Raw genomic sequence first — 115,343 nt, 5'->3', positions numbered from 1 at the left:
GTCAGTGATTTTCGCGAAGGGAAAAACATTTCGGAGCATGGAAGGGAAATTGCCGATAAGTTTTTGAAAGACGAAATTCGATTAAGGCCTGTCGGCATCAAGCAAGGCAAGTACAGCGATATGCTTCATGTCTCGAATGCTGTTTTTTTAACCAGGGGGCAGGGGCCTGACGGACTATTTGTTTTCTTGGGTGGGAACGAAACGGTCATCGAGAGTCCTGTCGAGCTCTTTAAAAAAGACGGAAAGTCAATTGAAGAGTTTCCTCAGTTAAGAAATGAGCTGTCAAAGCGAATCCCTCTAAAAGATCTGTTGGCTCGGGATGATGATGATTTTAAGTACAGCCAAGGGAGATTTGTTTGGGGGTTTAATCCTGTTGGTATGTTTGAAAATTATAAATGGCCTTTTACACCGATCATATTTGGTCGGAAGGACGGTCCCACTAATTATGGGGAGCATCATGATGCCTTTAAAGAATTGTTTGCCGATGTGGTTGATAAGGCTAAGTCTGACATGGACATGATGACGTCAACATGGGCCGAGCGCACTGTCGATAAATTGATGGGTGTTGTGGCGGACTCATTGGCCGGTTTTGCAATCATATTGGCACTACCAGGAGCGGCGGTCGCAGGTATTGCCTTTATGATGGGAGCAAGTGCTTCGGCGGCTCAGTATGTACGCGGGGCATTAAATGACGACCCCTTGGAGGCGAATCGACATAAAGCCAATGCCGTAAAAGGTATGGTTGGCCAAGTCGCGGGTCCGTATATAGGGAAGGTACTGGGGAAAGTGTTTTCCAAGGTGGTGGACTCCCGAATCGCTGGAAAAATTGGCGAACACTTGAAGTATTCCGGTGTTCTTCCTGAAAAAGTAGCTAAGCACTTTCCAAAGTACGGGCACGTCGCGTCACCGCTCGTGGGCAACGCTAATAAAATAGAGAAATGGATTGCTCCGCGAGTCAGGAATGATTGGGTTATTCAGGATAAAGTTAATCGGAAACTTACCAATAATGTAGTCGTGGGTCGATTGAAGTCTTTGGGCAAAGGCCCTCAGGTTGCACAAAGACTCATGGACCGCTCACGCGTGTTGTATTTTGGTGGTCCGAAAGAGGGGTATGTATATCGAGGGTTCGCCATGCGGGGCGACATGCGACCACCCCATGAAGTGTTTGCCAATGGCTTTAAGTCCCCGGTCAAGGGTGGAGTTAATTCCGGCGTGCAAACATCAGGTTATTACGATAGCAACGGTCTGGGCGCTTTTCACAATGGCGGAAAGCAAGGAGGATATACCTATTTGATTGATGGCAGGGGTGTTGGCGCAAAGGACGTGCTGAGGAATAGCAACTGGCAGGCAGGTTCCGGCTTACAGCTCGGTTCTAATCCCTATCAAGTAAACTATGCGAAAGGCATTCCGGGCTCGCAAATAGTGGGTGCCTACGACAGTGCTGGCAAGTTTATTCCCAATCCGAGCGCGCTGAGCAATGCAATTAAAAAGAGCATTCCTCAACCATTTACAGATTCGGTTCCTTTTCCGATAAAAAAAGCTGTTCAAAATGCAAACGCCACACATACACCGGTTGGATTCCCCCAATGAAATGAGGGGGAGACCAAAAGCGTTTGTGATCGAACTGATGGTGGATAGGCTCGGCGCACAAACTCATCCGGCCCGTCCATGCAGTGACTACGCTTGCTGGAGATGACTCGACGAGCGTTCCCATGCAAGCGCTGCTGCAGTATTTCAAGGCGATACTGAATCCCGGCCCCGGAGTGCTGCTGTTCGCCATGAGAACCATTGCGGCCGGCCTGCTGACGCTGTACCTGGCCTTTTTGTTCGATCTGGACCAGCCGAAGTGGTCGATCATGGCGGTGGTCATCGTCAGCCAGCCATTGGGTGGCATGGCCTTGGCCCGAAGCTTTGGCCAGGTCATCGGCACCACCCTGGGCGCCGTCGTGGCGGTGGTGATCATGGCGATCTTCCCCCAGGCGCCGTTGCCTTTCATCGTGACCCTGGCGTTGTGGCTGGCGCTGTGTACCGCTGGCGGCACCTTGTTGCGCTATACCAGTTCCCAGGCGTTTGTGTTGAGTGGCTACACGGCAGTGGTCGTGGCGCTGCTGGCGGTGCCCGATCAGGACGGCACGTTCCTGCTGGCCGTGACCCGTGTAACCGAAACGCTGCTGGCGGTGGCCTGCGTGTGCGTGGTGAGCCTGCTCACCGCGCGGCCGGAAAGCGTGGCCCGGGATTACTTCGCCAAGATCGATCAAGTGATCAAGCTGCTCGCGACCCACGCGGCGGCCGTCATTCGAACCGAAGAAAGCGACACCGATTTTCACCAGCGCCAGATGCAGTTGCTCGGTGCGATCAGCGCCCTGGAGGGCGTGCGTCGGCATTTGTATTTTGATGCGCCGCGCTTGCGCAGCGCCAATGGACTGGTGCAATTGTTGGGTAATCAGTTGGTGTTGCTGACCTCGCGGCTGACGGCTTTGCGCCACCAGCGGGAGCTGCTTGCCGAGCGTTGGGAAGGCGCGTTGCCGGAAGAAATACAGCGTTTACGTGCCGAAGAACTGGTGTTTCTCGACGATTTGGCTCTGCAGGGACGCTCGCTATCTGCCGAGGCTCGGCACCGTTTCGGGGCGCTGCAACAGCGGTTCGACGATCAAGCTTATAAGGCCGAACAACTCACCGAGACGATGCCTGCCACGTTGCGTTCACTGGCCTGGGCTCTGCGCTGGGAGCAGGCGCGGATGTTGGAGCAACTGGGGCAGGTTCTGGAGTTGAGCGACGCGATCCAGAACGGGCGCGCAGCGAGTAGCATGTTCCGCGGCCAGGACAATCCGCTGCATCTGGACTTCACCTTGGCGGCGATGAACGCGATCCGGGCATTTACGGCGTTGGTGGTGGCCGGGATGATCTGGGTCGAGACCGGTTGGGACGGGGCTCGCGGCGGGATGATTGTGTTGGGCATTCTCTGTTCGCTGATGGCAACGTTTCCACGGCCGTTGCTGGCCAGCCAAAGTTTTGCGCGGGGGTTGGGCCTGGCACTGGTGGTGTCAGCGCTGTACTTATTCCTGCTGATACCGATGATCAGCGACTTCGAGTTACTCGCCTTGTTGCTCGCCCCCTTGCTGTATGCCGTCGCGGTGGGGCTGTCCAGTCCGCCAACCACTGGCACCGGCATTGGTCTTGGACTGACCACGATGCTGTTGCTGGGCCCGCAAAACGTCGGCGTCGGCCAGAACTCTGCCATTCAATGGTTCGAGTTTGCCGCTGCGTATATCTGCGCGGCTGCACTGGCGCTCAGTGTCTATGCCTTGATCTTTCCGTTCCGGCCCGTGCTGCGAATACGCCGACTGTTCAGGGAGAACTGTGAGCAGGTTTACGCGTTGCTGAAGACGCCGCCTACCGATGAACAGCAGTTTGCCTTTGAAAGCCGCCTGGTCGATCGCTTGACCATGATGTTGGGATTACTCCCGGCCACCAGTGACAAACAATCGCGCGAGCTGTTTGAAGTCAGCCTCGGTTGCATGGCACTGGGTGTGGCGTTGAATCAACTCAGGCAGCAGGGGCAAGGCAACACATTGCTCAGTACAGCGCAACAAAACCGTTTGCGGGTGGCGGTTCGTGAGACCGGTCGATTGATCGCCGGGCGAGCCGGGATCGAGCTTGAACAGTTGCTCGGCAATTTGCGGGTGCTGGGTGATGAAATGGACGACTTGCAGCTGGACGTGCATGAACACCTGTGGTCGGTGTTCAGGATGCGCGTGGCGCTGCTGATCGTGGTGTCATTTCTGCAGCGCTACCGCCAATACTTTCAACCCTCGGACGTGGAAGGAGTACCGGCCCTTGCCCATTGATCTGGAAGTGGGTGGCGTCTATCTGCCACCGATCGCCCAGGCGCTGTTACTGGCCTTTCCGATTTTCCTGGTGCTGGACTGGACCTTGCGGCGCATTGGCGTGCTGCATTTTGTCTGGCACGAGGCATTGTTTGAAGGCGCCTTGTACGCCTGCGTATGCGCAACGCTGATCCTGCTGATGGGAGCCTGATGCCTTGAAAAAGATTCTTCCTCTGCTCACAACCCTGGCGGTGGTAGGGCTGGCGTTTGTCCTCGGCTGGTTCGCCTGGGAGCATTACACCCGCGCGCCGTGGACCCGGGATGCGCGGGTGCGGGCCGATGTGGTGACGCTGTCCGCCGATGTGTCAGGTCGCATTGTCAGCCTGGGTGTCCAGGACAATCAGCATGTCGACAAGGGGCAATTGCTACTGGAGATTGATCCGGCACGCTATAGGCTGGCGGTGGAACATTCCAGGCGTTCCGTGGAAGTGGCTAAAGCTACGCTGGGTCAGTCCCAGGCCTCGATTGTTGCCAGTCAAGCACTGCTCAAGCAGCGCCAGAGTGAGGAAGTCCGGCGGCGGACCCTCAAGCAGCGGGCTGCGATTTCGGGTGAAGAGTGGGAAAAATCCAGCACCGAAGTGGCAGTGGCCCAGGCTGAGTTGTTGCGCAACCAGGCCAACCTCGGTCTTGCCCAGGCCAATGTGCAATTGGCAATCGCAGCACTGACCCAAGCCGAACTGGATTTGCAGCGGACACGGGTCGAATCGCCTGTCAGCGGTTACGTGACCAATCTGCTGACCCGTCAGGGCGACTATGCAACGGCCGGTGGTGCGCTGTTGGCGTTGGTCGACAGTGACTCGTTTTACGTCAGCGGCTATTTCGAAGAAACCAAGCTGCCGCGAATCGAGGAGGGCGACCGCGTCCGGATTGAATTGATGAGCGGCGAGACCTTTGGCGGCACCGTGCAAAGTATCGCCTTCGCCATCGCCGACCGGGAAAACCTGCCCGGTGGACGCCTGCTGGCCAATATCAACCCCAGTTACACCTGGGTCAAGCTGGCGCAGCGAGTGCCGGTGCGGATCGAGATCGACGCCGATTACCTGGCCAAAAACCGTTTGCGCGCCGGGACCACCGCCACCGTAACCGTCCAGGAAATCCGCAACCCTGAAGATCACCGCTAACCCCTCCTGTAGGAGCGAGCTCGCTCGCGATGGTGTGTCATTCAACACCCATGTAGCTGACACACCATCGCGAGCAAGCTCGCTCCTACAAGGGCCGGCGGGCATTCTTACCAAAAAAAAGCCCCGCGACCGAATGAGGCGCAGGGCTAAAAAAGTTGGTCGGTTGCGGCCAACCAACGGAGCTCGATGAAACGTTACTTGCTGGCGACGGTTTCTGGTTGCCAGCCACCGCCAAGGGCTTTGTAGATCGCGACAATGCCGCGATACAGATCGGTTTCGGCCAGGGCCTGGGTATCTTCGGCCGCCAGACGCTCACGCTGGGCATCCAGCAGGACGAGGAAGTCCACGGTGCCTTCGCGGTAGCGAATCTCCGCCAGGTCCGCAGCGGAGCGGCTGGCTTCGCTCTGGCGAATCAACGAAATCAACCGCTGCTGGCGTTTGCCGTAATCGCTGAAAGCGTTTTCCGATTCTTCCAGCGCCAGCAACACTTGTTGCTCGTAAGTCGCGAGGGCGCCTTCGGCATCGGCATCGGCACCGCGAATACGGGCGCGCACACTGCCAAGGTCGAACGCGGCCCAGGTGATACTTGGGCCGAGTGCCCAGGCGTTGGCCGCCGAGGAACCGATCTGCGAACCGCGCCCGGCGGTAAAGCCGAGGAAGCCGCTGAGGCTGACCTGAGGGAACAAATCAGCCGTGGCCACGCCGATACGGGCGGTAGCGGAGGCCAGTTTGCGCTCGGCGCTGAGTATGTCCGGACGCCGTTGCAACAGTTCGCCCGGATCGCCGATCGGCAATGCCTTGGCGATGGCAGGCAAGTCTTTGGGGCTCAAGTCGACGGTCAGCTTGTCCGGACGCTCACCCAGCAGGGTTGCGATGCGGTTTTTCTGCCGAACCTGTTCGGCCTGCAACTGAGGCACGCTGGCTTCGACCGAGGCGAGGCGTGCGTCGGCACGCTCCACGTCCAGTTGATCGCCGACGCCGGCATCACGCAGGCTTTCGGTGATCTTGCGTGATGCCTGCTGGTTCTGCAGGTTGGCCACGGCGATCTTTTCGCGCAGTTGCGCACCGCGCAGTTGGCCGTACGAGTCCACCAGCTCCGCAATCATGGTGACTTGCAATTGGTACAGATCAGCCTCGATCGCCTGTTGCTCAGCGTTGGCCGATTCCAGGTTGCGCTGGATGCGGCCGAACAGATCGATTTCCCACGCCATGTCCAGGCCCAGGTCGTAGCGTTCGCTATTGACCCGCTTGGTGGTCTGGCCAGGAATTTGACCCTTGCCCAGATCACTGCTGGCGCGGCTGGTGATGGTCGGCATTGCGTCGTTGCTGACGTCGTCGCGAATCGCCCGGGCCGCTTTCCAGCGGGCAAAGGCCACGCGCAGATCACGGTTGCCTTGCAGCGATTGAGTCACCAACTGGTTGAGGGTCGGGTCTTCGAACTGCTGCCACCAGATGCCTTCGAAACGCGAGCGGTCGAAGTTCTTCTGACCGGCAGCGCCGTCGGTGGCGGTCGTGATGTGGGCCGGTTCAGTGGCCGGGGTCTTGTAGTCCGGGCCGACGGCACAGGCGCTGAGGGCCAGTACCAGCAGGCTCGGCAGAAAGGCTTTCAGGCTCATTGTTGCGACTCCAGTTTCAGGGCCTTGGCCGCTTTGCGCTTTTCGCCGCGCTCCACGAAATTACGGATCAACACGTAGAACACCGGCGTCAGCAGCAGGCCGAAGAAAGTCACCCCGAGCATCCCGGAGAACACCGCCACACCCATGGCGTGACGCATTTCGGCACCGGCACCGCTGGAGAACACCAGGGGCACGACACCCATGATGAACGCGAAGGACGTCATCAGGATCGGCCGCAGACGCAGGCGGCACGCTTCGAGCACCGCAGCCAGCGGGCTCATGCCTTCGTCCTGCTGTTTGTCCTTGGCGAATTCGACGATCAGAATCGCGTTCTTACACGCAAGTCCCACCAGTACGATCAAGCCGATCTGGGTGAAGATGTTGTTGTCGCCTCCCGAAGCAATCACACCGGTGATGGCCGACAGCAGGGTCATCGGTACGATCAGGATCACCGCCAGTGGCAGGCTCCAGCTTTCGTATTGAGCCGCGAGCACCAGGAACGCCAGCAGTACACAGAGCGGGAACACGAACAGCGCGGTGTTGCCGGACAGAATCTGCTGGTAGGTCAGGTCGGTCCATTCGTAGGTCATGCCGTTCGGAAGTTCTTCCTTGAGCAGTTTCTCGATGGCTTTTTCGGCCTGGCCAGAGCTGTAGCCCGGCGCCGCCGCACCGTTGATTTCAGCGGTGATGAAGCCGTTGTAGTGCATCACGCGGTCCGGACCCGAGGTGTCGCTGACCTTGATGAAGGTCGCCAGCGGGATCATCTCGCCTTTGTTGTTACGCACTTTCAGCTGGCCGATCTGGTCCGGCTCGAGACGGAACTGTTGCTCGGCCTGAACGTTGACCTGATAGGTGCGACCGAAGCGGTTGAAGTCGTTGGCATACAGCGAACCCAGGTAAATCTGCAGGGTGTCGAAGATGTCGCTGACGGCCACGCCGTGGGTCTTGGCTTTTTCGCGGTCGATGGCGGCATCGACCTGCGGCACGTTCACGGTGTAGCTGGTGAACAGGGCGGCCAGTTCCGGCACGTTGTGGCTTTTGTTGATGATGTTCATGGTTTCTTTGTACAGCTCTTCGTAGCCCAGGTTGCCCCGGTCTTCGATCTGCAGGCGGAAACCACCGATGGTGCCCAAGCCTTGTACCGGCGGCGGCGGGAAGATCGCCATGTAGGCTTCCTGAATGCCGGCAAACTGGCCGTTCAAGGCACCGGCAATCGCACCGGCGGACATGCTCGGGTCTTTACGCTCGTCAAACGGTTTCAGGGTCACGAAGACGATGCCGGCGTTAGGACTGTTGGTGAAACCGTTGATCGACAGGCCGGGGAAGGCCACCGCACTTTCCACGCCCGGCTGTTTCAGGGCGAGGTCGGACATGCGTTTGATCACGTCTTCGGTACGGTCCAGGCTCGAGGCATCCGGCAGTTGCGCGAAGGCCACCAGGTATTGCTTATCCTGGCCCGGAACGAAACCGGTCGGGGTGCTGGAGAAACCGAAGAAGGTCAAAACCATCAAGCCTGCGTACAGCATCAGCGCGATTCCACTGCTGCGGATAACCCGGCCCACGGTGCCGACATAACCATGGCTGGCCTTGTCGAAGAAGCGGTTGAACGGACGGAACAACCAGCCACCGAAGATTTTGTCGAGGACCTTGGAGAAACGGTCCTTCGGCGCATCGTGGCTTTTGAGCAGCACGGCAGCCAATGCAGGCGACAGGGTCAGCGAGTTGAAGGCCGAGATCACGGTCGAAATCGCAATGGTCAGGGCGAACTGCTTGTAGAACTGGCCAGTCAGCCCGGAGATGAACGCCGCCGGGATAAACACCGCACACAGCACCAGCGCCGTTGCGATGATCGGCCCCGTCACTTCACGCATGGCGCGCTTGGTGGCTTCGACCGGGGTCAGTCCCAGTCCGATGTTTCGCTCGACGTTCTCCACCACCACAATGGCGTCATCCACCACGATACCAATCGCCAGTACCAACCCGAACAATGACAGGGCGTTCAGCGAGAAGCCGAACAAGTGCATCACGGCAAACGTACCGATCAGCGAAACCGGCACCGCCACCAACGGAATGATCGAAGCACGCCAGGTTTGCAGGAACAGGATCACCACCAGGACAACGAGGATCAGTGCTTCGAAGAGGGTGTGAACCACTGCTTCGATGGAGCCGCGCACGAAGATCGTCGGGTCATAGACAATGCTGAAGTCCATGCCTTCCGGGAAGTTCTTCTTCAGCTCGGCCATCTTGCCGCGCACTTCGTTGGAGATTTCGATTGCGTTGGAGCCAGGGCGCTGGAAGATCGGGATCGCCACCGCCGGCTGGTTGTTCAACAGGGAACGCAGGGCGTATTGGCTGGAACCCAGTTCGACGCGAGCGATGTCTTTCAGGCGAGTGATTTCACCGTTGTCGCCGGAGCGAATGATGATGTTCTCGAATTCTTCCTCGGACACCAGGCGACCCTGGGTGTTGACCGACAGCTGAAACGCGGTGGCATTCGGCGCGGGCGGCGCGCCCAGTGCACCGGCGGCTACCTGACGGTTTTGTTCACGAATCGCGGTCACGACATCGGTTGCAGTAAGGTTGCGCGAAGCGGTCTTGTTCGGATCGAGCCAGACACGCAGCGAGTAATCGCCCATGCCGAATAACTGCACGTCACCGACCCCGCCCAGGCGCGCCAGCTCATCCTTGATGTTGAGCAGGGCATAGTTGGACAGGTAAAGCATGTCGTAGCGCTTGTCCGGCGAGGTCAAGTGCACAACCATCGTCAGGTCGGGCGACGCCTTGTCCACAGTAATACCGATGCGCGTCACTTCTTCTGGAAGCTTCGGCTCGGTCCGGGTCACGCGGTTCTGCACCTGCACCTGCGCGTTGTCCAGGTCAGTGCCCAGGGCGAAGGTGATGGTCAGGGTGATCTTGCCGTCTGCGGTGGACTGCGAGGACATGTACAGCATGTTCTCGACGCCGGTGATGGCTTGCTCCAGTGGAGCGGCCACGGTTTCACCGATGACTTTTGGGTTGGCACCCGGGAAGTTGGCCCGGACTACAACGGTCGGCGGCACAACTTCCGGGTATTCGCTGATCGGCAACTGGAACAGCGAGATGGCGCCGGCGATCAGGATCAGCAGCGACAGTACCGCTGCAAAGATCGGCCGTGAAATGAAGAATTGGGAAAAATTCATTGTTGAGATCCCTTAACCGCGTGGGGTCGCAGCAGCCAGTTTCACAACCGAACCCGGCGCGACCTTGGCAGGCGCGACTTGGGGCAGGTTGCTGGCTTCCAGCGCTTGTCGTTGTTGTGCAAGGGCCGCGAGGGTTTGCTCGCTGGCCATCGGGATCACTTCAGGCGTGACTGGCGAGCCAGGACGCACCCGCTGCAGGCCCTTGACGATGACGGTGTCGTCCTTGTTCAGGCCGCTGCGCACGATGCGCAAGCCTTCGATCTTCGGCCCCAACTCGACTGCCCGGTAGGCGGTTTTGTTGTCGGCGTCCATCACCAGCACGAACTTTTTGCCGAGGTCGGTACCGACCGCTTCGTCGTTGATCAGCACGGCGGAATAGGTGCCGCTGCCGACCAGTTTCAGGCGGGCATACAGGCCAGGCGTGTAGGTACCGTCGCTGTTGTCGAACACGGCGCGACCACGGATGGTGCCGGTTTTCGGGTTGACCTGGTTATCGACGAAGTTCATCACGCCCTGGTGCGGGTTGCCGTCTTCATTGGACAGACCGAGGTAAACCGGCGTGGTGGCGCCACGTTTGCCCTGGCGAGCGAGTTGGGTGTACTTGAGGAACACACGCTCGTCAGCGTCGAAGTACGCGTAGACCTTGTCGGTGGACACTACGCTGGTCAGCGCGGTGGTATCGGCGGTCACCAGGTTGCCGGCGGTGATTTCCGCGCGGCTGACGCGACCACTGATTGGCGCGGTGACGCGGGTGAAGCTGAGATTCAGTTTCGCCAGGTCCAGTTGCGCTTGAAGGGCGCCGACAGCAGCGCGGGCTTCTTGGGAGGCGCTGGTGCGCGAATCGGCCAGTTCCGCCGAGATGGCGTTGCTGGTACGCAGGCGTTCGCCGCGTTGGGCTTCGTTTTCACTGCGGGTGGCGTTGGCGCGGGATTGGGCAACCAGGGCTTCGAGGCGGCGAACCTCAGCCTGGAATGGACGCGGGTCGATCTGGAACAGCAAGTCGCCTTTCTTGACCAATGCGCCTTCAGTAAAGGCCACCTCATCGATCTGACCGGAGACCCGTGGACGAATTTCTACTGTTTCCGGCGCTTCGAGACGCCCGGTGAATTCGTCCCACTCGTTGACGGGTTGTTCCAGCACCTTGGCCACGCTGACCTTGGCTGCGGGCATCGTGGCGGCAGTCTCCGGAGCCTTGCCGCAAGCGCTCATCACCAGTACGGCCAACAAGGCCAACGGGAAGCGCAAATGTTTGAGTGACTGTTCCATGGATGCATCCGCCAATGTATTGAGAATGGACGGATGATGCGCGGCAGGGGGGTATCGGACGAATCGAACGGGGCGAAGGTAACTATCATTCGGAATGATATAAGGCCCAAGCGAGCCCTCTAGCATGCACCTCAGTTCAGAAAACGATCAACAGGGTTGATGGCAATTCTGTGTTGCGCCGAAAGCAATAGTCAGTTTTGAAACCGAGTTGCAACTATCGCGAGCAGGCTCGCTCCCACAGGGTAACTCGGTCCACTGTGGGAGCGAGCCTGCTCGCGAAGAGGCCATAAGCCTCAACAAAAAAATCAGGATCAAGCCAAACTATCCGGATCCCCAAAGAACATCTGAATCCGCGACCGCAACCAACGCTCACCCGGATCATTGTCCTGCGACCCGCGCCACGCCATGTGCAATTCAAAACTGCGCACCGGCAGCGGCGGATCTTCAGCCCGCACACCGCCGGCCGCCGTCAGCGCCTCGGCGGTGTAGTCCGGCACGGTGGCGACGATGTCGGTGCCGCTGATGAGCGTGCTCAAGCCGTTGAACTGGGGTACCGCCAGTACCACATGACGTTTACGCCCAAGCTTTTCCAGCTCTTCATCGATAAAGCCACTCAGGTCGCCCGCGAACGACACCAGCGCGTGAGGCCTTGCGCAGAAGTCATCGAGGCTCAACGGCCCAGGCACTGTGTCCGCGCGCAACAGCTTCGGTGAGCTACGACGCAGCACCTTGCGCTTGGCATTGGCCGGCAGATCGGCTGTGTAGCTGACGCCGATGGAAATCTCGCCCGAGGCCAGCAGGCTCGGCATCAATATGTAGTTGGCCCGACGCACCACCAGCACAATCCCTGGCGATTCAGCTCGCAGGCGCTTGAGCAGCATCGGTAGCAGCGCGAACTCGACGTCATCGGACAGGCCGATGCGGAACACCGCGGTGCTGGTAGCAGGGTCGAATTCCGCCGCACGGCTGACGGCGGTGGAAATCGAGTCCAGTGCGGGGGAGAGCAGGGCGAAGATTTCCACTGCCCGGGCGGACGGCTCCATGCTGCGGCCCGTGCGCACGAACAGCGGGTCATCGAACAGCCCACGCAGGCGCGACAGTGCCGCACTGATGGCCGGCTGGCCGAGGAACAGTTTCTCCGCCGCGCGGGTCACACTGCGTTCATGCATTAATGTTTCGAATACGATCAACAGGTTCAGGTCGACACGACGCAGGTCATTACGATTCATCTGGAGTCCTGGCAGAGTCATCAAGCTTGACGAGAGCGGCCATATGAGAACAATGGCCGGCATGAATCTTACGGGGAAAGGCTGCTACTCTGCACCGCATAATTCAGTTTTTCCCGAAAAGCTGCTTCGGTTTTTACGACATTTGACAATGTTGCCGTCGCTGCGGAATCAATGACAGGCATGTCGACTATTAATAGCCACTGATAGTCTTGGGTAGAAAGCCCAGATAGAGTTCAGGGCATTAGAGGTTACTTTGACGAGGTTTGCGATGTCCCGCACGATCCGTTTTCACAAGTTTGGTCCAGCCGAGGTGCTCAAATGCGAAGAGCATACGGCAGCTCTGCCTGCGCCGGGCGAAGTGCAGGTGCGTGTCGAGGCTATCGGCATCAGCTGGTACGACATCCTCTGGCGCCAGAACCTGGCCTCGTCTCATGCTCGCCTGCCTTCAGGCCTTGGTCATGAAATGGCCGGCATCGTCACCGCCGTCGGTGATGGCGTCGACGACCTGGCGGTCGGTGACAAGGTCGCCAGCTTTCCGGCTGAAAGCCCCAACGACTATCCGGTCTACGGCGAGCAGATCGTTTTGCCTCGCTCGGCACTGACCCGATACCCGGACGTGCTCAGCCCGATCGAAGCCAGCGTGCATTACACGCCGCTATTGATCGCTTATTTCGCTTACGTTGATCTGGCACGGGTCAAACCTGGGCAATTCGCCCTGGTGACTGACGCCAGCCATTGCGCCGGACCTTCGTTCGTACAGTTGGGCAAGGCCCTCGGTGTGCGGGTGATTGCCGCCACCAAGACGGCGGAGGAGCGGGAATACCTGCTGTCGCTGGGTGCCGAGAAAGTCATCGTTACTGAAGAAGAAGATCTGCTCATGCGGATCAACAAAATTACCGACAATCGCGGTGTCGATGTAGTGTTCGATGGCCTGGGTGGCCCGCAGATGTCGTTGCTCGGCGATGTGCTTGCACCTCGCGGCAGCCTGGTGCTCTACGGCCTGCAAGGTGGCAACCAGACGCCATTCCCGGCCTGCGCAGCGTTCCAGAAGAACATCCAGTTCTTCGTGCACTGTATCGGCAACTTCACCGGCAAGCCGGAACTGGGCATCATTCAGGACCAGGTCGCGCTGCAACGTGCCTTGCGCGATATCAACCAGATGACGGCTGACCGTGTGCTGCTGCCGCTCAAGACTCGGGTCTTCCCGTTTGCCGAGTTCGTCGAAGCACACCGCTACATGGACGAATGCCCATGCCGCGAACGGGTTGCCCTTCAGGTCGAACCTGTTTAAAACCGTCCCAAAGAGTCCGTGTCCGCACGGACTCTTTTTTTGCGGCGCTCCCACCCATGAGACCGCCCATTGACCTGTCGATGGGGCCGTTCAGCAACTGAACTGGTTTTTGCTCTCAATCTGTATCTTCTAATCAGCTTCTAAGCCCCGATAATTGGATGATTACTTTCATCTCAAGGAATGAGTCATGGCTGGGTATCTGGCTGATACTTTTCAATGCATGCCGTTGATATATGTCCGACAAAAACTTGGTTGTTGCGCGGTTGCCAAAAAACCAAGGGCAAGTTCTTTCTCTATTTCTTGTGCTCTATGTCTGTGGGACGTTGTCGGACATTTCCTAGGACGTCCCGCGCGGGCGCAAGGCTCCGGCGTTGCGCGGCTTTGCGGTGCCCAGCCTCCGGTTGTGATGCAGGGCAACAGCCGAACATTTCAAATAACTACCAAAAACTTAAGTGTTAGCATTTGACAATAAAGTCCAATGCTTCGAACACGTCAGACCGCCCACGAGGTGTTGCTGTCGTTGTTTGTGCGATATCGAACTTACGCGTACCAGGTAAATAAAAAAATGACCAATATCCATGACCAAGCGATGACCTATGTCTATCAGCAAGTATTACAACGACTGCTGAGCTTTTTTTCCAGAGCGGAACGCACGGCGTTGCAGTTGATGATTCAGCGACTGGTGGTGGCCGCCGGTGGCATGGAGCGAATTGGCGAATACAAAGTGCTGGCGATCCAGTCCGGGACCCGTGACAGCTGCTACACATTGGCGCTGCTGCGTGCCGCGCAACTGAGTATCGCCGGCCGGGCCCCCGCCACCTTCCAGTTGCGCGTAGCGTCCCTGTGCCTGAATGGCACCAGCGCGAAGACGCGGGAAAATATACATCGCAGCTGCAGTGCGTTGTTCCTTTACGATGATCCCCGGGTCGAAGTGTTGATGGTCGATAACCGCGAGGTGCTGCCGTTCGATCATCTCGCCCCGATCTCCACTGCCGGCCGCGATTCCAATCGCTTGAACCTGCTGATGGTGGGGCATCGTCGAGTCTGGGATGGTCCGCTTGATCTGTGGGACGACGGTTACCTGGCCACCGGCGAGTTCTATGGGCAAATCGCGCGCTGGGACGGCGGTGTCGATGCCATGATCAGTGGCGACACACCTCGCCAGCAGAAGCAGTTTCTCGACGGTTTGAAACGTGCTGCCGCCAAGGCCGGGCTCAATCCATCGAATCGCAACGAAACGGGGTACGAGGAGCTGTTCGCGCTGCTCGATGAGTTGGGTAGCGACTGCTACCGCGCACTTTATCCCGGGCTCGAGCGCGCGGCATGGCATCCGGCCGAGCAATTCGAAGCCTGTCGCCGGACGACCTTCATCGACGTTCACGACATGCTCGTCAGCAATCTGGAGGAGCGTTGGCCGCTGCTCACCGAATTTCTTGGTTTTCAACCTGACGAACTGGCGGCACAGCTTCGGGACAACGAATTCGTCAGCCTCTCGATTTGTGCACACGTTCGAGGTTTGCAAGCGTGCTTCGCGCTAGGCCGGAGCTACGAGGCGGGTGTCGCCGAATTCCTGCAGCGGGCATTGGTGATGATGCGCCGCAAACGGCTTCCTGAGCGATTGTGCGAACAAGCGGTGGAGATGTTCGGCAACCCGGCGACACAATCCGATCAACGTGCATTGGCATCGGCTGAAGCTCAGAAATATTTGGGTTTGAGTGAGGCACAACTGGTGTGTCTGCTCTTTTCACCTTTTGTCGACAAGGGCGCGACGCTGGAGCGTTTTCTGCGCCATTGCCACCCCGGCATGCTGGTGGCGATGCCGGACTTGCACCGGGCAATGCAGGGAAACCCGGTGCCGGATCAGGTCCTGCAATGGATTGTCGATGTCAGCGGGTTGCCTGTCAGCCTGATCGGCACGCTGTATCAGAAGGGACTTGTGGCTGCGGATGAGGGCAGGGCACCCGATACGCCAGCGGCAGACGCCAAAGCATCCGCTGATAACGAAACCTGCGTCGTGGCGGGTGAATGGTCAGCAGGGCATTAAGGGTGTCTGGTTCGACCAACGCAGCCTTTGGCCAACTGTCATGAAAGGGTCGCGAGAAACCGATTTTGCGTATCAGGCGGTGTATCGGTACCTGACTCACCTGATCAGCGAGCCCGCCAGCGAAGAGCGAGTCCGCCTGCCATCGCTGCGGCAGTTGGCGGAACGCCTGGGCGTGTCGATCTCGACCATTCAGTACGCCTATTCGTTGTTGGAGAAAGAAGGGCGGGTTTACTCGGTAGCCAAGTCGGGCTACTACGCGTTTCCCGTGTCCTGTATCCACACGCTCAGCAGCGGCAATGACCTGCTCGAAACCGTATACGTCAATGCCAGGCGCCCGGGAATGCTGGTCCTGAGCGCTGATGAACCGGCCTTGTTGCAGCCCCTCGACAGTCCATTATTACTGCTTGAAAGAGAACTGCTGCGTCAGTATCCGCGCCAGCCGCAACCGGCTTCACAACCCTGTGGCGAACTGGAGCTGCGCACCGCACTGGCAGCACGCTACACCACGTCGGCTGTGCGCTGCTGGCACGCGGACGACGTCTACATCGGTGCCGACCTTCGTGGCGTGCTGGAAATCCTGATCGCTGTGTTGTGCCTCAAGGACGCCACCATGGTGGTGGAATCGCCGTGCGACTGGGCGATTCTGCGTTTGCTCCAGGCTGCGGGTGTCCGGGTGCTCGAGTTGCCGGTGCAAGCCAACGATGACCTGGACCTTGAGCAGTTGAAGGAGCTGTTGGAGACGGAACCGGTACGGCTGGTGATGCTTTCTTCCGGGTTGAATATGCCGCGGGGTAGCCTGGCGTCCGATGAAAACCGCCAAGCCGTCGCGCAGTTGCTTGAACAGCACGATAGTTGGGTATTGGAGAATGATTGTTACGGCGAGCTCGGATTCGAGCCGGACGGCCTGCGTTTTCGTGACCTGTTGAACCCTGATCGGCTGCTGGTGTTTTCGACGTTCGAGAAAATCATCGGGCCGGAGGCACCCTTTGGCTATTTGCTTTCGCGACCCCTGCGTGCTGAATGGCAGCGACACTTCTTGCTGCGATCGTTCCGCTTGTCGCCGATTCGTCAGAAAGCCATTGCCCGCCTATACAGCAGCGGGCGTATCGACCAGCACCTGCAGGTGTTGCGACGGTTGCTCAGGGAGCGCAAGGTGCAGATGACTCAATTGCTGCAGGAGCGTTTGGGCGATGCCTTGCATTTCGTCGAGCCTCAGGGCGGTGCAACGATCTGGGTCCGTTCACTGCGTCAGGTCGATGTGCGCCGGGTGTTCCAGCGTCTGCTCAAGCATCAGGTGGTGATCGCGCCGGGAGAGCTGTTCAGCCTTCAGGGGTTGCACACCCAGCATTTGCGCCTGAGCCATACCTTCGCCGGCGACCATGACCTGGGTGCCGCACTGGGTCTCTTGGGGACAGCCTTGCGCCTGGAATTGATCGATTGAGTCGGCTGCGCAAACATCCTCTACACTCGAGGATCGATCCCATCGCGTTGCGGTCGAACTGCCAGTAAACTGTTTTTCAATTCCTGAACCACTCTATATCCAGAGGTTTTGCATGACACTCAGTCCTTTTGCGGGCAAACCGGCACCGGCAGAGTTGTTGGTCGACATCCCGCGACTGGTAACGGCTTATTACACCGGCCAGCCTGATGCCGCCATCTCTACCCAGCGCGTCGCCTTCGGCACGTCCGGGCACCGAGGCAGCTCGTTCGACTTGAGTTTCAACGAATGGCACGTTCTGGCAATCAGTCAGGCGATCTGCCTGTACCGCGAGGCTCAAGGCATCAATGGCCCGCTGTTTGTCGGTATCGACACTCATGCATTGTCGACGCCAGCGGGTGCAAGCGCGCTCGAAGTGCTGGCCGCCAACGGTGTGACGGTGATGATCGCCGAAGGCGACGAATACACGCCGACCCCGGCCATTTCCCACGCGATTCTCTGTTACAACCGCGGGCGCACGTCAGGCCTGGCGGATGGCATCGTGATCACGCCGTCGCACAACCCGCCGCAAAGCGGCGGCTACAAGTACAACCCAACCAATGGCGGTCCGGCCGATACCCATATCACCAAGTGGATCGAAGCCAAGGCCAATGAACTGCTGGCTGCCAAACTCGCGGGCGTCAAGCGCATTAGTTACCAACAAGCGTTGAAGGCCAGCACGACTCATCGCCACGATTATTTGAACACCTATGTCGCCGACTTGATCAACGTGATCGACTTCGACGCCATCCGCAATGCGAAGCTGCACCTGGGCGTCGATCCGCTGGGCGGGGCGGGCGTGCGTTACTGGTCGGCGATTGCCGAGCATTACAAGCTGGATCTGGAAGTGGTCAACACACAAGTGGATTCGACCTTCCGTTTCATGACTGTCGATTGGGATGGGCAGATCCGCATGGACCCATCGTCCACTCACGCCATGCAAGGCCTGATTGGCCTGAAAGATCGTTTTGACGTGGCATTCGGCTGTGACCCCGACCACGACCGCCACGGCATCGTCACTCCGTCCGGAGGCCTGCTGGCGCCGAACAACTACCTCGCCGTATCGATCGACTACCTGTTCCAGAATCGTCCGCATTGGCGCGCCGATGCCGCCGTGGGTAAAACCGTGGTCAGTAGTGGCTTGATCGATCGCGTTGCAAAACGCTTGGGACGTCGACTGTACGAAGTGCCGGTTGGCTTCAAATGGTTTGCCGATGGCCTGTTCGATGGCTCGCTGGGCTTTGGTGGCGAAGAAAGCGCCGGCGCGTCGTTCCTGCGCAAGGATGGCGGCGTCTGGTGCACGGATAAGGACGGCCTGATCCCGGCACTGCTGGCGGCAGAAATGACCGCCCGCACCGGTCGTGATCCGAGCCAGGCCTATCGCGCATTGACCGATGAACTGGGTGAGCCGTTCTCGGTGCGGGTGGATGCCAAGGCCAATCCTGAGCAGAAAGCACTGTTGAGCAAGTTGTCGCCGGACCAGGTCACCTCGACCCAACTGGCTGGCGAAGAGATCCAAAGCATCCTGAGCCATGCGCCGGGCAACGACCAGGCCATTGGCGGGCTGAAAGTCATGACCGAAAACGGCTGGTTCGCAGCACGTCCGTCGGGTACTGAGGACATCTACAAGATCTACGCCGAAAGCTTTGTCAGCGATGAGCACCTGAAACAATTGGTGGCTGAGGCCCAGACACTCGTGGATGGCGCTATTTCGGCGAAGTGATTGAGGGCCCCTTCGCGGGCAAGCCTCGCTCCTACAGGGCTTCACGCATTCCTGTAGGAGCGAGGCTTGCCCGCGAAGGCGTCAGCACAAGCACCATCAATCAAAAAGAAAGGGCGACCGCAATGGTCGCCCCTTTTTTGTCCGGCGTTTACTGAATCAAGCCAAATCCACCAGAACGATCTCGCTGTCCTCGATGGCAGTCACCCGCAACACCTGCTCATCGGAAACCGCAACACCGTCTCGAGCTTGTGCACGCAAGCCATTGACTTCAATCACTCCGGTCGCCGGCACCAGATAGGCACGACGCCCACCGTCCAGTCGATATTCGGCCGACTCACCGGCCTTCAGGTTCGCCGCCACGAGTCGGGCATCGGCACGAATCCGCAGGCTTTGATCATCACCGGCCTTGCCGCTGGCCAGGGTCACGAAACCTTCGCGCTGACCTTTCGGGAACGGCTTGGCGCCCCAGGACGGTGCCAGTCCGCTTTCGTTCGGGATGATCCAGATCTGAAAGATTCGGGTTTCGGTTGCTTCCAGGTTGTACTCGCTGTGGGCGATCCCGGTGCCAGCGCTCATGACCTGCACGTCGCCCGCTTCGGTACGTCCCTTGTTGCCGAGGTTGTCCTCGTGGGTAATTGCACCTTCACGGACGTAAGTGATGATTTCCATGTCACGGTGCGGGTGTTTCGGGAAGCCCGTGCCGGAAGCAATCACGTCGTCGTTCCATACTCGCAGGTTGCCCCAGTTCATCCGTTTCGGATCATGGTACTCGGCGAACGAAAAGTGGTGATGTGCGTCCAACCAGCCATGGTTGGCGCCGCCCAGGGAGTTGAAAGGTCTGAGTTCGAGCATGATCGTCTCCTGAAGAAGGTTGGAATGCGGAGCATCATCTATCAAGCACCAATCGATAAAAAGCGTAAAAAGTGCTGCATCATGATCGAATTAATAGATGTTAATTCAACCTCGAAACATTCTCATCCGACCTTCACTTCATCGCCTAAGCCAATGACTTGAAAGCATTTCACTAGAACTCGACAGCAAATGCAGACACCATAGCCTTCAACAGCCTCACACCCTGGAGACAGTCCGCGTGCCGCAACACACCCCCGATCTTCCCCCTGAACTGCGTCCCTTGGCCGAGATGCCGCTGCTCAAGCGCCTGGCCGCTCGGTTCTTTGGTCACGGCCTGACTCGCCTGCGCGCGCAACACCGTGCGTCCTGGTTGCACGGCCAGGCTGACGGCTTTCGCAGTGGCCACAGCGCCGGCGTGGATTACGGCTATAAGGAAGGCAAACTCGAGGGGCTGGAGGAAGGTCGACAGGTCTTGCTGATCCGCGACTCGCGCTCCACTGAGCACCGACCGCCAAACGTCGATGAAAATCTGTTCGACGATTGGCGTCTGCCCTTGAGTGCCGAGTTGAAGAAGCGCATGAAGGCCGATATCGCCCGGCTGCTTGCGCCTCACGCTCAGCCAAGTGCTGCGCAGTGGAAGATGATCTTCAGCGACACGCCCTCGACATCAGTGATCGCCGGTGCGGGCGCGGGCAAGTCGACCACATTGGTGTTGCGTATTCTGCTGCTGACCCATTACCTGGGGTTCGAGCTGAGCTCGATGACGGTAGTGACCTTTACCCGTGAGTCGCGCAAGGACTTCATCAGCAAGCTGGTCGAGCTGTTTGCGCTTTGGGGGCGGACGGTCAGCTTGAAAGAGGCGCGGGAGCTGGTGCGCACCTTCCATTCGCGCATCCTGCCGATGGTGCGCAGCCTGCCGGGCTTCGAACGGCTGCAAGCGTTTGAAAACCTGAGCGACCGGGCGCAACACGGCGATGAGGAGGTCGACAGCAATCCGTTCGATCTGCGCATCAACGACGCTCAGCGCCGTCAGCTCAACGCTTGTTATCAGAGTCTGCACACTCGCGATGAGCGTTTCCGCGAAGTGATCAAGCCGTTGTCGCGGCATGCGCTGCAGCTCAAGGAATTGGAGCGCGATCATCCGGATGTGCAGAAGCGCATGGCCGTCACCGAACTGGCTGCCAAGCGCGACGAAGAACTGTGCGACGCGATTGAAGGTCTGTGGGGGCGTGCGGGTGCCTGGCCGATCAAGGGCATTAAGCCCAGTCGCCAGAAGTTTGATGTCAACGGCTCAACGTTTCATTGCCATGGCTACATCCCGAGCCTCGACGCCTGGGTGGTGCTGGGTTTCGATCCTCGAGAGAATCCGCAGCTCAGTCGTCCGAACGCCAAATTAAGCCTACGCGCAGAGTGGGCGGTCAAGCGCACCCTGTTTCAAGCTTTCTGCCGTAAGCCTTTGATATGGCTTGATAGTTATGAATCTTCGAAGCGCGTATTGGCATCGATTGCTGGCGATGCCAGTGCCGGGCCGGGTTTTGATTACAAGGTCAAAGGCGAGCTAGGTTCCGCGCCATTGCTCGACTGTTTTGTTGCGGCAGCCGGGTTTATCGAAAACCTGGGGCTGGATGTGCCGAGTGCCGTCGGTCAAATGAGTTTTGCCAAGGACGATCCTGATCGGTTTTTCTTCGAGGCCTTGAGCCTGTTCTGGCGAGCGCTGGAAGATCATCTGCTGGATCAGAAACCCCCGGTCATGACGTATAACCGAATGTTTGCCTTGTTCAGTGAGCATTCCCCGGAAAACCTCAAGCTGCTGAGCGATGATCTGCTCAGGCCGTTGTCGCATTTGATGATCGATGAATTTCAGGATGTATCGCCGCAGATCGTCTCCTGGATACGTGCCAGTCTCGGGGAGATCCGCAGCCGCGGCCCGGCCATGCACGTGGGTCGCGGTGCCCAGCATTCATCGTTACTGTGCGTGGGCGATGACTGGCAATCGATCTATGGCTGGCGCGGCAGTTCGCCGACTTACTTCATAGAGTTCAATAAGCAATTCCCGTCGCCGAGCACCACCAAAGTCATGCTCAGTGATAACTATCGCAGCCACCAGCACATCATTGATGCTGCCGAGCACATCGTGCGTGCCGCGCCCGCCATTGCCGGCAAGAAGGCCAAGGCAGGTGGCGAGGCGAAGGCATTGCTACCGGTCAACGTACTGGACAGAGACGATCCGGGCATGGCCAAGCGCCTGATCGAACACTACAGACAGGGTGATTCAATCTTGATGCTGTATCGAAAAAGTAGCGATAAGTTATTGATTGAAGAGCATATTCAATCTGTAGTTCATGTTGATTCTAGCTTGCCATATGAGGCTCGGCGGCTAAAACAACTGACTTATCACAGCGCCAAGGGGCTGCAAGCGGATGCAGTCTTTTTGCTGGGCGATTGTCAGCATTTGACCAGCTCACCCTACAAAAACCAGGTTTACCGCATGGCGGGCCTGGGCAAGGCAGGTGACAACGAGGCGTATGACAACGCGCAAAAAGACGAAATCCTGCGCTTGGCCTACGTCGGCATCACCCGTGCCGTGAGTCATTGCTACTGGTATGTCGATGGCCAGGATAGTCAGGCGGCGAACGTGCCCAAGGCTTCGGACCGGATTGGCAAGGGCAAGCCGTTTTTTGCCGATCATCGGCAGGGCAAATAAAAAAAGATCGCAGCCTTCGGCAGCTCTTACAAGGGATCCCATGTAGGAGCTGCCGAAGGCTGCGATCTTTTGATTTTGTTTAGGCGTAACTTTTAAGCGCAAATGGCGGAATGAACGCTTCAAGCTCATCCTCCACCGCTTCGATTATTCGTTCGACGTCCGCGGCATTCATAACGGTCGCACAAGGTATACCGGCAATGGCGATCATGGTCTCGCCGCTGGCACGGTCAAAAAGACGGGCAATCATGCTGCCCGGCGCGTCCATGCTCGCCTCGAATCCCATGGGATGAAAATGCCAGCGCATCAGCTGGCAGGCGTTTGGAAAAGTGACCTTACTGAACCCTTTATTCATATGTTGCCCGCCTTCTTCATCGAGCGCTTCCGTTAGCTCTTGTTAGGGGGGGAAGAGCCTTCTTGGCTCAACCGGTGACTGCCTTTAAAAGTAGCATCCAGATGTGAAATTAATGTGGATTTCTTCAGTCCGTTTGGCGATTGCTTGTGTTTTTTTTGATCCAGGTCACTGATCGTCAAGCTTTACGGCGAAGGGCCAGTATCGATTGACCGTTGAGGCCTGCTTCGGCAAGCTCGGCTTTTTCTCGTCGAGTCCTCTATGCACGCCGACAATGATGGGCCGTTGCAAACCCAGGCCACGGGCGAGACCGTCATGCGTTACCACCTGTGCTGGAAACACCGGGATCTGGATGGCGTCATGGCGCTGTATCACCCGGATATTCAATACCACGACTTTTTCCAGAACCGAGTGATGGGGCTGGAGGCGTTGCGCGAGTATGTACGCGACAGCATGCCGCGCAACCCGGATGAAGCACTTGAACATTCGGATCGCATTCGCCTCGACGGCAATACAGCGTTCATCCAGTACCAGATGACGCTTCGCGGCGGCGAAGGGCTGGTGTCGTTTCGCTCCAGTGAAGCGATCACGGTGCGCGACGGGTTGATCTGGCGCGTCAACGAATACGCCTCTCTGGTGCGTGAGCAAGCGCCGAGCAATGCCACCGCCAAGTTGCGCCCGGCGGCCAGTCGGCTCGGGCTTTCACCTCGTCAGCTGAGCTTCATGGCCGAAGACCTGCAGCAGTATTTTCAGCGTCAGCAACCGTATCTGGACCCCGACCTCGATTTGCAGAGGGTGGCGAAAGAGTGCGGCTACAGCCGTAATCAGATTTCCTATTTGCTCAATCAGGTGCTCGGCCAGAGCTTCTACCGCTACGTCAACCAGGCGCGGTTGCAGCATTTGCTCGCGGCGCTGGATAACGCAACGCCGCCGCTGCGAATCGACGAGCTGGCCTTTGCCGCCGGTTTCAATTCGTTGTCGGCGTTCTATAGCTGCTTCCGCCAGCACACCGGGCTTTCGCCCAAGGCCTACGTCAAACAAATTTCTTTGCGTGCACGCGCGCAAGACAGCCTCTGAGGCTACGCACTAGGATCGACGCCATCGAAGTTTTAGTGGGCGGAGTCTTGTATGTCGGCGTGGCGCAGTATCAGTTTGTGGATGGACCAACTTGATGAGCCATTGCTGGCGCGCCCGGCGCTGGAGCAGGATCTGGACGTTGACGTCGCCATCATTGGCGCGGGATACACCGGCCTTTGGACCGCGTATTACCTCAAGCACCTGGCGCCAGGCCTGAATGTAGCCATCATTGAAGCGCAAATCGCCGGTTTCGGCGCTTCCGGGCGTAACGGCGGCTGGTTGATGGGCAACATGCTGGGCGAAGATCGCCTGCTTGCCGATCTTCCGCCCGATCAGCGCCGGGCTTCTTACGATCTGCTGCACCAAATTCCCGATGAAGTCGAAATTACCATCGAACGCGAAGGCATCGACTGCGATTATCGTAAAGGCGGGGTGCTTTATTGCGCTGCGCGCTATCCCGAGCAGGAAACCGGTCTGCGCCACTATCTGGACAGTCTCTACCGTCAGGGCCTGACCGAAAGCGATTACCGCTGGCTCAGTCCCGAGCAGTTGGCGCAACAAATCAGAATCGCCAAGCCTTATGGCGGTATCTATGCACCGCACGTTGCAACCATCCATCCGGCAAAGTTGGTGCGAGGTTTGGCACGCGCGGTGGAGCGCATGGGTGTCAGGATTTACGAGAACAGCCCGGTCACTCATTGGCAACCGGGCGGATTGCACACGGCCAGGGCCAAGGTTCGAAGCCTCTGGATCGTGCCCGCGGTAGAAGGTTATGCCGGCGCTTTGCCGCCGCTGGGGCGTTATCAGTTGCCGGTTCAAAGCTTGATCGTTGCCACCGAGCCGCTGTCGGCCGCGACGTGGGATGAAATCGGCTTGAGTCACGGCCAAGCCTTTGGTGAGAGCAGTCGCCAGGTGACTTACGGCCAGCGCACGGCGGACAACCGCCTGGTGTTTGGTGCTCGAGGTGGCTACCAGTTTGCCGGCAAGCTACGCCATGACTTCAACCTGACCACCAACGAAGTGGAACTGCGGCGCTACCTGTTCGGCGAGCTGTTCCCGCAACTGAAAAACGTTCGGATCACCCATGCCTGGGGCGGCAACCTGGGCATGTCCCGACGCTTCAAACCTCACATGCTCTGCGATCAAGCCAGCGGCATTGCCTTGTCCGGCGGTTACGGCGGGGAGGGCGTCGGTGCCAGCAACCTGGGCGGACGTACGCTGGCGGACCTGATTCTGCAGCGCGATACCGAATTGGTGCGCCAGCCCTGGGTCATCCCGCAGGGCGGTCTCGACGCGCTGCGGGCCTGGGAACCGGAGCCCTGCCGCTGGCTTGGCTACAACGCGATCATCCGCAGCTTCGTCCACGAGGACCAGACCCTGGCCAACCCGAGCACCGCGCCATGGCGCCGCAAACTCGCCAGCGGCGTCGCGGACTTCATGGAAGGTTTCATGCACTAACGCCGTTTTTCATCGACAGGTACTCCCATGAGCATCACGCAATTCAAGAACACCGCAACCTTGAAGCTGGACGAATCAAACCCGGTCGCCGTGCCATTGGGCACGCCCGTGGCAGTAGCCTCGACCACCAGCGTCGAACGCGACGATGGCGTCGAAACGGGCGTCTGGGAATGCACGCCGGGTCGTTGGCGGCGGCAGATCGTCGCGCAGGAATTCTGCCATTTCATCCAGGGCCGCTGCACCTTCACCCCGGACGACGGTGAAACGCTGCACATAGAGGCCGGTGACGCGCTGATGTTGCCAGCCAACAGCCTCGGGATCTGGGATATCCAGGAAACCGTGCGCAAGACTTACGTTTTGATTTTTTGATCCGCTGATTGCCTGCCAACAAAAAAAACCACCCAGGAATCGACTCATGATCCGAAAGACACTGAATTTGGCTCCACTTGCACTCATCGCGACCCTCAGCCACGCCGATGAGACCGTCAAGCTGGACAAGGGTCAGTTGTCGAACTGGAAGAACCTCAATCCGATATTGCTCAAAAAGTCAGCTACTACCACACATCCAAATACACCAGCGACCTGGCCAACGGTGACATCTGCGTAGCGGTCGGCTTCTCCGGCGACATCCTCCAGGCCGAGAACCGTGCCAAAGAAGCCAAGAATGGTATCGACATTGGCTATTCGATTCCCAGGGAAGGCGCGGCTATCTGTTTCGACATGGTCGCCATGCCCGCCGATGCCCCGGACGAAAAAGCCGGCTACGCCTTCATGAACTACCTGCTGCGCCCGGACGTGATGGCAAGTTCTTCGCGCTCGCTGGAAGCGATGCCGCTGAATATTGACCGGATTCGTACACGTGTGTGGAACAAGATCCGGACGGGGAGTTGAGGGTTCATCTTTTGTAGCCATTGGCGCCAGTCGGTCGGGCTGGCGCGCTGTAAAGTCCAAAGCTCCTTTATTGATGAGGAGGCAATGGAATGCCTTGTTACTTGAATGCAGGAAACCTGCGCATTGGTCGCTTTTCTGAACCTGGACGGATCTATTTGCTAACGGCTGTCGTTAACCAACGGCAGCCGTTTTTTGCCGATTGGCGGGTGGGAAGATTGGTTGTTTCGCAATTGCGCCAAGCACAAGAAGAGGATTGGGCTGATTTTTTGGCGTGGGTGGTGATGCCGGATCATCTGCATTGCCTGGTGCAACTGCGCGACAAAACGTTGGCTGAGTTGATGTGCCGAATAAAATCCAGAAGTAGCCTGGACGTCAATCGCGCGTTAGGGCGGCAGGGGCGTCTGTGGCAGAAGGGATATCATGATCGCGCAGTGCGTCGAGAAGAGGACGTGAAAGATCTTGCTAGATATGTAGTCGCAAATCCTGTTCGGGCAGGACTTGTTACGCGAGTTCATGATTATCCCTTGTGGGATGCATGTTGGTTGTGAGGCGTCTGCTACGCCGCCGGACGCAGCCTTCGGCAGCTGCTACAGGGGCCGCGTGCGCCGCGCTTTTGTAGCAGCCTGCGTCCGGGCGCGCAGCGGCCGTGAAATATTGGATATACCGCAGAAACGACTGCTGCGCAGTCGGACGCAGCCTTCGGCAGCTGCTACAGGGATTGAGTGCGCCGCGTGCTTTTGTAGCAGCTGGCGCAGCCTGCGTTCGGGCGCGCAGCGGCCGTGAAATATTGGATATACCGCAGAAACGATGCTGCGCAGCCGGACGCAGCCTTCGGCAGCTGCTACAGGGATTGAGTGCGCCGCGTGCTTTTGTAGCAGCTGGCGCAGCCTGCGTTCGGGCGCGCAGCGGCCGTGAAATATTGGATATACCGCAGAAACGACTGCTGCGCAGCCGGACGCAGCCTTCGGCAGCTGCTACCGGGATTGTGTACGCCGCATGCTTTTGTATCAGCTGGCGCAGCCTGCGTTCGGGCGCGCAGCGGCCGTGAAATATTGGATATACCGCAGAAACGACTGCTGCGCAGCCGGACGCAGCCTTCGGCAGCTGCTACCGGGATTGTGTACGCCGCATGCTTTTGTAGCAGCTGGCGCAGCCTGCGTTCGGGCGCGCAGCGGCCGTGAAATATTGGATATACCGCAGAAACGACTGCTGCGCAGCCGGACGCAGCATTCGGCAGCTGCTACCGGGATCGCGTGCGCCGCGTGCTTTTGTAGCAGCTGGCGCAGCCTGCGTCCGGGCGCGCAGCGGCCGTGAAATATTGGATATACCGCAGAAACGACTGCTGCGCAGCCGGACGCAGCCTTCGGCAGCTGCTACAGGGGCCGCGTGCGCCGCGCTTTTGTAGCAGCCTGCGTTCGGGCGCGTAGCGGCCGTTATTGCTCAGTCCTCCTTGCGAATGGTGGACACGTCGTTGGCATTGACCTTGACCTTCGCCCCGGAAATATCTTCGAACTCGAAGAATCCGTCCTTGGTCTTGGTTTTCGGCATGTCCTTGGTCAGATACTGGGTGCCGTTCTGCAGGGTCACCACCGTTGGCGTCGAGCAGCCGGTCAGGGCCAGAAAGGCCGCTACTGCCAGGGGCAGGCCCAGAGTCTTGATATTCATATCCACCTCTCAAATTACAAAAAAAAGCGCGAAGGCTTTAAACCCGTTTAATTGTCACTGTAGCTCTACCGCGGTTGGTGCGATGGATCGGCAGAAAGTTCGACCGATCCCCGAAAAATAACGGAATAGCGCCGCCGCTTATCCTTTTCCGTTTGCACCGGGCAGGGCGTAGCTGGTATCTGTACGCATAACCAGTACTCGATTTCCATGGCCCTTTTTTCTGTGACCGAAAATCCGCTCGACGATCCGTTCTACTACTTGAACAACTTCATGCAAGTGATTGATTGGCTTGAACATCGCTATGCCGATGTATTAAGCGCCGAGGAACAACACTTCATCCGCGACTTCAATCGGTTGCCCCGCGAGTCCAAAGCGTTACTGGTGCGGATGGTGATGCGCAAGGGTGTCCACTTCCGGGCGAGCAAGCTGCGTTACGTCGAGATAGGTGACACCGCGCTGGCGGCGGTTCCCTTGCTCGAACACGGCTGGATCGATGATCAATCTCCGCTGCCGATCGAAGCGTTGTTCGACGTACTGCTCAAGGCTGAAATCCTCCAGTGTTTTGGCGCCGCCATCGATCAGCCCAAGGGCAAAAAGACTGATTGGCTGCCGACACTGAGCGAGCAGTTCCCGCAGGTTCAGGCGTTCACTGAGTGGTGCGCTTCACTGGACGACCGATTGTTCAGCCTGACCATCATGGGCCTGTGTGATCGTCTGCGCCTGATGTTTTTCGGCAATCTTTATCAGGACTGGTCCGAGTTCGTGCTGGCCGACCTGGGCATCTTCACCTATGAAAAAGTCGAGTTCTGCGCCGACTCCCGAGGCTTGCGCAGCCGCGACGACGTCGACGCCTGCCTGTTTCTGCATGACTGCCAGCAGCATTTCGAAGCCGGGGAAGCGCTGGCCGAGGTTGTCGAGCGCATCAACGGGCTCGTGCTGACCAACCCTTGGCTACGAAGGCGTCGTGGCAAGCTGCTGTTTCAGATCGGCCAGCACTGCGAGCGCGTCGCCGACTTTTCCTCCGCCCTGACTATTTACCGTGATTGCGACTATCCCGGCGCGCGACTGCGGCTGATTCGAGTGCTCGAGCGCTGTACCGAGTATCAACTGGCGATGGACCTCGCCACGCAGGCCGAGCACGCACCGGAAAGCGCCGCCGAACAGCAGCAGTTGTTGCGGGTACTGCCCCGATTGCGCCGCAAACTCGGCGGTCCGGCGATGAAGCGGTCGTCCCCTCGGGAAATGCTGCGCCTGGACCTGCAACTGCCCAGAGTCGACCCGGCATTGTCAGTGGAATACTACGTTCAGGCGCACCTGGCGGAAGAGTCGGCGCCGGTGCATTACGTGGAGAACAGCCTGATCAATTCGTTGTTCGGGTTGTTGTGCTGGCCGGCCATTTTCGCACCGTTGCCGGGGGCCTTTTTCCACCCGTTCCAGCGCGGGCCGGTCGACCTTCTGAGCGAAGACTTCCATGCTCGCCGGGCGGACCTGTTTCAAGCGTGCCTGGGCGAGCTCGATGACGGTCGTTATGTGCAGACGATCCGCGAACGTTACATCGCCAAATGGGGTGTGCAATCGCCGTTTGTGTTCTGGGGAGTGTTGAGCGAGACGTTGCTCGATCAGGCCCTCGATTGCCTGCCGGCCGACCACCTCAAGCACTGGTTCAATCGCCTGCTGCTGGACATCAAGGCCAATCGCGCCGGCATGCCGGACCTGATCCAGTTTTGGCCACAGGACAAGACTTACCGCATGATCGAAGTCAAAGGCCCCGGCGACCGCCTGCAAGACAATCAATTGCGCTGGCTTGAGTTTTGCCATGAACACCAGATGCCGATTGCGGTTTGCTACGTGCAATGGGCGGAGCAGAGCGCTTGAGCTACAACATTGCAGTGCGGGCGTTATGCGAGTTCACCGCCAAGGTCGGTGACCTGGATTTGCGTTTCACACCGTCGCCCACCGCCCTCGAAGGGATCGTCGGGCACCGCACGGTGGCCTCCCGGCGCAACGACGCTTACCAGAGTGAAGTGGCGCTGGAGGGCGTGTACCAAACGCTGAAGGTCAAGGGTAGGGCGGACGGCTACGATCCCGCGCAAAACTGCCTGGAAGAAGTCAAAACCTATCGCGGCGACCTGAGCAAGCAACCGGCCAACCACCGTCAACTGCACTGGGCGCAGGCGAAAATCTACGGCTGGTTGATGTGCCAGAAACTGCAGCTGGCGCAGATCAATCTCGCGTTGGTGTACTTCGACATCGTCAGCGAAAAGGAAACCTGCCTGGTCGAGGCGTTCAGCGCCGAAGAGCTGGGGCAATTCTTCGAGCACCATTGCGCGCTGTTCCTGCATTGGGCCGAGCAGGAAATGGCTCATCGCGAAGCACGCAACAGCGCCGCGCAGCAGTTGGCGTTTCCCCATGCCGATTTTCGACCGGGGCAGCGGCATCTGGCCGAGTCGGTGTTCAAGGCCGTCAGCACCGGTCGCTGCCTGATGGCCCAGGCCCCCACGGGGATCGGTAAAACCGTGGGCACGCTGTTTCCGATGCTCAAGGCCCTGGCGCCGCAGCAGCTGGACAAAGTGTTCTTCCTTACCGCGAAAACGCCGGGGCGCAAATTGGCGCTGGATGCCGCACAGGTCATTCTGCAGAGTGCCACCGCGCCGCCGCTGCGGGTGCTCGAAATGATTGCCCGGGACAAAGCCTGCGAGCATCCGGACAAAGCGTGTCACGGTGACTCCTGTTCACTGGCCCGGGGTTTCTATGATCGCCTGCCGGCCGCTCGCCAAGCCGCCAGCGAGTTGACGCTGCTGAATCAGGGCGCATTGCGCGAGGTGGCGCTGCAGCATGATGTCTGTCCTTATTACCTGAGCCAGGAAATGGCCCGGTGGGCGGACGTCGTGGTCGCCGACTACAACTACTATTTCGATTTCAGCGCATTGCTCTTCGGATTGTCCCAGGCCAATAACTGGAAGGTCGCGGTGTTGGTGGACGAGGCCCACAACCTCGTCGAGCGCGGTCGGCAGATGTACAGCGCCAGTCTCGACCAATCAACCCTCTATGACGTTCGAAAATCGGCACCGGAGGCGTTGAAAAAATCCTTGCAACGCGTCAATCGTGAATGGAACGCCTTGCATAACCTGCAAGCCGGCGCCTACCAGGCCTACGACAAGGCGCCGGAGAAATTGTTGCAGGCGTTGTCGTCTTGCGTCGCGAGCATCGGCGACTACCTCAACGATCATCCGCAAGGCGTGGATAGCGCATTGCAAAACTTCTACTTCGACATGCTGCAGTTTGGCCGGGTGGCAGAGCTCTTCGATGAGCAGTTCCTGTTCGACATCAGCAAGCGTGATCTCGACCGCAAGCGCAACCTCTCGCAACTGTGCCTGCGCAACGTGGTGCCCGCCGGTTTCATCCGCCCGCGCCTGACTGCCGCCCGCAGTACCGTGCTGTTTTCCGCGACATTGAGCCCGCGACACTATTACGCCGATTTGCTGGGGACACCGCCCAGTACGGTGTGGATCGATGTCGAATCACCGTTTCACGCGAACCAGTTGACCGTTCATATCGTCAGCCAGATTTCTACGCGTTTCGTCCATCGTCAGTCGTCCCTGGAGCCAATAGTCGAGCTGATTGCCCGGCAGTTCACCGAACGCCCCGGCAATTACCTGGCGTTTTTCAGCAGCTTTGATTATCTGCAACAAGTGGCGCAGCTGCTGGGCGAGACACATCCGCAGATCAATCTGTGGTCGCAATCCAGGGGCATGAGAGAAGGGCAGCGCCAGGCGTTTCTCGATCAATTCACCGCTGACAGCCAGGGTGTCGGTTTTGCGGTGCTGGGCGGGGCCTTTGGCGAAGGTATCGACTTGCCCGGTGCGCGGCTCATCGGTGCATTTATCGCGACCCTTGGGTTGGCACAGCTCAACCCGGTCAACGAACAGCTGAAACATCGCATGGCGGCGATATTCGGTGCCGGTTATGACTACACCTACCTGTACCCCGGCGTGCAGAAAGTCGTTCAGGCGGCGGGCAGGGTGATCCGCACTCAACAGGATCAAGGCGTCGTGATGTTGATTGATGACCGTTTTGGTGACAGTAAGGTGAAGCAGTTATTGCCACGTTGGTGGACGGTGAGTCCGGCGATTTGTCACTCTTTTAAGTAGCATTTTTTACTTTAAAATCATCACCGATCAGCATGTCAATCCAATCGGCGGCGAAGCGATGGCAGTCTCCCGGCCAGCGAGCGGTCAGCAACTGGCCATCGCGAACGGTGAAGCCGCGTTGAGGCCGGGCCGCAGAATCGCGTGCCGCCCGCAATGGCCCGCGCAAGAAATCCGTCGGGCTGGACAGTGCGGCCGAGACTTCTTCTTCAACGGTTTGCGGGTACGTGCGGTAATAGCGGCCCAGCCAGGGCGCCGTTATGACCCAGGCCGGTATTTCCATGGTCGCTGCCAGTAACGCGGTGACCTTGCGCCCATGCAGCACCGAACGCCCGCTGTCGGGATCGAGCGTGCGGGCCAACACCAGCACACCATGACAGACCGCTGCCACCGGTTTGTCTGCCTTGAAAAAGTGCAGGGCAATGGCCTGGGCCCGGTCCGACTCGAGCAGGCTGCGCATGCCCTTGGCATGACCACCCGGAATCAACAGCCCGTCGAATTGCTCCGGATTGACATCGGCATAGGCCATTGGCCGGCGAAACGATTCGTCGTCGATCATCCGGGCGTAGCTCGCGAGGTCGGCGTCGCGGGTCATCAGCAACGAATTCATTGGGCCAAAGCCGATACTCACCAGCCGGGCGTCGGCATAAGCCGGTAAACCCTCTGGTGTTGCAAAGCGCACTTCAATGCCGGCATGCCTCATCGCCTGCCAGGGCACGCTGCTTTCAGTGGGATCGTAGTCAGAAGTGGGCAGCAGTATCAGGATCATCGGGACGCCTTTTATCGACCAGCAATGGCAGTTGGCGTCGAGCATAGGTGGTCCGGACCCCAGGCTCTAGTGCTGAACGATTTTTGCAGCTTTTCAAACCTGTGGTTTGTCGCATACTTCACGCAGACAACAATGACAGGTGTGATCGATGAGCGATGTACGGTCCAAACCCAGTTCCATCGAGGACAGGCGCTTTCGCCTGTTGATCGATGCCGTGATCGACTACGCGATCTACATGATTGATCCCGATGGCATCATCACCAGCTGGAATACCGGGGCCAGGCGTTTCAAAGGGTATGAGGAGGCCGAAATATTGGGTCAACACTTCTCGCGTTTTTATACCGACGAGGATCGCCGAGCGGGTTTGCCCCAACGTGCGCTGGATACGGCGATTCGCGAGGGACGTTTCGAGGGCGAAGGCTGGCGGGTGCGCAAGGACGGCACGCATTTCTGGTCCCACGTGGTGATTGATCCGATCATTGATCCGTCGGGCACGTTGCTGGGCTTTGCCAAGATCACGCGCGACCTGACCGACCGCAAGATGGCCGAGGAAACCCTCAAGCAAAGCGAGCAGCAATTTCGCCTGCTGGTGCAAAGCGTCACTGACTACGCGATTTACATGCTTGCCCCGGACGGCCGAGTGACCAACTGGAACCCGGGGGCGCAGCGAATCAAGGGTTACCGTGCCGAAGAGGTCATCGGCCAGCATTTTTCGATGTTCTACACCCCCGAAGACCGCGAGGCCGGCGAACCGCAACGTGCGCTGGAAACGGCTACACGCGAGGGTCGATTCGAAAACAAGGCCTGGCGCGTGCGTAGAGACGGCACGCGGTTCATGGCACATGTGGTGGTCGACCCGATTTGGGGGGAGACCGGCACGTTGCTCGGTTTCGCCAAGATCACCCGCGATATCACCGAGGCGACACAAACACAGCAAGCACTCGAGAAGACCCGGGAAGCGCTGTTCCAGGCGCAGAAGATGCAGGCCATCGGCCAACTCAGCGGCGGCATTGCCCACGACTTCAACAATCTGCTGACGGTCATTCTCGGCAACCTGGAAATCGTCCGCAAACGTGTGGGGGATGATCCGAAAATTACCCGGTTGGTCGACAACGCTACGCAGGGCGCCTTGCGTGGCGTATCCCTGACCCAACGCATGCTGGCGTTTGCCCGGCGTCAGGAACTCAAGTTCGAAACGGTGGAAATACCGACGCTGGTGCATGGGATTAGCGGACTGTTGCGCAGTTCTCTCGGGCCTGCAGTGAAGCTCGACCTGCGCTTTTCTACAGAGCTGCTCCCGGTCATGGCCGACGTCAATCAACTTGAACTGGCAGTGTTGAACCTCGTGACCAATGCCCGGGATGCGATGCCAGACGGCGGTAAGATCGTCATCGCTGCCAGGCTGGAAGACGTCCGTGATCAAACAACGTTATCCGTGGTAGCCGGCCAGTATGTCTGCCTGAGTGTCACTGACACGGGCGACGGGATGGATGCCGATACGCTGGATTCAGCAATGGACCCGTTTTTCACCACCAAAGGCGTCGGTAAAGGCACAGGCCTCGGGTTGTCGATGGTCCACGGGTTTATCGAGCAACTGGGCGGGCAATTTATTCTCAAGAGCCAAAAGGACAAAGGGACAACGGCTGAACTGTGGATTCCTGTCGCTACGACCACAACGGTCGTTAAACCCGTTACCGACAAGGTCGACGCAACGCCGGTGCCCAGGTTGTGCGTGTTGGTCGTGGACGATGACAGCCTGGTGCTGACCAGTACCGGCCTCTTGCTGGAGGACCTCGGCCACCGCGTCGTCAGTGCGGCGTCCGGTGCACAAGCGCTTGAACTGTTCGATGCCACACAAGACATCGATCTGGTGATCACCGACATGGCGATGCCACAAATGAATGGCGCGCAACTGGCCCAGACGCTGCGAATCATGAAGCCGAGCCTGCCAATCATCCTTGCCACCGGTTACGCCGAACGGCTGGAAGGCTTCGCGACAGAACTGCCGCGTCTGTCCAAGCCCTTTACCCAACTCAATCTGGTGGAAATCATTGCGTTGGCTATGAAGTGAAGGGAGGGTGGGGGTCGCTTTCTTGTCAGCGCGTATGCAGAAGCAACATCAAAAGATCGCAGCCTGCGGCAGCTCCTACAAGGTGTACGCATTCAATGTAGGAGCTGCCGCAGGCGGCGATCTTTTGACTTCATTCACCCCCCCCAAATGAACAGCATTACGGCAGTTGCCGGGCCTTGGTTTCAAGCCGCGTCATGCCGCGATATTGGCCGCACTCAGTTCTTTTTTGTATTGGGCCTTCAGGCTTTCCATCTGCGCGCCTAACTCTTCCAGGGTTTCCTTGCCCAGCAGCTTTTTGGCCTGAGGAAACATTTCCGTTTCCTCTTCTTCAATGTGATGTTCCAGCAGTTCCTTGACCACTTTCACTCGACCGGCGAATTCCGGGGTGGATGGGTCGGTGACTTTAAGATCGGGCAGCACTAACGAATCGACGGTGCGATGTTCTTCCTTGGCCTCGTAATACATGATGTCCTGCTCTTTGTTTCCCGCTTTTTTAAACGCCGGATACAAAATCTCCTCTTCGAGGCGAGTATGAATGGCGATTTCCATTTCCAGTTTGGCCAGCAGTTCGGTGCGTTTCTTGACTCCGCGCTCGGTGGATTCACTCAGTTGGCCGAGGAGGCCTTTTACGCGTTCATGGTCGGCTTTCAGCAGGTCGATGGCGTTCATGGTCGAGTCTCTCAATTAGTCACGGGATGAGCGCAAACGGTCTAGTGGCCGTCGGTCGCTTCCAGTGCTGGAGCATTTGTCGTGCCGGAATCGGGAGGTCAGCTACCCTTTTTTAAATCAATAACTTGCGTGCGCTGATGGCGTACTGAGGTCATGCAGGCTGCATGAGTCTGGAAATTGACTCATGCAGTTCGCAGTGGTGCTTTGGTTTGCAATGGCAAGATCAAGAGATCGCAGCCTTCGGCAGCTCCTACAGGGTGTACGCAGTCCTGTGTAGGAGCTGCCGAAGGCTGCGATCTTTTGATCTTTCCCCAACACCAAAAAATCAAACCTTCTGTTTTTTGCGCCGTTCATACCGGGCAAGGATCGGCTGCGTACTGATCCCGTGGAGCAGGATGCTCAACGCAACCACAGACAACGTCAAATCGGTACACAGTGAAGCCACCGACGGCCCCAGCCCATGATTCAGCGCATAGAACAGATAGTACAAACTGCCAATGCCCCGAATGCCAAACCACCCGATCAACGCTTGCTGTCGTCCTTCAAGCAACCCACCCCACGGCATGACCATGACGCACAACGGCCGAATCAGACAGAACAGAACACCGCCAATCAGCAGCGCGCGCCAGTCCCAGTGAGCGATCAGTACCACCCCCAGCAACGTGACCAAAAACACTTCCATCGCACGCTCGACAAGGCCGCCGAAGGCGAGCATGTCGCCCATCATGATCCCTGCCGCGACCTGGGTTTCTTCCAGGTTTTCGGTATCACCGTGCACGGCATCTCGCGGTTCGACGTTCTGATGGCCGACCACCGCCTGAACCAGATGCTCGGCGGGTTCCTGTTCATTGCCTGTGGACTTGACCTCTTCCTGACGCAAACCGAGGCCAGCGGCGAACACCGCTAAAAAACCGTAGGCATGGATAGATTCGGCACCGACATACGCCAGGGCGATGAGCGCGAGGGCCAGGTAATCGTTGGGCGACAACGTGCTGTCATCATTGCGGATGCTCAGCGACAAGGCCACTCGGCCGATGCCGCGACCCACCCAGTAGCCGCTCAGGACGCCCGCAGGCACCGCCCAGATCAGGCTTTTCAGCGCCCAATGGTTCAGCCAACCAGGGTCGCCCTCATGTTGCAGCAGCAACAGGCCAAGGATCACAAACGGGAAAGCAATGCCGTCATTGAGCCCGGCTTCGCCCGAGAGCCCGAAACGCACGCGGTCATCATCCCGAGCGTCGTTGACTGTCACCAGCGAGGCCAGTACAGGGTCGGTCGGCGCCAGGATCGAACCGATCAACACTGACGCGCCCCAGGAAAGTTGCAACCCAAAATGCAGTAACAGGCTGACACCGCCGATGGACAACACCATCACCGGCCCGGCCAAACCGAATGCGATCCGCCAGTTCCGGTCCTTGAGCGGCAGACGCAACTTCAAACCGCAGACGAACAGGGAAAACAGCACCGCGACTTCCGTCAGGTGTTCCATCCAGGTTGATGCGTCATCCATGTCCAGGGTTAACAGTCCGAGGCCTGCGGGCCCGATGCCTACGCCCAGCACCAGGCAAACGGCTGACGTGGTCACCGGCATCCAGCGCAGATAAGAAGAGGTTAGCGCCAGCGTCAGCAGCACCGCACCCAGCACGGCGACCCATACGATAAAGCTCATCGTGTGAACTCGCCGGGCACACGTATGCGCAGCATCATCCAGCGATCGCGCGCAGGTACTCAGGCGTCAACACGTTGAACCAGACCAGAATCATTTCCACCAGAATGGTGACCAGCACCAATAAGCCCACACCCCAGACACAGGCCGCATTCAACAGCCCTTGCTCCTTGCGTTCATGCATGAACGTTGGCAAGCCGACAAACAACAGAAAGGTCGAATATGCCGACGCGGCCAACAGCACGATGATCGCCAGCCAGCGACTCGGGTACAGCCCGGCAACGCCGGCGAGGAAAAATGGCGTCGCGGTATACGCCGCAAAACCGATGCACTGATTAACGGTCGGCCGTGCGTCGAAGGTGCGCGACATCCAGCGGATGAACAGCCCCATCAACGCCACGCCGGCGAGGATGGTGACGTACAGCAAACCGCACAGTTGCAGCGCGCTGTTGGTACTGAGTTTGACGGTTTCGTTCTCGGCCAGGCTCCAGCCGACGTAAGTCGTCCCGATAAACAGGCACACGGCGGGGATCAGGGCGAGCAAGAGCAAGTGCGCGAGATAGTGGCGTGGATGAGCTTCTTCTTCGTGGCGAATGTCGGTCCAGGCGAAATTGGGTTGAGTGAAGAGTTTGACGATAGGTGCGGACATGACGACCTCCTCAGCGGCCCGTGATGGGGGGCTTATAGGTATTGAGGGGGGCGCATTGTCAGGGGTTCATTTTTTCGCACTTCCTCCTGTAGGAGCTGCCGAAGGCTGCGATCTTTTGATCTTGTCTTTTAAAATCAAGATCAAAAGATCGCAGCCTGCGGCAGCTCCTACGGGTTGTGATCACAGCATCGGTTTGCCACCTGTAATCCCGTAGCGCTGGCCCGTGATGTAGCTGGCCTCATCGGAAGCCAGCAGCACATAGATCGGCGCCACCTCGACCGGTTGACCAGGCCTTCCGAGCGGCGTCTGGCCACCGAAATTCTCAACCTCTTCATCGGTCATCGTCGAAACGATCAGCGGCGTCCAGATCGGGCCCGGTGCCACGCAGTTCACGCGGATGTTTTTCGGCCCCAGCATCTGTCCCAAGCCCGCGGTGAAGTTGGCGATCGCGCCCTTGGTGGTGGCGTAGGGCAGGAGCGTGGGTTTGGGCATGTCCGAATTGACCGAGCTGGTATTGATGATCGAACTGCCGGGCTTCATATGCTTCAACGCGGCCTGGCAGATCCTGAACATGGCCGTGATGTTGACATCGAAGGTCATCACCCATTCTTCGTCCGGTATGTCCTCGAAGTTTTCGTGGGTCATCTGGAACGCGGCATTGTTGACCAGCACATCGATGCGGCCAAAACGTTCGACTGTCTTGTCGACCAACGACTGGCACTCGGCTTTCTGGGTCAGATCCCCTGGCAGCAGCACGCACTGGCGCCCGGCCTGTTCGACCCAGCGCGCGGTTTCCTGGGCGTCTTCGTGTTCATTAAGGTAGGCGATGGCGATATCCGCGCCTTCACGGGCGAAGGCGATGGCCACCGCGCGGCCGATGCCACTGTCGCCGCCGGTGATCAGGGCGATCTTGCCGATGAGGCGGCCGGAGCCTTTGTAGCTCTGCTCGCCGCAGTCCGGGTACGGGTCCATCTTTTTCTGGGAGCCTGGGACGGGCTGGCCTTGTTTCTTGAAGGGGGGTTTTGGATAGTCGGTCATCGTGAAATCTCCGGTCTCTAGGCAAAAGCGTCAAAGGGTGGACCCTGGGCTTTTGTTTTGAGTTCGGTTGGATTCCACGGGTGGAAAATCAAAAGATCGCAGCCTTCGGCAGCTCCTACAGGAGAATGCATACCCCTGTAGGAGCTGCCGAAGGCTGCGATCTTTTGATCTTAGCGGTCGCGCAAACTACGCTCCATCCGCGCAATGCCTTCTTCCAGCAATGCCCGCGGGCAGCCAAAGTTCAAGCGCACGAATTGCCGGCCGTTATCACCAAAATCCAGCCCCGCGCTCAGACCGACCCTGGCCTGGTCGAGGAAGAACTGCTGCGGGTTCTCCAGCCCCAGCGCCGAACAATCGAGCCAGGCCAGATAAGTGCCTTGGGGGATGTTCATGGTCACGCCCGGTAAACGCGTGCGGACCGCTTCCACCAGATAATCCCGATTGTCTTGCAGATAAGCCTTCAGCCCGGCCAGCCAAGGACCGCCTTCGCTGTAAGCCACGCGTGTCGCTTCCATGCCCAGCGGGTTGACGCTGTCGACCATGCCGCAGCGGGCGTGGTTGACCCGCGCGCGCAATGCCGGGTCCTGAATGATCATGAACGAGGTCTTCAGACCGGCGATGTTGTACGCCTTGCTTGCCGACATCAGCGTGATGGTGCGCTTGGCGATGTCCGGGCTCAGCGCGGCGGTGGGAATGTGCACCCGCCCGTCAAAACACAGCTGCGCGTGGATTTCGTCGGAGATGATCCAGGCGTTCTGTTCCAGGCAGATATCAGCCACGGCTTGCAGTTCTTCCCGTGGGAAGACTTTGCCCAGCGGGTTGTGCGGGTTGCTCAGCAGCAGCGCGCCGCCGCCTTTCAGCGCCTGATTCAAGGCTTCGAGCTGTGTGGTGTAAGTGCCGTCCGCCAGCGCATCGAATTCAAGTTCAACCTTGTTCAAACCCCAATTGGCCGGTGCGTGGCGCAACGGCGGGTAGTTCGGCACCTGGACCACGACGTTCTGCTGTGGCTCGACCAGCGCCTTCAGCGCCATGTTGAAACCGGATTCCACGCCCGGCAGGAAGATCAGCTCCTCAGGCAACACGCGCCAGGCGTAGGCGTTCCACAGGTCGCTGACGACGGCGGCACGCAAGTCTTCCTGAGGCACGCTGTAGCCGACCATCGGGTGTTCCAGGCGTTGACGCAGGGCTTCAAGGATGACCGGCGGCGCGGCGAAGTCCATGTCGGCGACCCACATCGGCAATACGTCGGCCGGGTAGCGGCTCCATTTGGTACTGCCGGTGTTGTGACGGTCGAACACCTGATCAAAATCGAAAGTCATGCTCAGTCTCATTCAAAGCGTAGTGAGTATGGCCGCCATGATAATCGCCAATCCCCTGTAGGAGCGAGCTTGCTCGCGATGGTGTGTCAGGCGACATCACCTTTGCTGACACACCATCGCGAGCAAGCTCGCTCCTACGGGCTTTTGTGTATGGACGAGACATGGCCGATGGTCGGTTTTCACACGAGGCACTGCAGCATTGTCTAGAGTTTGAAGTGTCGGCAGCCACGCTGCCGCGACCGTGTTTGCCCAAAGAAACCCGGCAAAAGCATCGGGTTTCCACCTGATCAGGAGTGCACGATGGACCTCAACCGTCGTCAGTTCTTCAAGGTCGCCGGCATCGGCCTTGCGGGCTCGAGCCTCGGCGCGCTGGGGATGCTCCCGGCGCCTGCCTTCGCCGAGCAAGTGCGTCATTTCAAACTCGCCCACACCCATGAAACCCGCAACACCTGCCCGTATTGCTCGGTCGGTTGCGGATTGATCATGTACAGCCAGGGCGACCAGGCCAAGAACGTCGTGCAAAGCATCATCCACATTGAAGGCGATGCCGACCATCCGGTGAATCGCGGCACGCTGTGCCCCAAAGGTGCAGGCCTGCTGGACTTCATCCACAGTCCCGGCCGTCTTCAGTATCCGCAGGTGCGCAAGCCCGGCAGTACCGAGTGGACGCGCATCTCCTGGGATGAAGCGCTGGATCGCGTAGTCGACCTGATGAAGACCGACCGCGATGCCAACTTCATCGAGAAGAATGCGCAAGGCCAAACGGTGAATCGCTGGCTGACCACCGGGTTCCTCGCGGCATCGGCAGCGTCCAACGAAGCGGGCTACATCACCCACAAGGTGATTCGCAGCCTGGGCATGCTGGGGTTCGATAACCAGGCACGTGTCTGACACGGCCCGACGGTGGCAAGTCTTGCCCCGACGTACGGCCGTGGTGCCATGACCAATACCTGGACCGATATCGCCAACGCGAATCTGATCCTGGTGATGGGCGGCAACGCGGCAGAAGCGCACCCGTGCGGTTTCAAATGGGTGACCGAAGCCAAGGCGCACAACAAGGCGCGCCTGATTGTGGTCGATCCGCGTTTTACCCGGACCGCCTCGGTGGCCGACTACTACGCGCCGATCCGCACCGGCACCGACATTGCCTTCATGGGCGGGCTGATCAATTACCTGCTGACCGAAGACAAGATCCAGCACGAGTACGTGCGCAATTACACCGACGTGTCGTTCATCGTCAGAGCCGGGTTCAGCTTCGAGGACGGGATTTTCAGCGGCTACGACGCGGCCAAGCGCCAATACACCGACAAGTCCGGTTGGGGCTATGAAATCGGCGAGGACGGTTTTGCCAAGGTCGACCCGACCCTGCAAGACCCGCGCTGTGTCTATCAGTTGATGAAGACCCATTACAGCCGCTACAACATCGACCTGGCCAGCCAGATTTGCGGCATGCCGGTTGATGCCATGCAAAAGATCTGGGAAGAAATCGCCACGTGCTCGCAACCGGGCAAGACCATGACGATTCTGTATGCGCTGGGCTGGACCCAGCATTCGATCGGTTCACAGATCATCCGCAGCGCGGCGATGGTGCAACTGCTGCTGGGCAACGTCGGCATGCCGGGCGGCGGCGTCAACGCGTTGCGCGGGCACTCCAACATCCAGGGCCTGACCGATCTGGGCCTGCTCTCCAATGCGCTGCCGGGTTATCTGACCCTGGGCGTGGACGCCGAGCAGGACTACGACGCCTATATCACCAAGCGCACGCAAAAACCATTGCGGCCGGGGCAGTTGTCCTACTGGCAGAACTACAGCAAGTTCCACGTCAGCCTGATGAAGTCCTGGTACGGCAACAACGCCACCGCCGAGAACCACTGGGCCTACGACTACTTGCCGAAGCTCGACATCCCCAACTACGACATCCTGAAGATGTTCGACCTGATGGGGCAGGGCAAGGTCAACGGCTACATGTGCCAGGGCTTCAACCCGATTGCCGCGTTGCCGGACAAAAACCGGGTGATGGCGGCACTGGCCAAGCTCAAGTGGTTGGTGATCATGGACCCGCTGTCCACCGAAACCTCGGAGTTCTGGAAAAACGTCGGGCCGTACAACGACGTCACCAGCGCCGATATCCACACCGAAGTCATCCGCCTGCCCACCACCTGTTTCGCCGAGGAGGACGGTTCGCTGGTCAACAGCAGCCGCTGGCTGCAATGGCACTGGAAAGGCGCCGACGGGCCGGGCGAAGCACTGACCGACATCAAGATCATGGGCGAGTTGTTCCTGCGCTTGCGCAAGCGTTATCAGGCGGACGGCGGCGCTTATCCCGAGCCGATCCTGAAACTGTCCTGGCCGTACAAAATCCCCGACGAACCGTCGCCCGAAGAACTGGCCAGGGAAATCAACGGCGTCGCGACCACTGATTTCACTGACGCCACCGGCGCGGCGATCAAGGGCAACGCGCAACTTGCGGGATTTGCCCAGCTCAAGGACGACGGCAGCACGGCGTCCGGCTGCTGGATTTTCTGTGGCAGCTGGACCGAGACGGGCAACCAGATGGCCCGCCGCGACAACAGTGACCCGTACGGCATGAAGCAACATTTGGGTTGGGCCTGGGCCTGGCCGGCCAACCGACGGATTCTCTACAACCGCGCCTCCTGCGATACGCAAGGCAAACCATGGGACGAGAAAAAACGCCTGGTGTGGTGGAACGGCAAGGCCTGGGCCGGCACCGATATACCGGACTTCAAGGTCGACTCACCGCCGGAGGCCGGGATGAATCCGTTCATCATGAACCCCGAAGGCGTGGCGCGGTTCTTTGCCGTCGACAAGATGAATGAAGGACCATTCCCGGAACACTACGAGCCGTTCGAGACGCCGATTGGCATCAATCCGCTGCACCCGGACAACAAGAAAGCCACCAGTAACCCGGCGGCACGGATCTTCGATTCGGTGTGGGACACCCTCGGCGTGGCCAAGGATTACCCGTACGCCGCCACCAGTTACCGGTTGACCGAGCATTTCCACTTCTGGAGCAAGCACTGCAAGCTCAACGCGATTGCCCAGCCGGAGCAGTTCGTCGAGATTGGCGAAGTGCTGGCGAAGGAGAAGGGCATCGTTGCCGGTGACAAAGTCAGGGTCAGCAGCAAGCGCGGGTTCATCGAAGCGGTGGCAGTGGTGACCAAGCGGATTCGTCCGCTGCAGGTCAACGGCCAGGTCGTGCACCACATCGGCATCCCGTTGCACTGGGGCTTTACCGGACTCACGCGTCACGGCTATCTCACCAACACCCTGGTGCCGTTCCTTGGCGATGGTAATTCTCAGACCCCGGAATCCAAGTCATTCCTGGTCAATGTGGAGAAAGTCTAAATGGCCAGCCAAGACATCATTACCCGTTCGGCCACCACGACTGTGCCATCTTCAGCGCGCCATCAGGAGGAAGTCGCGAAGCTGATCGACACCACCAAATGCATCGGTTGCAAGGCCTGCCAGGTCGCCTGCTCGGAATGGAACGAGCTGCGCGACGAGGTCGGCCACAACCTCGGCACCTACGACAACCCTCAGGACTTGAGCGCTGAAACCTGGACCTTGATGCGCTTCACCGAGCACGAAAACGATGCTGGCAATCTCGAATGGCTGATCCGCAAGGACGGCTGCATGCATTGCGCCGAACCCGGGTGCCTGGCCGCGTGCCCCAGCCCGGGAGCGATCATCAAGCACGCGAACGGTATCGTCGATTTCGACCAGGACCATTGCATCGGTTGTGGTTATTGCATCACCGGCTGCCCGTTCAACATCCCGCGGATCTCGCAAAAGGACCACAAGGCCTACAAGTGCACGTTGTGTTCAGACCGCGTGGCGGTAGGGCTGGAGCCGGCCTGCGTGAAAACCTGCCCGACCGGCGCCATCGTCTTCGGCACCAAGGAAGACATGAAGGAACACGCGGCCGAACGCATCGTCGACCTGAAAAGCCGTGGCTTCGAAAACGCCGGTCTGTACGATCCTGAAGGCGTTGGCGGCACGCATGTGATGTATGTGCTGCACCACGCCGACACCCCGCAGCTGTACGCCGGGCTGGCGAAGGATCCGCAAATCAGTCCGTTGGTGGGCTTGTGGAAAGGCGTGAGCAAACCCCTGGGCTTGCTGGCCATGGGGCTGGCGGTGGTGGTCGGGTTCTTCCATTACGTACGTATTGGCCCGCAAATTGTGGAAGAGGATGAACTGCCGCCGTTCAAGGACCCGGCGGTCCACGAAGTCGATCCGTCGGTGCACACCTTCGATCCGCGCGGGGAGGACAGACCATGATCCGCAAGCAGATCCTGCGCTACACCTCAAACCAGCGCACCAATCACTGGCTGGTGGCGATCCTGTTTTTCATGGCTGCGCTGTCGGGGCTGGCGCTGTTTCATCCGGCGCTGTTCTGGCTGAGCAACCTGTTTGGCGGCGGGCCGTGGACGCGGGTTTTGCATCCGTTCATGGGTGTGGTGATGTTTGTGCTGTTCATTGGGCTGGTGATCCGCTTCTGGCGGGCCAACTTCTTTATCCGCAACGATGGGCTGTGGCTTAAGCGGATAGGGCGAGTGATTCAAAACGAAGAAGACGGCGTGCCGCCGGTTGGCAAGTACAACCCCGGGCAGAAGCTGCTGTTCTGGACCTTGCTGGCCTGTATGTTGGCGTTATTGTTTACCGGGCTGGTGATCTGGCGCGCGTACTTCAGTGAGTATTTCGGCATCACCACCATTCGCTGGGCCATGCTGTTGCATGCATTGGCGGGTTTTGTGCTGGTGCTGAGCATCATCGTGCACATCTACGCCGGGATCTGGATCAAGGGCTCGGTCAGCGCCATGCTGCACGGTTGGGTCAGCCGCGCCTGGGCGAAAAAGCACCATGAACTGTGGTATCGCGAGGTGACCCGCGACGAAGACCCCGACCGACCGATCAGAAAAGGATAAGCACTTGGCGACGATTCTTGAGCCTGGCGAGATCGAAGCGGCGGCAAGTGCACCGCCGTTTCTGCACTTGCCACCGCGTAATCTGTTCACCTTGCGGGCGCTGGGGCTGGAGCGTTTGGCCGAGGGGCATCCGCTTGCGGATTACCTGCGGCTGGTGGCGGGGTTGTGTCATGTCCAACAGGCGTTGATGGATGATCCGCCGGTTGATGTGATGCCCGATCCCGAGCGGCTGAAAGTCTGTCAGCAACAGGGTTTACCGCCGTTCGCCGCCGACAGTCTGGTACGCGAGGGCGGATGGCTACCGTTTCTGTACGCCTTGCTGCTGCGCTACAAGCCACCGCCACACACGGCGGTCCAAAGCGCGATTAACACACTGCTATCTGCCAATCCCGGACAGCTCAAGGCTTGGGGCGTTGCGCTGGTCAGCGGCCAATTCGCGCTGCTGCCGGCGGCGTTGGTGCCGTTTCTCGGCGCGGCACTGCAAGTAGCCTGGAGCCACTGGCTGCTCGACACACCGAACCTGGCACTCAAACCCGGCGACAGCCTCAGTCAATGCCCGGCCTGCGGTTCGCCAGCCATGGCCGGGGTGATTCGCCATCGCGGCAAATTCAACGGTTTGCGTTATCTGGTGTGTTCGCTGTGTGCCTGCGAATGGCATGTGGTGCGGGTCAAATGCGTGTATTGCGAGCAGAGCAAAGGCCTGGAGTACGTCAGCCTCGATGATGACCGTCATGCCGCCAATCAGGCACCGTTGCGGGCCGAGGTCTGTCCCGGCTGCAACAGCTACCTCAAGCTGTTGTATCTGGAAAATGACGCCGAGGCCGAAGCGCTGTCGACCGACCTGACCAGCCTGATGCTGGACATGCGCCTTGAACAGGAGGGCTACCAGCGGCTGGCGCCGAACCTGCTCTTGGCCCCCGGAGGCGACTGAACCTGTACTGGGAAGGACCAGGCGTTTTGCAGCGTTAGCTGAATTGCCTTCGCGAGCAGGCTCGCTCCCACAGGGGATCTTCAGTGGACACACAGCCTGTGTTCACGCAGGTCCATTGTGGGCGCGTGCCGGCTTGCGAAAGGCTCAGCGGCTACACTCAGGCGGTCAATCGTTTTCGGGAGCCGCTGATGTCCTCCAGACCCGCCAGCCATGCCTTGCGTTTGCCTTCCATCGACAGTTTGCTGCGTCATCCGGCGTGCCAGCCGTTGGCCGAGCGCTATGGGCGTGACGTGCTATTGGCCAGCCTTCGGCAATTGCTCGATGACCTGCGCGAGCCGGTGATTGCCGGGCAGCTCGGTGCGGTTGAAATATCACCCGAAGTCTTGGCCGGCCGCGCGGGCGAGCGCCTGGTCATCCAGCATCGCAGCCATGTCCGTCGCGTGTTCAATCTCACCGGCACCGTGCTGCACACCAATCTGGGGCGAGCGTTGTTGCCAGAGGAAGCCATTGAAGCGGTGCAAATGGCCGCGCGCTATCCGCTCAATCTGGAGTTCGACCTGCACAGTGGCAAGCGCGGTGACCGTGATGACCTGATCGAAGGCCTGATCCGCGAGCTGACCGGTGCCGAAGCCGTGACCGTGGTCAACAACAACGCGGCCGCCGTGCTGCTGACGCTCAACAGTCTGGGCGCGCGCAAGGAAGGCATTATTTCCCGGGGCGAACTGATCGAGATCGGTGGCGCGTTCCGCATTCCCGACATCATGGCGCGGGCCGGGGTCAAGCTTCACGAAGTTGGCACCACCAACCGCACGCACGCCAAGGATTACGAAGCCGCCATCGGCCCACGCACTGGACTGGTGATGCGCGTCCACGCCAGCAACTACAACATCGAAGGCTTCACCGCCCGGGTGCCGACCGCCGAGCTGGCACAACTGGCACACCACCACGGTTTGCCCCTGCTCGAAGACCTCGGCAGCGGCAGCCTGCTCGATCTGACTCGCTGGGGTTTACCCGCCGAGCCGACGGTGCGCCAGGCGCTGCTCGATGGCGCGGACATCGTCACGTTCAGCGGCGACAAGTTGCTTGGTGGTCCGCAAGCCGGATTGATTGTCGGGCGCAAGGACCTGATCGCGAAGATCAAGAAAAACCCGCTCAAGCGGGCGCTGCGGGTCGACAAGTTGACCCTGGCCGCGCTCGAGGCGGTGTTGGGCTTGTATCGCGACCCGGATCGACTGGCTGAGCGCTTGCCGAGTTTGCGCCTGCTCACTCGATCACAGGCCGACATCCTCGCCCAGGCCGAACGCCTGCAGCCTTCCCTGGCGCGTGTGTTGGGCGAGGAATGGAACGTCAGCGCGGTGCCGGCGTTGGGCATGATCGGCAGCGGTAGCCAACCGGTGGCGCGATTGCCGAGTGCTGCGTTGTGCCTGCGACCGCAGGCCAGCAAGCGCCTGCGCGGTCGGCGGTTGCTGGAACTGGAAGCGGCGTTTCATCGCTTGGATATCCCCGTGCTCGGGCGCATTGATGACGATGCGCTGTGGCTGGACTTGCGGCAATTGGACGACGAAGCCGTCTGGCTGGCTCAGCTCGATCAATTGAACCTTTCGGGCCCAGTGGCGTGATCGTCGGCACCGCTGGCCACATCGACCACGGCAAGACCGCGTTGCTTCAGGCCCTGACGGGGCAAGCCGGGGATCGCCGCCGGGAAGAGCGCGAACGCGGCATGACCATCGACCTCGGCTATCTCTACGCGGCACTGGAGCCGGGCGCGGCACTGACTGGATTCATCGACGTACCCGGTCATGAACGTTTCACCCACAACATGTTGGCCGGCGCTCAGGGCATTGATCTGGTGTTGCTGGTGGTGGCCGCGGACGACGGCGTCATGCCGCAAACCCGCGAGCATCTGGCCATTGTCGAATTGCTGGGAATCCCCAAGGCGCTGATCGCGATCAGCAAATGCGACCGGGTTGATCCCGACCGAGTGCAAGCCGTCCATGAGCAAATAGAAGCATTGCTGGCACCCGGACCGTATGCCGGCGCGGCGCAGATTGCGTTGTCGAGTGTGACCGGCGAGGGCATCGAGACGCTGCGCCAAGCGTTGATCGATGCCCAAAGACACGTTCTTGAACGCAGTACCCGAGGTGGTTTTCGCCTGGGCATCGACCGTGCTTTCAACGTGGCCGGGGCCGGTGTCGTGGTGACCGGCACCGCGTTGTCGGGGCAGGTTGCCGTGGGCGATACGCTGTTGCTCGGCCCGCAAGGCAAGCCCGTTCGGGTGCGAGGCTTGCATGCGCATAACCAGGCGTCGGACAGCGCGTTCGCGGGTCAGCGCGTCGCGCTAAACCTGAGCGCCGAACGCCTGGCGCTGGAGCAGATTCACCGTGGGCATTGGTTGTTGGCTGAGTGGCTGTATGCGCCGACTCAACGGCTGGACATCGAGATGCAATTGCTGGCTGGCGAGCCCAAGGCATTCGAGCACTTTCAGCCGGTGCACCTTCACCTCGGCACGCAGGATGTCACCGGGCGAGTGGCGTTGCTCGAAGGCGCCAGCCTCGCGCCAGGTGAGCGCATGTTCGCGCAGCTGCTGCTGAATACGCCGGTGCACGCGGTGAAAGGCGATCCCCTGATTCTTCGCGACCATAGTGCCCAACGCACCCTCGGCGGTGGTCGGGTACTCGATCCGTTTGCGCCGACTCGACAACGCCGAAGCCCTGAGCGATTGGCGCAGCTACGGGCGCTGATGACGACGGACAGTCTGGAAGCTGCACTGCCTGCGCTGCTGGCCAGCAGCGATACCGGACTCGATCCGCAGCAACTTGAGCGCCAGTTCAACCGTCCGCGCAGGTCATGGGTGCTACCGCTTGATGTGCGCCTGATCGACACTCGACAGGGGCCGCTGTTGTTCAGCGCTGTACGCTGGGAGGCCCTGAACGCGCCGTTGCTGGAACACCTTTCGCGCTTTCATCAACTCGAACCAGATCAAATGGGTCCGGACCGGGATCGCCTGCGGCGGTTTACCGGGACTGCGCTGGATCGTCCGACCTTCATCAGTTTGCTCGACGAATTGTTGACCAGCGGTCTCATCGTGGCCAGCGGGCCATGGCTGCATTTGCCGGAGCATCAGGTGCGTTTGAGCGCTGAAGACCAAGCGCTGTGGCAGCAGTTGCAACCGTTTTTTGAACAGTCAGGTTTTGATCCGCCGTGGGTACGCGACCTGGGGCATGACGAGGCAGTGGTGCGCTCGCTGCTGCGCAAAATGGCGCGGTTGGGGCTGGTGCATCAAGTGGTGCGCGATCTGTTTTACACCGAGACGATGATCCGGCGATTGGCGGCTATGCTGTTGCAACTGGCGGCAGAAAACCCGGTGATCCAGGTGGCGGCCTTTCGTGATGCGGTGGGCCTAGGGCGCAAACGCAGCATTCAGATCCTCGAGTACTTCGACCGGCTCGGCCTGACCCGACGGATTGGCGACCAGCGCCAGATTCGTCTCGACAATGCGTTGGCCCGGCAAGACGGGCACTGATTCAAGGAAGGCAATCGCGCCCGGTGGCGCGGCCGGGCTTCAAACCCGGTTGGGGACGGCATCCGTTCCCGGGCAGGTTCGACTCCGGCTGCCTTCCGCCATTTTTCTGTGGATAGCGCTTTGGTGTGGACGCGTTTTGTTGCGCAAAGTGTGGGAACGATCAACGGCAAGATCAAAAGATCGCAGCCTTCGGCAGCTCCTACAGGGATTTGTGTATAGCGGGTGTCCCGGTCGGTGTAGGAGCTGCCGAAGGCTGCGATCTTTTGATCTTGCGGGAATGTTACTTTGCGCCAGTGTTTCAGAACGGTCCAAAGCCCAGCGGGTATTCAATGACGACGTAGACCCTGTCGATGTCATCGCCTCCCTGGGCAGGGTTGGCCCGGTGTGACACATGTGACAGTTGCAGCGACAAGCCCTTGGCCGATCCGGATTGCACGATGTAGCGCAAGTCGATGTCGCGCTCCCAATGTCGTCCGCCATTACCTTGTTGTGGCACATAAGTGCCAGTCGATTCATCGAACGGGTTATAGGCGCCGCCCTTGGGCGCGTGGGTGCCGTCGATTTGGCTGCCCTTCACATAACGGGTCATGAACTTCAGGCCGGGAATGCCATAGCGGGCCAGGTCGAGGTCGTAGCGCGCCTGCCAGGATTGTTCGTGGGCGCCGTTGAAGTCGGCGTATTTGATCGAGTTGGCGAGATAGATGGAGTCGCCGCCGACAAAGTCGAAGGGGGTGTCACCGTTGATTTTTTGATAGGCCACGGTAAACGCATGGGCATCGAGGGTGAATTTGCCAGACAAGCTGAACGCGGTGTTGTCGATGGCGCCAGCCAGTGCCTGCCCAGTGTCCTGCGTATGGTAGAGATTGGCATCAAGGAACCAGGCGGATTTTTTCAGGTGCAGATTGCCGTAGTACTGATGCCAGGTGTCGGTCAGTTCCGAGGCGTAGACTGCACCCCCCAAAGGACTTTGCGTGAACAGGTCGGCCCCTAGAAACGAAATGCCGCCCGCTTCAGTGTTGGCGCCGTAGCCATAAAAGTTGTCCTTGCCTGAAGAGCCGTCCTGGTTCTTGAAGGCGGTGAAGTGACCGGCCACCAGGTTCATTCCCTCGATTTCGCGACTGTTCAACAGAAAACCGGTGGCGTATTCCGGTTGCAGGCGCTTGTCCGAGGTGTCGAACACTGGGGTTTCTACCATCATTTCACCGAACGCCAATGTGGTTTTCGATGCCTTGATTTTCAGCGCGCCACCGCCACTGGAATAGTTGTCTTCGCTGCGGCCGTCGTCATCCACCGGCAGCAATCCCGTCCCGGAATGCCCCTTGCCGCCATCGAGCTTAAACCCTGCAAAAGCGTGCGCATCGAGGCCGAATCCAAGTGTGCCGGGTGTGAAACCGGATTCAAAAGAGCTGATAAAGCCCTGAGCCCATTCGGCTTTATAGTTTTTATCTGCTGGCGAAGGCGAGCGGTAGTCGCTGTTGAGGTAGAAGTTTCGACTGAGCACTTCAAGCGTCGCGCCCTCCAGGAAACCTTGCGCCGACTCATCGGCCAGCGCGGTTGCGGTGGTGCCGGCAAACAGCACGGACAAACAAAAGCGCAATCCAGCGTTGAGGTCTTTCGAGGAAAACGTCATGGATCAGTCACCGCTCGCGGTGACGCCGGACCGCCCGACGTCGCCGCTTGTGCTTAAAGTTCTTAATGGCCTTCGGAGGCGCCAAACATGGTCTTGGCATAAATCAGCCCCAGACCGTAGGAACCGCCATTGGCAATCGAGGTTTTCACGGTTTCTTCATAGGTTTCAGAACGCGCCCAGTCACGTTGCAGTTCAAGCAGGTATTGCAGGGAGGTCATCGGCCGAGCGCCGATCTGGATCATGCGCTGCATGGCCATTTCGTGAGCCTCGGTAGAAACGTCGCCACAGGCATCGGCAATCACGTAGACCTCGAAGCCCTGGTCAATGGCCGACAGCGCCGGGCCAACGATGCACACCGAGGTCCACAGGCCGGCGAGGACGATTTTTTGTTTAGCGAACGCGTTGACTTCGACGGCAATGCGCTCGTCTTCCCAGGTGTTCATGCTGGTGCGGTCGATGACGTTGTGTTCCGGGAACACCGACTTGATTTCGTCAAAGATCGGGCCGGAAAAGCTCTTTTCGGCGACGGTGGTGAGGATGGTCGAGACCTTGAAGCCGCGTGCAGCCTTGGCCACCAGCGCGGCATTGTTGCGCAGAGTGACGGCATCGATCGATTTGGTCGCGAACGACATCTGCGACTGGTGATCAATCATGATCAGCGTGTGGTCGGTCGGGGTCAGCAGGGTTTTGCCGGGAACAGCTTTTGCAATGGCCATGGCGATGTCCTTACACGGGGAGTGAAGAGGCCATGGTTGCGCAGTTTCCAGCAGAGATATTGAATCGGTGTGCTGTATTTGCCCCGATGCCCCTGTAGGAGCTGCCGCAGGCTGCGATCTTTTGATCTTGATTTTTTTGAGACCGCTGAAAATCAAAAGATCGCAGCCTTCGGCAGCTCCTACACAGGGCGGTTGTCATTGCATCACGTAACGCCCGGGTGCCGACTCCAGGGCCGGGTACTGGGCGTTGCCGGTGTGCAGCATAGAAGGTTGGCGTTCACCCGCGTGTTCGGCCAGCCAGATGAACCAGTCATTCCACCAGCTGCCGGTGTGTTGCTGGGCATTCTTGAACCAGGTCTCGGGATTTTTGGTGACCCGATTGTTGGTCCAGTAGTGACGTTTTTCCCTTGCCGGCGGGTTGATCACCCCGGCGATATGCCCGGAGGCGCCCAACTCGAAGCGCTTGGTGCCACCGAGCAGCTCGGGGTTAGTGCAAAAACCGTTGATCTGTACCGTTCGCGGGTCATGAAGCGGATACAGGCCAATACCTTGCCGGACCTGGTAGGCATGGCCATCGCGGCTGACATGGTGGATCCACTGAAGTTGCGTTGACACTTCGCACTGCGTTTTGAGCGTCTATGCTGGGCTAACCAATTCCATACCTGTGCAGTCAATCTGCAGGGAGCAGCCGTGGTGCCCACACCTCTCTCCGAAAAAGCCTTGTCCCGGGGGCTGCTCAATGCCCTGATTCGCGCCGGACTCATTGTCGTTCTGGTGCTGTTCTGCTTCGAGATATTCCGGCCGTTCCGCGACTTGATGCTGTGGTCGCTGATCCTGGCGATCACGCTTTACCCTTTGCAAGAGCGCCTCATTGGGCCGCTGGGCCGAAAGGAAGGGCGCATTGCAACGCTGATCGTGCTGATCGCCATCGTGATCCTCATGGTGCCGATCTACCTGCTGGGCACCTCGATCGCCGACTCGGTCGAGAACGCCATGAGCGTCGTCAAGGAAGGCGGTTTCCATATCCCGCCACCGAACGAGTCGATCGCCGGATGGCCGGTGGTGGGCAAGCCACTGTCCGCCCTTTGGCTGCAAGCCTCAACCGACCTGCCTGGCGTGACAGAGAAGTACATACCGCAACTCAAAGACGTGAGCTTGACCGTGTTGGGCAAGCTGGCCGGCGTTGGCATGGGCTTTCTCACCTTCATCTTCGCCCTGATTATTGCCGGCATCTTCATGGCTCACGGTGAAGCCGGCAGCCGTAGCGCGGTACAAATCGCCTCGCGCGTCAGCGGTCCGGCCAAAGGGCCGAAAATTGCCGAGCTGTGTACCGCAACGATCCGGGCGGTTGCGCTGGGGGTGGTCGGCATTGCCTTCATTCAGATGCTGCTGGTGGGCCTCGGTTTTGTCATCAAGGGCGTTCCGGGTGCTGGTTTGCTGGCGCTGGCGGTGTTGCTGCTCGGCATCATGCAGTTACCGGTGTCGCTGATTACCCTGCCCGTGATTGCCTTTGTGTTCGCCACCGAGGGCGCCAACACGGCGACCATCGTCTTCGCCATCTACGTTTTCATTGCCGGGCTGGTCGACAACGTGCTCAAGCCGTTGCTGTTGGGGCGCGGTGTCGATGTGCCGATGCCGGTGATACTGATCGGCGCCTTGGGCGGTATGGTCACCAGCGGGATCCTTGGGCTGTTCATTGGTCCGGTGGTGCTTGCAGTTGGCTATCAGTTGTTCTGGCAGTGGGTGGAAGATCGGCCGCAGGAAGACGATGGGCTGTAACGGGTACTCGGAGGACCGTCGCCTTGTTGAGAAGGTAGTCATGGGGGTAGGGCGGGAGCATGATGGGCGAGGCCATTTTCCCGAATAGTCGAGCGCGTTTTCTGTCGATTGCAGAGACCGGAGGAGGCGTTTTGAAACCATTTCTGCCCAGGCCCAGTGCCTCAACGATGAACATGTTGCGTGAAGGGTGCCTGCAGCGCCGCGATGCTGTGCCGCAAGCGCTGACGGAACAAGCGGTCATCCCTGGCATCCCGAATGCGCGTTACTGGCTGGACCAGGACCTGACGCCGTTCATCCGGGATGCGAGTCTGGCCAACGATCGAGAGATCGAGGCACTCGCTAGCGCCGGGGTGCCGGACGGCGTGTTGCCACTGGCCTATTACCTGGCCGTGTCCGGTGGCGGCGACGCGGGCACGTTCGCAGCGGGAATCATTGCGGGATGGACCCGGCATGGGACCCGGCCAATGTTCAAGGTTGTCACCGGCATCAGCGCGGGTGCCCTGGTCGCGCCGTTCGCTTACCTGGGGCCTGAGTATGACAGTGTCATTCTGGGGATTTGCGGTGCGATCGGTCCAAAAGACGTGTTCCATGCGCGAAGTGTACTGACCCGCTTGGCCAGCGACGGTATAGCGGACAGCAAGCCACTGTCGCGCCTCATTGCCAAGTACATCACTGCCGAGGTGCTGGCCGCCATCGCGGCACAATATGCCAAAGGACGAATCCTGTTGATCGGCACCACCGACCTTGATGCAGGGCGGCCCGTCACCTGGAACATGGGCGCTATTGCTGCCAGCGATGCACCGGGAGCGCTCGACCTGTTTCGCAACATCATGGTCGCGTCGATGAGCATTCCCGGCGCCGTGTCACCGGTCATGATCGATGTTGAGGTGGACGGCAAACAGTTTCAGGAAATGCACGTCGACGGCGGCGTCCTCACCCAGGTATTCCTTTACCCGCCTGGCACCGTGACGGCGCTTAACAGCGTGACCGGCGCGCGTATACGAGGGGGGCGTCATTTCTTTGTCATTCGCAACGGCAAACTGGTACCGCAGTGGTCCGGAACCAAGCGCCGCACCTTGAGCATCGGCGGTCGCGCCATCAGCACATTGATCCAGACTCAGGGGATCAGCGACCTGGACCGTATTTACCGTATTGCGCAGCAGGATGGGGCGGACTTCAACCTGGCTTACATCGGCTCGGATTTTCAGTTTCCGCGCAATCAGAAATTCGATGGCGAATACATGAAGCGATTGTTCGACTACGCGTTTCAACTCAGTGCGCAAGGCTATCCCTGGCATAAATCGCCCACGACCTGAAAGAGTCTGGCTATCTTGCCAATGTCGGTCAGGGTAGCCGCTGGCTTAGCCTGCGTTCGGCTGCGAAGCAGTCGTAAAACCTGAGCACGCGGTGTTCCTGATACACCGCATTCCTGATTTCACGACTGCTGCGCAGCCGGACGCAGGCTTCGCCAGCTGCTACAAGGTATGCGTTGCTGCTGACTGGCATCTCTCCTCTTAATTTTCAAAACAGGTCACCAGGAAACTCATCACGGCCTGGACCGCGGGGGTGTGCCGTATGTCGCTATGGACCACCAGCCACACTTCACGCTCCAGCCCGGCTCCAACGGTCGCCAACCTTTGCAATCCATAATGGTCGCCAAGGAAGGCGGGCAGTACGGCAACCCCCGCGCCGGCCTGGGCAATGGTGGCCTGGATATTCAGATCATTACTGCGTAGCAGGATCGGTCGATCACCAGCCTGCGCCTTCAACCAGACCTGTTGCGGAGTCTGTTCCATGGTGTCGTCGTAAGCGATAAACACCCGATCTTCCGGGGCGGTGTTGGCCAGGTAGCTCGCCGAACCATACAAGTGGAATGGCAGCGTCGCGACCTTGCGTACCACGAGGTCCGGTTCCTTGGGACGACTCAGGCGCACGGCAATATCGGCTTCCCGGCGCGACAACGAAGCACTGCCCAGGCTGGCCATCAACTGCAACGACAGCTGCGGGTATTTCTCCCGCAGTGCGTTGATACGCGGCGCAATCAACGCACAGGCCAGGGCTGGCGGGGCGCTGACGGTTACTTCTCCGAGGTAGCTTTCTTGCCCGGCCAGTGCGGTGCGCTGCACCGCGAAAGACTCGCTTTCCATGCGTCGCCCTAACTGAGCGATACGTTCGCCGTCCTCGGTGATGACATACGAGCGCGGACGCCGGTCCACCAACTTGAGGTTCAGCGAACTTTCCAGCGCGCTGATGCGTCGCGCCACGGTGGCGTGGTCGACCTTGAGCTTGCGCGCCGCCGCCGATAACGACTGCTCGTGGGCAAAGACGATGAAATAGCGCAGATCCTCCCAATCGAACATGGGCGTTTTCTCACATGAAGAGTGAATAAATGGGGAATTTTACCCCGACGGCAAGCCTGCAAGAATCGTTCAAAACCTGCCAGGCAGGTTTGAAGAACTCAGCGCTTTGCTGAGTGTTCATCGCAGGACTTGACGAGGAAACAGCCATGTCAAAATCAACGCCTCTCGCGTATGCCGGCATTGTCGGTGCCACGTTTTTCTGGGGCACCAACTTCAATGCAGGCGCCTACATCATCAAAAGCATGGCACCGATCAGCGCTTCTATTGAACGGTTTTCCATTTCAACGCTGTTGCTCGTGCTGATGTTCGGCCTGGCCGGCAAATTGCGCCTCAGCGTACTCAAGAACAATCTGCCAGCGTTTATTGGCCTGGGCTTGCTCGGGTTTACCGGGTTTAACCTGGCGACATTTTTTGGTCTGCAAACCACCACCCCGATCAATGGCGCACTGATCCTGGCGACCACACCGCTGTGGACCATGATTTTCGCCGTGCTGCTTGAGGGCGAACGCATTGATCGCGGCCGCGCCATCGGACTCGTATTGGGATTACTGGGAGTTGGGCTGGTGATTACCCGCGGTGACATTGAGGTGTTGCTCGGGATGAAAGTAGCCACCGGTGACGCATTCATCCTGGCGGGCAGTATGGCCTGGGCGGCCAATATGGTCGGCACCCGGCGGTTCGTCAAAAACGCTACGCCGTTGGAAACTACGACGTTTTCCATGTTGTTCGGTGTGATTGGCCTGATCGTGCTGGGCTTCGTCTATGAGAACCCGCTCGCCAGTATCAGCAGCGCTTCGCTGTCGGTGCATGGCGCCGTGATCTATCTGGCGGTCTGCGGTTCGCTGGTGGCCTACTTACTGTGGTTCAAGGGCATCCATGCCATCGGTGCCGCGCGGACGTCGATCTTCTTCAACCTGGCGCCCGTGTTCACCATGCTGGTGTCCTCGATATTGGGTGTGCTGCCCAATATCTGGCAACTGCTCGGCGCTGGCGGCGTCATCCTTGGCGTGGTGTTCGCGTCGGGGCTGGTGTTCAGTCCGGCTCGGCCCTCGGCCTTGCAGGGAGCGGGCAGGGTGCACTGAATCAGCGTCAGAGGCCGATCATGTCCCGGTGGACTTCCAGCGAGTTACGCTCCACCCAATTGTGCGCCAGCAGGCCATCGGGGCGCACTTCCCAGACCGCCGTGCCAAGCATTTCAAAGGGGCTGAGGCATGAACGGCCGCCGATAAAACCGTTGTTCTTCCCGGCCAGTTTCCAGCGCGAGGCGACCCGAGTGCCTTCGGCATTCTGGAACGTCTCGATACTGGCAAATTCGAAGTCTTCAATCTTCGCCAGGAAGGCACTGATCCAGAGAACAAAGGCTTCGCGCCCGACCGTATCGACACCACCGGATGTAATAACAAAGTCTTCAGCCACAAAGCGTGCTGCGGCTTGCGGATCTTTCGCCTGCCAGACTTCACGCCAGAATTTTTCGACAAGCTCTACTGCTTTACCACCGGACATTTGGCAATCCTCGTTGTGTAGAGCCCTCATGTTCGGAGTTCACAACCCACAACTCAAACGCAAAAATCTAATGGCACCCCGTGGAGGAACGACGTCATCATGCGAGCCAGTGACTTGAAAATAGACGTGCTACGGGCTTTTATTGCCGTGGTGGAAGCGGGCAGCTTTACCGCCGCTGCCGAGCTGATTGCGCGATCGCAATCAGCCGTGAGCCAGAAGATCATTCGCCTCGAAGACATGACCGGTCTACAGGTGTTCGAGCGCAGCCGCCGCGGCCTGAGATTGACACCGGATGGTGAACGGCTGCTGGCAAGCGCGCGTAAGGTGATGGTTCATTTCGATTCGTTCATCCGTGAAATCAACCAACCTGAGCCGTGACGTCCCTGTCGCGGTTCATCAGCTACGATATTCCGTTGAGTGCGCTGCGTACGGAGTTGCTGGCGTTTGTCGAACACGCCATGCCCCTGTAGGAGCTGCCGAAGGCTGCGATCTTTTGATGTTGGTTTTAAAGATCAAAAGATCGCAGCCTTCGGCAGCTCCTACAGGGGCTCGGCTGTGCAGCGCATTTCCGCCGAGCCTGGTTTCTGGAAAAGCACCGCATTGCCGTCTTGCCAGAAGCTGTAGTTCCCCTGGTTGTCCTTGCCAATGTAATGGCTTCCTGAATCACTTTGCACCTGGTTCAGGGTGACCGAGGTGTTCGCCCATTTCAGGTACACGACACCCGGCTGTGTACTAAAGTATGTGGCGGCAATCGCTGCATTCAAGCCAGTACAACGCACAGTGAGGGGGCCTTCGGTGAGCCGGTCCGGATCTTTGGTCCGGACGATGGCCGAGCCTTGGCGCAGTTGGTGCGCGCGCTCGGCATAGCTTCGAATGATGCAAGCCTTGGGTTCTCGATCGGAGGCACACTGATTGCGGGCGTCGGTCCAGAACTGCTGGTCAATCATGACTTTCTCTGGAGGCGGCACGGAACGTTCATCGGTGAGCGCCAGGCGATAAAGGCGCGTGAGTTCGAGGTCCATCTGCGCCAGTTGCGGATCGCGACAGATGAGTTTTTCGACGGAGGCCGTTGTCGTGGCGCAATCGAAGCTGGTCTTGAACGACGCGGCATTCGCACAGGTGCTCGTCGCCGCGCACACGCTGGCAGCGAGCAGACAGCTGAAAAGGGCCGTGAACGTTTTCATGTTGGCTTCGCATTGGGTGTATCGCAGTGTAAATCAGTGCTCAAAACTTGCCACACCGCCCGGCGGCCGGCGGCCGGCGGCCCGCTATAGCGTTGTCGACTGTATGTTCGAGCGAACGGGTGCTTTCTGCTCTTTCGATATGTGGCCAGTGAAGGCACAATGCGCATCCTTTTTTTGGCTGGCCTTGCCGGAGGCCTCGAAATGATCAAAACGCCGTACTACCTCATCGACAAACAAAAGCTGCTGGTGAACCTGCAGAAGATCGCCTATGTGCGCGAACAGTCCGGGGCCAAGGCTCTGCTGGCACTCAAGTGCTTCGCCACCTGGTCGGTGTTCGACCTGATGGAGCAATACATGGACGGCACCACGTCCTCGTCGCTCTACGAGCTCAAGCTCGGTCGGCAGAAGTTCGCGGGCGAGACCCACGCCTATAGCGTGGCCTGGGCCGATGACGAGATCGAGGAGATGCTCGAGAACTGCGACAAGATCATCTTCAACTCCATTGGCCAGTTGCAGCGCTTTGCCGAGGCATCCACCGGCAAGGTCCGCGGTTTGCGGGTCAATCCGCAAGTGAGCAGCTCGGACTACCTGCTGGCCGACCCGGCGCGCCCGTTCAGCCGCTTGGGCGAGCACGACCCGGTGAAGATCGAGCAAGTCATCGGGCAAATCTCCGGTTTCATGTTCCACAACAACTGCGAGAACGGTGACTTCGGCCTGTTCGACCAGATGCTGTGCACCATCGAAGAGCGATTCGGCCACCTGTTGCACAAGGTCGAGTGGGTCAGCCTCGGTGGCGGCATTCATTTCACCGGCGAAGGTTATGCGCTGGATGAGTTCTGCGCACGCCTCAAGGCTTTTTCGCAGAAATACGGCGTGCAGGTCTATCTCGAGCCGGGCGAAGCCGCGATCACTCAGAGCGCGTCGCTGGAAGTCACCGTGCTCGACACCCTTTACAACGGCAAGCACCTGGCGGTCGTGGACAGCTCCATCGAAGCGCACATGCTCGATCTGCTGATCTATCGCCTCAATGCCAAGCTGGCGCCAAGTGAAGGCGAGCACACCTACATGGTGTGCGGCAAATCCTGCCTGGCCGGCGACATTTTCGGCGAGTATCAATTTGATCGCCCACTGGCGATCGGCGACCGCCTGTCGTTCATCGACGCCGCGGGCTACACCATGGTCAAGAAGAACTGGTTCAACGGCCTGAAAATGCCGTCCATCGTAGTGAAACAACTCGACGGTACTGTCGAGGTGGTTCGTGAGTTTGGTTACAACGACTACATGTCCAGCCTTTCGTAAGCTGGCAGAGAAGGAGAGAGAGAAAAATTGAAGAAGAACGTGCTTATCATTGGTGCAGGAGGTGTCGCCAAGGTGGTGGCCCACAAGTGCGCGCAGCACAACGATGAACTCGGTCGTATTGCTATCGCGTCGCGCAACATCTCCAAGTGCCAGGCCATCATCGACAGCGTCAAGGCCAAGGGCAGCCTCAAAGTGCCCGCCGAGATCCAGGCCTACTCGCTGAACGCCCTGGATGTCGAAGCGACCAAGGCGCTGATCCGCGAAACCGGATCGCAGATCGTCATCAACGTCGGTTCCGCTTTCCTCAACATGTCGGTGCTGCGGGCCTGCATCGATACCGGCGTGGCCTACCTGGACACCGCCATTCACGAAGAACCGGGCAAAGTCTGCGAGACGCCGCCCTGGTACGGCAACTACGAGTGGAATCACCTCGAAGAATGCCAAGAGAAGAACATCACCGCCATTCTCGGCGTGGGTTTCGACCCGGGTGTGGTCAACGCCTATGCGGCGCTGGCGCAACAACAGTATTTCGACCGCATTGATTCAATCGACATTCTCGATGTCAATGCCGGCTCCCATGGCAAATATTTCGCCACCAATTTCGACCCGGAAATCAATTTCCGCGAGTTCACCGGACAAGTGTGGAGCTGGCAGAACAGCCAGTGGACCAGCAACAGCATGTTCGAAGTCAAACGCACCGACGACCTGCCGGTCGTAGGCGCGCAGAACCTGTACCTGACCGGCCATGACGAAGTGCATTCGCTGTCGAAGAACCTCGACGTGCCCAACGTGCGTTTCTGGATGAGCTTCGGCGAGCACTACATCAATGTGTTCACCGTCCTCAGGAACCTCGGCTTGCTCTCCGAGCAACCGGTCAAGACCGCCGAAGGCCTGGAAGTCGTGCCGTTGAAACTGGTCAAGGCCGTGCTGCCTGATCCAGGTTCGCTGGCGCCCGGCTACACCGGCAAGACCTGCATCGGCGACCTGGTCAAGGGCACCAAGGATGGCCAGCCGCGCGAAGTGTTCATCTACAACGTGGCGGATCACGAGGACGCCTTCGCCGAAACCGACAGCCAGGGCATTTCCTATACCGCGGGCGTACCGCCCGTGGCCGCCGCCTTGCTGGTCGCCCGTGGCGAGTGGGACGTGCAGCGCATGGTCAACGTCGAGGAGCTGCCGGCTGAGCCGTTCCTCAAGGCGCTGGACGTGATGGGCCTGCCAACCCGCATCAAGGACGAGAATGGAGACCGTCCCTGGAACTGAAACGCCTGAGGTTTGCAATATTCAGGTGAATTTCGTTTCGTGCTCCAGATTCAAAAACGCCGCTCAATGAGCGGCGTTTTAGTTTGTGCGTGATGAGAACACACCCCTGTCCTCCATGAATTTCCCGACCTTGCAGGCTATAAAGTCATCTCGCGGATCGAGCCCGATACACGAGTTTCCCTTTATTGGAGGAGTCTCGATGAGTCGCAAGGGAGAGGAAGGAAGAGCCTGCCGGGAGGGCATTCGAGCTGCCAGTGCACGCGAACCAACAGGTAGCGCAGGGAGAGGCACCTTCAACAACTCGGCTGGGCATCTTTGAAAAAGCCGTTAGCATCAACAAGTGAGCCAGTGAAGTGCTCACCAGCCAACTCTATACAAGGCCAACAAACGACAAAATAACGAGGGCGATCACAACTGCCCCAACGATGTAGATAATACTGTTCATGGAAACCACCTCTCAGTTGAACGGGATTGTGACACCAAGGTGCCTAATACAGACGACACCTTCATTTGCAATTCCGTTCCGCAAATCGGTCGCGAAGGCGGCGTAATCAAGCGGTGCTTGACGCCGTGCGTGACGTCGCCGTGGCGGGTAGCAAGTTGCAGGGTTTGGAGGCGCAGGAGTTGCTGCAGGAGTCACGAATCGGCAATTTCCGTTTCAATCGTGACAGTGCCGAGGCGCATTACCAGCGCGGACTGTTGGGACGGGTGGCGGCGCTGGAAGCGAATCTTCCGCTGTTGGCCGAGCAGAGCGGCCTGGCCTTGTTGCAGGGGCAGCGCCTGGAAAGCGAGGTGGTGCTGATCAAGGCTTTAGGCGGTGGGTATCGCTCCGTTGACTGAGTTCCAGTACTTATCGTTTTTGCCAACGCTGTAGAGCCCCTTTCATCGTTGACTTCCCAAATAAACTTTGTGGCGGGACGGCGCTTTCACGACCTGTTGGCTTGGCTCGTCCTAGTCTTTGTTGCCGACCTTGTTCTGGGCTGCCTCCTTGCCCGCGACATTCAACTGCGGCGGTTCGAGCTTGACGGTGAGTTTGTGCAGCGAGCCGGTGAAAGCGAACGGCACCTGGTAATCCTTGTCATCGACGGGGGTGCCGGTATCAGAGCCAACGTCGAAACTTTCATCCACGCCGAAAACGAACGGAACGCTATTGGGGATCGTGCGGCTCGCCACTTGCTTGCCATCCACCGAGAGCACGCCGGTACCGCCTTTTCCGAACCCCGGCCCAGCGTATTTAAAATCGAAGCTTATGCCGTGCTTTCCGGGAGTAAGCGCCTCGATCCCTTCCCAACGGAATTGCGCCACGCCCTCTAGGTTGTAGCTGAAAACAGGCTTGCCTTTCAGGAGGTAGAGGGCATAACCACCGAAGCGGCCGCCGTCGGTCACCAGCACACCGTCACCGCCATTTTCAGGAACGGTGATGTCGGCCGTAATGACGTAGGACTTGTTCAATACGTTGGGCTCGTTACCAGGAAGAATGCCGGTGACCGACGACAAGTAGTTGAATTCGGTGCGCCCGGCCACGATGCTCGGGCGCTGCGCAACGACGCGCGTGAAACCGGAGGCGTCGAGCGGTAACACCTGATACTTGTTTGCTTCCACCCAAAACAAATCCTGAAGTTCCTTGAGTTTGGCAGGGTTGGCTGCTGCGACATCGTCGTTCTGCGTCCAGTCCTTGGTGATGTCGTACAGCTCCCATTTGACGCCATTAACGATGTCCTTGGGTGGTTGCGCAGTGATGTCCCAAGGTGCGCGGTAGGGCGTCGTCGATGCCATCCAACCTTCGTGGTAGAGCGCGCGCAGACCGAGCATTTCGAAATACTGTGTGGTGCGCGTGGACGGTTTGTCGGCATTCGGCTTGTCAAACAAGTAAGCCATGCTCGTGCCTTCGATGGGCTTTTGCGCAATACCGTCTACCTGTAGCGGCGCGTCAATGCCGGTGGCTTCGAGGATCGTTGGCTCTATGTCGATGACGTGGTGAAACTGGTTACGGAGGCCGCCGACATCCTTGATCCGGTTTGGCCAGGAGATCGCCATGCCTTGGCGGGTGCCGCCAAAATGTGAGGCCACTTGCTTGGTCCACTTGAAAGGTGTGTCCATGGCCCAAGTCCAGCCCACCGCCATATGCGGATAGGTCTGGTCCGAACCCCAGACGTCCAGATACTTCATCTGGTCGGCTACTGGCACGTTGATTCCGTTGAAGGTCGTCATCTCGTTGGGTGTGCCATTAGGGGTGCCTTCGGCGCTACCGCCGTTGTCGCCACTGATGTAGAAAATCAGGGTGTTGTCGAGCTTGCCCATGTCATCAATGGCCTGGATTACCCGGCCGATTTCATGGTCGGTGTATGCCAGATAGGCCGCATAGACTTCCATCTGGTGGGCATACAGTTTTTTCTCGTCCGCTGGCAGTTCGTCCCACTTCTTCAGTAAATCCGGCCACGGCGTTAGCTTGGCTTCTGGCGGTATGACGCCCAGGCGCTTTTGATTGGCGAAGATCTGGTCTCGCGCGGCGTTCCAGCCCATGTCGAATTTACCCTTGAATTTATCGATCCATTCGGGCGTCGGGTGATGCGGTGCGTGGGTGCCGCCTGGCGCGTAATAGAGAAAGAACGGCTTCTTCGGATCGAGCGCGTTCAATTCATTGACGTAACTGACGGCATCATCCGCCATCGCAGTGATCAGGTTCCAACCCGGTTTGCCGACGTAAGGATGGATCGGCGTGGTATTGCGCATCAGATTACCCGGTTGCCACTGATTGGTTTCGCCCCCCATGAACCCGTAGAAATAATCAAAGCCCATGCCGATGGGCCATTGGTCGAACGGCCCGGCCTGGCTGATCTGGAAGGAAGGGGTGTTGTGGTTTTTGCCGAACCACGAGGTGGCGTAGCCGTTGTCCTTGAGGATTTTGCCAATGGTCACCTTGTCCTTGGTGATGACGCTGTTGTAGCCGGGATAGCCCGTTGAAACTTCGGTGATGACGCCGAAACCGACGGAATGGTGATTGCGTCCGGTAATCAGCGCCGCACGCGTCGGCGAGCACAGCGCCGTCGAATTGAATTGCGTGAAACGCAATCCGGCTGCCGCGACGCGATCCATGGTCGGCGTGGGGATGAGGCCACCGAACGTACTGGGGGCACCGAAGCCGACGTCATCGGTGATGATCAACAGGATATTCGGCGCGTCTTTGGGCGGAACGACGGTCGGGGACCAGTAGGGCGTCGAGGTCGTGGCGTCGAGGTTGATAACGCCGCCGAATGCCGCGGGCGGGTTGGGGAGATATCTGCCGTCAAGGGTCGTGGTCGCGCTCGGTGAACCGGGCGTCCCGTCAACTTGCGCAGTCGCTGCGTCGGCGGACGAAAGCACAAGCAGGGCAAATGCCAGCCCTGCGGCAAATCCCGTGTGCAGCCATGAAGTTCGATTCCAGTGTGCATTGGCCATGGCCAGCTCCTGTAACGCCCCGTACCCCAGGCTTTGGAGTGTAGAACCATTTTTCTTTATCGCCAGCCAATTCAGCGCCGCGATTGCAACCTGAGTGATCGTTGACAATAGAGTCGTGGCGCCTATAACTGATCTTGATGCCACGAAGGCTCAGCAATGGTCGCAGCCTGAAACAAGGGGGAGCGAAAATGCTTATCAGGAAACGGCGCTTGGGCATCGCGTTAGTCGCAGTCGGGATCGTGTCTGCCTGCCTGGCTTTTGCTGTGTATCAGCACCATCGCGGTCCAGAACCGTTGACACTGGGTGATGGAAAAAATGGCCCCCAGGGGATGGTCTGGCTGCCTGCTGGCGAATTTTTGATGGGCAGCGATCATAAGCAGGCGCGGCGCAATGAGGGGCCGGCCCACAAGGTTCGACTCGATGGCTATTGGATCGACCGCTACGACGTCACCAATGCCGATTTCGCCCGTTTCATTGCTGCAACGCACTACGTCACCACCGCCGAACGGAAGCCTGAATGGAATGATCTGAAAGTGCAGTTGCCCCCGGGTACTCCTGAGCCGGACGACAGTGTCATGGTACCTGGGGCCTTGGTTTTCGTGGGCACAGACAGACCCATCCCCCTCAGTGATTTCAGTCAGTGGTGGGCATTTGTCCCGGGCGCTGACTGGCGCCACCCGTTGGGCCCTGACAGTACAATCGAGGGCAAGGACACTCATCCGGTTGTTCAGGTTTCACGCGAGGATGCACAGGCATATGCAGCGTGGGTTCATAAGCGCCTGCCAACCGAGGCCGAATGGGAATACGCCGCAAGAGGCGGATTGGAGCAAGCAAACTATGCGTGGGGGAATGATTTCGCGCCGGGCGGCGAAAAGATGGCCAACACCTGGGATGAGGTACAACCGTTTCCCGTTACCGGGTCCAGCAACAAATTCAAAATTGGCACCAAACCGGTAGGCAGTTACAGACCTAACGCCTACGGTCTCTACGACATGTCCGGGAACGTTTGGCAGTGGGTTGCCGATTGGTATCGTGCTGATGCATTCAGAGTAGGGCTCAAACGTCAGTCGGCGGGTGAAGCAGTGTTTAACCCGCTGGGTCCATCCGACAGCTATGACCCGGATCTCGGGGTAACGGCCAACGCACCGCAGCGTGTGATACGAGGTGGATCCTTTCTATGTAGCGACAGCTACTGCACCAGCTTTCGAACCAGTGCCAGGCAAGGTGCGGACCCTATGAATTCCATGTCGCATCTCGGCTTTCGCCTGGCGATGAGCAATGAGCAATGGGAAAACAACCGCTGAATGCATTGTTCACGCGCAAGCCATGATTTCGTAAGTCTCAGGCGTTAGTCGCATCACACGCTGCGCCATCATTTCTCGCGTGCGCCCGGCATTGCGAGCCACAGCAGTCAACGACATGTTCTGATCGATCAGCCAATCCACCCATTGGTGCCTTCTTTTTGTGCGGCGCTGGCGTGTTAAAAAATGTTATTCGGAAAAAATACTTCACATAATCCGCTCATTGGTGGATTATCTGACCAGCCGGTATGACAACCTGATAACACGACAAAAACAGGATGGCCTTGATGTTCGATGAAATCCCGACTCACGTGCCGAACGGCAGCGCCCCTCTGCGGGTTTATCCGCTCGGTGCTGCTCCTGTCTACCGTTGCGCTATCTACAACGCGGCCAACGTCCGCGCCTTGCAGGCGTGGCAGCAGTCGCTGCTTTCCTCTGGAGTTCCCCATGAATAACAAGAACGTCGGTGTAGTCGGACTGGGCGCGATGGGGCTGGGCATTGCCCGCTCATTGTTGCGCAGCGGTTTCAATGTGCATGCCTGTGATGTGCGTGCTGCCGTAACAGAACAGTTTGCCGGGGAGGGCGGTGTGGCGTGCACTTCGCCCGCACACATGGCCGCCGAGTGCGACGTGATCATTACCGTGGTGGTCAATGCCGAGCAGACCGAGACCGTATTGTTTGGCGAGGAGGGTGCCGTGGCCGCTTTGCGTCCTGGCAGTCTGCTGATCGGCTGCGCCACCGTCGCGCCGACTTACGCGGTGGATCTGGGCCAGCGCCTGGCCGCGTTGGGCCTGCTGTATCTGGATGCACCGATTTCCGGCGGTGCCGCCAAGGCTGCCGCTGGCGAGATGACCATGATGACCTCGGGGCCCGCCGACGCTTATACCAAGGCTGAGTCGATCCTGGCGGGCATGGCAGGCAAGGTGTATCGCCTGGGTGACGTCCATGGACTGGGTTCGAAGGTCAAGATTATCAACCAGCTCCTCGCCGGTGTGCATATTGCCGCCTCTGCCGAAGCCATGGCGCTGGGCCTGCGTGAAGGGGTCGATGCCGATGCACTCTATGAGGTGATCACCCACAGCGCCGGTAATTCCTGGATGTTCGAAAACCGCGTGCCGCATATTCTCAAGGCTGATTACACGCCGTTGTCCGCAGTGGATATTTTCGTCAAGGACCTGGGCCTGGTGCTGGATACCGCTCGGGCGAGCAAGTTCCCGCTGCCGTTGTCGGCCACCGCGCACCAGATGTTCATGCAGGCGTCCAGTGCCGGCTTCGGTCGTGAGGATGACTCGGCGGTGATCAAGATTTTCCCGGGCATCGAATTGCCGACCGCCAAGCCTGAGTCTGTTTGAGGAACACCCCATGACTACCTTCACCGCACGCCCGCTGCTGGGCTGCATCGCCGACGATTTCACGGGGGCCACGGACCTGGCCAACATGCTGGTGCGCGGCGGTATGCGCACCGTGCAAAGCATCGGCATCCCGAGCTCGGAAGTGACCGCCGGGATTGACGCCGATGCGATAGTCATTGCCCTGAAGTCGCGTACCACGCCGGTCGCCGAAGCGGTGGAACAGTCCCTCGCCGCGCTGGCCTGGCTCCGCGAACAAGGCTGCGAGCAGATCTTTTTCAAGTATTGCTCGACGTTCGACTCCACTGCAGCCGGCAATATCGGCCAGGTCAGCGAAGCGCTGCTGGCCGCACTGGGTAGCGACTTCACTCTTGCTTGCCCGGCGTTCCCGGAGAATGGCCGGACGATCTTTCGCGGCCACTTGTTTGTGCAGGATCAGTTGCTCAGCGAGTCGGGCATGCAGCATCACCCGCTGACGCCGATGACCGATGCCAATCTGGTTCGGGTCCTGCAATCGCAGACCCGCCTGAATGTCGGTCTGTTGCGCTACGACACCATTGCCCGCGGCACTGAGCAGGTGCGAGCGAGAATTGCAGAGCTGAGGGCCGGAGGTGTCGGCATGGCAATCGCGGATGCCTTGTCGGACAGCGACCTGTACACCCTCGGTACGGCCTGCGCCGATCTGCCGTTGTTGACGGGCGGTTCTGGGCTGGCCTTGGGCCTGCCGGAAAATTTCCGTCGTGCCGGCAAGCTGCGTGACCTCGACGCCTCGACACTCCCAGCGGTGTTCGGCGGGGAAGTGGTGTTGGCCGGCAGTGCCTCGATCGCCACCAATGGACAAGTGGCGGCCTGGCTCGAAGCCGGTCGGCCGGCCCTGCGCATTGATCCGTTGGCCTTGGCGGCGGGGGAACCGGTGGTGGCGCAAGCCTTGACCTTCGCCCGTGATAACGACCAAACCGTACTGATCTACGCCACCAGCTCACCGGAAGAGGTCAAGCGGGTGCAGCAGCAACTGGGTGTCGAGCAAGCCGGTAGCCTGGTGGAAAATGCCTTCGGCGAAATTGCACACGGTTTGCGCGAGAGCGGCGTGCGCCGTTTCGTGATCGCCGGCGGAGAAACGTCGGGCGCTGTAGTCCAGGCGTTGGGTGTGCAGTTGCTGCAGATTGGCGCGCAGATCGATCCGGGTGTGCCGGCGACCGTCAGCAGTACTGATGAACCTTTGGCGCTGGCCCTCAAATCGGGCAACTTCGGTGGCCGGGACTTCTTCAGTAAAGCCTTGGACCAGCTCGCCGGAGGTGCGCAATGAGCAACGAAAACGCCTTGCGCGAAGAAATCTGTGAGGTTGGCCACAGCCTCTATCAGCGTGGTTACACCGTCGGCAGCGCCGGCAATATCAGCGCGCGCCTGGACGACGGCTGGTTGATCACGCCGACTGATGTCTGTCTTGGGCGCCTCGATCCGGCAACCATCGCCAAGGTCAACCTGGCTGGCGAATGGGTATCCGGGGACAAGCCTTCAAAGACGTTGGCATTGCATCGCCAGGTCTACGACCGCAACCCGAATGTCGGCGGTGTGGTGCATACCCATTCCACCCATCTAGTGGCGTTGACGCTCGCAGGTGTCTGGCAGGCGGACGACATCCTGCCGCCGCTGACCCCGTACCAGGTCATGAAGGTCGGGCATATTCCGTTGATTGGCTACCAGCGACCCGGTTCGCCAAAGGTTGCCGAGCAGGTCGCCCGGCTGGCTAACAGCGTTCGCGGCGTGATGCTTGAGCGACTGGGCCCGGTGGTCTGGGAAAGTTCGGTTTCCAGGGCCAGCTACGCCCTGGAAGAGCTCGAGGAAACCGCGCGGCTCTGGCTGATGAGCAATCCCAAGCCCGAACCGCTGGATCAGGCGGCGCTGGATGAATTGCGAGACACCTTTGGTGCGCACTGGTAACGCGCTGGCTTGACACGAAAGATCGATAACGCAGGCCCTGCCTGAGAGACGCACAGCGCCTCTCGACGGTCCTGGCTTGCCTGAAAAAACAATAACAACAGGAAATCCAAGCATGACTCACCTTCACTGCGGCATGTTCAGATCCATTGGCAATACCGTTTCCGTTACCCGGTGTGGAGGGTTTCTGAAATGAGCCCGTTAATCCTGATGATTACTGCTGGGGTGGGCATCGCGCTGTTGTTATTCCTGGTGCTCAAGTACAAATTCCAACCCTTCGTGGCCTTGATGCTGGTGAGCATCCTGGTGGCACTGGTGGCCGGCGTGAAGCCGGCCGATCTGGTCGCCACTATCGAAGGCGGCATGGGCAAGACCTTGGGCCATATCGCGATCATCATTGCCTTGGGCGCGATGATCGGGCGGATCATCGAGCTCTCCGGCGGTGCCGAGGCGCTGGCGAAGGCGCTGATTTCTCGTTTCGGCAACCGGCGTACGCCCCTGGCGTTGACGATGGCCGGCTTCATGGTCGGGGTGCCGGTGTTCTTCGAGGTCGGCGTGATCATCCTCATGCCGCTGGCCTATGGTGTTGCGCGCAGTGCGCGTAAGCCGCTGCTGGTGTTCGCGTTGCCGATGTGCGCGGCGTTGTTGACCGTACACGCTTTTCTGCCGCCACACCCGGGGGCCGTGGCCGCTGCCAGTCAGTTGGGCGCGGACCTGGGCCGCGTGCTGATGTTCGGCCTGCCGCTGACGGCGTTCCTGTGCTATGTCGGCTACCGCGTGGCCGGGCGCATGACCCGTCGGGCGTACCCGATGACCGACGATATTCGCGCCGAGGTCTACGGTCCACATGTCACCAATGAAGATCTGGCCGCCTGGTCCAATGGCAACGACACGAGCACCGGGCAAGCTGCCGTGGCCGTGTCGCACATGGGCCTGGAAGAGTCCACGAGCAGTATCGTTTCCAAACTGCCGCCTGCACCCGCACCCGGGTTTGGTTTGATTGTCAGCCTGATCCTGCTGCCCATCATTCTGATTCTGCTGGGGACTCTGTCTACCTCGTTGTTGCCTGCCGAATCGACTCTGCGCGGCATCATGACCGTGCTCGGCGCACCGCTGGTGGCGCTGCTGATCGACACCTTGCTGTGTGCCTGGCTGCTGGGTTCGCGCCGGGGCTGGAGCCGCACTCAAGTGTCTGACGTGATCGGTTCGGCCTTGCCCGGTGTGGCCATGGTGATCCTGATTGCCGGCGCCGGCGGCGTATTCGGCAAGGTGCTGGTGGATACCGGCATCGGGGCCGTGGTCTCCGATATGCTGCGCACTACCGGTCTGCCGGTGCTGGCGCTGGGCTTTCTGCTGACCATGCTGTTGCGCGCAGTTCAGGGCTCGACCACGGTGGCGCTGGTGACCACTGCCGGCATTATCAGTCCGCTGATCGCGACACTCAACCTGACCCCGAACCACATGGCCCTACTGTGCCTGGCCATGGGCGGTGGCGGGCTGGCCATGTCCCATATCAATGATGCCGGTTACTGGATCTTCACCAAGCTGTCCGGGCTGAATGTGGCTGACGGCTTGCGCACCTGGACAGTGCTGACCACCTTGCTCGGCACCTTGGGTTTCTGTATTACCCTGCTGATCTGGCCCTTTGTCTAACGTAATGTAGGAGCACGGCTTGCCGGCGAAGGCGTACTTGAGATCGCCATCGCCAGCAAGCTTGGCTCCTACAAAAAAAGCCATCTATAGGAGCTACCATGCCTCGTTTTGCTGCCAACCTCAGCATGCTCTATCCGGAGCATGCGTTTCTGGATCGCTTTGCCGCCGCGGCCACCGATGGTTTCGAGGCGGTGGAGTATCTGTTTCCCTACGACTACAGCGCTGAAGAACTCAAGCAACGCTTGAGTGACAACGGCCTGGTGCAGGCACTGTTTAACGCACCTCCTGGTGATTGGGCGGCAGGCGAGCGGGGCACGGTGTCGTTGCCGGGCCGGGAGAGTGAATTTCGTAGCGGTTTTGATCGTGCCCTGGAATACGCCGGCGTGTTGGGCAACTCGCGCCTCCATGTGATGGCTGGGCTGTTGCCGTCGGAAAGCGATCGCCCGCGGCATTACGGCGTGTACCTGGAAAACCTCGCCTACGCCACAGCTCAGGCCGCCAAGCTAGGCGTCACAGTATTGCTCGAGCCGATCAATACGCGGGACATGCCGGGCTTTTTCCTCAACCGGCAGGATCAGGCCCAGGCTATCTGTAAGGAAGTGGGCGCCAGTAACCTGAAGGTTCAGTTCGACTGCTACCACTGCCAAATCGTCGAGGGCGACCTGGCCACCAAACTGCGTCGGGACTTCGACGGTATCGGCCATATCCAGATCGCCGGTGTGCCGGATCGGCATGAACCGGACTTGGGGGAAGTCAATTATCCCTATCTGTTCGAGCTGATCGACCAGTTGGGTTATGACGGCTGGGTAGGGTGCGAGTATCGGCCGCGTGGTAACACGTCTGCCGGCTTGCAGTGGCTGCGCGACTGGAAGGCTCGGCAAACGCAATAGAGGAGGGCGGCGACGGGCTCTGCTGGACGCAAGAGCCCGTCGTTTCAGGCCTGTGTGTTCTCAGACGGCAGCAACAGCTCCACACCCTGCTTGCGAATGCCATCAGCCGCGGCCGGGGCCAACGCGTCGTCGCTGAGGATGATGTCGAACTGTTCGAGCCCGGCGATCTTGTACATGCTGAACGTGCCGTATTTCGAACTGCTGGCCACCAGCACCACTTGGGAAGCCGATTGCATCGCGGCTTGCTTGACCTCCACCTTCAGCGCCGAAGGGGTAGTGAGGCCGCGACGCAAATCCCATGAACTGGTCGATATGAACGCGATATCCGTGACGACCTGACGCAAAGTGGCAACCGCCAGCCCGCCCACGCACGATTGATTGGAGTGATCCAGCTGCCCGCCGGTATGAATCACCGTGACATGGGGCGCTTCGATCAGTGCCTGGACAACGCCGAAGTCGTTAGTCACCACGGTCATGCCGGACAGCGCCTTGATGTAAGGGACGATTTCCAGCGTGCTGGTGCCCGCATCCAGGTAAACCGTCATATCGGCATGCAGTAGCCGGGCGGCGAGTTTGGCCATGGCCTGTTTCTGTGGCAACTCGACCACGGCCTTGAACTGATGGCTGGGCTCACTGTGGAGCTGGCTGGCGATCCGCACTCCACCCGTTACCGAGTAAGCACGACCTTCCTGCTCCAGCAGCGCGATATCGCGGCGTATGGTCATGTGCGAACAGTCGAACATCTCCATCAATTGATGAACGCTCAGCACCTGATGCTTGCGCAACTGTCGCAGCATCAATTCACGGCGCTGTTCAGGAATCATCGGTGCGCCGCTGTCGGCGGCGATGTCCTTTTGAATGGGCATTCGGGCTCCAAAGTGAGGAATGCTGACGGTCAAACATAGTACCGAATCTGCGGCTGGATCAGTAGCGCGACGATGCTACTGACCTGACCTTGGCGCCAACCGCCCCAGTTGTGCCTGCCGCGTTTATTGGCTGGAGCGAACGGCTCCTCCATCAATCAACAAATTCTGCCCAGTCAGGTAGCCCGCATGACGGCTGCAAACGAAGGCGCAAAGCGCACCGAACTCTTCGGGTGAGCCGAAGCGCCTGGCAGGAATTTCGCGACGGCATTCGCCGAGGAATGCCTCACTGTCCTGCCCCATATCTTCGGCAGCGGCGACCAGGTTGTTACGCAGGCGATCGGTGTCGAATGAGCCCGGTTGCAGGTTGTTGATTGTCACATTGCGACTGGCAATGTTGTCTTGCCGGGAAAGCCCTGCGATAAACCCCGTCAGGCCACTGCGCGCGCCATTGGACAGCCCCAGGCTTTCGATAGGGGATTTCACGGCACTCGACGTGATGTTGATGATTCGGCCAAATCCGCGTGCCGCCATACCGTCGACCGTTGCCTTGATCAATTCGATAGGGGTGAGCATGTTGGCATCCAGCGCCTTGAGCCAGGCCTCGCGGTTCCATTCGCGGAAATCCCCGGGAGGAGGGCCACCCGCGTTGTTGATCAAAATATCGAAATGCTCATGGGCGGCGAGGGCTGCCGCCCGACCCTCAGGCGTTGAAATGTCTCCAGCGACAGCGATGACCGTCACTTCAGGATTTATCGCTCTGAGCTGACGCGCTGTTTCATTCAGCGTCTGTTCGCCTCGGGCGGTGATCACCACGTTCACGCCTTCGCTGACGAGTGCCTGTGCGCAGGCTTTACCCAGACCTTTGCTGGCGGCGCACACTAGCGCCCAACGTCCTGCTATTCCAAGATTCATGCGTGTTTTCCTGAAAGAAAAAAGCTCAAAGAAAGTGGTTACCTACTGCAGTAACTGGCTCACGCGTGATCCACAGTGGCAGACAGGTTTGGCGATCGGGCACCGATGCCCATGAAGCGACGCACTCTCTCTCCTTCGGCATCGCATCGTATGGTTTCAGGTGTTGCATCCAGTTGGATATTACCGTTCTCCATGAACACGACCCGGTCGGATATCGACATGGCAAAGTCCATTTCGTGGGTGACAATAACCATGGTCATGCCTTCACTGGCGAGGTCTCGTATGACGTTCAGCACATCGCCCACCAGCTCCGGGTCGAGCGCTGACGTAGGCTCATCGAACAGCATGATGTCCGGCTCCATGGCCAAGGCACGGGCGATCGCCACGCGTTGTTGCTGCCCGCCGGAGAGCTGGTGCGGGTACTTGTGGGCGTGGGCCAGCAGGCCGACCTTGTCCAGCAGCGCATAAGCACGATGTTCGCTCAGCTCACCCGGACGGCCGTGGTAGCGCGGCGCCAGAGTGACGTTGTCGAGAATGGTTCGGTGCGGGAACAGGTTGAAGTTCTGGAACACCATGCCAATGTGTCGCACGCCTTTGCGCAGGCGTGCGCTGTTGGGTTTGTCCGATGCTTCGATGAATTTTTCACCGAACAACAGAATGTCGCCGGTATCGATACTTTCCAGGCCGTTGACGGTGCGGATCAGCGAAGTTTTGCCGGAACCGGAGGGGCCGATGATCGAGATCACCTGGCCGTATTCGACATTCAGGTCGATACCCAGCAGCACTTTGTGCGTGCCGTAGCTCTTCTGGATGTTCTTCAGTTGCAGGATGGGCGTCGTGTTGTTGCCCGTTGCTTTGCGCGCACTGTCGGGCAAGGCTTCGGCGCAGGCCTTGAGCTTGGCCACGGCGGCGTCATCGAGTGCGTGGGGCTTGCGGAAGGTCAGGTCCAGGTAGCGTTCCAGGCGTTGCAGGAAATAGCCGAACACGGTGACGATCAGTACGTAGTAAACCCCCACCGCAGCCAGGGTTTCCATGACCAGGAAGTTGGTGGCATAGAGGCGTTGGCCGACCGTGAGGATTTCGGTCAGGGAGATGACCGAGACCAGCGATGTCAGCTTGACCACTGTGATGTATTCATTGATCAACGTAGGCAGCGAGATACGGAACGCCTGGGGGATCACGATCAAGCGCTGCATGCCGAACAGGCCGACACCCAACGCGCGTCCAGCTTCCTTCTGACCCTTGGCCACGGAAATCAGACCACCACGGTGGATTTCCGCCATGTAAGCCGCTTCCGTGACCACCAGGGCAAGCAAGCCGGAGTAGAAGGGGTCTGACAGAATCGGTCCGCTGCCGGGAAACAATTGTGGCAAGTTGTAGACGAAGACCACGAGCACCAGCAACGGGATGCTGCGGAAGAACCAGATGTAGACCGCCGCGGGAATGCGCATCAACGGCGACTGGGACAGCTTGGCCGTGGCCAGGCCAAAGCCCAGCAGCATCCCGAGGAACCAGGCCAGGGCACTGAGCTGGACCACCGTGACGCAGGCCTTCCAGAAGTCCGGCAGGGAAAACAGGGAGAAGAAATACGACCAATCGAATTGCATAGGGCACCTCGATCTGCCGCCCCGGTGCAGGGACGGCAGATGACCAGACTACAAGGACACGTGCTTAGTTGGCGGTCGGTTCTTCCAAGCCATACTTAGTCAGAATAGCGGCGTACTCACCGCTCTTTTTGCTCTCTTCGAACGCTTTTTGCACGGCCTGGAACGTTTCGTCGTTACCTTTCTTGACGAAGATACCCAGGGTTTGCTGATAGATCGGGTGTTCGGTGGTGATCACTACCCGGCCATTGGTCTTTTCCGCGATCATTTTTGCAGCGCCAGCGATTTCAACCTGGGCCTGAATGTTTTTCGACAACAGGGCCTGGGTCACTTCGGGCGCCGAGGGGTACTCGCTGACGGTGATGGCGCCTTTGTTGTTCGGCACGCAGTAGTCATCGGAGAGCTTCTTGAATTCCTTGACCCAGGTGGTGCCCTGTTCCAGGCCCAGTTTCAAGCCGCACAGGTCTTCAGGTTTTTTCGCATTGATCTCGCTACCCTTGGGCACCATGACCGCGGCACCGGTATTGGCATAGGCGATGGTCTGGGCCTGAGTCTGGCGCTCCGGTGTGATGTACATGCCGGAAATGATCGCGTCGTATTTGCCGGAGTTCAGGCCCAGGATCAGGCTCGGGAACTTGGTGTCGACGAACTCCACCTTGGCGTTCATGTGCTTGGCCAGCAGCGTCGCCAGTTCCGGATCCGAACCCACCACGTTTTTGTCCTTGTCATAGGACTCGAAGGGCGGGTAGGTGATTTCCATGCCGACCTTAAAGGTGTCTGATGCGGCCATGCTCACCGAGGCACCGAACATACTGGCTGCCAATACGGTCATGCGTAAGAGAGTGTTCTTATTGTTATTCATTATTGACTGACTCCGGCGTAGGTAGGTGTTAACTGAAAACGTCAATCAGGACGGTTACGCCTGATTTTTCAAGTGCCCGAAACTGGCGGGCTTGCGTGCCTTCGCTGGCAGTTCAACTTCTCCATTGGCCACTCGCTGGCGCAGATACTGATAGGTCTGCAGCGCCTGGCCATACATGTGTTCGCCGATCGCTATTTCTTCATAGTCCTTACCTGCCTGGGCAAACGCGGGCAGCGGCTTGATCTGGGTGTGGTAGTCGCAGGCATAAAACAGTGGAAAGGAATAACGTTCCTCACTCACGCTCCGTACCCGATGTGCCGTGGCGACGAATGTGCCTGCCGTCATCACTTCAAGCATGTCGCCGATGTTGACCACAAAGGCATCGGCAATCGGTGGTGCATCGATCCATTCGCCAAGATTGTTCATCACCTCAAGGCCTGGCTTGTCGGCTAGGAGGATGGTGAAGCACTCGTAATCAGTGTGGGCGCCAATACCCGGTGCGTCATGGGCGGCACCGTCGAAGGGGTAATGGATCAGGCGCAGCTTGGACGGTGGGCGGGTGACCAGGCTGTCGAAATAGTTTTCTTCCAGGCCCAGGGCCAGGGCGAAGCCGCCAAACAAGCGCCGGCCCAAGGCGAAGATCGCTTCATAGTACGCCCATACGGACTCCTTGAAACCCGGCAGTTCAGGCCAGTCGTTGGGGCCCAGCAATGGGGTATTGGCCAGCACCAGCGGGTCATCGGCCGGGACTTCGAAGCCGACGTCGAAGGCTTCCTTGTGGTCCGGCTTGCCCTGGGAGTAGACCTCTTCGCCTTCGGGTACAAAGCCCTTGTGGGTTTTCGAGGTGCCAATGTAGTGCTGCATCTTGATGTCGAAGGGCTGGTCGAAAAAGTCCTTGGCCGCCTTGCGCAGGTTGCTGATCAGTTGCGGGTCGATACCGTGATCGGTGATATAGAGGAACCCGACATCGCTGGCGGCGCGACCCAATTGTTCGGCCACGGCCAGGCGGTGTTCCAGCTCAACGCTGAACAGACCGGCGATGTTGACCACCGGGATGCTCTTGAAGTTGGCGTTCTGTGTGTCAGTGCTAACGCTGTTATTTTTATTGTCAGACATGACGCTTCGACTCCCTAAGGGTTGCTTGAGTGGCTGAAACGGCTGAAGTGTTCACGCTCGGCCTGGCCCATCCACACGTTCAATGACCACAGGTCGGCGACCGGTACATTGGTGAAGGGCAAATGATGCAGGTAACCGTCGGCGCCGAACTCCGGAGTCAATGTGCTGACCTGGTAGCCGCGGGCCTGCTGTGAGCGCCAGATGCTTTCCCAGTGCTGCTGATGGAAGGCCAGCTCTTTTGCATATTCAGGAGCCGCCGGGTGCGGAACCTGGGGGCCCTGGTCATAACCGACCCGGGCCTGGATGTGGTGAACCCGATCGATGAAGGCGCTCAAGTCATCGGCCGGGTCATTCAACAGGCGCTCGCACGTCACCACCCAATGGCTGATGTCACTGGTGAACAACAGATCGGGCAATTGCCGGATCAACTCCAGAGTCACCCAAGGATTGAACAGCGACCGCGAGCGATGCGTTTCGAAACTGCAGACCTGGCCGTGCTTGCGCGCCAGTTCCAGCGCCTGGCCGAAGAACTCCACTTGTTGTGGCAAGGACCAGCGATCATTGCCCGCCAGCACGTTGACGAAGCGTGGGTCGAGTTCGGCGGCCCAGGCGAGTTTCTGATCGAGGTCATTGAGGTGAACGGCAGGCGTCGCCGACTGGTCCGGCAGCACGTCGTACGCGGTGAAGACTGTGCTGATATAGCCCAGGCGATTGGCCTGGAGAAAGGCGGCGAACTCAGCCCGTTCACGGGCGTCCAGTGGCAGGCGAGCTTCCATTCCATCGAAGCCCGCTTGCAGCAGCTCTTCGAGCGCCTGGGCCTTGCTGGCGGTGTAACCCCACAGCGTGCGGAAAATTTCCAGCTTCATCGGTGATCCTCAAAAATCCCTGGGCCTACTGTAAAAGCGTGGCGCCGATGTTAGGCATAGGCCGAGACGCGAAAGAATCTGTAAGTTCAAATGAATACTTCAGACTTTTAACAACAAATAGCTGGCTATTTATCGTGTTGTGAAGGCAGGATTTTGTGGCTGAGCAGTTGTCTACGCTGCCCATTAGCGAGGTGCGCCAGCGTTACGACATCATTTTGAAGAGTCTCAAGGGACAACAGGTACTATGCGGAGGAGGGCCATCGGCAGGGGCAAGTACCGCGCGATAGCCTTTTCAAGGCGCCCACGTCACCGGCAGTCGTATGCGCACTCAACCGATTTTTGTTGCAAGTCGCAGTTATCTCGAGAGATACGGCGAACCTCAACGTCCACCGAATCTCGTAGAACACAACTGTCTTTATTACCCTCGAGGCAGCGACACGCCTGCCTGGGCTTTCGAAGCCCCTGGCCCCTCGCAAGTGGCGGGGAAGCGGCTGACTGTTCCTATAAAAGGCGCATTCGCAACCAACAATAACGAAGCATTGCGTGATGCGGCTTTGACTGATTTGGGCATCGCGCTTTTGCCCGATTTCAGCGCTCAAGTTGGGCTGAACAACGGAGGATTGGTGAACGGTTTTTGAGACCCGTTAGCCAGAAACTACGTTAGAGTGTTCATCAATATCTGTTCATAAGAGCCCTCCACTCGATTCGCGTAGTCGCGCCAAGCGGTTCTAGCGAACGAACAGGACAAAAAAACCGTATATACATCGTTATGTGAAGAATGAATCGTCCGCTGTTTGTTTCTCTAGATGGGCCCAAGGGAGCCGGCAAAACCACACTGTTGGAGGCCGTTACGAAAGTACTGAGGGCAGACAACAAAAAGGTGATCCGACTTTGCGAGAAAAAAAGCGATCCCTATAGGGGTGAAACAATGGCCCTCGTTAACAGACTCGTCAGACATCCCTCCCGGGAGTTGGAGTTGAGGGTTTGTGAGCGCTTTGCTGATAGCCGTACCTGGATTTCCCAGCACGTGCTGGCTAAACAGCCACCAGACAGCATCATCCTGATCGATCGCTGGTACCCGTCTGATGCCGCGTTTCGCCGGATAGTCCCGTTTGCAGAGATTCTACAGCTGAACATTGATCGAAACGTGAGAGTGCCAGACCTGCATGTCGGGGTTGTCACCACCCCTGATATTTCATGGGCGAGGGCAGCGGCACGACGGCGCGGGCTGAGCAGTACTGTGATCCATAAGCTGGAAGAACATGTCGCTTGTACCGAGGCGTTCGAGCGAGCGATTGCAGATCACGGCTGGGTTTTATGCCGTAATGAAGGAACAATCGAAGACGCAACGATGCAGGTGATTTCTGAGATCTATAGAGTCCTTCGATGCCCCGAAGGCGAAGTTCGCTGCGCCGGCCTTGATGCGGCTGAGATTGCCGAAGAGTGACGGGAGTCAACTATTGGGCGGGTACCCCAGTCAACCCGATGGCACCCAACCGCATTGACGGCCGTAATCAAATGTGGGAGCGAGCTTGCTCGCGAAGGCGGTATGTCAGGACTTCGCTTCCTTGGTCCCCAGCACATCGCGGATGCTGTCCACCACATTGCTGTCTTTGATCACATCGTTCAGCCAACCCTCGAGCGGCATGTTGCCCCATTTGATCGCCCGTTCGATCAGATAAGGGACGGGGCTCTGGGGCTCGGTCTGTTTGAAGAACTGGGCGATGCCGGCCAGCAGGGTGAATGCCTCATCGCGGGTCTGCGGTGTAGTTCGAAGCGGAGTGGCTAAAAGACTTTGCTCAGGCTGGGTCATTGCGGAACCTGCAGGTTGTTCACCAGTGCTTTCAGGGATGGCCGGAGTCGGCGCGACACGGGCCGGGGACAGTTCGATCCCTCGATCCTTGAGCAGTTTTTCAGCCAGTTGTCCTGCGCGAAACAAAATGTCATTGAGCCCGGCAAAGCTCGGCGCCTCAGGGCCGAAGTGTCTGTCAGCGGTGATCTGCAGCTGCTGGCAGGCTTTCAGGCAGGCGGCTATTTCGCCGGCTTTGAGGCGCAGATGATCCGAATCGGTCAGCACCACCGAACGCTGGAAGACTTCCGCGTTGATCTTGCCTTCGTCGAGGGCGGCACGCATCGCCTGAGGGTTTTGCAGCGCCAGGTTTTCGATGTGCCTGGATTCGTCGTAACGAAGCAGACCGTAATGTTGCCCCTGGGTGATCGGCAATGCGCCGACGATGTCTGCCAGCGAGGTTTTCATCCACGCCAGGCGTGCGGCGCGTTCATCGACGCCGTCCTCAAGGGAAGGGAACAGATCCGCCCAAAAGGTTTGCAGAATGCGCTCGGCCAGTGTCAGGCCGAAGGTGATACCGACAAAATGGTACTTGTGCGCCAGGCCTTCACTGAGCCAGGCGACCAGCATCAAGTCTTTGCTCTGTCGAGCCAGACCTTGTGCAGCCAAGGTAATGGTCAGATCCCAATCGGAAGTCTTGAGATCGGTTTGCCAGTCACCCTGGGTAAGGTAATCGGGGTCTGCTCGACGAGCCTCCTTCACCTGATCGAACAAGGTGGAAAAGCTCAAGTCTTCACCGCTCCCCTCATTGATGGGCGCTGTCAGTTCGGCCAGCGAAAGGTCGTTGAGAAATTCAGACATAGGCAACTCTGATCAAAATAAAAGAACACCGCGCCTGGTGGGCAGGCGCGGTGCTGAATACGGACCGCGTGAGCGGTCCGCTATCGCTACGGACTTAAGCGAAAACTTTGTTCGCCGTGCGATCCCAACCACCGGTGACGTTGCCGCCGCCCTGGCCATCGGCACGGCTTTGTTGGGTGTAGGTGGTTTTGATGCGCGCGAAGTTGAAGCTGATTTCTTCAATCGGCAGATCGCTGACCGCTTTGTCTTCGCCACCCTGACTGCCGCCGGCGACTGCCTTGACGGAGGAGACCACGACTTCTTCCAGGTTGATGGTCAGGTAGGTAACCTTGTCACCGCCCGCGCGGTTGACGTTCAGCTGGATCTTGGCGATGTGAGTGCCTTTGCAGCAGGCTTCGAACAGCTTGGCAGAAGCCTTGTCAACGGCTTTGCGGATGCTGAAATCGCTCAACGACACACGCTCCGACGAAGCACCGCCCGAAGAGCTTGCAGTCGCGGAAGTCGCCTGAGTTGCGCCGTACTCGTAGCCCAGCACTTCGATCCAGTCCTTGTGCTTGTCGTCGAGCACTTCACCTGGAATGCCTTCGATCTGAATGTATGCGTCAAATGCCATTTCTAATTTCTCCTTACCTTCATTTAAAGGGCTGTAACAACCTGCGGACAGGTCACAACCCCTTCGTTTTTAACCTCTTTGAAACGATCAAGAGAGGTGTCTTACCGGCCTGGGCCGAACATCAAGCGGGCCCCGGCAGCGGTTTTCCTTCGGAAGTGCGGCCGTCTCAATTGAGCGACCGTACTTCGATTTCTACGCGCCGGTTAGGTTCCAGGCACTGAATAAGCTGGGGTCTTGGTTGCTGCATATCGCATTTGACCAAGGGTTTGGTGCTGCCTTCGCCGACGGCTTCCACCAGTTCACCGGGTACGCCTTTGCCCACCAGATAGGTCTTGATGGTTTGTGCGCGTTGTTTGGATACCTGCAAGTTGCCTTGCGAATCGCCCAATTGATCGGCATGCCCCGCGATAATGATTTTGCCGATGTCAGGCGTGCTCAGCAGCTTGCCGGCGATGGCGCTCAACTGGCCCTGGCCTTCTGTTTTCAGGCTCTGGAAATCGGCACGGCCAAAGGCGAACAAGGTGTCCGATTCCAGGGTGATGGTCTCGATCGAGCGCAACGACTGCGTGAGCAAGCTGTTGATGTAATTTCGCGAGCTGGATGTCAGGAACGCGTTATCGAGGATCCGTGGTACGTCTTCCTCGTGAATCTGGTCGCTGTAGAAATTGATCTGCCGGCTGGCAAACTCGTAATCCTGATTCGAGCCCGAGCCGTCGTGGGCGGCACCGATGGTTTTTCCGGTCTGGCGGGCAATCGCCGGGTACCAAAAATCCGGTATTTTGGCTTTCAGGAACGCCGGGTCAGCCTTTTCGCGCTGGGCACGCGAGAGCATGACGTAGGTGTCCAGCGTGGTCTTGCCGAACGCCGCGATGGACTGCGCCCGGTTGTCGCTAGGCAGCGCCTTGGGTTCGACACTGTCCACGCCTGTCACCGGCAACAGTTCCTTGCTGTTGCGCTGATACACCTTGAGGGTGGTCAACAGGTACAGCGAGCGGGTCAGGTTGTCGGCGGTCGGCTTGAGCATCACGCTTTCCAGCCGGCTGAAATACTGACTGCGCACCAGCGGCTCGACGTTGTAGCCCTGGTAAAGCCCCAGGCGCATGCGCATCGGTACGCCTTCATCGTGATGCTGCGAATAGTAATGGGCGGTCCAGAAGCGCATGCGATCCAGGGTTTGCCAGTCGGTGTATTGCCCCGTCGCCGAGGCGTCGGCGGTGGCCGCCTGAGCCAGTTCCGTGGAAATAGTCTGCACGGTGTTTTTGTTGTTCACATAGGACCAGCCCAGCAGGCTGCACAGCAGCACCGCGACCAGAGCGGCACCGCCAATCCACGCCGCCTTGCGCCGACGCTCGCGGTGGTTGGTGGTGTACAACGCCACCAGATGCTGATCGGGAATGATGACTTTGCGAAACAGACTGTTGATGAACAGCGGACGCGGTTGCGCATTGCCGCTGGTGATCACTTGATCACTGTCCAGTGAGAAGCGCTCTGTGACCTGGCGCGTGTGCCCACCCATTTCCGGTTGGTCGGCGTCCAGTGCACTGGTGAAATAGAAGCCGCGCAGCAGTTCGGCTTTTTGATACGGGTTGGCGCGCAACAGAGCGTCGACGAACAATTGCAGCCGCGGCTTCAGCGCCGCCAGTTCCAGCGGGAAGCGATACACCGCTGAATCCTGCCGGGTGATCTGAATGTCCTGCATGACCAGTTGCTGGCTCGCCACTTGTTGCCAATAGCTGACCAGTTCGTCCATTGCCGCGCCGAATTGCCGGCCCCAGTCGGCCTGCTCATACCCTTTATGGGGAAACGTCTTGCCCATGACTTCACCGCGGGCAACATCATCCAGTTGGCGATAGAACGGGGCAAAACCCGGCACCAGGTCACACTTGGTGAACACCAGGTAGACCGGCAGACGCACTTCCAGCAGCGCGTGGGTTTCCTGGATGCGCTCGCGCAGGCGCTTGGCAATACGCTCCTGGTCTTCGAGCGAAGTTTGCAGAATGTCGTGGATGCTGACGGTGACGATCAAGCCGTTAAGCGGCCGACGCTGCCGGTGTTGACGCAGCAGTTGCAGGAAGGCCCGCCATTTTCCGGCTTCTTCCTGGTTGTTCATGTAGCGACCGGCCGTATCCAGCAGGACGGCCTCGGAACTGAAAAACCAGTCGCAGTTTCGGGTGCCGCCCAGGCCGGCGACGCGTGCACCTTCGCGCTCCGCATACGGGAAGTTGAGGCCCGATTGATAGAGCATCGTACTTTTGCCGGCGGCCGGCTGGCCGATCACCAGGTACCAGGGCAGGGCATACAGCGCATCCTTGGGATTGCTGCCACGCGGCTTGTTGCTGTGCAGCCGCTCAATGCTCTGCAACAGGCGCTCGCGCAACAGGCTGACTTCCTCGCGGTCCGCCGGACTGGCGTTCAGTACCGCCTGATCGGCGTCGTCGCGCAGCAGCCCTTCCAGATCGTGGTGCCGCGACACCCCTCGGTAAAGCAGCAGCACGTAACCGGCCGAGAGCAGCAGGAACACACCAATGCCCGTCAGCAGGCTGTTCAGCGAGCTGAAGTCAAACGCACGACCAATGCCCCACACCACGAAAATGGTGAGAAAAAAACACACCCCCAGAATGTAGGGTTGGAAGCGCAAGAAGTAATACTTGATCTTGTTCATACGGACTTCAAATCCAGCGCGTCGACAAAACGGTCGATAACGTCATCAAGAGGGCGGTCGATTTCGGGAAAGGCGTGTTTTGGGTGGTGCTCATCAAACGCATCGAATGACGCCATCACGTCATGACTTTGCAAACGGTTGCCGGTATCGGTCAGCACGCGATAGGCATCGTGGTTGTTGCGTGACGGAAAGCAGATCAGCCGGGGGCGCATGAAGTCGTCTGCCAGCAGACTGACCTGCGGCACGCCGCTACCGGCTGTCATTCGCGTCAACCACGTGATCCACAAATCGGCGGTCGGGTTCTTTAAACCTCTTTCCGCCGGCAAGGGCAGGGAAATGCCCATTGGCGTTGGCTGGTGCAGATGGCTTTTGAAAGCCAGCAGCCGGGTCAGTACGGCATTGGTGACAAATTCCGGGTAGGCGCCTTCAAGTGCGGTGGCGATATCGCGCAGGTTGAAGTTCACCAGGAACTTGTCATGCACGCGCCGGAACAACTCGAAGTCCTGGCCTTGTAATGGACGCAAGGCTTTGATGCGTTCGAACAGCACTGATGTGCTTTCGCCCTGGGTGGCCATATGGAGCAACGGCCTGATCTGCCCGCTGAACAGTTCGCTCAAGGTGAAAGGATTGAGCAATGGCTCGGCGTCGCTGGCTTTTACCGTTTGAAAAATAAAAAACGGATAACGGCGCTGGCTCGAATCCCTTGAGCTGATCAAGCCGCCCAGCAACCAGTTGCCGCTGCGTGCGCGATAGCTGAAAAAGCACACCGGCAACGCGTCGAACAGCGCCCGCCAGTCCTCAAGAGGCTGCAGGGCGGCCAATGCGCCTTGCAGCCACGCGTCGAACTCGCAGACGTCGTCGGCTGCACCGTGCAGGCTGACGAAGTCCGGGCTCGCGGGCACTTTTCCGAAGCAACCAATCATTGGCCGCGTCCCTGATTCAAGACAAGCATGCTCACTGGACCCGTCCGCTGCTAGCGTTGAGTGCACTCAGTGCTTTGACGTTGGCCAGGTCGGTCAGCTTGACGCCGCCGTAGTTGCGCACGGCGAGGCTGACTTGCCCGCTGGCGGTGTTCCAGCTGAAACGCTGCTGGATACCATCCAGATCACTGACGCGAGCGCTGTCATTCATGCGCAGCAGGCCCCAGCGGCCAGGGTAATCAAACACCGTAATGCGTTCACCACTGAGCGTGACCACGTCCATGCGCGCGCCGGGTGCGGTGGTGGTGCCTGGCCAGGAGAAGCGGCTCCAGCTGGTCTTGCCGTTGCGATAGTGCTGCACCTGACCGTCGAGGGTGAAGATGATGTCGGTGAACCAGGCCGCGGGTTCCAGCATGATCTCAAAGCCGTTTTCCCGGTCCGACAGGCTGGCAATGACCTGGCCCAGGGAGCTGGCCTTGTCGATGCTGTTGACCATGTTCGGATTGACCAGCGGCGTGGCTTTGCTGGCGCTGCTCATGCCGAGGCCTTCGCCACCGGACAGGTTGCCGATTTCGTTACGCTTGAAGTTCGGCAGCAAGCCGGACTCCGGGTCGACGAAACGTTGCAGATCCTTGACCGAGGCTTCATTGCGACTGCCCGACGCGATCGGGTAACGGTGCGCCATGACTTGTTCCCAAGGCTTGGCGATCTGTTGTGCCCAGGCCTTGGCGATCTGCTCGCCGGCCGGATCGCGCAGGGTTTCCCAGGCGAACTGAATCGGCAGACTGAACAGGCCTTGCAGTGAAGTTGACAGACCACCCTGACTGGTGTCGACGGTGGTCTCGACATAGTTGCGCACGCTGGTGACTTCGCTCGGCTGACCTTCCAGGGTTTCGCTGATCAGTTGCTTGCTGCTTTTCCCGACGTCTTGTGAGCGCTGGATGTTGTTCATCCGCACCTTGAGTTTGCGCAACGCCGCCAGGTAGCGATCCATGATCGTGCTGTCGGCGCCCTCGGCGTTCTGCACGGCGAAGACCCGCGATACCGGCTCGAAGCGCTTGGCCAGGCTGCCGTCATCCACCGCAGGCAACGGCGAAATCAGCGCGTTTGGCGAGGTGTCCTGCCCATCGAAAATCCCCGTGACCTTGCCCCAGAAACCGTCATCACGCTTGATCCCCGGTTGCTGGGTTTCACGTGGTGCAGGGACATCCCATTGGGTGTTGTCGTTGACCGCCGCCAGCAGGTTTTTCACCGGCGAGTTCTGCACGTCGCTGAGCAGCGACAGTTGCTGGGTCGCGTTGGCCATGTCAGTGAAATGGCGAACGCCGACGCTGTCGATCAGGGTGTACCAGGCTTGGGTGTAGTCGCGTTTGTAACGCGTCATGAACTCACGGATGAAATTGGCTTTTTGCACCAGGCTGTCGCCGCCTTCGCCATCGAGCACCCAGTCCGATTCGTTTTGCAGGTTGCCCGACAAAAGTTCGATCAGCTCAGGCTTCACGAACTGTTCCCAACCCTGACGGGTGAAAATCGCCGGCACCGCTTCGCTGCCGTACAACAACTGACGCCCTGGCAGAGGCACCAGATCGCTCAGGCCCACGGCTGGAAACTGGCGGCTGGACTCCAATTGCAGGCGCAAATATTCGCGATCCACCAGCGAGCTGGAAATCATGAACGACTTCAAGCTATTGCGGGTTTCGCTGATCAATTGCTCGTTGCGTGGCAGGGACGGCGCCTGGCCATTTTTCAGCAGTTGCACGTAGACCGGCGAGTTGTCCTGAATAACCGCAGTGCTGACCGGATTGTCGGTACTGGCGGTGTTGGCCCAGGCAACCGGCAATGCAACCCCGACGAACTCAGGTTCGGGATGGGTATCGGGTTGCGTCAGCATCAAGTAGAGCTTCAGCGCGTTATAGGATTCGATGATGGACGCGACCTGGCGTTCATCCAGTCGCCCCAGCATTTCCTCGGACAACGAGAGTCCGCCGGTGGTCGCCGACAGTTCAGCGGCGTCGCTCGCCGTGGCCGGGTTGCGCAGCGCGGTCAATGCATCGGCGCGCACCTTGCTTGCTGCACCTTTGACTGTACCGTTCAAACGACTGGTGACATCACCGGCGCTGCGCGGAACACTGCTCAAGCGGGTTGGCAGTTTCAGGCCTTGCGCACGGGCTTTGGCTGATGGCCTGCCGGCCTTGTCTGGTGCCACCGCAAAGCTGTTCTGCGGGTCCATGGTTTTAGCGAACTCATTGAAAGCGCGCATTTGCAGTTGAAGTTGCAGGGTGACCGGTTCGAGCGCCTGGGTGCGCAGTTGCTGCAAATAGGCGGTCTGGGCGACGAGGTAGATGTCGTCACCCCGATAAAGGCCGGCGCTCAGTTGCAGCGGTACGCCTTTGGCGCGGTGTTTCTCGATGGCGGCGAGTTGATCGCGGAGCAATTCCAGGCCTTGGCCCGATGCCAGCAACTGGGCGCGGTCCGGAGATTGCTGCACCTCGCTCAGTTGCTCGCGCAAGGAGGCCAGCCACTGACGGTTGTTCTGGAAGGACAGGGTTTGCCAACCAATGAACACCAGTGCGGCCAGCACGGCCACGCCCAGCACAGCAGGGCTGAACGATTTGTTCTGTCCGGAACGCGACTGATAAAGCGTCAGGTCGCGGTCCGGGAAAATCACGCGGCGGAACGTATCGGTAATGAAATAGCTGCGGTCGCTGATTTTCTTGCCACTGCTTTGCGTGTGCTTGTCGTGCTCGGCTTCTGGCAGCAGCGAAAATGACTCGGCGAGATCATCTTCATACACCTGGCTCAGTTGCTGATCGGTTTGCAGGGCGCTGGTGAAATACAGGCCGCGCAGCAACAGTTGAGTACCCGTATGGCCCGTCTGCGCGAAGTGCTGGAGAAACTGCTCCAGCACCACCGACAGTTCGGAAAAATAGTTCGGGAAGTTCAGCAGCGCGCTGTTGGCATCCGCCCCCAAAGCAATCATCTGCGCGTCGACGTGACGGCGGATATGACTGTGCAGGTTGGCCAGCTTGGCATCCAGCACCGCGCGCAAACCCTGGTTGCGGATTTCCGACAAACCGAAGGTCATGCCCAGCGGTTGCTGACGTTCGTTCAGGTCCAGACCTTCGAATGCCTGGCTGAAACCCGGCACTTGGTCGGTCTTGCTCAACATCAGGTAGATCGGCGGGTTGGCGTCCAGGCAGTCGGTGTATTCCTCGATGCGCGACACCAGCTGCGCGGCGAGCTCGTGGCGCTCGGTGGCACTGGCCGCCAGCAGCTCAGGCAGGCTCACTACCAGCACCAGACCGTTGACGGCGGCTTTGTTGCGTTGCTTTTTCAGCATCCGCAGGAACGCGGCGAATTCGCTGGCCGACTGGTCGTCCCGCAGGTATCGGCCGGCCGTGTCGATCATCACGGCCTCAGGGCTGAAGTACCAGTCGCAATGTTGCGTACCGCTTTGGGTGTCATTGGCGCTGTTGGCGATGCTCGCGGACAGACCGGAACGCGTCAGCAACGAGGTTTTGCCGGCGCCTGACATGCCGATGACCAGATACCACGGCAAGTCATACAGCGCCGACGAGCCGCCGCCACCGGCCGAGCGATCGGTGCGCAGCATCGCGATAGCGTGCTTGAGGCGCTCGCGCAGCACTTGCTGATCGCGGAATTCACCGGTGGATTTAAGCGATCGATCAACCTCGATCTGCACCAGGTTCTCAAGGTTGTGTTCAGCGCGGATCCGCTTGTACTGACGCAACACAATGATCAGCAAATAGAAGGCGCTGATGATCGCCATCGCCTCCAGCGTGTAGCCACGCAGCCAGCTCACGTGCGGTGCCACGAACCAGCAAACCGCCAGACTCGCCAGCCACAGCACGGGGATGACAAACCAAAAGCTTTTCAACAAACGCAATAATGTCTTCATGTCTTCCTGACTCGATTACCTGACGTGTGCTCAGGCACTGAACAGCTGGCTGATTTGTTCGGACAATGCGGCTACGTCCTTGGCCAACAGCCAGTCCAGCGTCAGGTAAACACCCACGCAGACCAGCGCAATGAGCGCCAGATAGAGCCAAACGGGAACTTCATGCCTCAGCATCTGCGAGACCTGGTCGGGCAATGCCCAATCCGGCGAGAGTGCCTTGGGCGTTTTGCGGTACCGCGCGATGTCCTGGCCCAGGGTGTTGGCCAGGTAGCGCAACTGGTCTTTCTGGCCGAGGCTGAATTTGCCTTCGAAACCCAGCGCCAGGCACAGGTGGTACACCTCAAGCACATCCAGGTTCTGTTTGACGTCACTGCGCAACGAATCGATTTTCTCGAAAAAGCCTTCGCCCGCCAGGTGCACGCCGAAGTAGCGGAACTGCAAGGGCTGCAGTTCGAAATGGCGACGCAGGTCGTTTTCCCCGGAGCGCAACACGCTTTCATCAAGGAACGCACAGAGGGCGTATTGCGTGTCCTTCACTTGTTCAACGCTGTAGTTGGCGTTACGGGCTTCACGTTCGAGCGTCGAGAAGAAGGCATCGATGCTCGCCTCAAAGGCGGTGACCGAGGTCACTTGGCGGCCTTTGCGCACGATCAGCGCCATGCTGATGAAGTCTTGCACCAGGTCTTTCAACACCGGTTTTTCAGTTGCGGCCGCCACGGCGCCTTGCATTACGGCTTCAGTCATTTGAGTACCGCCATCAGTTCAAGCTTGAGATTGGTAAAGGCGCTGGGCGCGTAAAAAGAGATGGCCTGGGCACTCATCATGCGTTCATACACCCGGCCATGGGGCTCGATGGAGAAGTAGTGATTGTCCAGTCGCACCGGAATCGCATTGGGCAAGCGGGTCGAGTGATTGAGCGTCACGCCAGGCATCGCGCTGTTGACCACGACTTCAATGTCTTCCGGCGAACCGACCTTGAACGCGCGTGGCACCAGCTCCAGCAGGCTGGAGCCGGGCATGTCGGCGTGCACGGAAATATAGAAATCCGCCTCGGCCAGGCGCGGATCGAGCAACTGTCCCTGCCAGTACGACGGCTTGGTCTGGGTCAGGTTGATCACGACGCACTGGTTAGGCACGACGTTGTCGAGCAGTACGCGAATCATCTCATCGAGCTTGACCAGCGAGGCCGCGGGGTCGTGATGGTCATACTCGGGGATGTCGTTGAGTTGCGTGTCCAGCGAAAACGTCAGCAAGCCGCCCGCGAGCTCCGCCAGAAACAGATACAGGCGTTCGGGATGCAGGCGCGGGTGGGCGAGCAGGTGCGCCAGGCCCGGGTGCGCACGGTTGACCGTGTTCAGCAGCCAGAACAGGGTCACGTCGCTGGAGCCGAATTCGGCAATCTGGTCCGCGCGTTCGCGTCGACGACCCGACAGCGCCTTGCTTTTCGATTGCAGTGCGCCGAGCAAGCGCTTGCCCAGGCCGGTCAGGGTTTCATGGGTGCCCACATGCAGGGTCGGGTGCACGAAGTGCGCATCGAGGTTGAAGCCGCCGATGTTATTGCGCGACAGGCGGGCGATCGGGCAGTGGCTGTAGCCATCCAGAGTGTCGCCGTCGATCAACATCACCACGTTCAGGCGCAGGCTGGTGATTTCGTTCTCGAGATCGCCTTCGTTAAGGTCCGGCAAGGTGTCGAACTGCTTGCGAAAACGGCGTGCGCTTTTTTGTTCCTGACCGTCTTCGACGTAGTTCATGCCGAACGGCTCAGGCAGTTTCAGTGCTGCGTAGACCTTCAGGTCATTGCCCTTGAGCAAGTCCTTCAAGTCACGCGCTGCCGGCAACGGATCATGCTGCGGCGCGTCGTACAGGCTACCGTCGGGAAACACCAGCTTCAATCGCTTGAGCTGCAAAGAGCCGGTTGCGAGCGCCTCTTCATCAACCTGCAGCATTTGCACGCCCCAATGGAAGGGCGTATTGCGCAGCGTCGACTCCGCCAGCTGATGCTGGTGGAACTCATCCTGATATTGGAAATGTTGTGGCAAAAGGAACATGCCTTCCGACCACATCACCCGGCTTTGCTTACTCATGAACGCCTTCCAATAGAGAGTTTAATTTTGACTCGGTGGCTTTTTGCGCGGAGCTGGTCGCTGTGTCTTCAGCCTGTTGCACGGCCGCGTCCTGCACCCGCTGGGTGAGGGTTTGTTTCGCAGGCGGGTCGGGCAGGGCAGAGGCTTGGGCGAGCTGCGCTTCGGTCTTGGGTTTGTTCAGGACATCGACGCCGCTCACGGCGGATACGCTGTTGTTGTCGACCAGCACCCGCAGGCCATCAGCGGAAAACCAGATGCCATCCTTGCGCAGCGAGTTGGCGTCAAACGCAACCTTCCAGCGGCTGTTCTCTTCCGAGCGGAAAAACGCGGCGACGCCGACGTAGCCGGCTGCTTTGTTCAACGGCCACTTGTCGACTTGCCCCATGCCTGGCAGCAAGGTGATTTCGCGGTTTTCGATCAGCGTATTGCCGAGGGCTTTTTGCGGGTCGTCCCACAGCGTGTCGGCGTCGATCGACGAAAAGCGCTCCAGCGACGTCAGCTGGTACACGCGAATCACCACCGACAGCGGTTTGCCGGACGCATCGGGATTGAGCTGATTGCCGCCGTCCGACGTCAGGATGACCTTCTCGTTATCGTCGAACAGCATGTCGCCGGCCCATGTATCGTCGACCCGCTTGCTGACACGGTCGGTGACGCCACAGGCCGTCAACGCCATCATCATGGCCACTGCGATCAGGCATTTTGCCAATGCCGGCTGTGCAGGGCGCTTCCTTGAATGTCTGTTATCCATGATGGCTACCTTTAAATACTCATTCAGCACAGGCTGTAGGCGAAATCGCCGTCGCTGCCCAGCGCGATGTTCAAACTTTGAATCGGCTTGTCCTGCGCCATCCGCTCCAGGACCCGTTGGGCCAGTTCCGGCATCAGGGTTTTCGACAGAATGTTGTCGATGTTGCGGGCGCCGCTGTCGACTTCCGTGCAGCGCGAGGCAATGGCTTTGACCAGTGCTTCGTCGTAGCTCAGGACGGCTTGATGGTTGCGCTCGAAACGCTTGCGGATGCGTTCGAGTTTGAGCGCGACGATGCGCTCCAGAATGGCGTCCTTAACCGGGTAGTACGGGACGATGGTCAGACGGCCGAGGAACGCCGGTTTAAACACCTGGTTCAACTCGTCGCGCAGGCCTTCAACGATGTCTTCCGGCGTCGGTTGCTGCTCGGCATTCAGGCACCACTGCATGATGCGATCGGTGCCGGTGTTGGACGTGAGGATGATCACCGTGTTGCGGAAGTTGATCTCCCGGCCTTCGCCGTCATCCAGCACACCTTTGTCGAAGACCTGAAAAAACAGTTCGAGCACGTCCGGGTGGGCTTTTTCCACTTCATCCAGCAGCACCACGCTGTAAGGCTTGCGCCGCACGGCTTCGGTCAGCACGCCGCCTTCGCCGTAGCCGACGTAACCCGGTGGCGAACCCTTGAGGCTCGATACCGTGTGGGCTTCCTGGTACTCGGACATATTGATGGTGATGAGATTACGTTCGCCGCCGTACAGGGTGTCGGCCAGGGCCAACGCGGTTTCGGTCTTGCCGACGCCGCTCGGGCCGAGCAACAGGAACACACCGATCGGCTTGTTCGGGTCTTCCATGCGCGCGCGTGAAACCTTGATGCGCTTGCCGATTTCCTGCAGGGCGTGATCTTGTCCGAGTACCCGTTCGCCCAGCAGCGCGGGCAGGCGCTGGACGGTATCGATTTCGTCACGGAGCATTTTGCCCAACGGGATTCCGGTCCAACCGGAGATCACTTCGCCAATGGTCCCGCCGTCGACCAACGCATGCACCAGAGGTTGTTCACCCTGGACGCTGGTCAGTTCGGCGCGTACCGCCGCAATCTCCCGTACATCGGGTGCCTGGTTGTCCGGATGGCTGAGCGCGCCGAGTTTTGCCACCAGTTCCAGCTCACGTTGCCACTGCTGCTCCAGAGCGTCGCGGGTTATGTGCTGCGCCTGCAACTCGGTGTTCAGGGTCGCCAGACGCCGGGCATGGTCGCTGCCTTTGGCGGCTTCTTGCTCCAGCACCGAGATTTCGGCCTGAAGATTGTCGAGGGTTCTTTTGCAGTCTTCCAGCGGCCCCGGCTGTGACGATTGGCCGAGGGCAACCCGCGCGCAGGCGGTATCCAATACGCTAACGGCCTTGTCCGGCAACTGGCGCCCGGTGATGTAGCGATTGGACAAACGCACGGCTTGCACCAGCGCTTCGTCCATCACCGTGACTTTGTGGTGATCCTGCATCTTGGCCAGCAGACCGCGCAGCATGTGGATCGCCTTGTCTTCGTCCGGCTCTTCGACCTTCACCACCTGGAAGCGACGTGCCAGGGCGGCGTCTTTCTCGAAGTACTTCTTGTACTCGGCCCAGGTGGTCGCCGCGATGGTGCGCAATTCGCCACGGGCCAAGGCTGGTTTGAGCAGGTTGGCCGCGTCGTTTTGCCCGGCCTGACCACCGGAGCCAATCAGGGTGTGGGCTTCGTCGATGAAGAGGATGATCGGGTGCAGGCTGCGCTTGGTTTCTTCGATGACCGACTTGAGACGGCTTTCAAACTCGCCTTTCACCCCGGCACCGGCCTGGAGCAAGCCCAGGTCCAGGGTGTGGATAGCCACGTCTTTCAGCACCGATGGCACATCACCCTGGATGATGCGCAACGCCAGGCCTTCAACCACTGATGTTTTGCCGACGCCGGCTTCACCGGTCAGGATCGGGTTGTTCTGGCGGCGGCGGGTGAGGATGTCGACCATCTGCCGAACCTCGAACTCACGACCCAGCACCGGATCGATCCGGCCTTCGCGCGCACTTTGCGTCAGGTTGATGGTGTATTGATCCAGCGCCGGGGTTTTGCCGTTGCCTCTAATTGTGCTGCGCGCGGTGACGTCCGCGCCTGCCAGGGGCTTGGCCTGTTGCGATTCCGCGCTGCCTTCGACCAGTGCGCCGAGGTTGACGCGCAGGTCGTCGGCATTGATTTTTTCCAGCTCAGGGGCGGAGGCGATCACCACCCGGCGCAGCTCGTTGTCGTCCAGCAACGCCTGCAACAGATAACCGGTGCGAATCTGCCCTTGCCCGAACTCGATAGAGGCCAGCACCCAGGCTTGCTCGATCATCCGAGTAATGTGCGGCGACAGCGCAGGCGTGCGGGTGTTGCCCTTCTTAAAGGTTCCCAGCGCAGTCACCAACTGAGCCTGCAGGCGATCCGGCACGACATCGTAGTGACGAAGAATGGCCGGCAGGTCGTTGTCGTTGCTGTCGAGCAACTGCAATAACAGGTGCTCGATCTCGACGTCGTAATGCTGTTCCGACAGGCACAAGGCCGCGGCGCTTTCGGTGGCGGTGCGGCTGGTATCGTTCAGTTTGGCAAACAGGGACTTCAGGTTCACAGGGAGACCCCATCAAAAGGAATGTGGAAGAGGGCGCAACGGGAAGGTTCCACGTCGACGCCGGGGCGTTTGAGCCAGCCTTGCCAGCCCAGTGCAACGTTGCCCAGGCGACCGAGGCGGGCCACGGGGACGGCTTCGGGTTTGAGCCGGGGCGACAACTGGAAGTCCAGTTCGGCGCCGACGTAGAACCGAACCAGCTCCACCAGTTTCTGGTAGTCCACGGTGCCTGGCTGGAAGCGTTGATAGTCGACCAGGTCCAGCGGACCCATCTCGATGCGCACGCACGATTGGTAATCCCAGACCCGGTTGCCGGCGACTGCGCTTTGCCCGAGCACGGCGTTTTTGCGACCCAATTGCGTGCATTGGCTGGCGTCGAGTTTCAGCCAGCGTCCAGCAAACGGCTTGACCTTGAACGGCAGCGAAAAATAGAAAGACAGCATCACTTCAAGGTTCAGCGCGTTGCGTGGCTTCTGGGCGAACAGGCCGGAGAAATAGCTGAACAATTCGCGACGCAGCGGTGAGCCTTGCTTGTCGAATTTCTGCTTCTGCGCCTCAGGGCCAAAACCCACCAGATTGAGCAGGTAACGATCAAAATCCGAAGTGCCGTTGCGTTCGTATTCGATGTAGAACTTGTATTTCTGCCAGGCCTCGTAGAACAGCGTGGTCATGCGATGCGAGAACATATCGAGGAAGGCGTGGGCCGCATCATCGCGGTGCTGGATATGCCGCTCGATCAGCAACTCGGTGTAGGGACGCGGCAACACGCCGGACGGCCCGACCAGTCCCATAAACGTGACTTGCACTTCAGACAGGGGCAAACCTGCCGCGGACACCTTGCCTTCACGCTCAAACTGCAAGTCGCTGACTTCACTCGCAGGGAAGTTCAGCGACAGCTGCGAGCGAAATCGCAAAGGGTCTTCGTGCGGTCGAGTGTCCAGGTCCATGCGCCCGGTTCTGCTGTAATGCAGGCGGAGCAAACGCACCAATTGGAAAAACTCGAATCGGTGCGGCTCAGCCCGTGCCTGATCGATCAGACCAGGGGTTGATCGCCGGTTCGCGGTGGCCATTGGACGACTCTCTTTTCGCGCTGCAAGGTGCGAAGGGTTAATTGAGTAAAACTGTTCATGGTGCAGTACTGGCCAAAGAAGTGGTCCAGCACCATGCCGAACAAAAACACCCCGCTGCCGGTGTACTGGCTTTCATCGAAATTCAGGGTGATGCCGACGCCACGCACAAAGTTCGGACGCGGATGGCCGATGCGTGCCACCACCGGTTCGCTACTGACCGAGACGATGCCGTTGATCTGCTTGCGCAGCGCCGACACGTTGCGGTAGTTGTAGAGCGACAGCAGTTCCAGCAGCACTTCGCGCCCCTGGGACACCAGCGACATATGGTTGAGCGAGAGGTGCGAAATCAGGCGCCAGATCACTCCGTTGCCCAGCGGCACACGCGCGGTTGCGGTCGGTTTGCGCAAGCAGCGGATGTCCTGGATTACCGAGTTGCCCGGCATGTTGAAGTCTCCGCGCTCACCGCCGAACGGCAGCATCAAGGGCAGGTCGCGATTGCTGCAGGTCAGGCGCAGGCTCAAGGTGTCGTTGCTGGAATTGATCAATTCCAGTTCGCGATCCACCACCCGGATAAACACGTCCGAGCCATCGCGCTGGCGCGACTGCACTGGACGCCGTCGCGCGATCCAGAAGCTTTGGCCGGGGCCCTGGTCGCCACGCGGTTCGAAGAACGGATGACAGGTGCCGACCTGATCGACACCGCCGACTTTTCGCACCCGCCGCACGCGATCGATGGACACCACTTCCGCCGAGCCTTGCAGGCGCACATCCGGCGTCACGGCATACTCGTGCTGGGCATGGGTCAACTTGATCGGCTCTGCCTGCTGGCGGAACAGGTTGATGATCGGCGTGCAGTTGAGCTTGAAGTTATTGCGCCCGATGTTCTGCGTCAGGCGCGCCAGGCGGTCACTCAGGTCGTAATCGGAAAAGTAGAAGTTGATCTCGATCTTCTCGAGGTTCTTGCCCGCTAACAGCCGCGCAAAACCCGACAGGTCGAAGAACATGAACTTGTCCGGGAAGGTGAAGTACTCGTGCAGCAAGCGATAACCCAGGAACGAGCGCTCCGAGTAATCCACCAATCCTTCGTCCCGACCATAACCGACGGCTTTCAGCGCGTTCGCTGGCAGCGTGATCTCGCGGGTTCGCCCCTCATCCTCGAACGACAACGTGGCCTTGGCCAGGTTGTTGAACAGCAACTCGTAGAGCTGCAGCATCAGAGTGCTTTCGCCGTCGAGGAAAAAGCGCAGGCTGTCCAGCTCCATCTTGCCGAACAACACATCGGAGGTCGCCGTGAGGCCGATGCGCAGGCGCGCGACCAAGTCAGCGCTATGACCGTTGAACGCCGAGCGTTCCATTTCAATGAACGACGCCTGATGCACCGCCACCGGCCAGAGTTCGACGGGGTAGCAGGTGCGGAATTTGCACACCACGCCGTCAATCGGGTTGGCGCTGAGTTCGGTGTGCCGGGCGACACGGAAGGCTTCGGTGACTTTTTCCTGCTTGCCCAGGTTGAACTCGACGATCGACATCGACGGGGTAGGGCGCAGGTAATGCGGGTACAGCACTTCGAGAAACGACTCGACGATTTCCGGCAGCTCATCGTCGAGTTTTTTGTGCACGCGGGCCGACAGAAACGAGAAGGCTTCGATCAAGCGCTCGGTATGCGGGTCTTCGCAGTTATCGCCCTCGATGAGCAACCGCGAAGCAATCTTCGGGTACTGGCTCGCGAACTCCTGGCCTAAAAAGCGCAGGTGCGACAGTTCCTTTTCGTAATAGGGCAGCAGATCGTCGAGCATCAGTTGAGGTTCTGCACTTTGTATTCCTGGGTGTTGACCTGCAGCACCGCGTCGAAGGAAACCTGACGGGTGATGTCCTGCAGGCGCAGTACTGCGTCCACGCGGAAGGTCAGCATGCGTTGGCCGGTTTGTTGGGCGAGCAGTTGGACTTTGACGCTGCGAAACCGTCGGTCTCCGACGGTGATCGCCTTCTCCAGTTGTCGTTGAATCAACAGGCGGTCTTGTGGATCAAGCACGCTGCGACTGGTGAAATCCGGCATGCCGTAGTCGAGGATGGTTCCGCCCAGATTGACGAAACCCTCCAGCTCGTTGGCGACCAGGGACTGGCGCGTGTTGACCAGCACCTCCAGGTCGCGAACGATGCTGGCCTTGTAATCGGCCAGCGAACACAAGCGTTGCGATGAAGCTTCCATGGATTGATGCGGATGATCGTCCAGCAATCGATCCAGCAGCGATGGCAACAGCTTGTGTTGACTACTCATATTGCCTCCCTGGCAATGGTGTGGATCAGCCGCGAGTCGATTGCGGCAGTTCGGCGACCAGGCGCAACGAAGCGGTCAGCTCGTCCAGTTGATAATGCGGTCGCAGATACGTCACGGCCTTGTACACCCCTGGCTTGCCTGGAACCTCGAACACTTCGGCCCGCGCTTCGCGCAACGGGAACTTGGCCTTGGCTTCCTGGCTGGCGGTGTCATCCAGCAGCACATAGCTCGACAGCCACTTGTTCAGGAACATTTCCACATCCTTGCGGGACGCGAAACTGCCGATCTTGTCGCGCATGATCGCCTTCATGTAGTGCGCGATGCGCGACGTGGCGAAGATGTATTGCAGCTGCGCGGAAAGCCGGGCGTTGGCGTTGGCGATGTCGGTGTTGTAGTGCTTCTGTTTCTGCGCCGACTGAGTGCCGAAGAACGCGGCGTAGTCGGTGCCTTTGCAGTGCACCAGTGGAATGAAGCCAAGGTCCGACAGCTCTTTTTCACGACGGTCGGTGATGGCGATTTCGGTCGGGCACTTGAGGGCGATTTCGCCGTCATCGGTTTTGAACGTGTGCGTCGGCAGGCCTTCCACCAGACCGCCACCCTCGACACCGCGAATCGCCACGCACCAGCCATAACGCGAGAACGCGTCGGTGACCCGGGTGCCCAGCGCGTAGGCGGCGTTCATCCACAGGTACTTGTTGTGGTCGCGGCCATCGACGCTTTCGACGAAGTTGAATTCCTCAACGGGCGTGGTATCCGGGCCATAAGGCAGGCGACCCAGCACGTGCGGCAATGTCAGACCGACATAACGCGAGTCTTCGGAGGCGCGGAACGACTTCCACTTGGCGTATTCGACGGTGTCGAAAATCTTCGCCAGGTCCCGTGGGCCGGACATGTCGGTAAACGAGTCCCAGCCGAACAGCTCAGGCGAGGCCGCCGAGATGAACGGGGCGTGGGCCGCGGCGGCGACATGGGAGATCTCTTCGAGCAGGTACATGTCTTCGGGGCTTCGGTTGAACTCGTAGTCACCCAGCAACATGCCGAACGGTGCACCACCGAAGGTGCCGTATTCTTCTTCGTATATCTTTTTGAACAGCGCGCTCTGGTCGAATTCGGAGGCGGACTTGAGGTCGCGCACCAGGTCTTTCTTCGACGCATTGAGCAGGTGAATTTTCAGCGTGGTGCTGGTTTCGGTCTGGTCCACCTGATACTTCAGGCCACGCCACGACGCTTCCAGTTGCTGGAATTCGCGGGCATGCATGATTTCGTTCATCTGCTCGGAGAGCATCGCGTCGATTTCGGCGATGCGCGCATCAAGCACGGCAATCAGGTCCTTGCTCGGCGTCATTTCGCCTTCCAGCACCTGGCTGACCAGCTCGCCGATCAAATCACGTGTGCGGGTACGCTCAGTCTCGGAGCGCGCGACACGGCTTTGCGAAATAATGCTGTCGAGCAGCGAGGATTGCGGGGCGAAGTTTTCCACTTCAACCAGATCGCTGTCCTGTTGAGTCACGGTTTGCTTGTCGTTCATCTTCAGGCTCCTACTCTTTGCCATCGGTGGCTGGAACAGCGGCTTCACGGCCGAATTCCTTGCCCAGCGTTTTCAACTTTTCAGTGTTCTGCAACACGTCCATGAGCAGCTCTTCGAGCTTGTCGTTGCCGCCCATCTTGTTGCGCAGATCAGCCAGCTTGTTGCGCACTTCCAGCAGCTTGCGCAGCGGCTCGACCTGCTTCACCACGTTCTGCGGCTCGAAGTCTTCGAGGGCGTTGAAGTTGAGCTCGACGCCCAACTGCGTACCGTTCCTGGCCAGCGTGTTGTCGACCCGATAACTCAGGCGCGGCTTGATGCCCTTGAGCACACCGTTGAAGTTGTCGCGGTCGATGAAAATGAACTTGCGGTCCTTGAGCTTCGGCAGCGGCTCCAGCGGGTTGCCGGAGAAATCGCCCAGCACACCGACGACAAAGGGCAGCTCTTTCTTTTCCTGAGCGTCACCGATATCCACGTCATAGGTGATATGGACCCGAGGCGCGCGAACGCGGTCGAGTTTGTGCTGGGTACTTTCCTTCTTCGCCATCGTGATCTCCTGGTGCGAACAATTCGCTGCAAGTCATTTGCGTTCCGGCGCAGCGGGTGGCCGGGCGCGTTACATTCCTTCGATCGTCAGCAGAAGGCGCTGACGGATTTCATCGTTCATTTCAATAATGTTTTCGTGCTCCACCAACTCTTCGAAGCTGGTATTGCCGGCAATCTGCGTGCTGCTGCGGATAACCGATTCATCCGGCAATTGGGAGCGCACCGGTGAGCCGATGACGCAAAAGGGCAGGTCGCCAAAGTCTTTGAGTCGCTCGAAACTGAGGGGGAAGCGCAGGCCGCCAAACAAACGGCCCAGGCCAGGTGACTGGCTCAGGCAGTAGAACAACACCAGGTAGTGCACGACGAAGCGGTACAACTCGGCGCTGCTGCGATTGGGGTCTTTGATGACGGTGCGAAAGCGGGCCAGGTCGAATGAGTTGAAGCCCACGACCCAGCGCACGGGGCTGGTGATGCGAATGGTCTGGCCGCTTTGCGAGAGCACCTTGTCGTACTCCAGCGGAAACAGTTCCGGCGTCGTACCGATCAGGTTGAGGGGCACTTCCAGTTCATTGACCAGATGAAAGGGCGCTGCCGACCCGATGCGGTCATAGAGTTCCTTGAACTCTTTGAAGTGGTGCTGGGTTTCGCGGCCGCTGCTGCGTTGCGCGCCTTGCAGGTATTCACCGAAAAACGTCTGCGGACGGATCAGCAATGCGAGGGTCGACAGATAATCCGAAGCCTGCGCCTTGAGCGCATCGGAAATGGCCCGGGTCTGGCTTCGCAATTTGATCAGTGCTTCAACGTCAAACGTCTGAGTCATCGGTATATCGTCCTTGAACTCTTCACGACCGCTTCCCGGAAAATCCACGGGAGAACGTGAAGAGCTACGAATTTCTCAATTGAGTACCTGTTCACAAAGTGCGATGGCCGATGTTTCTACATCGAAAATGCGCAATGTCAGGATTTGTAGGAACACGGTGCTGGCATATGGATGTCGAGTGGCCAGCAACGTCGTATATGGCAACATCTCGTACGGAAAAGTTCAGTCAGGAAAGGATTTTTTCTCGTTTTTGATACATGCCGCAATGATGTCCGCTTGCCATTAGTCGCTGGTTCTGTCTTACAGGCGGGACTGAAACCCAACAGCTTCAAGGGTTTAAGGAGGGGTGTGGATCCAATTTTTAATTGAAATTAATTTTGAAAAAGGTGAAGCGGTTCACCTAATTTGGATTTTATTTCGTGCTGCTAAAAATGTGAAGGGAGAATAGTGACGATTTTTGCGCGCGGAAGTGATGGCAGCGCAGAGTGTCTAGAATAAAGAAAGTTTTATCTTTCAGATTTTTTCAAACGGCGGTTGCGCGGGGTTACATAGGGAGGCCATCACTGCACGACGCGTCCCTTACAGTTACCTTCCGCATTCGATCACTTTATTTTCGCCTACAGCAAGCAGCCGCTGCCGATCCCACACATCGACGAATTCGGCCTGCGAGTGGGGCAGGGGGGGCACTTGAATCTGTTAATCGAAGACGACGCGCCTATGCCTGAACTGACCACGCGCTCGTTCTTAGCCCCCGATGTGAGGCCGACAAGAAACTCAAGGAGAAGGAGCAGGCGGAACTGGCGGGTACGCACTTGAACGCAGGGACTGCGCGGCATTTGTTGCGCGGTTTGAGCAAATGGGTTAATGGCTGCCCACGCAAGCGTTATAGAGTTCTGCTAGCCGCGCATGCAGTTCGTTGTTTTCGCGCAACAAGGGCCTTGCCTGTTCGTACAGTACTATGTCGTTGATCGAACCTGTTCCACCGTATAGCGATACGATTTGAGACAGCGCATACGTGGTGTCGTGGGGCAGGGCAACTTTGCATTCTTCGAGTTTGTCCGCCCATTCAGGACGGCCGAACTTCCTCAGTAAGTCGGCCGTCTGGGCGATGATCAAAGAGATGCTACTGATGTTTTTCATATCGGCGGTCCTCTGTCATTGAGCGAGCGGCGTCCTATTTTTCAAAAGCAGCGGCGCTGACGGTACCATTGAGCAGATTGATCGAGTAGCTAACGCCATTCCAGTTACCGGCGATTACTGTCCCGGTTTCGTCGCAGTATAAATTCACGTACGGCTTATCGGCTTGCGTGCCATGGGGGCTTTCTTCGATTTGCCAGAGCAGTTCACCGTGTATCGACAGTGCGAAGACGTTTCTGTTGAAAATCACATCGGTTGCGGGATCAACCAGAATCAAGAGCCTGTCATTGTGTTGAAGGGTCGCTTTGACGGGGTGAGGAAGGTGGATAGGTTGATCCGCTAGCCACAGGGTTCCGTTTTGAACACGAAGCGGGGTCTCGGTGGTCATTTTCGCCTCTAGCGTTATCAATGAAGTCGCAAAAATGCTATGGGCGAGGAAGACTTTCTGGCGGCATTCCATTTGGAAGTTGAATCTTCAGACCGTGGGCGATTTGATCGCCAATGTAGAGGGCAATCCCCAGTGCGCTGGCTAGTTCAGGGTCGTTGGGTTCAAACTCTTTGCCGACCCAGGCACCGAGAGTTAATTGGTGCAGTCTTGCTTTGTCTTTTTCAATTCCCAGCAACACGTTTTTGATGAATTGCAATTGGATCAACGAGCTTGAGTAGATATGGTATTCCGGGCACCTGTTGTATCCCCGGGCGGTGATTGCTATCGCATTGTCGAACGGTTTTTTGCCTGAAAAGAGCTTTTAATTGATGCAGTAGTTTTGACATGGGAAAGCCTTCAGCGGTCGAATCAACGTTAATTATCGATATCTGTTTCCATCTAAATATTAAATGACCGACCCTCTGTTATTTCCAGGCTTCTCAATGAGCAACTCGTCCAGTTCTCTGCGACGACATTTCATAACGAAATCCACAGCGGCATCACTGTTTTGTTGGAAAAATTCGAAGCTTGCGTGATCTATTTCGTAATACTCCTCGTAGTCAATCATGCCGTTGCTAACTGGAAATGAAACGTAGAGCCTACCGGAGGTTTCCTCGATTCCTAGCGAAAAGAGTTCTTCGCGGTTTACGTAGATGTCTTTGCATTTCAAATGTGTTCCCCACTGTACAGGCGTGGGTTTTAGCTGTGCTCATCGTTAACTTTTGCAATCGTCCGGTGCTAACGTGACTTCGGCAATGTTTTTTAAATCAGCGCTATTGTATTGGTAAGTGATTTTGTTGCCTAAAGCCAGAACCAACAAATACGCGGTTTGGCTGCACAGGGATTTGTTTATTTGTTGAGCCAGATAGCTCTGATAATAAGCTTGCTCACCGGGACGACCTTCGTACCCCGACAGCGTCAATTTATAATGGACGGTTCGATCTGCGTACGTGATGTTGTCGATGCGTGTGACTAAGTCGAGCATGATCGGTAACTGTTGCTGCTGTTGATTAACAACCTCGGCGAGTATTTTTTCCGCATCCTCTGCGTACAGGGGCGTCGTGAAAATCATTGCAGCGATGAAGGCCAAAGGGCCATGGCGGAAATAGGACGGCTTCAAACTGATCTCTCCCTGATGTGTGGTTGCGGCTGCAAAATTGACAGCCGCCCATGCTGACTGATCATCCTTGGTTACGCGTTCGCGCTGTTGTCAGTCAGGCTTCAAACCGCTGTTCTTCTTCTCTTCCATCTGCGCCTTGAGTCGACGCAGCGTCGGTGATTCTCCGCCGGTCAGTTCGATTTTGAACTCGGCGAAGGCATGCTCGAGATCGGCGTACTGCTGCAAGCCTTCTTCGGTGAACAGGTAACGTCCGGGGATATCCCCCCACTCCATTGGAGCCCGAATGTGGCCACGTTCCGCCAGGATCAGCAACGGTTCCAGCTCCACGGCCAGTTTTGCGGCGGCAGGGTCTAGTGCTCTGGGCGTTTCGACCTAGGCAGCAACATGAGCATTTCAGGTTCGATCAAATGTATCCCATAGCTCCTTCCGAATAGTATCTAGTCGTACGTTAGCAGCGACTCGCTCCTCAGCGGAACCTCGATCGACATAAATATCTGAAAAACCTGATTTGGTACCTGCCATTGTTCTATAGATTGAAGTTGCTTGAGCCCACTCATTGCTATTCGGCCGAGGATTTTCAGAAAGGATTTGAATAATGGCATTTATACCAGAATCAAATTCCATACAGTGTTCGCGGTGAAAAATATCCTTGAGCTCGGTAAGTAAACTAATTAAATATGAAGTGTTCATGACATTCCGTTACTTGATGGGTATAGGGTTTCCGATGACTTCGACACCTGGCATCCGCCAAGGCGCTTGAACAAAAATCTGATTTATATCTGGTCCGCCAACAAATATTCCCCCTTGGTTCCCCACAGGTCCCTCGTAAACCGTAGTGCCAGCAGGAATTTTAATCTTAAATACGGAGTTTATAGGAGAGCTGCCGGTTAGTACCCCTGTGAGCGGATCGATCCATTGAGGTTTGACGGCGGTATCAATTCTTACCTGCGCGACTGAGCTTGGAGCTTTATCCGTGAACCATTGCCCCAAGGCTTTTCCATTAGCGTCTCCTCCACGGTAAAGCTCGACGTCGTCGAAAAGCTCAATTGCCCTGTAGCGGCCACCTGAGAAATTGCCCGATGGACTGCCACTCAAATCAGCAAGCGGACCAGGATTATTGATCATGTCAAACTCTCCGACAACTTTTCCTGGCAAGGCTGTGTCTTGAAAGAAGGAAACCTTTTGTGCTTCAGGTGTCTGGGCTATTTTTTCGTCCGGCAAAGTTTTAGTTTGATTCGAACCAACCTTTTGAAGCGGTTCCTCAGCCTTCGCCAGTGGCGTCGGCTCCTTCACCTGCAGATCCGCCTGAGCTAGCAACTTCTGCTCATTGCGCGCCAGCCAGCCTGCCAATTGCTTGTTCGATATCTCGGCTTGCAGCTTCGCGCTGCGCGTCGCGATGCTTTCCATGCTGCCCACAACACCCGCTTTCACTTGGCCGCGTGTCAGGTAGGTGACGATGGCGGTCAATAGCAGCAACACCAGTTGCTCCTGGCCGCGAGCCAGTTGTCGTGCTGCTCGTTCGATACGTTCCTGTACCAATGCGGCAGAACCACCAGTAGGGTCCAGGCCAGCAGGTTTGACGCCTTCTTCCGAATGCCAGGCTGTGGCGATGCCTTCTTGCAATGTAGACAGGCAGGCGGGTAGACCCTGGTAAAAATATTCAGCAATAGCCGACAAGCCCAGTCCCATGAGAATCAGATTGCCGACTTGCAGGCCGATACCGGCCCCGGCGGCAGCTCCGGGTGCGGCGCCGACACCGAATGCGAAAGCACCCGCAGCGCCCCCGGCGATGGTGCCGACCGCGACGCTACCGCCGAGAATCATCGAAACTTCTTTGACCAACTGCAGCAGCACAGGGAGGATCTGCTCGATTTCGATCGAGGCCCACTTGCGCTTGAGGTCCATCTGGATGATCGGGTAGGAGAGCGTCATGGCACGACCCACCGCATCGATCCGGTGCCCGCCCATGTAGCCATAGACTTGACTCGGACCGTTACTGACGCGACGGGTGAAGCCGTTCCAGTTGTCGTGAGCGCTTTGCAAGCCCTCATTGACGCCCTGGTTCAGTTCGCTGAATTTCTGATCGAGATTTCGTTCGACGTCGGCCCAGCTGGGCACATTCGCTAAAAGATCCATTTACACATCACTGTCCTTGGGTAGAAGAAGCTTCCCTGTCGCTACGTTTGAAGTGTCGGATATTCGACGCTATGCGTGGGCGAAAGTACTGGCCATTAGCCGCACTCTAGACTGCGCTCCGTGTAATAAAATTCAATGTGGATCCCATTTTTATTATTCACGTTACACTCGGCAATGATGTCAATGAGGCACTAGTTGCTTTTTTAATGGCACCTGATTCCCGTTGCTCCTTGATATACAGGCGTTTCTGCGGTGCTGAATGGGCTCATAAATATTTTTCAAACTTTCCTGATGGGTGAGTTCGTCTCTAGGGATCGCTGTGCGATGCCGGTTCCGGGTTGACACAGTGCAGGGCGAAGGTGTTTCCTTTGCCGCTTTCGAAGCGCCGTTATGCCGCTCAGACTGTGACCGTCCTCTCAAATTTGCGTGGTTAGTGGCACTTTCGCATTGCCCTGCGGTCGCAGTACCAGACTTTGAATCCCGTTTTCAGAAATCTCCTACGATTTCAAAAATATGACGGGGAAAAGTTTGTAGGCAGTTTCATACAAAGTTTCAGGTATTTAGGTCCGCAATCTCACAAGGCGGCGGGTTGTTTCCCTGATCCATGATGTTGCAATCGGGTTTCGACCCTCTTGTCAGATTCGTTATGCGCAGTGGCTGGCGAGGACGGTAGCGTTTCCACTGCTTTCAAGGAGATACACATGTTGATGGACCTTGCCGCAATGCTTTCGCCGCAGAATCGGCGCCTGTTCAAATTCACGAACCTTGCCAATCCCGACCAGCAATTATTGCTTGAGTCCTTCAAGGGAACTGAAGGTCTGTCACGTGCCTACAACTTCGAATTGCTGCTGGTGTGCCAGGATTCGGAGGTTGAGCTCAAGTCGATGATGGGCCAGCACGTGGTGCTGGAGATCGAACTGGCCGAGGCGGGCCCACGGTATCTGTCGGGTTACCTGACACGCTTCGCCAGCATCGGCAGCGACGGCGGCATGGCCCGCTACACCGCGACGCTGAACCCCTGGTTCTCGATGCTGAAAAACCGTTTCGACACCCGCATCTTCCAGGGCTGCACCGTCGAAGACGTAGTGACTCAGGTGTTCGCCTTATGCACCGCGTTTTCCCGACATGAATTCCGCCTGAGCAAGCCGCTCAAAAAGTACACCTACATCACCCAATACCGCGAAACCGACTTCAACTTCGTCCAGCGCCTGCTGGAAGAAGAGGGGATGTTCTACTACTTCGAGCACACTGCCGAAGGCCACGTCATGATCATCTGCGACGACTCCACCACGCTGGTGCCGTTGCCTGAGCAGCCACAGATTCGCTATCACACCGCTTCGGTCACCGAGACCGCGGACTCCATTACCCAATGGAGCGGTAATCGCCAATTGCAGTCCGGCAAGATCGCTGTCCAAACCTTCGATTACCGTCAGCCGACCAATCGCTTGCCGGTCACCATGAAGAGCCTGAACAAGCAGGGCGATGTCGAAGATTTCGAGATCTACGACTTCCCCGGCCAGTACACCCACGGCACGTACGACGAAGGCGAGGCGCTGGTCCGGTTGCGCGTTGAAGCGCTGGAGCTGAAAGGCAAAAGCTTTCAAGGCGCCAGCAACTGCCGCGCGATGAAACCCGGCTACACCTTCGAACTGCTGCAGCATTACGACCACGATCAAGGCTCACCCGACGATCGCCAGTTCCTGCTGATGAGCGTCGAAAGCGAAGGACACAACAACTACCTCAACGGGTACCAGGCGAGTTACTACAACACCTTCTCCTGCGTGCGCAAAAAGATCGTCTTCCGCCCTCAACTGACCACACCGCGCCCTACCATTTCCGGCCCGCAGACCGCCATCGTTGTCGGCCCGCCGGGCGAGGAAATCTTCACCGACGAACTCGGCCGCGTGAAAGTGCAATTCCACTGGGACCGCAAAGGCGAGCACAACGATAAGAGTTCTTGCTGGGTTCGCGTGGCCCAATCGGGCGCCAGCGGCGGCTTCGGCAGCATTCTCATTCCACGTGTCGGCGATGAAGTTGTCGTGGTCTTTCTGGACGGCAACCCCGACCGCCCGCTGATCATGGGCAGCCTGTACAACAGCCAGAACACGCCGCCGTGGTCGCTGCCGGCGAACAAGACGCAGAGCGGGTTTTTGACGCGGTCGATGAAGGGCGATGGCGGTACGGCGAATTTTTTCCGCTTTGAAGACAAGGCGGGTGCCGAGCAGGTCATCGTGCATGCCGAGCGCAACATGGACACCGAGATCGAGGTCGACGAGATCCACAGCGTTGGCAGCAATCGCACGATCACGGTCGGTGGCACGCACACCGAAACGATCAAGAAAGACACGGTGATGAATGTCCAGGAAGGCTCGTTGACGATCCAGGTCGACAACCAGTTCATTCAGGTCAATGCCAAGCAACACATCATTCTTCAGGTGGGGGAGAGCAGCATTACCCTCACTCCGGATGGCATCGAAATCAAAGGCAAGACGATTGTCACGACCAGCACCGGCACCACCCAAATTACGGGCTCCGAGGTTCGGGTCAATGACTAGGGAATCGTGTCTATGACCAGAACCAGTATTTACGATCGTATTTCCGCAAAGCGTATTGCGCTGGAGGAAGCTGCGCGCCTTGAGCAGCAAAATGCGCCGGTCGTTGAACACGCGCCCGAGCCGGAACCGTTACCTGTCGTTGCTCTGCAAGGCACGCCCAGCAGCTTCAATTTCGGTGGTTTCAATCTGGCATTCCCAGCGGGTTTCAACTTCCGCGATATCCAGACGACCATCGAGCACGAAGGCGAGCCAATCATCTTGACGATCAAGCGTCGTGACGTGGCGCAGGGCCAGAATCTGGAAAAGCTTTTTGACGGCTCCGTGCAGACGTTCCGCACGATTTATCCGGAGTTGCGCATCATCCGTCAGCGCGAGTACAGCGTGGCAGGCAATGCCGCCAAGTGCCTGGATTTCCACTTCAAGATCGGTCACGCCGAACGCCACGGGCGCCTCGTGGGTGCCATTGTTCCTGTTGCCGGGAGTGACGAAGTGCAATGGCTGAATATTTCGTGCGTGATTGATCCGACCAAGCCTGCGCTGAGTCTTTGGCTGGTGGATTTCGACTGCATGCTTGAAGGCCTCGCGGCCCGCTGATACCTAATTTTTCGATTTCAGGAATTTACATCACATGGATTATGAATTGCAGGAAGGCAGCATCGCGTTGCCGCAGGGTTTTCAGGACCGCACGGTAAACATGTTTGTGCTGGGGGCGAGCATTCCTGCACCGCTGAGTATCACCATCTCCAGGGACATGCTCCTGCCGGCCGAGGCGCTGAAGGCTTACGTCGACCGCCAGGTAAAAATGCTCGCATCGAAACTGCGTGGCTACACCTTGCTGGGCAAAAAGGCGGTCGAGCTTTCCAGCGCTGCGCCGATTGAAGGCATCCAGATCGATGCGTATTACATGACGGATGGACGCCCGTTCTATCAGCGTCAGGCAGCCTTTCTGATTGAACCGGGCCGCGCAATCATCTTCTCCACCACGGCGCAGGCTGACTTCAGCAGTGAGCAGAATCAGAACTGGGCAGACCTGCTGGCCAGCTTTCTGCCGCGCCAGCCCGGCGCAACCAAGACCGACTCCAGCGCACAGGAGTAACGGTCATGTTCGAAGCCGCAAGGTTTGGCGATGAAATCGGCCACACCAGTGCCCTGGGCGGGTTTCTGATTGGGGCCGCGCTCGGGATTGCATTGATTGCCGCGGTCGCTATCGCGACGTTCACCTGTGGGTTTGGGGTGGCTCTTTTGGCGGGGCTTATGGCAGGCGTCGGAGGTAGCCTGCTGACTTCTTGGGGGGAGTCGATAGGCAGTAGTCATTCATCGCCCTCCGGGACCATCGTCATTGCATCGGATAATGTATTCATCAATAGCCGCAAGGCTGCCCATGTCGAGAAAAGCATTGGCGCCTGCGACAAGCATCCCGGTCCAGTACAGGTCGCCGAGGGTTCGACCAACGTCTTCATCAATGGCACTGCAGCGGCTCGAAAGGGCGACAAGATCACCTGCGGTGCAACGATTTCCAGTGGCTCGGGCAATGTTTTCATCGGAGGCGGCACCCACCGTTACTTGCCGGTAGATGACGAGATTCCTGGCTGGCTACGCACTACCGTCGATATTCTGATGGCGGTCGCTGGCGCGGCGGGCGGTATCGCTCAATTGATCAAGGCAGGAACACAGGCGGGCATGAAGGCCGTCATGCCCTGCGTGTTGAAATTCACCGCCGGATTCGTCGCCGGTGAAGTGGCCAGCCGTTACGTCGTCGGACCGGCTATCGAGCGTGCAGTCGGCGGTCTGGTCGGCAACCCTGTCGATGCCTCCACCGGCCGCAAGGTCATCCCTGACGAAACTGATTTCAGCCTCCCAGGCCTGATGCCCATCGACTGGTCACGCTTCTACGCCAGCGACCTGACCGTCGACAGTGTGCTCGGCAAGGGCTGGGTGTTGCCTTGGGAACAGAGTTTGCGCCGCAGTGGCAGCTTCGTTTACCTGACCGACAATCAAGGTCGCACGGTGCCCTTCGTAGACATCCGGCCGGGCGAGCGCATCTACAATCCGCACGAACAGGTCTATCTGGTCTGCACCGAAGGCGGTCACTACCTGCTGCAAACACTCGACAACATCTTCTTTTACTTCGGCGAAGTACCGGACGACAACGACCCTGTCCCGCTACAACGCATCGAAAATGCCCTCGGTCACTTCCTGCATTTCACCCGCACGGTCGACGGCACGCTGACCGATATCAGCGCCACCGGCGGCGTTCGTGTTCACCTGCATTACGACAACCCGCTGGGTCGCCTGACCGATGTCAAACGTGTCGTCGACAATCAGGCCGTCGAAACCCTGGTGCAGTATCGCTACGACGACAACGGCCAGCTCATCGAAGTGATCAATCGCAACAACGATTCGGTCCGACGCTTCAGCTACATCGACGGCGTCATGGCCAGTCACAGCAATGCCTTGGGCCTTACCTGCAATTACCGCTGGGAAACCATCGCTGACCAACCCCGCGTGGTGGAACACTGGACCAGTGATGGCGAGCATTTCCATTTCCGTTACGACATAGATGCCCGCACCACTTGGATCACCGATGTACTCGGGCGCGAAGCTGAACTTCATTACAACAGCGATAGCCGCGTCACCTCGAGCCGCGACTTCGGTGGCGAACACTACGTCATCGAGATTGACGACACCGGCAACATGACCGGCCTCACATTGCCCGATGGCAATACCATCAAGCTCAAGTACGACGAGTACGCTCGACTGGTCGAAGAAACTGATCCGCTCGGGCGCAAGATCAAATACCAGTACCACCACCTGACCACTCTGGTCACGCAGGTTGATTACCCTGACGGCAGCACCTGGAAAGCCCGTTACGACGCCAAGGGCAACCTCATCGCCGAAGTCGATGCGCTGGGCAACAAAACCGAATACCTCAACAGCGATGACGGTCTTCCGCACACCATCATCGACGCCACCCACAAGTCCAAATACCTGTGGTGGAACACCCTGGCCCAGGTCGAACGCTTCCAGGACTGCTCGGGTAAAAACACCCACTACCGTTTCGACGAACGCCATCACCTGATCGCCGTCACCGATGCCCTGAACCAGACCACCACTCTGGAACGCAAACCCGACGGCGAAGTGCTGCGCATCCAGCACCCGGACGGCAGCGCCGAGTCCTTCTCCTACAACGCCCTCGGCCAAGTGCTGACGCACACCGACGGCAAAGGCCAGACCACGCGCCTGCTGCGCACCGCGCGCGGCTTGCCGAGCAGCCGCCAGGACGCCAAAGGCCAGCGCATCCGCTACGAATACGACCAGGCCATTCGCCTGACCGCGCTGGTCAACGAAAACAACGCCGCCTACCAGTTTGCCTACGACACGTCCGATCGCCTGATCGAAGAAAAACGCATCGACAACCTGACCCGTCGATTCAGCTACAACATCGGCGGGCACCTTACGCGGGTTGACGAAACCGGCTACGGCGAACGCGCCGAACGGCCACAGCGCCACACCGAATTCGAGCGCGACAGCATCGGCCGACTGCTGGCCAAACTCAACGCCGATGCCCGTCAGGCTTACACCTACGACGACGGCGATCGCTTGCTGTCCATCGAACGCCTGCCCACCGCCAGCGGCAAAAAACTCGGCGTCAGCGAAGAGAAGCTCGATTTCGCCTACGATCTGCTGGGCCGCCTGATCAAAGAGACCACGCCGCAAGGCGCGTTGTCCTACGACTACGATCCGCTAAGCAACCTGACCACGCTGACCCTGCCGACCGGCCAGCATCTGAACCACCTGTATTACGGCAGCGGCCACCTGCACCAACTCAACCTCGACGGCCAGCTCATCAGCGACCTGGAGCGCGACGACCTGCACCGCGAAGTCCTGCGCACCCAAGGCCAGCTCACCAGCTGCTTCGGCTACGACGCCATGGGCCGCAAGGCCTGGCAATTCGCCTCGACCCTGCCGGCGGAAAAACTCTCGCAACTCCACAACCCCGGCATCCAGCCGGAGCTACTGGTGGAACATGCCTACAACCCAATCCACCGCCGCCACCAGTACGACCCGGCCGGCGAACTGACCCGCACCCTCGACAAACTGCGCGGCGAGATCCAGTACGACTACGAAGCCAACGGCCAACTGCACAGCCGTGACACCGGCAAGTTGGTGGACAGTGAGGAGTTCAGGTACGACGCGGCGGCGAACCGGCTGAACTTCAACACCAGTCAGTTTGATCACGTTAAGGACAACCGGCTCAAACAGTGGCGGGATCAGGAATATGCCTACGATGCGTGGGGCAACCTGATTGAAAAGCGCAGCGGGATGAGCAGGCTGCAGACGTTCAGTTATGACGGTGAGAATCGGCTGGTCAAGGCCGAGACGTTGGTCAACGGCAAGCTGGAAAGTAGCGGCGCTTATCGTTACGACAGCCTGGGACGTCGTGTGGCCAAGGTGTCAGAGGTCAACGGCGTCACCGAACGGAAGCATTTCCTCTGGCAAGGTTTGCGCATGCTGCGCGAGGAAACGCCGGGACAGAGCAGTCTCTACATTTACGAGCCGGGTAGTTATGCGCCGTTGGCGCGGGTGGATCAGGCCGAAGGCGGGGAACAGAAGCTCTACTACTTCCACACCGACCAGATTGGTACGCCGCTGGAGATGACTGACCGGGAAGGGCGGATCGTCTGGCAGGCGACGTATAAGGCGTGGGGCTCGGTAGAAAAGCTGGAAGTGAACGAGGTCGAGCAGAATCTGCGGTTTCAGGGGCAGTATTTCGACGACGAGACGGGGCTGCACTACAACACGTTTCGGTATTACGATCCGGAGGTAGGGCGGTTTGTTACGCAGGATCCGATTGGATTAGACGGTGGTAACAACCTTTATAAGTATGCGCCGAGCGCTATCGGATGGATTGATCCGTTGGGGCTTTGTTCCAAAGCCTTAAGTAACAACATGACTAAAGGTGGAACTCCGCGACCTGCAAACTCCGCTGCTCATCATATTGTTGGCGATACAGCTAAATTGGCTGCTCCTGCGAGAGCGGTTTTGGCAAAGCATGATATTCATGTCGACGATGCGGTCAATGGAGTATTTTTGCCTAACCGTAATAATGCTGATTCCGCTATGTCAGGAATATTGCATAATGGTAAACATCCAAATTCTTATTTTGAGAGTGTTAACCAACTCATTATTAGTGCAGATAAGGCCGGTGGTAAACCGATGGTCTTGAAAACCATTGATAGAATTCGTAATACATTACTTTCGAGCCCGCGCGATACGCAGTGGTCCAGATTATTTGGGTGATTTATGAAGATTTATTCGATAACGCAAGATGACAAATACAAAACTTTGATTGATGTGGATCAAGTGGACGGTTTGCAAGACTTCGCTTCAAAGCTAGCGTACGGTGATGCCAGCTTAAAGGCTGATAATAAAAAATATAGCGTTGTGTATAATAGTGATGATAAAAAAAAGTCAGCGCTTTCTGATTTTTATACGTTTTTCAGACCTATCCTAGTGGTCTCGGAAAAAGCATATGAAGAGCTTGGTTTTTTGCAGGTTTTCCCTCGCGTTAAGATATCTGGGCCACGTGAAAATGACGTGGCACTATACATTTCCGAGTTACTATTAAATGTTTTTGATTTTGAAAAATCTGATTATGATAAAGGGGGGGATGGTTATGTGGTATATAAAGCCGTATTAAAAACTCCCGACAATTACAGGGGCGAAATATTCCGAGTTTCTGAAAGCCCGCAAGTGCTATATGTCAGTCAAGTGTTCAAGGATGCAGTTGAATCAAATGGTCTTAAAGGCCTTATTTTTCGGGAAGTTGAACGGAGTGGTTGAAGAAGGCGTAATTAACCGCGCTGTCTAGGGAGCCAGCAACGCGGCAGGCCCAGTCGGGTGAACGAAATATTAGGTGATGGTGCTGCCTGGACAAATTATGAGAATATTATGAAGGAGTATAAAGGCTTTTCTGATCTGTTGGCTAATGTTGATCACTTACCCAATGTGGGGTGGTTGTTCGTCGATTATACAATAGATAGAGCGTCAAAGCACTCTGTGCGCTCCGCAGTTTTTTATGTTGCGGAAGATGATACCGAAGAGATCTTTTTCGAAAAGTCTAAACGTACATTTGTTGAGTGTCCGACTATGCTAGATATCAAAGCTATCGCTGATAAGCGAGTGATTAAGCCGGATTTAGAAACGTATTTAGAAGCGGCATTGTACTATCTTGAGAATGATGATTTTAAAGATTAGATGATCCCTGGCTCGGTGGGAATATGGCGTTTCGTGTAAGTTAATTTAGCTCTTTAAAATGTGAATTTTTTAGAGTGGTTGCTAGCCTCAGCCACTCATCTATTGCTTTACTGCGTTCAATTTTTATGGTGCTACCTTGATTGAGTGCCCCGACCATGCTTACTCAACCCATTGGCTGGCACTCTTAATCACCTGCATTACGGCAGCGGCCACCTGCACCAACTCAACCTCGACGGCCAGCTCATCAGCGACCTGGAGCGCGACGACCTGCACCGCGAAGTCTTGCGCACCCAGGGCCAGCTCACCAGTTGTTTCGGCTACGACGCCATGGGCCGCAAGGCCTGGCAATTCGCCTCGACCCTGCCGGCGGAAAAACTCTCGCAACTCCACAACCCCGGCATCCAGCCGGAGCTACTGGTGGAACATGCCTACAACCCAATCCACCGCCGCCACCAGTACGACCCGGCCGGCGAACTGACCCGCACCCTCGACAAACTGCGCGGCGAGATCCAGTACGACTACGAAGCCAACGGCCAACTGCACAGCCGTGACACCGGCAAGTTGGTGGACAGTGAGGAGTTCAGGTACGACGCGGCGGCGAACCGGCTGAACTCCAACACCAGTCAGTTTGATCACGTTAAGGACAACCGGCTCAAACAGTGGCGGGATCAGGAATATGCCTACGATGCGTGGGGCAACCTGATTGAAAAGCGCAGTGGCATGAGCAGGCTGCAGACGTTCAGTTATGACAGTGAGAATCGCCTGGTTAAGGCTGAGACGTTGGTGAATGGCAAGCTGGAAAGTAGCGGCGCTTATCGTTACGACAGCCTGGGACGTCGTGTGGCCAAGGTGTCAGAGGGCAACGGCGTCACCGAACGGAAGCATTTCCTCTGGCAAGGTTTGCGCATGCTGCGCGAGGAAACGCCGGGACAGAGCAGTCTCTACATTTACGAGCCGGGTAGTTATGCGCCGTTGGCGCGGGTGGATCAGGCCGAAGGCGGGGAACAGAAGCTCTACTACTTCCACACCGACCAGATTGGTACGCCGCTGGAGATGACGGACCGGGAAGGGCAGATCGTTTGGCAGGCGACGTACAAGGCGTGGGGCTCGCTGGAGCGGTTGGACGTCAACGAAGTCGAGCAGTATCTGCGGTTTCA

General features: G+C 58.4%; 91 protein-coding genes, 1 tRNA gene and 5 pseudogenes (2 of these 97 only partly in view). 48 read left to right on the top strand and 49 right to left on the bottom strand.

The genetic code is table 11. The features are described 5' to 3' along the window. The 4 genes from ACA052_RS15325 to ACA052_RS15310 form a co-directional block, all read left to right on the top strand. A protein-coding gene (locus ACA052_RS15325; RefSeq protein WP_497645632.1) for a hypothetical protein crosses the window boundary here: on the top strand, positions 1-1,590 show its 3' end. 2,700 nt of this gene lie to the left of the window's left edge; only the last 1,590 of its 4,290 coding nucleotides appear in the window; its start codon lies beyond the left edge, outside the window; the stop codon is at positions 1,588-1,590. A 122-nt stretch (positions 1,591-1,712) separates the two neighbouring features. Next, positions 1,713-3,848 (top strand): FUSC family protein, encoded by a 2,136-nt coding sequence (locus ACA052_RS15320; protein ID WP_497645631.1) that lies wholly within the window; start codon positions 1,713-1,715, stop codon positions 3,846-3,848. Continuing rightward, positions 3,838-4,038, top strand: a complete 201-nt coding sequence (locus ACA052_RS15315; protein WP_497645630.1) for a DUF1656 domain-containing protein — start codon at positions 3,838-3,840, stop codon at positions 4,036-4,038. The genes ACA052_RS15320 and ACA052_RS15315 overlap by 11 nt, the downstream gene beginning before the upstream one ends. Positions 4,039-4,042: 4 nt before the next feature. Then, positions 4,043-5,008, top strand: a complete 966-nt coding sequence (locus ACA052_RS15310; RefSeq protein ID WP_497645629.1) for an HlyD family secretion protein — start codon at positions 4,043-4,045, stop codon at positions 5,006-5,008. 194 nt (positions 5,009-5,202) lie between these two features. On the opposite strand, the gene ACA052_RS15305 is transcribed toward ACA052_RS15310, so the two are convergent. From ACA052_RS15305 to ACA052_RS15290, 4 genes are all read right to left on the bottom strand, one after another. Then, complete coding sequence (locus ACA052_RS15305; protein ID WP_497645628.1) at positions 5,203-6,624, bottom strand: efflux transporter outer membrane subunit; 1,422 nt, start codon at positions 6,622-6,624, stop codon at positions 5,203-5,205. Continuing rightward, positions 6,621-9,803, bottom strand: coding sequence for an efflux RND transporter permease subunit (locus ACA052_RS15300; RefSeq protein ID WP_497645627.1), 3,183 nt, complete (start codon positions 9,801-9,803; stop codon positions 6,621-6,623). Before ACA052_RS15300 ends, ACA052_RS15305 begins: the two co-directional genes overlap by 4 nt. A gap of 12 nt (positions 9,804-9,815) precedes the next feature. Next, entirely contained in the window at positions 9,816-11,069 is a 1,254-nt protein-coding gene (mexE, locus tag ACA052_RS15295) for a multidrug efflux RND transporter periplasmic adaptor subunit MexE (protein WP_497645626.1), read from the bottom strand. A 311-nt stretch (positions 11,070-11,380) separates the two neighbouring features. Next, positions 11,381-12,298: a LysR family transcriptional regulator gene (locus tag ACA052_RS15290; RefSeq protein ID WP_497645625.1), complete on the bottom strand. Its 918-nt coding sequence runs from the start codon at positions 12,296-12,298 to the stop codon at positions 11,381-11,383. A gap of 268 nt (positions 12,299-12,566) precedes the next feature. Here ACA052_RS15290 and ACA052_RS15285 point away from each other — a divergent pair, with 268 nt between their 5' ends. From ACA052_RS15285 to pgm, 4 genes are all read left to right on the top strand, one after another. Continuing rightward, on the top strand, positions 12,567-13,589 hold the full coding sequence (locus ACA052_RS15285; RefSeq protein WP_497645624.1) for a zinc-dependent alcohol dehydrogenase family protein: 1,023 nt from the start codon (positions 12,567-12,569) through the stop codon (positions 13,587-13,589). Between the two features lie 565 nt (positions 13,590-14,154). Beyond that, complete coding sequence (locus tag ACA052_RS15280; protein ID WP_497645623.1) at positions 14,155-15,633, top strand: hypothetical protein; 1,479 nt, start codon at positions 14,155-14,157, stop codon at positions 15,631-15,633. Between the two features lie 40 nt (positions 15,634-15,673). Further along, positions 15,674-17,074, top strand: a complete 1,401-nt coding sequence (locus ACA052_RS15275) for an aminotransferase-like domain-containing protein (protein WP_497645622.1) — start codon at positions 15,674-15,676, stop codon at positions 17,072-17,074. 112 nt (positions 17,075-17,186) lie between these two features. Then, complete coding sequence (pgm, locus tag ACA052_RS15270; protein WP_497645621.1) at positions 17,187-18,833, top strand: phosphoglucomutase (alpha-D-glucose-1,6-bisphosphate-dependent); 1,647 nt, start codon at positions 17,187-17,189, stop codon at positions 18,831-18,833. A gap of 156 nt (positions 18,834-18,989) precedes the next feature. On the opposite strand, the gene ACA052_RS15265 is transcribed toward pgm, so the two are convergent. Then, on the bottom strand, positions 18,990-19,685 hold the full coding sequence (locus tag ACA052_RS15265; protein WP_497645620.1) for a pirin family protein: 696 nt from the start codon (positions 19,683-19,685) through the stop codon (positions 18,990-18,992). Between the two features lie 238 nt (positions 19,686-19,923). Between ACA052_RS15265 and ACA052_RS15260 the strand changes: the two genes are divergently transcribed. Next, a complete protein-coding gene (locus ACA052_RS15260; protein ID WP_497645619.1) occupies positions 19,924-22,389 on the top strand; it encodes a UvrD-helicase domain-containing protein in 2,466 nt (821 codons plus the stop codon). A 79-nt stretch (positions 22,390-22,468) separates the two neighbouring features. On the opposite strand, the gene ACA052_RS15255 is transcribed toward ACA052_RS15260, so the two are convergent. Further along, complete coding sequence (locus tag ACA052_RS15255) at positions 22,469-22,741, bottom strand: DUF1652 domain-containing protein (protein ID WP_157710823.1); 273 nt, start codon at positions 22,739-22,741, stop codon at positions 22,469-22,471. Positions 22,742-22,999: 258 nt separating this feature from the next. On the opposite strand from ACA052_RS15255, the gene ACA052_RS15250 reads away from it, so the two are divergent. The 5 genes and pseudogenes from ACA052_RS15250 to ACA052_RS15230 all read left to right on the top strand — a co-directional run bounded on the left by ACA052_RS15250 (position 23,000) and on the right by ACA052_RS15230 (position 26,712). Next, positions 23,000-23,815, top strand: coding sequence for a helix-turn-helix transcriptional regulator (locus tag ACA052_RS15250; RefSeq protein ID WP_497645618.1), 816 nt, complete (start codon positions 23,000-23,002; stop codon positions 23,813-23,815). 51 nt (positions 23,816-23,866) lie between these two features. Next, the gene (locus ACA052_RS15245) at positions 23,867-25,273 is read left to right on the top strand and encodes an NAD(P)/FAD-dependent oxidoreductase (protein WP_497645617.1); all 1,407 of its coding nucleotides are present in this window, start codon (positions 23,867-23,869) and stop codon (positions 25,271-25,273) included. Between the two features lie 27 nt (positions 25,274-25,300). Beyond that, the gene (locus ACA052_RS15240; protein ID WP_262166214.1) at positions 25,301-25,642 is read left to right on the top strand and encodes a cupin domain-containing protein; all 342 of its coding nucleotides are present in this window, start codon (positions 25,301-25,303) and stop codon (positions 25,640-25,642) included. 177 nt (positions 25,643-25,819) lie between these two features. Next, positions 25,820-26,164: pseudogene (locus ACA052_RS15235) on the top strand (extracellular solute-binding protein); the annotation flags it as partial. Between the two features lie 89 nt (positions 26,165-26,253). After that, on the top strand, positions 26,254-26,712 hold the full coding sequence (locus tag ACA052_RS15230; protein WP_497645616.1) for an REP-associated tyrosine transposase: 459 nt from the start codon (positions 26,254-26,256) through the stop codon (positions 26,710-26,712). Positions 26,713-27,604: 892 nt separating this feature from the next. On the opposite strand, the gene ACA052_RS15225 is transcribed toward ACA052_RS15230, so the two are convergent. Beyond that, positions 27,605-27,829, bottom strand: coding sequence for a YgdI/YgdR family lipoprotein (locus ACA052_RS15225; protein ID WP_497645615.1), 225 nt, complete (start codon positions 27,827-27,829; stop codon positions 27,605-27,607). Between the two features lie 207 nt (positions 27,830-28,036). Here ACA052_RS15225 and ACA052_RS15220 point away from each other — a divergent pair, with 207 nt between their 5' ends. Together ACA052_RS15220 and ACA052_RS15215 are read left to right on the top strand one after the other, a co-directional pair. Then, a complete protein-coding gene (locus ACA052_RS15220; RefSeq protein ID WP_497645614.1) occupies positions 28,037-29,704 on the top strand; it encodes a VRR-NUC domain-containing protein in 1,668 nt (555 codons plus the stop codon). Further along, complete coding sequence (locus ACA052_RS15215) at positions 29,701-31,980, top strand: ATP-dependent DNA helicase (RefSeq protein ID WP_497645613.1); 2,280 nt, start codon at positions 29,701-29,703, stop codon at positions 31,978-31,980. The genes ACA052_RS15220 and ACA052_RS15215 overlap by 4 nt, the downstream gene beginning before the upstream one ends. On the opposite strand, the gene ACA052_RS15210 is transcribed toward ACA052_RS15215, so the two are convergent. Beyond that, complete coding sequence (locus tag ACA052_RS15210; protein WP_497645612.1) at positions 31,973-32,746, bottom strand: type 1 glutamine amidotransferase domain-containing protein; 774 nt, start codon at positions 32,744-32,746, stop codon at positions 31,973-31,975. The two genes, ACA052_RS15215 and ACA052_RS15210, sit on opposite strands and share 8 nt — an antisense overlap. Before the next feature lie 148 nt (positions 32,747-32,894). Here ACA052_RS15210 and ACA052_RS15205 point away from each other — a divergent pair, with 148 nt between their 5' ends. After that, positions 32,895-34,817 carry a hybrid sensor histidine kinase/response regulator gene (locus ACA052_RS15205; protein ID WP_497645611.1) on the top strand — a complete coding sequence of 641 codons (1,923 nt, stop codon included), beginning with the start codon at positions 32,895-32,897 and terminating at the stop codon, positions 34,815-34,817. Positions 34,818-35,009: 192 nt separating this feature from the next. Here the strand turns inward: ACA052_RS15205 and ACA052_RS15200 are convergent, their stop codons facing one another. From ACA052_RS15200 to ACA052_RS15180, 5 genes are all read right to left on the bottom strand, one after another. Further along, the gene (locus tag ACA052_RS15200; RefSeq protein ID WP_497645610.1) at positions 35,010-35,486 is read right to left on the bottom strand and encodes a PA2171 family ribosome-binding persister protein; all 477 of its coding nucleotides are present in this window, start codon (positions 35,484-35,486) and stop codon (positions 35,010-35,012) included. Between the two features lie 325 nt (positions 35,487-35,811). After that, on the bottom strand, positions 35,812-37,155 hold the full coding sequence (locus ACA052_RS15195; protein ID WP_497645609.1) for a cation:proton antiporter: 1,344 nt from the start codon (positions 37,153-37,155) through the stop codon (positions 35,812-35,814). Positions 37,156-37,189: 34 nt separating this feature from the next. After that, positions 37,190-37,801, bottom strand: a complete 612-nt coding sequence (locus ACA052_RS15190; RefSeq protein WP_497645608.1) for a Yip1 family protein — start codon at positions 37,799-37,801, stop codon at positions 37,190-37,192. A 180-nt stretch (positions 37,802-37,981) separates the two neighbouring features. Beyond that, positions 37,982-38,839 (bottom strand): SDR family oxidoreductase, encoded by an 858-nt coding sequence (locus ACA052_RS15185; RefSeq protein ID WP_497645607.1) that lies wholly within the window; start codon positions 38,837-38,839, stop codon positions 37,982-37,984. Positions 38,840-39,009: 170 nt separating this feature from the next. Beyond that, positions 39,010-40,158 carry a MalY/PatB family protein gene (locus ACA052_RS15180; protein WP_497645606.1) on the bottom strand — a complete coding sequence of 383 codons (1,149 nt, stop codon included), beginning with the start codon at positions 40,156-40,158 and terminating at the stop codon, positions 39,010-39,012. A 300-nt stretch (positions 40,159-40,458) separates the two neighbouring features. Here ACA052_RS15180 and fdnG point away from each other — a divergent pair, with 300 nt between their 5' ends. The 7 genes from fdnG to ACA052_RS15145 all read left to right on the top strand — a co-directional run bounded on the left by fdnG (position 40,459) and on the right by ACA052_RS15145 (position 49,662). Next, positions 40,459-43,524, top strand: a complete 3,066-nt coding sequence (fdnG, locus tag ACA052_RS15175; protein WP_497645605.1) for a formate dehydrogenase-N subunit alpha — start codon at positions 40,459-40,461, stop codon at positions 43,522-43,524. Then, positions 43,525-44,460 carry a formate dehydrogenase subunit beta gene (gene fdxH / locus ACA052_RS15170; protein WP_497645604.1) on the top strand — a complete coding sequence of 312 codons (936 nt, stop codon included), beginning with the start codon at positions 43,525-43,527 and terminating at the stop codon, positions 44,458-44,460. It begins immediately after the preceding gene. Beyond that, entirely contained in the window at positions 44,457-45,107 is a 651-nt protein-coding gene (locus ACA052_RS15165; protein WP_497645603.1) for a formate dehydrogenase subunit gamma, read from the top strand. Before fdxH ends, ACA052_RS15165 begins: the two co-directional genes overlap by 4 nt. Positions 45,108-45,111: 4 nt before the next feature. Continuing rightward, the gene (gene fdhE, locus ACA052_RS15160; protein ID WP_497645602.1) at positions 45,112-46,038 is read left to right on the top strand and encodes a formate dehydrogenase accessory protein FdhE; all 927 of its coding nucleotides are present in this window, start codon (positions 45,112-45,114) and stop codon (positions 46,036-46,038) included. 188 nt (positions 46,039-46,226) lie between these two features. Then, positions 46,227-47,657 carry an L-seryl-tRNA(Sec) selenium transferase gene (selA, locus tag ACA052_RS15155; protein ID WP_497645601.1) on the top strand — a complete coding sequence of 477 codons (1,431 nt, stop codon included), beginning with the start codon at positions 46,227-46,229 and terminating at the stop codon, positions 47,655-47,657. Continuing rightward, positions 47,654-49,561: a selenocysteine-specific translation elongation factor gene (selB, locus tag ACA052_RS15150; protein ID WP_497645600.1), complete on the top strand. Its 1,908-nt coding sequence runs from the start codon at positions 47,654-47,656 to the stop codon at positions 49,559-49,561. The genes selA and selB overlap by 4 nt, the downstream gene beginning before the upstream one ends. A gap of 5 nt (positions 49,562-49,566) precedes the next feature. Then, positions 49,567-49,662 (top strand) — tRNA-Sec (locus tag ACA052_RS15145). Between the two features lie 197 nt (positions 49,663-49,859). Here ACA052_RS15145 and ACA052_RS15140 read toward each other — a convergent pair. The 3 genes from ACA052_RS15140 to ACA052_RS15130 form a co-directional block, all read right to left on the bottom strand. Beyond that, positions 49,860-51,191: an OprD family porin gene (locus ACA052_RS15140; RefSeq protein ID WP_497645599.1), complete on the bottom strand. Its 1,332-nt coding sequence runs from the start codon at positions 51,189-51,191 to the stop codon at positions 49,860-49,862. A gap of 62 nt (positions 51,192-51,253) precedes the next feature. Next, positions 51,254-51,907, bottom strand: a complete 654-nt coding sequence (locus ACA052_RS15135) for a hydrolase (protein ID WP_497645598.1) — start codon at positions 51,905-51,907, stop codon at positions 51,254-51,256. Positions 51,908-52,102: 195 nt separating this feature from the next. Continuing rightward, positions 52,103-52,360, bottom strand: coding sequence for a hypothetical protein (locus ACA052_RS15130; RefSeq protein WP_497645597.1), 258 nt, complete (start codon positions 52,358-52,360; stop codon positions 52,103-52,105). A 21-nt stretch (positions 52,361-52,381) separates the two neighbouring features. Between ACA052_RS15130 and ACA052_RS15125 the strand changes: the two are divergent. From ACA052_RS15125 to ACA052_RS15115, 3 genes and pseudogenes are all read left to right on the top strand, one after another. Continuing rightward, positions 52,382-52,519: pseudogene (locus tag ACA052_RS15125) on the top strand (LuxR C-terminal-related transcriptional regulator); the annotation flags it as partial. Positions 52,520-52,597: 78 nt separating this feature from the next. Beyond that, complete coding sequence (locus ACA052_RS15120) at positions 52,598-53,686, top strand: AI-2E family transporter (protein ID WP_497645596.1); 1,089 nt, start codon at positions 52,598-52,600, stop codon at positions 53,684-53,686. A gap of 173 nt (positions 53,687-53,859) precedes the next feature. Further along, positions 53,860-55,002 carry a patatin-like phospholipase family protein gene (locus ACA052_RS15115; protein ID WP_497650330.1) on the top strand — a complete coding sequence of 381 codons (1,143 nt, stop codon included), beginning with the start codon at positions 53,860-53,862 and terminating at the stop codon, positions 55,000-55,002. 198 nt (positions 55,003-55,200) lie between these two features. On the opposite strand, the gene ACA052_RS15110 is transcribed toward ACA052_RS15115, so the two are convergent. Then, positions 55,201-56,046 (bottom strand): LysR family transcriptional regulator, encoded by an 846-nt coding sequence (locus ACA052_RS15110; RefSeq protein WP_497645595.1) that lies wholly within the window; start codon positions 56,044-56,046, stop codon positions 55,201-55,203. 146 nt (positions 56,047-56,192) lie between these two features. Here ACA052_RS15110 and ACA052_RS15105 point away from each other — a divergent pair, with 146 nt between their 5' ends. Then, the gene (locus tag ACA052_RS15105) at positions 56,193-57,128 is read left to right on the top strand and encodes a DMT family transporter (protein ID WP_497645594.1); all 936 of its coding nucleotides are present in this window, start codon (positions 56,193-56,195) and stop codon (positions 57,126-57,128) included. Positions 57,129-57,135: 7 nt separating this feature from the next. Here ACA052_RS15105 and ACA052_RS15100 read toward each other — a convergent pair whose 3' ends face one another. Next, entirely contained in the window at positions 57,136-57,549 is a 414-nt protein-coding gene (locus ACA052_RS15100) for an ester cyclase (RefSeq protein ID WP_497645593.1), read from the bottom strand. A gap of 99 nt (positions 57,550-57,648) precedes the next feature. Here ACA052_RS15100 and ACA052_RS15095 point away from each other — a divergent pair, with 99 nt between their 5' ends. Then, positions 57,649-57,927: a LysR family transcriptional regulator gene (locus tag ACA052_RS15095; RefSeq protein WP_497645592.1), complete on the top strand. Its 279-nt coding sequence runs from the start codon at positions 57,649-57,651 to the stop codon at positions 57,925-57,927. Positions 57,928-58,088: 161 nt separating this feature from the next. Here ACA052_RS15095 and ACA052_RS15090 read toward each other — a convergent pair whose 3' ends face one another. Then, on the bottom strand, positions 58,089-58,733 hold the full coding sequence (locus tag ACA052_RS15090; RefSeq protein ID WP_497645591.1) for an MliC family protein: 645 nt from the start codon (positions 58,731-58,733) through the stop codon (positions 58,089-58,091). Between the two features lie 201 nt (positions 58,734-58,934). Here ACA052_RS15090 and ACA052_RS15085 point away from each other — a divergent pair, with 201 nt between their 5' ends. The 3 genes from ACA052_RS15085 (at position 58,935) to ACA052_RS15075 (ending at position 62,135) form a co-directional block, all read left to right on the top strand. Beyond that, positions 58,935-60,032, top strand: a complete 1,098-nt coding sequence (locus ACA052_RS15085) for a carboxynorspermidine decarboxylase (protein WP_497645590.1) — start codon at positions 58,935-58,937, stop codon at positions 60,030-60,032. A 27-nt stretch (positions 60,033-60,059) separates the two neighbouring features. After that, positions 60,060-61,295, top strand: coding sequence for a saccharopine dehydrogenase family protein (locus ACA052_RS15080; protein WP_497645589.1), 1,236 nt, complete (start codon positions 60,060-60,062; stop codon positions 61,293-61,295). Positions 61,296-61,805: 510 nt separating this feature from the next. Further along, complete coding sequence (locus tag ACA052_RS15075; protein WP_497645588.1) at positions 61,806-62,135, top strand: TolC family protein; 330 nt, start codon at positions 61,806-61,808, stop codon at positions 62,133-62,135. Between the two features lie 111 nt (positions 62,136-62,246). On the opposite strand, the gene ACA052_RS15070 is transcribed toward ACA052_RS15075, so the two are convergent. Next, positions 62,247-64,733 (bottom strand): arylsulfatase, encoded by a 2,487-nt coding sequence (locus ACA052_RS15070; RefSeq protein ID WP_497645587.1) that lies wholly within the window; start codon positions 64,731-64,733, stop codon positions 62,247-62,249. A gap of 209 nt (positions 64,734-64,942) precedes the next feature. Here ACA052_RS15070 and ACA052_RS15065 point away from each other — a divergent pair, with 209 nt between their 5' ends. The 7 genes from ACA052_RS15065 to otnI all read left to right on the top strand — a co-directional run bounded on the left by ACA052_RS15065 (position 64,943) and on the right by otnI (position 71,865). Continuing rightward, the gene (locus tag ACA052_RS15065; RefSeq protein WP_497645586.1) at positions 64,943-66,037 is read left to right on the top strand and encodes a formylglycine-generating enzyme family protein; all 1,095 of its coding nucleotides are present in this window, start codon (positions 64,943-64,945) and stop codon (positions 66,035-66,037) included. A 284-nt stretch (positions 66,038-66,321) separates the two neighbouring features. Beyond that, positions 66,322-66,489: a hypothetical protein gene (locus tag ACA052_RS15060; protein WP_497645585.1), complete on the top strand. Its 168-nt coding sequence runs from the start codon at positions 66,322-66,324 to the stop codon at positions 66,487-66,489. Further along, the gene (gene ltnD, locus ACA052_RS15055; protein WP_497645584.1) at positions 66,482-67,387 is read left to right on the top strand and encodes an L-threonate dehydrogenase; all 906 of its coding nucleotides are present in this window, start codon (positions 66,482-66,484) and stop codon (positions 67,385-67,387) included. The genes ACA052_RS15060 and ltnD overlap by 8 nt, the downstream gene beginning before the upstream one ends. Positions 67,388-67,397: 10 nt before the next feature. Further along, positions 67,398-68,690: a 3-oxo-tetronate kinase gene (gene otnK, locus ACA052_RS15050; protein WP_497645583.1), complete on the top strand. Its 1,293-nt coding sequence runs from the start codon at positions 67,398-67,400 to the stop codon at positions 68,688-68,690. Then, positions 68,687-69,325: a 3-oxo-tetronate 4-phosphate decarboxylase gene (gene otnC / locus ACA052_RS15045; RefSeq protein ID WP_497645582.1), complete on the top strand. Its 639-nt coding sequence runs from the start codon at positions 68,687-68,689 to the stop codon at positions 69,323-69,325. The genes otnK and otnC overlap by 4 nt, the downstream gene beginning before the upstream one ends. Positions 69,326-69,514: 189 nt before the next feature. After that, entirely contained in the window at positions 69,515-70,975 is a 1,461-nt protein-coding gene (locus ACA052_RS15040) for a GntT/GntP/DsdX family permease (RefSeq protein ID WP_497645581.1), read from the top strand. Positions 70,976-71,073: 98 nt separating this feature from the next. Then, entirely contained in the window at positions 71,074-71,865 is a 792-nt protein-coding gene (gene otnI, locus ACA052_RS15035; RefSeq protein WP_497645580.1) for a 2-oxo-tetronate isomerase, read from the top strand. 44 nt (positions 71,866-71,909) lie between these two features. On the opposite strand, the gene ACA052_RS15030 is transcribed toward otnI, so the two are convergent. The 6 genes from ACA052_RS15030 to ACA052_RS15005 all read right to left on the bottom strand — a co-directional run bounded on the left by ACA052_RS15030 (position 71,910) and on the right by ACA052_RS15005 (position 78,091). Continuing rightward, positions 71,910-72,731, bottom strand: coding sequence for a DeoR/GlpR family DNA-binding transcription regulator (locus tag ACA052_RS15030; RefSeq protein WP_497645579.1), 822 nt, complete (start codon positions 72,729-72,731; stop codon positions 71,910-71,912). Positions 72,732-72,854: 123 nt separating this feature from the next. Beyond that, positions 72,855-73,643 carry an SDR family oxidoreductase gene (locus tag ACA052_RS15025; protein WP_497645578.1) on the bottom strand — a complete coding sequence of 263 codons (789 nt, stop codon included), beginning with the start codon at positions 73,641-73,643 and terminating at the stop codon, positions 72,855-72,857. A 59-nt stretch (positions 73,644-73,702) separates the two neighbouring features. Continuing rightward, a complete protein-coding gene (locus tag ACA052_RS15020; RefSeq protein ID WP_497645577.1) occupies positions 73,703-75,250 on the bottom strand; it encodes an amino acid ABC transporter permease/ATP-binding protein in 1,548 nt (515 codons plus the stop codon). A 64-nt stretch (positions 75,251-75,314) separates the two neighbouring features. Next, entirely contained in the window at positions 75,315-76,109 is a 795-nt protein-coding gene (locus tag ACA052_RS15015; RefSeq protein ID WP_497645576.1) for an ABC transporter substrate-binding protein, read from the bottom strand. A gap of 54 nt (positions 76,110-76,163) precedes the next feature. After that, positions 76,164-77,225 carry an isopenicillin N synthase family dioxygenase gene (locus tag ACA052_RS15010; RefSeq protein ID WP_497645575.1) on the bottom strand — a complete coding sequence of 354 codons (1,062 nt, stop codon included), beginning with the start codon at positions 77,223-77,225 and terminating at the stop codon, positions 76,164-76,166. A 14-nt stretch (positions 77,226-77,239) separates the two neighbouring features. Further along, on the bottom strand, positions 77,240-78,091 hold the full coding sequence (locus tag ACA052_RS15005; protein WP_497645574.1) for a sugar phosphate isomerase/epimerase family protein: 852 nt from the start codon (positions 78,089-78,091) through the stop codon (positions 77,240-77,242). A gap of 320 nt (positions 78,092-78,411) precedes the next feature. On the opposite strand from ACA052_RS15005, the gene ACA052_RS15000 reads away from it, so the two are divergent. Both ACA052_RS15000 and ACA052_RS14995 read left to right on the top strand, forming a co-directional pair. Beyond that, positions 78,412-78,729, top strand: a complete 318-nt coding sequence (locus ACA052_RS15000) for a LysR substrate-binding domain-containing protein (protein WP_497645573.1) — start codon at positions 78,412-78,414, stop codon at positions 78,727-78,729. A gap of 140 nt (positions 78,730-78,869) precedes the next feature. Continuing rightward, entirely contained in the window at positions 78,870-79,538 is a 669-nt protein-coding gene (locus ACA052_RS14995) for a dTMP kinase (protein WP_497645572.1), read from the top strand. 105 nt (positions 79,539-79,643) lie between these two features. Here ACA052_RS14995 and tssA read toward each other — a convergent pair whose 3' ends face one another. The 23 genes and pseudogenes from tssA to ACA052_RS14880 form a co-directional block, all read right to left on the bottom strand. Next, a complete protein-coding gene (gene tssA, locus ACA052_RS14990; RefSeq protein WP_497645571.1) occupies positions 79,644-80,741 on the bottom strand; it encodes a type VI secretion system protein TssA in 1,098 nt (365 codons plus the stop codon). A gap of 94 nt (positions 80,742-80,835) precedes the next feature. Next, positions 80,836-81,354, bottom strand: coding sequence for an Hcp family type VI secretion system effector (locus ACA052_RS14985; protein ID WP_059404755.1), 519 nt, complete (start codon positions 81,352-81,354; stop codon positions 80,836-80,838). Between the two features lie 166 nt (positions 81,355-81,520). After that, the gene (tssM, locus tag ACA052_RS14980) at positions 81,521-84,016 is read right to left on the bottom strand and encodes a type VI secretion system membrane subunit TssM (RefSeq protein ID WP_497645570.1); all 2,496 of its coding nucleotides are present in this window, start codon (positions 84,014-84,016) and stop codon (positions 81,521-81,523) included. Continuing rightward, on the bottom strand, positions 84,013-84,939 hold the full coding sequence (gene tagF, locus ACA052_RS14975) for a type VI secretion system-associated protein TagF (protein WP_497645569.1): 927 nt from the start codon (positions 84,937-84,939) through the stop codon (positions 84,013-84,015). Before tagF ends, tssM begins: the two co-directional genes overlap by 4 nt. 31 nt (positions 84,940-84,970) lie before the next feature. After that, entirely contained in the window at positions 84,971-88,855 is a 3,885-nt protein-coding gene (locus ACA052_RS14970; protein WP_497645568.1) for a type VI secretion protein IcmF/TssM N-terminal domain-containing protein, read from the bottom strand. Positions 88,856-88,885: 30 nt separating this feature from the next. Beyond that, positions 88,886-89,599 (bottom strand): type IVB secretion system protein IcmH/DotU, encoded by a 714-nt coding sequence (gene icmH / locus ACA052_RS14965; protein WP_497645567.1) that lies wholly within the window; start codon positions 89,597-89,599, stop codon positions 88,886-88,888. Beyond that, the gene (gene tssK / locus ACA052_RS14960; protein ID WP_497645566.1) at positions 89,596-90,939 is read right to left on the bottom strand and encodes a type VI secretion system baseplate subunit TssK; all 1,344 of its coding nucleotides are present in this window, start codon (positions 90,937-90,939) and stop codon (positions 89,596-89,598) included. Before tssK ends, icmH begins: the two co-directional genes overlap by 4 nt. Further along, positions 90,932-91,690 (bottom strand): type VI secretion system lipoprotein TssJ, encoded by a 759-nt coding sequence (tssJ, locus tag ACA052_RS14955; protein ID WP_497645565.1) that lies wholly within the window; start codon positions 91,688-91,690, stop codon positions 90,932-90,934. Before tssJ ends, tssK begins: the two co-directional genes overlap by 8 nt. A gap of 23 nt (positions 91,691-91,713) precedes the next feature. Further along, the gene (tssH, locus tag ACA052_RS14950) at positions 91,714-94,317 is read right to left on the bottom strand and encodes a type VI secretion system ATPase TssH (RefSeq protein ID WP_497645564.1); all 2,604 of its coding nucleotides are present in this window, start codon (positions 94,315-94,317) and stop codon (positions 91,714-91,716) included. Next, positions 94,314-95,384, bottom strand: coding sequence for a type VI secretion system baseplate subunit TssG (tssG, locus tag ACA052_RS14945; protein WP_497645563.1), 1,071 nt, complete (start codon positions 95,382-95,384; stop codon positions 94,314-94,316). Before tssG ends, tssH begins: the two co-directional genes overlap by 4 nt. Beyond that, complete coding sequence (tssF, locus tag ACA052_RS14940) at positions 95,348-97,180, bottom strand: type VI secretion system baseplate subunit TssF (protein WP_497645562.1); 1,833 nt, start codon at positions 97,178-97,180, stop codon at positions 95,348-95,350. Before tssF ends, tssG begins: the two co-directional genes overlap by 37 nt. Then, positions 97,180-97,662: a type VI secretion system baseplate subunit TssE gene (gene tssE / locus ACA052_RS14935; RefSeq protein WP_149658793.1), complete on the bottom strand. Its 483-nt coding sequence runs from the start codon at positions 97,660-97,662 to the stop codon at positions 97,180-97,182. The genes tssF and tssE overlap by 1 nt, the downstream gene beginning before the upstream one ends. A 25-nt stretch (positions 97,663-97,687) precedes the next feature. Then, positions 97,688-99,190 (bottom strand): type VI secretion system contractile sheath large subunit, encoded by a 1,503-nt coding sequence (tssC, locus tag ACA052_RS14930; RefSeq protein ID WP_497645561.1) that lies wholly within the window; start codon positions 99,188-99,190, stop codon positions 97,688-97,690. A gap of 10 nt (positions 99,191-99,200) precedes the next feature. After that, complete coding sequence (tssB, locus tag ACA052_RS14925) at positions 99,201-99,734, bottom strand: type VI secretion system contractile sheath small subunit (protein ID WP_150816351.1); 534 nt, start codon at positions 99,732-99,734, stop codon at positions 99,201-99,203. Between the two features lie 69 nt (positions 99,735-99,803). Beyond that, positions 99,804-100,553, bottom strand: a complete 750-nt coding sequence (locus ACA052_RS14920) for a hypothetical protein (protein WP_497645560.1) — start codon at positions 100,551-100,553, stop codon at positions 99,804-99,806. Between the two features lie 861 nt (positions 100,554-101,414). After that, entirely contained in the window at positions 101,415-101,693 is a 279-nt protein-coding gene (locus ACA052_RS14915; RefSeq protein ID WP_497645559.1) for a DUF6966 domain-containing protein, read from the bottom strand. 34 nt (positions 101,694-101,727) lie between these two features. Beyond that, positions 101,728-102,078 (bottom strand): DUF7957 family protein, encoded by a 351-nt coding sequence (locus ACA052_RS14910; protein WP_497645558.1) that lies wholly within the window; start codon positions 102,076-102,078, stop codon positions 101,728-101,730. A gap of 37 nt (positions 102,079-102,115) precedes the next feature. After that, a pseudogene (locus tag ACA052_RS14905) lies at positions 102,116-102,406 on the bottom strand (immunity protein Tsi6 family protein); the annotation flags it as partial. Positions 102,407-102,523: 117 nt separating this feature from the next. Further along, positions 102,524-102,787: a hypothetical protein gene (locus tag ACA052_RS14900; RefSeq protein WP_497645557.1), complete on the bottom strand. Its 264-nt coding sequence runs from the start codon at positions 102,785-102,787 to the stop codon at positions 102,524-102,526. A 45-nt stretch (positions 102,788-102,832) separates the two neighbouring features. Next, positions 102,833-103,237 carry a hypothetical protein gene (locus ACA052_RS14895; protein ID WP_497645556.1) on the bottom strand — a complete coding sequence of 135 codons (405 nt, stop codon included), beginning with the start codon at positions 103,235-103,237 and terminating at the stop codon, positions 102,833-102,835. A gap of 90 nt (positions 103,238-103,327) precedes the next feature. After that, a pseudogene (locus tag ACA052_RS14890) lies at positions 103,328-103,594 on the bottom strand (hypothetical protein); the annotation flags it as partial. A gap of 36 nt (positions 103,595-103,630) precedes the next feature. Next, entirely contained in the window at positions 103,631-103,927 is a 297-nt protein-coding gene (locus ACA052_RS14885; protein ID WP_429515400.1) for a hypothetical protein, read from the bottom strand. Positions 103,928-103,936: 9 nt separating this feature from the next. After that, the gene (locus tag ACA052_RS14880; RefSeq protein ID WP_497645555.1) at positions 103,937-105,373 is read right to left on the bottom strand and encodes a DUF6861 domain-containing protein; all 1,437 of its coding nucleotides are present in this window, start codon (positions 105,371-105,373) and stop codon (positions 103,937-103,939) included. Positions 105,374-106,074: 701 nt separating this feature from the next. Here ACA052_RS14880 and ACA052_RS14875 point away from each other — a divergent pair. The 7 genes and pseudogenes from ACA052_RS14875 to ACA052_RS14845 form a co-directional block, all read left to right on the top strand. Further along, the gene (locus tag ACA052_RS14875; RefSeq protein ID WP_497645554.1) at positions 106,075-107,928 is read left to right on the top strand and encodes a type VI secretion system Vgr family protein; all 1,854 of its coding nucleotides are present in this window, start codon (positions 106,075-106,077) and stop codon (positions 107,926-107,928) included. A gap of 12 nt (positions 107,929-107,940) precedes the next feature. Then, on the top strand, positions 107,941-108,522 hold the full coding sequence (locus ACA052_RS14870) for a hypothetical protein (RefSeq protein ID WP_497645553.1): 582 nt from the start codon (positions 107,941-107,943) through the stop codon (positions 108,520-108,522). 34 nt (positions 108,523-108,556) lie between these two features. Beyond that, on the top strand, positions 108,557-109,024 hold the full coding sequence (locus ACA052_RS14865; protein WP_497645552.1) for a DcrB-related protein: 468 nt from the start codon (positions 108,557-108,559) through the stop codon (positions 109,022-109,024). 5 nt (positions 109,025-109,029) lie between these two features. After that, positions 109,030-113,229, top strand: coding sequence for an RHS repeat-associated core domain-containing protein (locus ACA052_RS14860; protein ID WP_497645551.1), 4,200 nt, complete (start codon positions 109,030-109,032; stop codon positions 113,227-113,229). 3 nt (positions 113,230-113,232) lie between these two features. Then, complete coding sequence (locus ACA052_RS14855; RefSeq protein ID WP_497645550.1) at positions 113,233-113,772, top strand: hypothetical protein; 540 nt, start codon at positions 113,233-113,235, stop codon at positions 113,770-113,772. A 57-nt stretch (positions 113,773-113,829) separates the two neighbouring features. After that, positions 113,830-114,186 carry a hypothetical protein gene (locus tag ACA052_RS14850; protein ID WP_497645549.1) on the top strand — a complete coding sequence of 119 codons (357 nt, stop codon included), beginning with the start codon at positions 113,830-113,832 and terminating at the stop codon, positions 114,184-114,186. Between the two features lie 140 nt (positions 114,187-114,326). Further along, positions 114,327-115,343: pseudogene (locus tag ACA052_RS14845) on the top strand (RHS repeat-associated core domain-containing protein); it runs 592 nt beyond the window's last position.

The sequence above is a fragment of the Pseudomonas sp. LBUM1644 genome (genome assembly GCF_059716195.1).
Note: the sequence above shows the minus strand (reverse complement) of the source record. Positions and strands in the feature narration are given on the sequence as shown.

What these genes read in the sequence shown, in the direction of transcription:
- ACA052_RS15100 (WP_497645593.1), bottom strand. Translation starts at nt 57,549, where the DNA reads ATGTCCGGTGGTAAAGCAGTAGAGCTTGTCGAAAAATTCTGGCGTGAA.
- ACA052_RS15290 (WP_497645625.1), bottom strand. Translation starts at nt 12,298, where the DNA reads ATGAATCGTAATGACCTGCGTCGTGTCGACCTGAACCTGTTGATCGTA.
- ACA052_RS15305 (WP_497645628.1), bottom strand. Translation starts at nt 6,624, where the DNA reads ATGAGCCTGAAAGCCTTTCTGCCGAGCCTGCTGGTACTGGCCCTCAGC.
- ACA052_RS15040 (WP_497645581.1), top strand. Translation starts at nt 69,515, where the DNA reads ATGAGCCCGTTAATCCTGATGATTACTGCTGGGGTGGGCATCGCGCTG.
- ACA052_RS15135 (WP_497645598.1), bottom strand. Translation starts at nt 51,907, where the DNA reads ATGGCCATTGCAAAAGCTGTTCCCGGCAAAACCCTGCTGACCCCGACC.
- ACA052_RS15010 (WP_497645575.1), bottom strand. Translation starts at nt 77,225, where the DNA reads ATGTCTGACAATAAAAATAACAGCGTTAGCACTGACACACAGAACGCC.
- ACA052_RS14920 (WP_497645560.1), bottom strand. Translation starts at nt 100,553, where the DNA reads ATGACTCAGACGTTTGACGTTGAAGCACTGATCAAATTGCGAAGCCAG.
- ACA052_RS15220 (WP_497645614.1), top strand. Translation starts at nt 28,037, where the DNA reads ATGGCCCTTTTTTCTGTGACCGAAAATCCGCTCGACGATCCGTTCTAC.
- otnK (WP_497645583.1), top strand. Translation starts at nt 67,398, where the DNA reads ATGACTACCTTCACCGCACGCCCGCTGCTGGGCTGCATCGCCGACGAT.
- ACA052_RS15285 (WP_497645624.1), top strand. Translation starts at nt 12,567, where the DNA reads ATGTCCCGCACGATCCGTTTTCACAAGTTTGGTCCAGCCGAGGTGCTC.
- ACA052_RS15095 (WP_497645592.1), top strand. Translation starts at nt 57,649, where the DNA reads ATGCGAGCCAGTGACTTGAAAATAGACGTGCTACGGGCTTTTATTGCC.
- ACA052_RS15090 (WP_497645591.1), bottom strand. Translation starts at nt 58,733, where the DNA reads ATGAAAACGTTCACGGCCCTTTTCAGCTGTCTGCTCGCTGCCAGCGTG.
- ACA052_RS15180 (WP_497645606.1), bottom strand. Translation starts at nt 40,158, where the DNA reads ATGACTTTCGATTTTGATCAGGTGTTCGACCGTCACAACACCGGCAGT.
- ACA052_RS14860 (WP_497645551.1), top strand. Translation starts at nt 109,030, where the DNA reads ATGTTCGAAGCCGCAAGGTTTGGCGATGAAATCGGCCACACCAGTGCC.
- ACA052_RS14880 (WP_497645555.1), bottom strand. Translation starts at nt 105,373, where the DNA reads ATGGATCTTTTAGCGAATGTGCCCAGCTGGGCCGACGTCGAACGAAAT.
- ACA052_RS15275 (WP_497645622.1), top strand. Translation starts at nt 15,674, where the DNA reads ATGAAAGGGTCGCGAGAAACCGATTTTGCGTATCAGGCGGTGTATCGG.
- ACA052_RS15200 (WP_497645610.1), bottom strand. Translation starts at nt 35,486, where the DNA reads ATGAACGCCATCGACCTGCTGAAAGCCGACCATGAACGCGTAAAAGGC.
- ACA052_RS14885 (WP_429515400.1), bottom strand. Translation starts at nt 103,927, where the DNA reads ATGAACACTTCATATTTAATTAGTTTACTTACCGAGCTCAAGGATATT.
- ACA052_RS15185 (WP_497645607.1), bottom strand. Translation starts at nt 38,839, where the DNA reads ATGACCGACTATCCAAAACCCCCCTTCAAGAAACAAGGCCAGCCCGTC.
- ltnD (WP_497645584.1), top strand. Translation starts at nt 66,482, where the DNA reads ATGAATAACAAGAACGTCGGTGTAGTCGGACTGGGCGCGATGGGGCTG.
- ACA052_RS15165 (WP_497645603.1), top strand. Translation starts at nt 44,457, where the DNA reads ATGATCCGCAAGCAGATCCTGCGCTACACCTCAAACCAGCGCACCAAT.
- otnC (WP_497645582.1), top strand. Translation starts at nt 68,687, where the DNA reads ATGAGCAACGAAAACGCCTTGCGCGAAGAAATCTGTGAGGTTGGCCAC.
- ACA052_RS15265 (WP_497645620.1), bottom strand. Translation starts at nt 19,685, where the DNA reads ATGCTCGAACTCAGACCTTTCAACTCCCTGGGCGGCGCCAACCATGGC.
- ACA052_RS15115 (WP_497650330.1), top strand. Translation starts at nt 53,860, where the DNA reads ATGTTGCGTGAAGGGTGCCTGCAGCGCCGCGATGCTGTGCCGCAAGCG.
- ACA052_RS15085 (WP_497645590.1), top strand. Translation starts at nt 58,935, where the DNA reads ATGATCAAAACGCCGTACTACCTCATCGACAAACAAAAGCTGCTGGTG.
- ACA052_RS15255 (WP_157710823.1), bottom strand. Translation starts at nt 22,741, where the DNA reads ATGAATAAAGGGTTCAGTAAGGTCACTTTTCCAAACGCCTGCCAGCTG.
- ACA052_RS15105 (WP_497645594.1), top strand. Translation starts at nt 56,193, where the DNA reads ATGTCAAAATCAACGCCTCTCGCGTATGCCGGCATTGTCGGTGCCACG.
- ACA052_RS15005 (WP_497645574.1), bottom strand. Translation starts at nt 78,091, where the DNA reads ATGAAGCTGGAAATTTTCCGCACGCTGTGGGGTTACACCGCCAGCAAG.
- ACA052_RS14970 (WP_497645568.1), bottom strand. Translation starts at nt 88,855, where the DNA reads ATGAAGACATTATTGCGTTTGTTGAAAAGCTTTTGGTTTGTCATCCCC.
- ACA052_RS15225 (WP_497645615.1), bottom strand. Translation starts at nt 27,829, where the DNA reads ATGAATATCAAGACTCTGGGCCTGCCCCTGGCAGTAGCGGCCTTTCTG.
- fdxH (WP_497645604.1), top strand. Translation starts at nt 43,525, where the DNA reads ATGGCCAGCCAAGACATCATTACCCGTTCGGCCACCACGACTGTGCCA.
- ACA052_RS15230 (WP_497645616.1), top strand. Translation starts at nt 26,254, where the DNA reads ATGCCTTGTTACTTGAATGCAGGAAACCTGCGCATTGGTCGCTTTTCT.
- tssJ (WP_497645565.1), bottom strand. Translation starts at nt 91,690, where the DNA reads ATGGATAACAGACATTCAAGGAAGCGCCCTGCACAGCCGGCATTGGCA.
- ACA052_RS15030 (WP_497645579.1), bottom strand. Translation starts at nt 72,731, where the DNA reads ATGCCCATTCAAAAGGACATCGCCGCCGACAGCGGCGCACCGATGATT.
- tssC (WP_497645561.1), bottom strand. Translation starts at nt 99,190, where the DNA reads ATGAACGACAAGCAAACCGTGACTCAACAGGACAGCGATCTGGTTGAA.
- ACA052_RS15020 (WP_497645577.1), bottom strand. Translation starts at nt 75,250, where the DNA reads ATGCAATTCGATTGGTCGTATTTCTTCTCCCTGTTTTCCCTGCCGGAC.
- ACA052_RS15015 (WP_497645576.1), bottom strand. Translation starts at nt 76,109, where the DNA reads ATGAATAACAATAAGAACACTCTCTTACGCATGACCGTATTGGCAGCC.
- ACA052_RS14910 (WP_497645558.1), bottom strand. Translation starts at nt 102,078, where the DNA reads ATGACCACCGAGACCCCGCTTCGTGTTCAAAACGGAACCCTGTGGCTA.
- ACA052_RS15245 (WP_497645617.1), top strand. Translation starts at nt 23,867, where the DNA reads ATGTCGGCGTGGCGCAGTATCAGTTTGTGGATGGACCAACTTGATGAG.
- icmH (WP_497645567.1), bottom strand. Translation starts at nt 89,599, where the DNA reads ATGACTGAAGCCGTAATGCAAGGCGCCGTGGCGGCCGCAACTGAAAAA.
- ACA052_RS15110 (WP_497645595.1), bottom strand. Translation starts at nt 56,046, where the DNA reads ATGTTCGATTGGGAGGATCTGCGCTATTTCATCGTCTTTGCCCACGAG.
- ACA052_RS15140 (WP_497645599.1), bottom strand. Translation starts at nt 51,191, where the DNA reads ATGACGTTTTCCTCGAAAGACCTCAACGCTGGATTGCGCTTTTGTTTG.
- ACA052_RS14870 (WP_497645553.1), top strand. Translation starts at nt 107,941, where the DNA reads ATGACCAGAACCAGTATTTACGATCGTATTTCCGCAAAGCGTATTGCG.
- ACA052_RS15320 (WP_497645631.1), top strand. Translation starts at nt 1,713, where the DNA reads ATGCAAGCGCTGCTGCAGTATTTCAAGGCGATACTGAATCCCGGCCCC.
- tssK (WP_497645566.1), bottom strand. Translation starts at nt 90,939, where the DNA reads ATGAGTAAGCAAAGCCGGGTGATGTGGTCGGAAGGCATGTTCCTTTTG.
- tssF (WP_497645562.1), bottom strand. Translation starts at nt 97,180, where the DNA reads ATGCTCGACGATCTGCTGCCCTATTACGAAAAGGAACTGTCGCACCTG.
- mexE (WP_497645626.1), bottom strand. Translation starts at nt 11,069, where the DNA reads ATGGAACAGTCACTCAAACATTTGCGCTTCCCGTTGGCCTTGTTGGCC.
- ACA052_RS15025 (WP_497645578.1), bottom strand. Translation starts at nt 73,643, where the DNA reads ATGAATCTTGGAATAGCAGGACGTTGGGCGCTAGTGTGCGCCGCCAGC.
- ACA052_RS14855 (WP_497645550.1), top strand. Translation starts at nt 113,233, where the DNA reads ATGAAGATTTATTCGATAACGCAAGATGACAAATACAAAACTTTGATT.
- ACA052_RS15240 (WP_262166214.1), top strand. Translation starts at nt 25,301, where the DNA reads ATGAGCATCACGCAATTCAAGAACACCGCAACCTTGAAGCTGGACGAA.
- ACA052_RS14875 (WP_497645554.1), top strand. Translation starts at nt 106,075, where the DNA reads ATGTTGATGGACCTTGCCGCAATGCTTTCGCCGCAGAATCGGCGCCTG.
- tssA (WP_497645571.1), bottom strand. Translation starts at nt 80,741, where the DNA reads ATGTCTGAATTTCTCAACGACCTTTCGCTGGCCGAACTGACAGCGCCC.
- tssB (WP_150816351.1), bottom strand. Translation starts at nt 99,734, where the DNA reads ATGGCGAAGAAGGAAAGTACCCAGCACAAACTCGACCGCGTTCGCGCG.
- ACA052_RS15250 (WP_497645618.1), top strand. Translation starts at nt 23,000, where the DNA reads ATGCACGCCGACAATGATGGGCCGTTGCAAACCCAGGCCACGGGCGAG.
- ACA052_RS15280 (WP_497645623.1), top strand. Translation starts at nt 14,155, where the DNA reads ATGACCAATATCCATGACCAAGCGATGACCTATGTCTATCAGCAAGTA.
- tagF (WP_497645569.1), bottom strand. Translation starts at nt 84,939, where the DNA reads ATGATTGGTTGCTTCGGAAAAGTGCCCGCGAGCCCGGACTTCGTCAGC.
- ACA052_RS15195 (WP_497645609.1), bottom strand. Translation starts at nt 37,155, where the DNA reads ATGAGCTTTATCGTATGGGTCGCCGTGCTGGGTGCGGTGCTGCTGACG.
- ACA052_RS15300 (WP_497645627.1), bottom strand. Translation starts at nt 9,803, where the DNA reads ATGAATTTTTCCCAATTCTTCATTTCACGGCCGATCTTTGCAGCGGTA.
- ACA052_RS14985 (WP_059404755.1), bottom strand. Translation starts at nt 81,354, where the DNA reads ATGGCATTTGACGCATACATTCAGATCGAAGGCATTCCAGGTGAAGTG.
- ACA052_RS15190 (WP_497645608.1), bottom strand. Translation starts at nt 37,801, where the DNA reads ATGTCCGCACCTATCGTCAAACTCTTCACTCAACCCAATTTCGCCTGG.
- ACA052_RS14915 (WP_497645559.1), bottom strand. Translation starts at nt 101,693, where the DNA reads ATGAAAAACATCAGTAGCATCTCTTTGATCATCGCCCAGACGGCCGAC.
- tssM (WP_497645570.1), bottom strand. Translation starts at nt 84,016, where the DNA reads ATGAACAAGATCAAGTATTACTTCTTGCGCTTCCAACCCTACATTCTG.
- pgm (WP_497645621.1), top strand. Translation starts at nt 17,187, where the DNA reads ATGACACTCAGTCCTTTTGCGGGCAAACCGGCACCGGCAGAGTTGTTG.
- ACA052_RS15205 (WP_497645611.1), top strand. Translation starts at nt 32,895, where the DNA reads ATGAGCGATGTACGGTCCAAACCCAGTTCCATCGAGGACAGGCGCTTT.
- tssE (WP_149658793.1), bottom strand. Translation starts at nt 97,662, where the DNA reads ATGAGTAGTCAACACAAGCTGTTGCCATCGCTGCTGGATCGATTGCTG.
- tssG (WP_497645563.1), bottom strand. Translation starts at nt 95,384, where the DNA reads ATGGCCACCGCGAACCGGCGATCAACCCCTGGTCTGATCGATCAGGCA.
- ACA052_RS15000 (WP_497645573.1), top strand. Translation starts at nt 78,412, where the DNA reads ATGCGCACTCAACCGATTTTTGTTGCAAGTCGCAGTTATCTCGAGAGA.
- selA (WP_497645601.1), top strand. Translation starts at nt 46,227, where the DNA reads ATGTCCTCCAGACCCGCCAGCCATGCCTTGCGTTTGCCTTCCATCGAC.
- ACA052_RS15070 (WP_497645587.1), bottom strand. Translation starts at nt 64,733, where the DNA reads ATGGCCAATGCACACTGGAATCGAACTTCATGGCTGCACACGGGATTT.
- ACA052_RS14995 (WP_497645572.1), top strand. Translation starts at nt 78,870, where the DNA reads ATGAATCGTCCGCTGTTTGTTTCTCTAGATGGGCCCAAGGGAGCCGGC.
- ACA052_RS14865 (WP_497645552.1), top strand. Translation starts at nt 108,557, where the DNA reads ATGGATTATGAATTGCAGGAAGGCAGCATCGCGTTGCCGCAGGGTTTT.
- ACA052_RS15060 (WP_497645585.1), top strand. Translation starts at nt 66,322, where the DNA reads ATGTTCGATGAAATCCCGACTCACGTGCCGAACGGCAGCGCCCCTCTG.
- ACA052_RS15210 (WP_497645612.1), bottom strand. Translation starts at nt 32,746, where the DNA reads ATGATCCTGATACTGCTGCCCACTTCTGACTACGATCCCACTGAAAGC.
- otnI (WP_497645580.1), top strand. Translation starts at nt 71,074, where the DNA reads ATGCCTCGTTTTGCTGCCAACCTCAGCATGCTCTATCCGGAGCATGCG.